The organism is Massilia sp. MS-15 (assembly GCF_020176695.1).
Taxonomy (GTDB): Bacteria; Pseudomonadota; Gammaproteobacteria; order Burkholderiales; family Burkholderiaceae_D; genus Telluria; species Telluria hydrophila.
Map to the genome: position 1 here is coordinate 1 of NZ_JAIWIA010000007.1, position 115,343 is coordinate 115,343.

Consider the following 115,343-nt stretch of genomic DNA (forward strand, 5'->3'; position numbering starts at 1 on the left):
CGTCACCGTCACGCCGGTGAACGACCTGCCGGTGGCTGGCAACACGAACATCACGACCGCCGAAGATACCGCGAAGGCCGGCAGCCTGCCGGCGGCAAGCGATGCCGATGGCGACACGGTGACCTACGCCAAGGTGAGCGACCCTGCGCACGGCGCGGTGACTATTGCGAGCGACGGCACCTACACGTACACGCCTGCCGCGAACTACCATGGCACCGATAGCTTCACCTACACCGTCAGCGACGGCCGGGGCGGCAGCAACACCTATACGGTCAACGTCACCGTCACGCCGGTGAACGACCTGCCGGTGGCTGGCAACACGAACATCACGACCGCCGAAGATACCGCGAAGGCCGGCAGCCTGCCGGCGGCAAGCGATGCCGATGGCGACACCGTCACCTACGCCAAGGCGAGCGATCCTGCGCATGGCACGGTGATCATTGCGAGCGACGGCACCTATGCGTACATGCCTGCCGCGAACTACCACGGCACGGACAGCTTCACCTACACCGTCAGCGACGGCCAGTGCGGCAGCAACACCTATACGGTCAACGTCACCGTCACGCCGGTGAACGACCTGCCGGTGGCTGGCAACACGAACATCACGACCGCCGAAGATACCGCGACGGCTGGCAGCCTGCCGGCGGCAAGCGATGCCGACGGCGACACGGTGACCTACGCCAAGGCGAGCGACCCTGCGCATGGCGTGGTGACCATTGCGAGCGACGGCACCTATGCGTACACGCCTGCCGCGAACTATCATGGCACGGACAGCTTCAGCTATACCGTCAGCGACGGCCAGGGCGGCAGCAACACCTATACCGTCAACATCACCGTCACGCCGGTGAACGACCTGCCGGTCGTGGGCAACTCGAGCATCACCACCGCCGAAGATACCGCGCGCACCGGCACGCTTCCAGCGGCAAGCGATGTCGATGGCGATACGCTCACGTACTCGAAGGCGTCCGACCCCGCACACGGTACCGTGAGCATCGCCGCCGACGGCACCTATACGTACACCCCTGGCGCCAACTACAACGGCGCGGACAGCTTCACCTACACCGTCAGCGACGGTAACGGCGGCAGCAACACGTATACGGTCAACGTCACCGTCACGCCGGTGAATGACGCCCCGGGCGCGGCGCCCACCACCATCATCACCGCCGAAGACACGGTGATCGCGGGCAGCCTGCCTGCCGCGAGCGACGTCGATGGCGACGCGGTCACCTATACCAAGGCCGCCAATCCGGCCCACGGCAGCCTGGTCATCGGCGCCGATGGCAGCTACACCTACGCGCCGGATGCCAACTACCACGGCAACGACAGCTTCAGCTACCGGATCAGCGACGGCAAGGGCGGCAGCAACATCTATACGGTCGAGGTGAATGTCGCCCCGGTCAATGACCTGCCGATCGCGGCCGGCGCGATCGTCTGGACCCTGAAGAACGAGACCAGCAGCGGCAAGCTGCCGGCGGCAAGCGACGTCGACGGCGACACCATCACCTATGCCACCGGCAGGGCGCCTCAGCATGGCACGGTCAGCATCGATGCGGGCGGCAACTACAGCTATACGCCCGCCAGGGGCTACAGCGGCACCGACAGCTTCACCTTTACCGTCAGCGACGGCCAGGGCGGCAGCAACACCTATGACGTCACCGTTGTCGTGGGCGCCACCAACGAGGCGCCGGTCGGCGCCGGCACCAGCATCGTGACGCGCGAGAACAGCTCCGTGGCGGGCGCCTTGCCGGCCGCCACCGACGCGGACGGCGACGTCATCACCTATGCCAAGGCCGGCGAGCCAGCCCATGGCAAGCTGGTCATCCAGCCCGGCGGCAGCTACCTCTACACCCCGGATGCCGGCTTCCATGGCGCCGACAGCTTCAGCTATACCATCAGCGACGGCCAGGGCGGCAGCAACACGTATACCGTCGAGGTGACGGTTACGGCCCTCAACCGCGCGCCGGTCGCTGCCGACGCATCCATCGCGACGGGCGAGGACACGCCCGTCGCCGGCGACCTGCCGCGGGCGCAGGACGCCAACGGCGACATCCCCCTGTATTCGCTGGCATCGGGGGCAGGACACGGCACGGTCAGCGTCGCGGTGGACGGCGGCTATACCTACGTGCCGCACCCCGACTTCCACGGCAGCGACAGCTTCAGCTACACCGTCAGCGACGGCAAGGGCGGCAGCAATACCTATACCGTCACCGTGGAGGTGGCGCCGCGCAACGACCTGCCGGTCGGCGCCGATGGGACCATCGCGACCAGCGAAGACACCGCCGTGTCCGGCCCGCTGCCAACGGCGAGCGATGCCGACGGCGATACGCTCACCTATGCCAAGGCATCCGACCCGCTGCACGGCAGCGTCACCATCGGTGCGGACGGCGGCTACACCTATGTGCCGCATCCCGATTACCATGGTGCCGACAGCTTCCGCTACACCGTCAGCGATGGCCAGGGTGGCAGCCAGACCTATACCGTCACCGTGACGGTCACGCCGGCCAACGATGCGCCGCGCGCGGCCGGCGCCAGCATCGTCACCCGCGAGGATGTGCCGGTGACGGGCGCGCTGCCGGCGGCCAGCGACGCCGATGGCGACCCGGTCGGCTACGCCACCGCATCCGGCCCGGCGCACGGCAGGGTCAGCATTGGTGCCGATGGCAAGTACACCTACACGCCGGATGCGAACTTCCACGGCAGCGACAGCTTCAGCTACACCGTTAGCGACGGCAAGGGCGGCAGCAATACCTACACCGTGGACGTGACAGTCACGCCAGACAACCAGGCGCCGGTGGCGCGGGCCGCGGCGATCGCCACCCGCGAGGACACGCCGGTGGGTGGCGCGCTGCCTGCTGCGACCGATGCCGACGGCGACCCGGTGCGCTACACCCTGGCCGCGAATGCCGGCCACGGCACGGTCAGCGTCGGCCAGGACGGCAGCTACACTTACGCCCCGCATGCCAACTACCATGGCAGCGACAGTTTCAGCTACACCGTCAGCGACGGCCGGGGCGGTAGCAATACGTATACCGTCACGGTCGAGGTCAGCCCGGTGAACGACGCCCCGGTGGCCCATGGCGGCGCCAGCGGCAGCGGCCTGGTAGGCCAGCCGCTGGTCCCGGTGGGCGTGCCGGCCTTCACCGATGTCGACAGCGCGACCATCAGCTACAGCGCCACGCTGTCCGACGGCAAGCCGCTGCCATCCTGGATGGTGTTCGATCCGGCCACCCGCAGCGTCGGCGGCACCCCGCCGGCCGGCAGCGCCGGCACCTATGTGCTGACGGTGACCGGCAGCGACGGCGAACTGACCGCCGAGACCAGCATCACCCTGGTCGTCGGCAACCCGTCCGCGCCGGCGCAGGCGCTCGGCATCGCCGGCATGACCCGGGATACCGGCGCATCGGCCACGGACTTCGTGACCAACGACGGCGCGGCCGGCCGCAGCGTGAACGGCAGCCTGTCCGCGCCGCTCGGCCGCAACGAGGTGGTGCAGGTGTCCTTCGACGGCGGGCTCACCTGGACCGTGGCCAGCACCAGCGGCACCGCCTGGACCGTCAACGACAGCGGCAGCCATGATCGCAACTGGACCATCCAGGCGCGTGTCTTCGACAGCGCCAGCGGCTTGAGCGGGCCGGGTGCCCAGCGCGAGGTCGTGCTCGATACGACCGCGCCCGGCGCTTCCGCCGCCGACAGCCAGCGCACCGGCAGCACGACCCCGGTGCTGTCCGGCAGCGCCACGCTGCTGGAAGGCGAGAAGCTGCGGGTGACAATCAACGGCGCCACCTACGAGGTGGCGGCGCCGGGCGGTGCCTGGACCCTGGACCTGGCCACCGCCACCCCGGTCGCCGGCAGCGCCACGCCGCTGGTGGTGGGGCAGAGCTACACGGTCACGCCGGTCATCACCGACCTGGCCGGCAATGCTCGCACCGGCAGTACCGGTAGCGTCGACGTCACGCCGCCGCTCAAGCCGGCCGAGCCCGTGATCACGCCAACCGAGCCGCCGGTGCTGCCACCGCAGCTTGGCGAGCCCGCCGTGCCGGTGGTGGAGTCGCCGCCGCTGGTGATCCCGCCGGCCGGACCGGAGCCGCGCCCCGTCAGCGAAAGCGTGGCGCCGGGCAGCGTGGCCGATGGCGACAGCCTGCGCCCGGGCAGCGGCAGCGGCTACCGTCCGCTGGAACTGAGCTCCACCTTCGACCGCCGCAGTGCCGAACTGTCCGACGTGTATACCCGTTCGGAAGGCTTCCGCACCGTGGTCGCCAGGGCGGACGACCCGGCGCTGGTACTGTTCCAGGGCGTGCCCGACCAGTTCGTCGAGACCGGCACCCAGCTGTCGCTGACGGTGCCGGCCGACGCCTTCGCCCACACCCAGCCGAAGGCGGTGGTGCGCCTGAGCGCCACCCTGCAGGATGGCCGTCCGCTGCCGACCTGGATCCATTTCAATGGCCAGACCGGCCAGTTCACCGGCGAGGTGCCAAAGGGCCTGAAAGGCGAGCTGCGGATCAAGCTGATCGCGCGCGACATGGAAGGACGCGAAGCGGCCGCCCTGTTCCGCATCAATGTGGGATCATCGGTGGTGGCGCCGGACGGCAAGGCAGCGCCGCTCGGCAAGCCGGGCCTGAGCCAGCAGTTGCGCGCGGCGCCGCCGCGCGCCGTGCCGGGGCGCGGCTGAGGACAGGCTTTCCTGAACGACGATGGACATCGATAAACATCAGCCCGGCACGGGCCCGGACCCGCTTGCAACCCTGTTCGACCTGGCGCACCGGGCGCGCCATGCCGGCACGCCGGTCGAACTGGACTTCCTGGCGGTGAACGGCAGCCATGCGCTGGCGCCTTACCGCCAGGCCGCCCTGTGGTTCGAGGACCGCGGCGTCTGCGCGCTGTCCGGGGTGGTGCAGATCGAGGCGAATGCCCCCTATGTGCACTGGCTGGGACGGCTGGCCGCCCAGCTCGGCGATGGTGACGGCGGCGCGCCGCGCACCGTCAGCGCCGCCGACCTGGACGCTTCGCTGGCGGGGGAATGGGCGCAGTGGCTGCCGGGCTACGCGCTCTGGCTGCCGATCGCGGCCGGCGAGGGGGGCCATCCGGCGCGCGGCGGCCTGCTGCTGGCGCGCGACATTCCCTGGCTCGAGCGCGAACTGCCTCTGCTGGCCGAGTGGGCCGACATCCTGCGCCACGCCTGGCTGGCGCGTACCCCGCCGCTACGGCTGTCGCCGCGCGCGCTGCGCAGCCGCCTGCGCAGGCGTCGCGCCCAGGAACAACAGCAAGGCCTGCCCTGGTGGCGCCGGCGCGTGCCGCAGGCGCTGCTGGCCGCCGCCGTGCTGCTCTGCCTGCCGGTACGCTTGAGCGTGCTGGCGCCGGGCGAACTGGTGCCGGCCAATGCGGTCACCGTGCGCTCGCCGCTCGATGGCGTGATCGAGCGCTTCGAGGTCGCACCGAACGGGGTTGTGAGGGCGGGGCAGCCGCTGTTTCATTTCGACCGCGCACAGCTGGAAAGCCGCGACGCCGTGGCGGCCCAGGCCCTGGCCACGGCAGAAGCCGAATACCGCCAGGCGCTGCAGCAGGCCTTGGCCGACGGCAAGTCGCGCAACATGCTGGCGACCCTGCAGGGCAGGATCGAGGAGCGCCGCGCCGAGGCCGCGTTCATGCATGGCCAGCTGGAGCGCGCGACCGTGCTCGCGCCGCGCGACGGCGTCGCGCTGTTCGACGACCCCAGCGAATGGACCGGGCGGCCGGTGGCGACCGGCGAACGCATCATGCGCATCGCCTCGCCGCGCGAGATCGAGGTCGAGGCCTGGCTGCCGCTGGGCGATGCAATTCCGCTGGAGCCGGGTGCGCCGGTCAGCCTGTACCTGGCGTCCAGCCCGCTGGATGCGGTCGAAGCGCGGCTGCGCTACGTGGCCTACGAAGCCGTCGCGCAGCCGGACGGCAGCTGGGCCTACCGGGTGCGCGCCACGCTGCCGGCCCAGTCGTCCGGCGCGGACGGCCACCGCGTCGGCCTGAAGGGCAGCGCCAGGCTGTCCGGCGGCTGGGTGCCGCTGGCCTACTGGATGCTGCGCCGTCCGCTGGCGGCGGTGCGCCAGGCCATCGGTATCTAGGGCCGGGCCGCGATGCACTATTTCACGCTGCCCCCGCTGCGCGAGGAACTGAGCCTGCACCGCGGACCGGTGCAGGCCGCCGGCGAACCGAGCTACACGCTGGAAGACCCGGTGCGCAACCAATTCTTCCGGATCGACTGGCCCACCTTCGAGGTGCTGAGCCGCTGGTCGCTCGGCAATCCGGACGACATCCTGCTGTCGCTGCAGGCGGACACGCCGCTCGACCTGGAGCGCGCCGACGTCGAGGCGGTGCTGAAATTCCTCAACGATGCGCAGCTGCTGCGGCCCGATCCGCTGGCATCGAGCGCGGCGCTGGCCGCGCGCCACCAGGCCGCGGCGGGCAAGTGGCACACCCGGCTGCTGCACCACTACCTGTTCTTCCGCCTGCCGCTGGTCAAGCCCGACGCCTGGCTGGCCCGCATGACGCCGTCCTTCGGGTGGGCATTCTCGCGCGGCTTCTTCCTGCTCACGCTGCTGGCCCTGGTGGCCGGCGTGGCCCTGGTCTGGCGCCAGTGGGATGTGTTCCGCAGCACCTTGTCGGGTTCCTTCACGCCGGGCGGGCTGCTGGCGTATGCGATCGCGCTCACCGTGGTCAAGGGAGCCCACGAGATGGGGCATGCGCTCAGCGCCAAGCGTCACGGCTGCCGCGTGCCGACCATGGGCCTGGCCTTCCTGGTGCTGTGGCCGATGCCGTATACCGACACCAACGACGTCTGGCGCCTGGACCGCAAGGACCAGCGCCAGCAGGTCGCGCTGGCGGGCGTGGCCACCGAGCTGATCATCGCCGCGTGGGCGACGCTGGCCTGGAGCCTGCTGCCCGACGGGACCCTGCGCGACGTGGTGTTCCCGCTCGCGACCACCACCTGGATCGCCACGCTGGCGATCAACGCCAGTCCTTTCATGCGCTTCGACGGCTACTTCGTGCTGTCGGACTGGCTGGACATGCCGAACCTGCATGCGCGCGCCTTCGCGCTGGCCAGGTGGCACCTGCGCGAATGCCTGTTCGGCCTGGGCGAAGCGCCACCCGAATACTTTCCGGCGCGGCGCCACGCGGGCCTGATCCTGTTCGCGTGGGCGGTCTGGCTGTACCGGCTCACGGTCTTCATCGGCATCGCGCTGCTGGTCTACCATTTTTTCATCAAGCTGCTGGGTATCTTTCTCTTCTGTGTCGAAATGAGCTGGTTCGTCATCCGTCCGATCGCGGGCGAATTCAAGGTCTGGCGCGGGCTGTGGCCGCGCATCCGCGCCAGCCGGCGCGGGCGCCGTTCACTGGTGCTGGCCGCCCTGGCGCTGCTGCTGTTCGTGCTGCCCTGGCCGACCCGGGTGCAGGGCGGGGCGCTGCTCAAGCCGCTGCAGGTGTTCCCGGTGCATGCGCCCGAGCATGCCCAGCTCGCCGGCCTGCCGCTGGGCGAGGGGGCGCGGGTCGCGCCGGGACAGGTGCTGGTCCGTTTCGCGGTGCCGGAAAACGGCAGCCGGCGCGAGGTCGCCGAAGCCCAGGTCGAGCGCCTGCGCTGGCAGGCCGGGGCGGCCGGTTTCGATGCCGAGCAGCGCGCCCGCAGTGCCGTGCTGCGCGAAGAGCTGGCCAGCGCCGAAGCCCAGTTGGCGGCCGTCGACGAAGAGTCTGCCCGCTACCTGCCGCGGGCGCCGTTCGCGGGCACGCTGCGCGACCTGGATCCGGAACTGCGGCCCGGCACCTGGCTGGGCAGGAACGAACGCGTGGCGGTGCTGGTGGGCGACGGGCCGCTGGAGGTGACGACCTACCTGGACGAGGATGCCGTGCGCCGCATCGCGCGCGGCGACCGGGCCGTATTCCACGCCGACGGCGGCGCCGGCCCGGCGCTGCGCCTGCGCGTGGCCGGCATCGACCGCGACGCCACCCGCATACTGCCGGCCAGCCTGTGGGCGGCCCAGCAGGGCGGCCAGGTGCCGGCGCGCGAGAAGGGTGGCGCCTGGTATCCCGAGCGCGCCGTGTACCGGGTCAGCTTCGTGCCCGACGCGCCGGCGGACGAAGCGCGCGCCGCGGCGGCCGGCCATGCCTGGCGCGGCACGGTGGTGATCCAGGGTGCATGGGAGGCGCCGGGCACCCGCTTCGCGCGTGCGCTTGCGACCCTGTTCTGGCGCGAGGCCGGTTTCTGAGACCGGGGCGGCGCCGCTCCGCAAGCTTGCCGGAGCGCGCCGTCCCGTTCCACGTCCTTCAGCCGCCCAGCATCGCGCGCGCGGCCGTGACGATATGCCGCGACAGCTCGTCCATCCGTGGCGATTGCAGCTTCCACGTATGCCAGTACAGCGCGACATCGGTCGGGTGCGCGGGCGCCAGGTCGACCAGTGGATCGGCGCCGTCGTCGTGCTTGTCCAGCAGCCATTGCGGCACCATCGCATAGCCGATGCCATAGCGGACCGCCTGGAAATGGGCTTCGGTTCCGGGCACGTAGTGGCAGGGATAGGCTCCTTCGGGCAGCCCGAAATGCTCCAGCAGAAGGTTCGACCCCAGCGTGTCCTTGCGGGTGTAGGCCACCACCGGGGCGCGCCGCGCGGCCTCGCGCGTCAGGCCATCGGGCAGCCAGCGCTGGCAGAAGGCGCGGCTGGCCACCAGCCGGTAGCGCATGGTGCCGAGCGCCTCGACGCTGCAGCCGCGCATCGGCTCGGCCACCGTGCTCACGCAGCCGATCACCATCCCGGTCTTGAGCAGGGCGAAGGTATGGTCCTGGTCTTCGACCACCAGGTCGAGGATGAACTGGTCCCTGGCCAGCAGGCCCGCCAGGGCCGGAAAGAACCAGGTACCCAGGCTGTCCGAGTTCAGGGCCATCGAGACGGTGGTCGCGCCAGCCTCGCCATTGCGGATGTCGGCCTCGAAGTCGGTCTTGAGCAATTGGGCGCGACGCAGGTATTGCAGCAGGCGCTGCCCCATCGGCGTCGGCCGGCATGGCCGGCTGCGCACGATCATGGGCTTGCCGAGCGATGACTCGAGCACGCGCAGGCGCTGCGAGACCGCCGACGGCGTGATGTTCAGGCGCGCGCCGGCACGCTCGAAACTGCCGGTTTCCGCCACGGCCAGGAACGCTTCGGCTTGCTTGGGGTCGAGATCCATCGGTTCTTTGGAAAAGCCACCATGGTAGCGGCAAACGGCGGGCCGTACTGCAAACGAAGAAATTTTACGCATACAGTAAAACTCTTCAGGCCGCTTTCAGGAGAAGGCCGGGCCAGGCCAGAATCGTCGCTTCCACCTCGTCCGGAAGAACGCCGATGCTCCACATAATCTACCTGATCGCCATCTCGGCCGAGGCCGGATCGGGCGCGCTGATGGCCATGCGCCGCAAGATGGACGTGTTCGGCGTCGCGCTGGTCGGCACCGTGACCGCGCTGGGCGGCGGCTCGGTCCGCGACATGCTGCTCGGCCACTTCCCGCTCGGCTGGGTGCAGCATCCCGAGTACCTGCTGTTCACGGTGGGCGCGGCGCTGGCCGCGGCGACGGCCGCGCAGGTGCTGCAGCGCCTGAAGTCTGCCTTCCTGCTGCTCGATGCCCTGGGACTGGTGGCGTTCTCGATCATCGGCTGCGACGTCGCGGCCGCCGCCGGGGTGCACGTGGCGGTGGTGGTGTTGATGGGCATGATCACCGGAACGGCCGGCGGCCTGCTGCGCGATATCGTATGCAACCAGGTACCGCTGGTGCTGCGGCGCGACCTGTACGCGACGGTGGCGCTGGCGACCGGCGCGCTCTACATGGCGCAGCTTCACTACGGAGTCGGGCGCGACGTGGCGACCCTGTTCGCGCTGGCGGCCGGCTTCGGCCTGCGCCTGGCCGCCCTGCGCATGGCGCTCGCCTTGCCGGTGCCGGGCCGCGGCAGGCCGGGCGCGCTCGACGCCGCCGGCGGGGAGGGCTGATGGCGCGCGGCAGCACGCGGGTGGCCACCGGTACAGGGGTCGCATTCACCACCAGCCCGCTGCTGGCGCCGGAACTGCCCGTCTGGCGCTCGCGCTGCGTGCTGTTCGTGATCTCGGCGCTGTTCGCGCTGCTGGCCGCGCGCGCGGCCTGGCTGCAGGCGGTGTCGGAAGGCTTCCTGCAGGAGCAGGGCGCCGCGCGCTACCTGCGCACGCTGGAGCTGCCAGCCAGTCGCGGGCGCATCCTCGACCGCCAGGGCCGTGTGCTCGCGGTGTCGATTCCAGCGCGCACGGTGTGGGCCAATCCCGAGCATGCTGCCGGCGCGGATCCCGCCAGCCTGCGTGAACTGGCGCGCCTGCTCGAGATGGACGAGGGCATCGTGCGCGCCCGCCTGGCCTCGGACCGCTCCTTCGTCTACCTGAAGCGGCAGGTGGACGTCGACACCGCGCGGCGCATCCTGGCGCTTGGCATCCCCGGCATCGCAACCCGGGACGACACGCGCCGCCACTATCCCGAAGGCGGTATCGCGGCGCACCTGGTCGGCTTCACCAACATCGAAGACGCCGGCCAGGAAGGCATGGAGCTGGCCAGGCAGCAAGACCTGCTGGGCAGGCCCGGTGCGCGGCGCGTGATCCGCGACCGGCTCGGCCACCTGGCGCAGGACCTCGGCACCATGCGGCCCGCCATCGATGGCCGCGACCTGTCGCTGTCGATCGACCGCAACCTGCAGCATATCGCGCGTACCCACCTGGCCGCCGGGCTCGAGCGGCACCAGGCCAAGGCTGGCGGCATCGTCGTGCTCGACGTGCGCAGCGGCGAAGTGCTGGCGCTGGCCAACCTGCCGGACTACGATCCGAATGACCGGGGGCGCCTGAGCGGAGCGCAGCTGCGCAACCGCGTCCTGACCGACACCTTCGAACCCGGCTCGGTGGTAAAGCCGTTCACGATCGCGCTGGCGCTGGCGCAGGGCATCGCCACGCCGCAGACGCTGGTCGAGACCGAGGGCGGGCGACTGCGCATCGGCAGCGCGTCGATCGGCGACGCCAGCCGCCACGGCACACTGACGGTGTCCCAGGTGCTGGAAAAATCGTCGAACATCGGCACCGCCAAGCTGGCGCTGCAGATGCGGCCGGAGAGCATGTGGACGCTCTTCACCGAGGTCGGGTTCGGGCAGGCGCCGGACCTCGGCTTTCCCGGCAGCGTCGCCGGCCGCCTGCGGCCGCACCACAGCTGGCGCCCGATCGAGCAGGCCACCATCTCCTACGGCCATGGCCTGTCGACCTCGCTGATGCAGCTGGCCCGCGCCTACCTGGTGTTTGCGCGCGACGGCGAGATCGTGCCGGTCACGCTGCTCAAGCGCGACGACGCACCGGCGGCGCGCCAGGTCATCCCGGGTCCCATCGCGCGCGAGGTGCGCGCCATGATGGAACGCGCCGCCGGACCGGAAGGAACCGCCGCGCGCGCGCGGGTGGCGGGCTACCGCGTGGCCGGCAAGACCAGCACCGCGCACAAGGTCAAGGCGGGACGCTACGTCAACCGCTACGTGGCCAGCTTCGTCGGCCTGGCACCGGTGTCCGACCCGCGCATCATCGTCGCGGTGATGGTGGACGAGCCGACCGCCGGCGGCCATTACGGCGGGCTGGTGGCGGCGCCGGTGTTCGCGGTCGTGACGCAGGACGTGCTGCGCGCATTGAACGTGCACCCCGACGCACCGGTCGGCGACATCATCGCGCCGGACCAGCCCTAGCGCGTGCCGGCAGCTCCGCGCGCATCCTGGCGCCGGCCGCCCCCGTGATACCCGGCAGGTATCGAGCGAATACCCAATCAGTCTTGGACGCCGCCGCCCGGCTTATCTACGCTGCAATCAAGACGAGGCGGCACAGACCTCGCCACCGAACGATCAACGACGGGAGACACGATGCAGTCTGGCGGCCAGACCCCGACCGGCGGGCACGCGGAGCATGCGGTCCGCGCCGATGCGCATGCGGCCGTGTCCCCCGATGGCGACGCAGCCGGGTTCCGGCGCGACCGGCGCGCTGCTGCCGGCCATCGCTGCCGGTTTCCTCGCGGTGCTGGTGTCGTTCTGCGCACCGCTGGCCATCTTCTACCAGGCGGCCCAGGCGGCCCAGGTGTCGAGCGACATGTTCGCGTCCTGGGTATGGGGGATCGCGGTCGGGGCGGCGGTCGCCGGCATCTTCCTCAGCTGGCGGCTGAAGGTCCCGGTCATCACCGCGTGGTCGGCGCCGGGTACCGCGCTCCTGATCACCCTGTTCCCCGGCCTGTCGCTCAACGAGGCGGTGGGTGCCTACCTGAGCGCCGCCACGATCCTGCTGGCGATCGGCCTGTCGGGCTGGGGCGAGCGGGTGGCGCGCTGGGTGCCGCCCGGCGTCGCCAGCGGGATGATGGCCGGGATCCTGTTCCCGTTCGGGATCGTCGCCTTCAAGGGCGTGGCATCGATGCCGGTGCTGGTGTTCGGCATGATCGCCGCCTACCTCCTGTTCAAGCGCGCCACGCCACGCTACTGCGTCGCCTTGCTGCTCGCCGCCGGCATGGCGTTCGCCTGGTTCTCGGGGCAGCTCGGCTTCTCCGGCCTGGCGCTGGAATTCGTCACGCCGGCCTTCATCGCACCGGCCTGGAGCTGGTCGAGCACCTTCAGCCTGGCCTTGCCGCTGGTCCTGGTGACGCTCACCGGCCAGTACCTCCCCGGCATGGCGGTCCTGAAGGCCGCCGGCTACGACACCCCCTTGCGTCCGGTCATCGTCACCAGCAGCATCGCCTCGCTGCTGGTCGCGTGTACCGGCGGGATCACGATCGCGATCGCGGCGATCACCGCCGCCATGTGCACTGGTCGCGAAGCGCACGAAGACCCGCGCATGCGCTATGTCGCGGGCCTGGCCAGCGGCGGCTTCTACCTGGTCGCCGGACTGTTCGGCGGCTCGATCGTGCTGCTGTTCGCCGCGCTGCCGCGCGAACTGGTCGCGACCCTGGCCGGGCTGGCCCTGCTCGCACCCATCGCGGCCAACCTCGGCGCCATCGCAAGCTGCGAGGACCACAGGGAGGCATCCGTCATCGCCTTCGTCGCCACCGCCTCCGGCATGCAGTTCCTGGGCCTCGGCTCGGCATTCTGGGGTGTCGCGATCGGGATCGTGGCGTGCCGGATCCTGCACCGGCCCGGGGCGGGCAGGCCGCCCGCCGCCACCTGACACATAACAACCACTACCAAGGAGACCGCTGCATGCGACACATCGACGTACACAAGATGGCCGACGGGGCCAGCTTCAACCGCTTCCACGCAGGCATCCTGCTGTGGTGCGCCATCATCATCATCTGCGACGGCTACGACCTGGCGGTGGCCGGGATCGCCCTGCCGTCGATCATGCAGGAAATGGGCGTCACCGCCCAGGACGCGGGCTTCATGGTCAGCTCCGCGCTGTTTGGCATGATGTTCGGTGCGATCTTCCTCGGCACCATCGCCGACCGGATAGGACGCAAGCTGGCCATCGTGATCTGCCTGGCGCTGTTCAGCGTCTTCACCGCCGCCGCCGGCTTCGCCTCCGACCCGTACACCTTCAGCATCATGCGCTTCCTCGCCGGCCTCGGCATCGGCGGCGTCATGCCGAACGTGGTGGCCCAGATGACCGAGTATTCGCCCAGGCGCATCCGCTCGACGATGGTCACGCTGATGTTCAGCGGCTACGCGGTGGGCGGCATGCTGGCGGCGCTGCTGGGCAAGGGCCTGATCGAAGCGCACGGCTGGCAGTCGGTGTTCCTCGCCGCCGGCGTGCCGGTCATCCTGATTCCTTTTATCCTGAAGAGCATGCCGGAATCGATGCCCTTCCTGATCCGCCGGAACCGGCTCGCCGAGCTGCAGGCGACACTGGTCCTGCTGGACCCGTCCTACCGCGTCCAGAAGGGCGACAGCTACACGCTGCCCGATGCCGAGCGCGCCGAAGGCACGCCGATCGGCAAGCTGTTCCAGGACGGCCGCGGCCTGTCCACCATCATGTTCTGGATCGCCTTCTTCATGTGCCTGTTCATGGTCTACGCGCTCAGCTCCTGGCTGGCCAAGCTGATGGCCGGCGCCGGCTACAGCCTCGGCTCGGCCCTGAACTTCGTGCTGGTGCTGAATTTCGGTGCGGTGATCGGTGCGGTGGGCGGCGGCTGGCTGGCCGACCGCTTCCACATCAAGTACGTGCTGATCGGGATGTATGCGCTGGCGGCGGTGTCGATCACGCTGCTCGGCTACAAGGTGTCCACGCCGGTGCTGTTTCTGCTGGTCGGCCTGGCCGGAGCCTCGACCATCGGCACCCAGATCGTCACCTATGCCTACGCGGGCCAGTTCTACCCGACCGCGGTGCGCTCCACCGGCATCGGCTGGGCCTCGGGCGTCGGCCGCAGCGGCGCCATCCTGGCGCCGATCGTGATCGGTACCCTGGTCGGCATGGCGCTGCCGCTGCAGCAGAACTTCCTGGCCATCGCCATTCCCGCCGCGATCGCCGCGCTGGCCGTGGCCTGCATTCGCCACGGCCGCTCGGCCTCGGCCCGGCCGGGGCTGCGCAGCGCCACGCTGGCGGAACCGACCAAGGCCTGATCCGCCCCCGGCACGACACTGGCCGCCCCCTGGACGGGGTGCGGCCCGTGCACGTGCGCCCATACCGAATACAAGCAAAAGGAGACATGCATGAAAGCAGTACCAAGCCTCGCCCTTGCCACCATGCTGTGCGGCGCAGCCGCCCAGGCCCACGCCCAGACCCAGGTCACGGTGTACGGCATCGTCGATGCCGCCGTGGCCCGTACCACCAATGCCGATGCCGCCGGCAATGCCATCACCAAGGTCTCCTCGTTGTCCGGCAGCCTGCCTTCGCGCATCGGCTTTCGTGGCAGCGAAGACCTGGGCAGCGGCCTGGCCGCGGTGTTCGCGCTGGAGAGCGGCTTCAACCCCGATACCGGCGTGTCGGGGCAGGGCGGGCGCCTGTTCGGGCGCCAGGCCTGGGTCGGCCTGAAGGGCAGCTGGGGCACGCTGCAGGTCGGGCGTATCCTCAACATGACCTTTCTCGCCACCGCAAAGAGCGACGTGCTGGGACCGAACCTGTTCTCGATCAACAGCATCGACCTCTACCTGCCGAATGCGCGCAGCGACAATGCGGTCGGCTACCTAGGCAACTTCCAGGGCGTCACCGTGGGCGCCACCACCAGCTTCGGGCGCGACGCCGCGGCCGCCGGCGGGCCTTCGGCCACCAACTGCGGCGGCGAGGTGGCGGGCAACAGCAAGGCCTGCCGCCAGGTGACGGCGCTGCTCGGCTATGACGGCGCGGCCTATGGGGTGAATGTGAGCTATGACAGGCTATATGGGAACGCGGGCGCGGCCGGCGGCCTCGCCAGCAGCGAACGCTTCGACCGGCGCGTCACCGTCAACGGCTACGCCATGCTTGGCGCGACCAAGCTTGGTGCGGGCATCATCGACCGCAAGCTTGATGCCGCCATCGGCATCACCGAATCCGACCTGGTCTACTTCGGCATCAGCCATCCGGTGGCGCCCGGCCTGACCCTGGATGCGCAGGTGGCGCGCAGGGACGTGAAGGGATCAAGGGACGATACGAAGATGGCCGTGGCGCGGCTCACCTACGCGTTCTCGAAGCGCACCGCGGTGTACGGCGCGGTGGGGCGGATGGACAACGACGGCCTGGCCGCCGTCGCCCTCGATGCCGGCGGCACGGTGGCGGCGGGACGCGCGCAGAACGGCGTCATGGCGGGTTTGCGCCACGCATTCTGAATTCGTGGTTCGTAGGGTGGGCGGGTCTTCCGCCCACGCGGTCAACCAATGCGAGCGCAGTGCTAAAGCAAATGTAAGTTGGCCGCGTGGGCAAGGGACTTGTCCACCCTACAAAGTCTCTTTCGTGTGCGGCAGTCCGTAGTCGTCGTAGATCTCGTAGATCACCGCCAGCATCTGTTCCAGCTCCGGCGTGCGCTCCATGTGGCGCACGCTGAAGAAGATCGGCGAGAACGCATGCTTGTCCTCGATCGGGCGGTACACCACGTTCCGGTGGTGCATGCCCTGCACGCTGGCCGGCACGATGGCCAGGCCCTGTTCGGCCGCCACCAGTCCCATCGCGATCTGCAGTTCGCGCACTTCGGCCACGTGGTCCGGGGTCAGGTGGGCTTCGCTGAACAGGCCCAGCACCTGGTCGGCGAAGCTCGGGCGCGGCGTGCTCGGATAGACCAGCAGCGGCTCGTGCACCAGGTCCACCAGGCGCAGCGGCGCGTCGCCGGCGGCCAGGCGGTGGCCGGGAAACAGCGCCAGCACCATGCGCTCCTCGCGCAGCAGGATCCGGCGGATGCTCGGGTCTTCGCTTTTCAGGCGTCCGAAACCGACGTCGATGCGGCCTTCCTTCAGGGCCTTCATCTGTTCGACGGTGGTCATCTCGTGCATCACCACCTCCACCTCGGGATGCGCCGCGCGGTAGCGGCGGATGATGTCCGGCAGCAGGCCGTACAGGGTCGAGGCGACGAAACCGGCGTTGATGATGCGTTCCACCTTGCCCACGCGCTGGGTCATGCTCTTGAGGTCGCGCACCTGGTCGAGCAGGGGCTTGGCATGCGCCAGGAAGAACTGGCCGGCCTCGGTCAGGCGCAGTGGACGCGTGCCTTTTTCGATCAGGGCCACGCCCAGGTATTCCTCGAGCTGCTGGATCTGGCGGCTCAGCGGCGGCTGCGCGATATGCAGGCGCTCGGCTGCCCTTGTGAAGTTGCGTTCTTCCGCCACGGCGACGAAATAACGCAGGTGACGCAGTTCCAACATCATACCTCCCAGGTATCGAAGTGATACCAACTTAGTCTTGGACGACGGTTTCGAGCGGGATTATCGTGCTTCTACCGACGGAATTATACGCACTGAATATGAAAACCAACATCGCCAACATCGAAACTTTCCTGGTCGACGTCCCGACGATCCGCCCCCACAAGCTGTCGGTCGCCACCATGAACACCCAGACCCTGGTGCTGGTGCGGGTGCGCTGCGAGGACGGCATCACCGGCTGGGGCGAGGCCACCACCATCGGCGGCCTGGCCTACGGCGACGAGAGCCCGGAAAGCATCAAGACCAACATCGACACCTACATCGCGCCGCTGCTGGTCGGCATGGACGGCAGCAGCGTGGCCAAGGCCATGGCCAGGCTGCGCAAGGCGGTGCAGGGCAACCGCTTCGCCAAATGCGCGATCGAAACCGCACTGCTGGATGCCCAGGCGAGGCGCATCAAGGTGCCGCTGTCCGAACTGCTGGGCGGCCGGGTGCGCGACGCGCTGCCGGTGGCCTGGACCCTGGCCAGCGGCGACACCAGCCGCGACATCCAGGAAGCCGAGCAGATGCTCGAGCTGCGCCGCCACCGCATCTTCAAGCTCAAGATCGGCCTGCGCGAGGTCGACCAGGACGTCAAGCACGTGCTGGCCATCAAGCGGGCGCTGGGCGAGCGCGCCAGCGTGCGGGTCGACGTCAACCAGGCCTGGAGCGAACTCGATGCGGTGCGCGGCATCGCCGCCCTGGAAGCCGGCGGCGTCGACCTGGTCGAACAGCCGGTCAAGGCCGGCAACGTCGCGGCGCTGGCCAGGCTCAAGACACGGTTCGACGTGGCGATCATGGCCGACGAGGCGCTGCACGGCCCGGACGACGCGATGGCGATTGCGCGCGCCGACGGCGCCGACGTGTATGCCGTCAAGATCAACCAGTCCGGCGGCCTGACTCCGGCGCTGGAGGTGGCTACCGTGGCGCGCCTGGCCGGCATCGGCCTGTACGGCGGCACCATGCTCGAAGGCGGCATCGGCACCGCCGCCACGGCCCATGTCTGCGCCACCTTCGCCGAACTGGCCTGGGGCACCGAACTGTTCGGCCCCTTGCTGCTGACCCAGGAAATCCTGGCCGAGCCCCTGGTCTACCGCGACTTCATGCTGCAGGTGCCGACAGGGCCCGGCCTCGGCGTCGAGCCCGACCTGGACAAGCTGCACGCGCTTGCACGTCGATGATGCGCCGCTAACGCACTGATAACTGAGTACCCGAGGAGACAAGAAATGCTGTTCCACGTCCGCATGAACGTCCAGCTGCCGCCATCGATGCCGCTTGACGAAGCCGCCCGCCTGAAAGCCGACGAAAAAGCGCTGGCCCAGCGCCTGCAGGAAGAGGGCGCCTGGCGCCACCTGTGGCGCATCGCCGGCCAGTACGCCAACGTCAGCATCTTCGACGTCGAGAGCATTGATGCGCTGCACACGCTGTTGATGTCCTTGCCGCTGTTCCCCTACATGCAGATCGAGGTGACGCCCCTGTGCCGGCACCCGTCCTCGATCCGGCTTGATGATCGCTAACCCATCACCCATACCTAAAGGAGACTGAAATGAACCACGCAGACATCGAAACCCTGGCGAAGAACTGGGTCGTGGACGCCGCATCGAAACCCGCCGACCCCCGTGTGCAGCAAGTCGTCGTGCGCCTGCTGGGCGACCTGTGCAAGGCCATCGAAGACCTCGACATCAGCCCGAGCGAATTCTGGAGCGGCGTGTCCTACATGTCGGCCGCCGGCGCCGCCAACGAGCTGGGCCTGCTGGCCGCCGGCCTGGGCCTGGAGCGCTTCCTGGACATCCGCGCCGACGAAGCCGAAGCCAAGGCCGGCCTCGAAGGCGGCACCCCGCGCACCATCGAAGGCCCGCTGTACGTGGCCGGCGCCCCGGAAAGCGTGGGCTTCGCCCGCCTCGATGACGGCACTGAATCCGATCAGGCCGAAACCCTGTTCATGCAGGGCACCGTGTTCGACGGCGACGGCCAACCGCTGGCCGGCGCCAAGGTCGAGGTCTGGCACGCCAACCTGCTGGGCAACTATTCCTTCTTCGACCGCGCCCAGTCGGACTTCAACCTGCGCCGTAGCATCGTCACGGACGAAGAGGGCCGCTATGCCTTCCGCAGCATCCTGCCCAAGGGCTACGGCTGCCCGCCGAACGGCACCACCCAGCAGCTGCTCGACAAGCTGGGCCGCCACGGCCAGCGCCCGGCGCACATCCACTTCTTCGTGTCCGCGCCCGGCCACCGCAAGCTGACCACCCAGATCAACATCGACGGCGACGAGTACCTGTGGGACGACTTCGCCTTCGCCAGCCGCGAAGGCCTGGTGCCGGCTGTCAGCCGCATCGACGATCCGGCCCAGCTGGATGCGAAACGCGTGAACGCGTCCTTCGCCTCGATCGATTTCGATTTCCGCCTGTACCGCGATACCGCCGGCGCCCCGAGCCCGCTGGTGGAGCGCGCCCGCGCCGCCGCCTGAGGAGAACGCCATGATCCCGATCCGTCCCGTGAGCGCTTCCGCCTTGACGCGCATCGACGACTACCTGATCGAAGACGAAGCCAGCGGCGACTACCGCCTGCACCGCAATGCCTTCACCGACGAAGCCCTGTTCGAACTCGAGATGAAGCATATCTTCGAGGGCAACTGGGTCTACCTGGCCCACGAAAGCCAGGTCCCGAACGTGAACGACTACTACACGACGCACATCGGCCGCCAGCCGGTGTTCATCGCGCGTAACCGCCAGGGTGAGCTGAACGCCTTCATCAACGCCTGCAGCCACCGCGGCGCCCAGCTGTGCCGCCACAAGCGCGGCAACAAGGCGACCTACACCTGTCCGTTCCACGGCTGGACCTTCAACAACAGCGGCAAGCTGCTGAAAGTGAAGGACCCGGAAGACGCCGGCTATCCGGAGTGCTTCAACAAGGAAGGCTCGCACGACCTGAAGAAGGTGGCGCGCTTCGGCAACTACAAGGGCTTCCTGTTCGGCAGCCTGAATCCGGACGTGCCCTCGCTGGAGGAGTTCCTGGGCGATGCGGCCCGGATCATCGACATGATCGTCGACCAGTCGCCGGACGGCCTGGAAGTGCTGCGCGGCTCCTCGACCTATACCTATGAGGGCAACTGGAAGCTGCAGGCCGAGAACGGCGCCGACGGCTACCACGTGAGCGCGGTGCACTGGAACTACGCGGCCACCACCAGCCGACGCAAGGAAGAACAGGCCGTGCGCGAGGACAAGATCCGCGCCATGGATGCCGGCAAGTGGGGCCGCCAGGGCGGCGGTTTCTACGCTTTTGATCACGGCCACATGCTGCTGTGGACCAAGTGGGCGAATCCGGAAGACCGGCCGAACTTCGCGCGCCATGCCGAGTACGCCGAGCAGTACGGCAAAGCCACCGCCGACTGGATGGTGGAGCGCTCGCGCAACCTGTGCCTGTATCCGAACGTCTACCTGATGGACCAGTTCGGATCGCAGATCCGCCTGCTGCGTCCGCTGGCCGTGAACAAGACCGAGGTCACGATCTACTGCATTGCCCCGAAGGGCGAGTCAAGCGAAGCGCGCGCACGCCGCATCCGCCAGTACGAAGACTTCTTCAACGTCAGCGGCATGGCGACGCCCGACGACCTGGAAGAGTTCCGCGCCTGCCAGGAAGGCTATGCCGGCGGCGCCATGCAATGGAACGACATGTGCCGCGGCGCCACCCACTGGATCAAGGGCCCGGACGCGGCGGCCAGGGAGATCGGCCTGCAGCCGGTGATGAGCGGCGTGCGCACCGAGGACGAGGGCCTGTACACGGTGCAGCACCGCTACTGGCTGGAAGTGATGAAGGACGCACTGGCCAGGGAAGGGGAATCGGCATGAACACGGAAATGAACCCGGTCACCATGGAAAAGCTGTGCGCCTTCCTGTACCGCGAGGCCCGGCTGCTCGACGACGAGCAGTGGGACGACTGGCTGGAGTGCTATGACCCGGACGCGCAGTTCTGGATGCCGGCCTGGGACGACGACGGCAAGCTGGTCTCGGATCCGCAGCGCGAGATTTCGCTGATCTACTACCCGACCCGCCAGGGCCTGGAAGACCGCGTGTTCCGCATCAAGACCGAGCGCTCCAGCGCCACCATGCCGGACACCCGCACCAGCCACAACATCGCCAACGTGGAGGTCGAGAAGCTCGAGGGAACGCGCCTGACGGTGCGCTTCAACTGGCACACGCTGAGCCACCGCTACAAGACGACCTACAGCCACTTCGGCATGTCGCGCTACGTGATCGAGTTTGGCGGCGCAACGCCGAAGATCCTGGACAAGTACGTGGTCCTGAAGAACGACTATATCAGCCAGGTCATCGACGTGTACCACATCTGATCGACAAGCAAGCAGCAATACAGGAGCAGGAGACCTTGATGAGCCATACCATCGCACTGCAGTTCGAGGACGGCGTGACCCGTTTCATCAGCTGCAACCCCAACGAGAAACTGGCGGACGCCGCTTACCGCCAGAAAGTGAACATTCCACTCGACTGCCGCGATGGCGCCTGCGGCACCTGCCGCGGGCTGTGCGAATCCGGCCAGTACGAGATGCCGCCGGAGAGCTACATCGAGGACGCGCTCGAGCCGCAGGATGCGGCGGCAGGGTACGTGCTGGCCTGCCAGATGCGTCCCACCTCCGATTGCGTGGTGCGCATTCCGGCCACCTCCAGCGCCTGCAAGACCGGTGTGCACAGCTTCGCCGGCAAGCTTGCCGAAGTCACGGCGCTGTCGCCGTCGAGCTTTCGCTTCTCGGTGGCGCTGGACGACCCTGACGCGCTCGACTTCCTTCCTGGCCAATACGTGAACGTCACCGTGCCCGGCACCCAGGAAACCCGCTCGTATTCATTCAGCTCGGCGCCGGGCGCGTCCCTGGCCAGCTTTGTGGTGCGTAACGTGCCCGGCGGCCTGATGAGCGGCTACCTGGGCGGCGCGGCCAGGCCGGGCGACGCGGTCAGCTTCGCCGGCCCCTTCGGCAGCTTCTACCTGCGTCCGCTCCAGCGTCCATTGCTGCTGCTGGCGGGCGGCACCGGCATCGCGCCTTTCCTGTCGATGCTCGACGTGCTCGACAAGCAGGGCTTCACCCAGCCCGTAAAAATGGTCTACGCCGTCACCAACGACCACGACCTGGTCGAGCTGGAACACCTGGACCGGATCGCCGCTGCGCACCCGCGCTTCGAATACCTCACCTGCGTCTCGAGCGACGCCAGCTGCCACCTGCGCAAGGGCTATGCCACCGCGCACGTGGAGCCGGGTTGGGTGAACGGCGGCGACGTCGACGTCTACCTGTGCGGCCCGGTGCCGATGGTGGAGGCGGTGCGCGGCTGGCTCGACGGCCTGGGCGTCAAGCCGGCCAACTTCTATTTCGAGAAATTCTCGGCCAGCAGCGCAGGTGCAGCATGATCCATCCGGACCGTTTCAAGGACCAGGTCATGGTCGTGACAGGCGCCGCCCAGGGCATCGGCCGCGGCGTCGCACTGGGTGCGGCGCGCGAAGGCGCCCAGCTGCTGCTGGCCGACCGCTCGCCGCTGGTGCACGAAGTGGCGCAGGAAGCCGCCGCGTTCGGGGCCCAGGTGGTGGCGGTCGAGGTCGACCTGGAAACCTGGGCCGGGGCCAGCCACATGGCGGCCCGCGCGCTCGAGGATTACGGGCGCATCGACATCCTGGTCAACAACGTCGGCGGCACCATCTGGGCCAAGCCCTACCAGGAATACGAGGAGGCGCAGATCGAGGCCGAGATCCGGCGCTCGCTGTTCCCGACCCTGTGGGGATGCCGGGCGGTGCTGCCGGCCATGCTGGAACAAGGAGCGGGCGCCATCGTGAACGTGTCCTCGGTGGCGACGCGCGGCATCTACCGCATTCCGTATTCGGCGGCCAAGGGCGGCGTCAATGCCCTGACCGCCAGCCTGGCCTTCGAACACGCCGGCAGCGGCATCCGCGTCAACGCGGTGGCCACCGGCGGCACCGAGGCGCCGCCGCGCAAGGTCCCGCGCAACCCGCAGCCGCTGAGCGAGATGGAACAGGTCTGGTATGCCGGCATCGTCGAGCAGACCCGCTCGAGCAGCCAGATGAAGCGCTACGGCACCATCGACGAACAGGTCGGCGCGATCCTGTTCCTGGCTTCAAGCGAGGCGTCGTATATCACCGGAACCGTGCTGCCCGTGGGCGGCGGCGACCAGGGATAAGGGGAACATCATGGCATTCGCACACCTTGACGATATCGCGCTGTATTACCAGCTCGACGGCAAGCGCGGCAAGCCCTGCCTGCTGCTGGCGAATTCCCTCGGCACCGACCTGGGCATGTGGGACCGCCAGGCGACGGCCCTGGCGGCGCACTTCTTCGTCGTGCGCTACGACACCCGCGGCCATGGCCGCTCCGGCAGCGCCGGCCCGGTGACGATCGAAAGGCTCGGCCGCGACGTGCTGGGCCTGATGGACCACCTGGACATCGGGCGCGCGCATTTCTGCGGCATCTCGATGGGCGGCCTGACCGGGCAATGGCTGGGCATTCACGCCCCGGACCGGATCGGCAAGCTGGTGCTGGCCAACACCGCCGCGCGCATCGGCACGCACGAAGGCTGGGTGGCGCGCGCCGCCCAGGTGCGCGCCGACGGCATGAAGGGCGTGGCCGGCAGCGCCGCCGGACGCTGGTTCACCCCCGGCTTCATCGACCGCGAGCCGGCCGAGGTCGACCGCCTGGTACAGGGCTTGCGCGCCACCCCGGCGGAAGGCTACGCGGCCTGTTGCGAAGCGCTGGCCGTGGCCGACCTGCGCGGCGAAGTTTCCGCCATCGCCAATCCACTGCTCGTGATCGCCGGCCGCCACGACCCCGTCACCACCGTGGACGACGCCAACTGGCTGGCCGCGCAGGCGCAGGACGCGCGGGTCGAGGAGCTGGCGGCCTCGCATCTATCGAACATCGAATGCCCCGAGGGCTTCAGCGCCTGCCTGCGCCGCTTCCTGGCGGCCTGACCCGGCACGGCATCCGACCAACCATACAGAGGACACCATGATCGACAAGACATGCGCATCGCTGGAGCAGGCCGTGGCCGGCATCCCCGATGGCGCCACCATCATGATCGGCGGCTTCGGCAACGCCGGCATGCCGTCCGCGCTGATCGACGCGCTGCTGGCCCAGGGCGCGCGCGAACTCACCATCGTCAACAACAACGCCGGCAACGGCGAAACCGGCCTGGCGGCGCTGATCCGTGAAAAGCGCGTGCGCAAGATGATCTGCTCCTTCCCGCGCCAGCACGACTCCCACCACTTCGACGCGCTCTACCGCGCGGGCGGCATCGAGCTCGAACTGGCGCCCCAGGGCAACCTGGCCGAGCGCATCCGCGCCGCCGGCGCCGGCATCGGCGGCTTCTTTACCGCCACCGGCTACGGCACCCTGCTGGCAGAGGGTAAGGAGACCCGCGTCATCGACGGCCGCCACTACGTGCTGGAGTCGCCGATCCATGCCGACTTCGCCCTGATCAAGGCGCTGCGCGGCGACCGCTGGGGCAACCTCGTGTACCGCAAGACGGCGCGCAACTTCGGTCCGATCATGGCGATGGCGGCCAAGCTCACGATCGCCCAGGTGGCGGAGGTGGTCGAGCTCGGCGCGATCGACCCGGAAACGGTCGTCACCCCCGGCATTTTCGTTCAACGTGTCGTCAAGGAGGCAGCATGAGCCAGGTATCGGATCGATTCAGCCGTGACCAGATGGCCGCGCGCGTGGCGCAGGACATCCCGGAAGGCGCCTACGTCAACCTCGGCATCGGCCTGCCGACCAAGGTCGCCAATTTCCTGCCGCCGGAACGCGAAGTGTTCCTGCACAGCGAGAACGGCCTGCTCGGCATGGGCCCGGCGCCGGCGCCTGGCGAGGAGGACGAAGACCTGATCAACGCCGGCAAGCAGCCGGTAACCCTGTTGACGGGCGGCGCTTATTTCCACCACGCCGACTCGTTCGCGATGATGCGCGGCGGCCACCTCGACATCTGCGTGCTGGGCGCCTTCCAGGTGTCCGGGAGCGGCGACCTGGCCAACTGGCATACCGGCGCCCCGGACGCGATTCCCGCCGTGGGCGGCGCCATGGACCTGGCGATCGGCGCCAAGCAGGTGTTCGTGATGATGGAGCACCTCACCAAGACCGGCGAGTCAAAGATCGTCGGATCCTGCAGCTATCCGCTGACCGGCATCGGCTGCGTCGACCGCGTCTATACCGACCTGGCGGTGCTCGACGTGACGCCGGAAGGGCTGCGCGTGCGCGAGATGGCGCCGGGGCTGACGTTCAGCGACCTGCAGGCGGTCACCGCCGCCACACTGCTGCCGCCGAGCGGCGAGGAGAACAAGGATGAATGAGGTCTACATCTGCGATGCCATCCGCACCCCGATCGGCCGTTATGGCGGTGCGCTCAAGGACGTGCGCGCCGACGACCTGGGCGCGGTGCCGATCCGCGAGCTAATGCGGCGCAACCCCGGCATCGACTGGAACGCGGTCGACGAAGTCGTGTATGGCTGCGCGAACCAGGCCGGCGAGGACAACCGCAATGTGGCGCGCATGTCGGCCCTGCTGGCCGGGCTGCCCCAGGAAGTGCCGGCAACGACCGTCAACCGCCTGTGCGGCTCGGGAATGGATGCGGTCGGCATTGCCGCGCGTGCCATCCGGAGCGGCGAGGCCGGACTGGTGATTGCCGGGGGCGTCGAGTCGATGACCCGCGCGCCTTTCGTGATGGGCAAGGCCGATGCCGCGTTCTCGCGCAATGCGAACATCTACGACACCACGATCGGCTGGCGCTTTCCGAACCCCTTGATGCAGCAGTTGTACGGCACCGACGCCATGCCGGAAACGGCCGAGAATGTGGCCGACGACCATGCGATCAGCCGCGCCGACCAGGACGCATTCGCGCTGGCCAGCCAGGCCAAGGCCGCGCGGGCGCAGAAAGCGGGCATCTTCGCGCAGGAGATCGTACCGGTGCTGGTACCCCAGAGCCGCCGCGCAGCGGGGGCGGGCGAGCCGCTGTGTGTGGCGCAGGACGAGCATCCGCGCGAGACCAGTCTGGAGGCGCTGGCGAAACTCAAGCCGGTGGTGCGGCCCGGTGGCACGGTCACGGCCGGCAATGCGTCCGGCGTGAACGATGGCGCCTGCGCGCTGCTGCTGGCAGGCGCGGAAGCGGTCGCGCGCTACGGATTGCGGCCGCGCGCCCGGATCCTTGGCATGGCGAGCGCCGGCGTGGCGCCGCGCGTGATGGGGATCGGCCCCGCGCCGGCGGTGCAGAAGCTGCTGCGCCAGCTCGGCATGACGCTCGTGCAGTTCGACCTGATCGAGCTGAACGAGGCGTTCGCCGCGCAGGGGCTGGCGGTGCTGCGGATGCTGGGGCTGCGGGACGACGATGCGCGCGTCAACCCGAACGGCGGGGCGATCGCGCTGGGGCACCCGCTCGGCATGAGCGGCGCGCGCCTGGTTGCCACCGCAAGCTACCAGCTGCAGCGCAGCGAAGGGCGCTTTGCGCTGTGCACGATGTGCATCGGGGTGGGGCAGGGCATCGCGATCGCCATCGAGCGGGTGTAGCGATCGGGCTCACGGACAACCGCAGACCGGCGGCAGCGGCGGCGGCGTACCCGGCACGTAGCCGAAGGACTCGACGGGCACGATGGTCGTGGCCCGGTGCAGCGGCACCCGCAGGTCGACCAGGGGCACCATCAGTTGCGACTGGACGGCATGGCAGTCCTCGCTGTCGGCGAGGTCGCAAATGCTGGCCTGGACAAACCGGATGCAGGTCTTGGCGCGTGGGTTGAGCATGCAGATCAGCCGGTTCGCGGCGGCGCTTGCGGGCCAGTTTCCTTGCGGGACCACCGCCAGGTCGGCGTTCAGGTAGGTCAGCCGGACGTGGGCATCGGTCACCGGGGGCGCCATGATGAGTTGGCCCGGGTCCGTGCGGAAGACCGCATATTGCCTGACCGCGTTCAGTACGCCAGGCTCGCGCGGATAAGCGCTCACCGCCGCCTCGGCCGCGCGCCGCGTCACCTCCTGCAGGGTATTGTAGACAAACAGCAGGCGCGCCGTCTCCACCAGGCCGAACACCACGGTAAAGAAGAGCAGGGCCAGTACCGCGAATTCCACCGCGGTGGCCCCGGCCTGGGTCCGCGCGGGGCGTGGCGGACGCACGCGTGGCAGCTCAGTTGCCGGCATGGCGCAGGGTGTAGCTGGCGTTGATCGGCAGGTCGTACCAGCCGAAGCCGGCCAGGCCACCAGGCTCGGACATCGTGACCTGGAAACTGACGCGCACCGTGGCGGGGAGCCTTCCTTCCGGCGTGTCGGCGCAGCTGGACTCGTCGCAGGCGACGTCGATCCCGCTCACCACCGCACCCTGTGACATCTCGGCGATCTGGCGCTGGACGATCTCGCGCGCGAGCCTGCTGGCCGCCCGCGGCGCGTCCGGCGCGCCCAGCTCGGCGGCCGATGCCCCGGCCAGGTAGCGGGCGGCGTTCTGCGCCGCCTTCTGCGCCATCGTGTAATGCCAGAATGCGCGGGCAAAGAACACCGGGAGCACGAGCAGCGCGACCAGTACCGGCAAGCACAGTGCGAATTCGATCGCCGCCAGGCCACGCTGGCACCGTCCGCCGCGGCGCCTCGGGATGGACAAGGACTTGTTCATGGATACAGCTCCACCTGCGCCGCCACTGCCTGCGGGGGCAGCAAACCCGCGAATTCGCCCACCAGGCGCTCGTTGGTGGCCATCACGGTCATGAAGAACCTGCCGACCGCGACCACGTGGGCGCCCACGTTCGCGCCGGATGGCGCACCGGCGGCGCAGTCGAGCAGCGGAATGTTGAGTACCCGCCGCTCGGGTAGCGCGAGCAGCTTGTGGGCGGTGCGCGGCGGCGCGTAAAAGGCGTTGGGCGCCGGGCGTGCCTGATAGGGCGTGGCGGGAGCGGCCGGGTAGCCCTGCGCGCTCGGCCCGGAAGGGTAGAGCGCCGCCCAGTCGCCGGTGGCGAATGTCGCATACCCGTCCTCCGGCTCGGGCTCCTGCGCGGAGGAGGGCGCGCGCGCTGCCCGCGCATACGACCATAGCGGACCATAGTCGCCCGGCGCGGGCGGCGGCGCCGGCAGGTCGGCGACGGTTTCAAGCCGGCCGCGCACGGTCGCGGGCAGCGCGGCGACGCTGCCGGTACCGGGACTCATCCACCCGGCGCCATTCGCCTGGTCATAGGCGTACATCCTGATGTTGGTGTCCGGGGCCCCGCCATCAGGGGTGCAGGTGGTGCCGGAATACGTGTCGAAGCGGGTATTGAGCGCGCTGCGCAGGGCGGCCAGCGGCTCGGCGGCGGGGAGTTCGGAGACGCGTACCGCCCCGCCGGTGATCCGCCTGACCCACATCGAGCCGGTGCAGGCGAAGGGCGCCAGCGCCCGGATGTCCAGTTCGGGACCGGTCCGTCCGGGTTCCAGCACCGGATTGACCGCGTAGCGCGCCGGCGCCATGCCTTTCGGGTTCAGTTGCATGAGGTCGTAGCTGACGCCGCGCCGGAAGCCGTACTGCACCAGTTCCTTGAGCTTGGCGCCGGAAGGCGCGGCGGCTTCGCGCACGGCGGCCGCATCCGGCGCCATGGCGCACACGGCCAGTGGGGTGACCTTGATCGCGCTGCGTCCCGCGATGGCGCTGTCGGACACATCCACCGCGGCCAGGTCGTCGTGCAGGACGCGCGCGAGGACCTGGATGAAATAGGTGTCCACCCGGCCGGCCGCCGCGCCGAGGGCGGCCGTATCGACCCGGGCAAAGAACAGCCCGGCCGCCTGGCCCTGGGGCATGCCGGTGCCGACGCTGGAAGCCGGCAGCCAGGTGCCAGAGCGCGCGGATGCATCGCTGAAACTGAGCGCTTCATCGCTCCAGACGGGGACCGTGCCTTCGAAAAAATGCTGGTAGCGCAGCTTGCCGGCTGCTTCGGCGGCAGCCAGCTTGGCCGCCACGATGCCCTGCGGCGTGCCGTTCAGTTCGCGCGCCGCCGCGAGTGCCGCGGCCTTGGCGATGCCATGCATGTCGACCTTGCGGTTGTAGATCCGGGCCATGTCGATGGCGAGCCCGCACAGACCGATGATCACGAGCAGCAGCGGAACGAACATGACCGCGAAGGCGCCGTCCTGGCGCGGCCGCCCTGAGCCAGTTGGATGCCGCCGGAACGCCATGATGCTTGCTGTCTCCCATGCACGAAGGTCGAGTCCCGGCAGATCCGGCTCGGTCGGACCGATTCTAGCGGCGGCAAGACCGTCAGCCTTGATGCTTGGCAGAGATGTTGACTCTGGGACCTTGAGTGATGATTATTACTTCCTGAAACTTGCACGGAAGCCGTTGCGCGGAAGCGGCACAAGTCCAAAGAAACTGGTTGTCATTCGAGAAAATTGAACGTAGTCTTGAATGTACTGCGCAGTCCGCAAGCCGGAGCGCTTCTTCTTTCCTGGGTCGTTTTTCTGAGGTGAAACGATGGTGGAGCAAGCGGCGTCACCTGCCCTGTCGCGCCGGCGGACCGATGGCGCCGCCGCATCCGGCGCCGTCCTTGTGGCGCCGGACTGGTCGCTACCACCACACCCGCACCCTGCCGGCCCGCCTCTCGTCCGGAAGCGCGTCCGCGCGCTTCGATCCCTGTCCTGCGCGCCAGAACATCACTTCCCGAGGAGTTCACCATGAATGTCCGTTCCATGCTCGTGTTTTGCGCCATGCTGGCCGTCCTGCCTGCCGGTGCGCAGGATGGTCCCGTACTGAAGGAAGGCGAGGCGGATGTGAACACGCTGGTCGACGCCCTCACGCCAAAGAAGCCGGTCCGCATGCGCGGCTTCAAGATCGTGCGCGAGGACGCCGGCACGCCGGCGCCCGCCGCGGCGCCGGCCAAGGCGCACCTCCTGATCACCTTCGATACCAACTCGGCCAACCTGTCGGAGCGCGCCAAGACCTCGCTTGATGCGGTCGGGCAGGCACTCGGTTCGGACAAGCTGTCCGGCGCCCGCTTCGCCATCGAGGGCCACGCCGATCCGCGCGGCGGCGCGGCCGCCAACCTCAAGCTGTCGCAGCTGCGCGCCCAGTCGGTGCGCGACTACCTGGTCAACCAGCTGCAGATCGATGCGGCGCGGCTGGACGCGGTCGGCAAGGGAGCGCAGGAACCGATGAACAAGACCAATCCGCAGGCCCCGGAAAACCGGCGCGTCACCATCGTCAACCTGACGCGCTGACGATGCCTACTCGCGGACTTGCTCGACGGTGAAGGCGGCGGCGCCGTAGTCGCCTGGGCAGGGCGTTTCCAGGCAGACCGGCGTGCCCGCATACAGCGGCGCGGCCCCGGTATGCCGACGCAGCAGTTCGGCGGCGCGCGCGAACGGGAAGGTGGAAACGTCGCCTTCCGTCGCCATGCCCGTAGCGCTAAAGTCGCGCGGGCTGTCGGACACCATCACCAGCAGGCGGTCGGTGCCTTCCGGCCCGGTGGCACTCAGCGCCCAGCGCGGGCGCGGCAGGTCCAGCGTCGCGCCGGCGCCGATGCGGTTCTTGCGGTCCACCGCGTTGGGAAACAGTAGTTCGAAGTTGTTTCCTTGCGCACCCACCATGTAGACGTACACGAAGCCGGCGTGCGAGGAACGCACCGAGAAGCGGATCTTGTCGCGGTTGATCCGCAGGCGTGGGTTCTCGACCCGTACGCTCACCTGGCGCTCGGGGCTGGCGCCGGCCATCACGGCGTCGAGGGCCGCGGCCGGCGTCAACGCGGCCGGTGCGGGCGCCGGCGCACGGGCTGTCGCCGGCGCCGCTGCCGCTGCGGGAGCGGGTGCAGGTGCAGGTGCTTGCTGCAGCGCGGACGCGGGCGGCGCCGCAGCGGCCGCCACGCGCGGCGGCACTGTCTCCGCGGCCTTGCCCGCCTGCGCGCCTGACGCCTTTCCTTGCATCCCCGAATAGGCCCACCACCCGGCCGCGCCCAGCACGAGCGCGGCGCCGGCACCGAGCAGCATGGCGCGGCCACGTGGCGCGGCGCGGGCCGGCTGCGCGATGTCGGAGCGCGGATGCGGACGATCGGGGTCCGGTGCCGGCGCAGCAGGGGGCGGCGCCGCGGGCGGCACGGCGTGCGGCGGCGCTGTGCGCACCGCCATCGTGTCGAGCCCGAGCAGGGCACGCAGCGCCGCCACGTCCTGGGGCCGGTCTTCCGGCCGGAACGCGAGCGCGCGGTCGATCGCTTCCAGGAAGGCGCCGCTGTAGCGCTCCCCATAGCGGGCGGCGAGCGGTACATACGGATCCGCCATCATGCGGCTGACGGCCGGCGGCGGCGCCCGGCCGTCGATCGCGAAGTGCACCACCGAGGCCAGCGCATACAGGTCGGTCCACGGGCCCTGGCGCATGCCAGGCATTTCCGCGTACTGCTCGATCGGCGCGTAGTTCTGCTTGAGGATCACGGTGAAGGCCTGGTTCATGTCGCCGATCGCGCGCCGCGCGGCGCCGAAATCGAGCAGCAGCGGGCGGCCTTCCTCCAGCATCAGGATGTTGTCCGGAGCGATGTCGCGGTGGAAGCACTGGTGCTGGTGGATCTGGTCGAGCGCATCGAGCAGCGGCGCGAGCAGCTGCTGCAGCCAGGTCTCGTCGGGCGCGGCCTCCAGGTCCTTCAGGGTCTGCTTCAGCGTGGTCCCGCGGTAGTAGGGCATCACCATGTAAGCGGTGCCGTTCGCTTCCCAGAAGCGGTACACCTTGACCAGCGAGGGGTGGTCGAACTGCGCCAGCAGGCGCGCTTCGTTGACGAAACTGCGCAGCCCCGCCTCGTAGCTTTCCGCGTTCTGCGCCGAGCGCACGCTGACGTGGACCTCGGTCGAACGCGCGGCGAAGGAAGGCATGTACTCCTTGAGCGCGACCTGGCGCTCGAGCGAGCTGTCGTAGGCGAGATAAACGATGCCGAAGCCGCCTTCGCCCAGGATGCCGGTGATCTCGAACTCGCCCAGGCGAGTCCCGGGCGGCAAGGCATTGCTGCGCTCGTGGGCCCCGACGGCGGTCGGCGCCGGCGGCGGGGCGCTGGAAAGCACAGTGCGGTCGTCTTCGGGTGAAGTGCTCATGGGAGAGGTCGCTGGCTGATGCGTACATTATGAGCTAGTTGATAACACCAAGCCAGATCTTTTGCGCCATGGTGCGGGATCAACGGTCGACAAACAGATGGGTGGATCAAATCCATGTAAACAGTGACAAATGGTATTTCCTATACTCTATTTTTCGTTGTAAATATACAAATACAAACATTATCTTGAATTGCAGTGTAAATATCCAGATAATGAACGTCATGCCATGTGCATGGCGGCGAGCCGGCGCATCAGCGCTCGCCAGCCCAGCTCCATCAGGAGAACAATCATGCGCGTCCATGCAAGCGATGTTCTTTCCGGCCCCGTCCGCGTGCAGGGCCGTGTTCCGGCACGTTTCCCTTTGTACGGGGACCTGCTTGGCAGGGTCGGCCATTTCCTGCACGGCCGCCACCACCATTCCACCGAGGTCCGTCCCGGCCGCAAGCGATAGCGGCCCTGCACATTTTCCCTTCCTTTCGTGTCCTGTTCTGCGGCTATCCGCCGCAGCGGGAGCGCTATGCGCGTCTGCATAGGCGCGCCAGGCATCGGGAAATCAATGATTAATATCTATGCAATTAATTTCTGCAAAAACCAATAATACTTCTTTATTTTTGATCGCTTGTTGGTATAGGATTTTTAGCGGTAAAGAGCCTGCGGTAAAGGTTCACCGATAAAGGAGCAGGCCCCCAGGCTGGTTCCGCCGGCAGTTTCGCCAACGCTGCATGTCGTGGAGTACGGATGAGCACTATCGACCTCGAGGCCCTGCTGTTGGAAGTCGAACCCGGCGCGCCCTGCGGGCCCGACCTGGAATACGACCCGGCCTTCCTGGCCCTGGAGCGCGAGGCGGTCGGCAAACCCGAAGTCCAATACGGCGCGACCATCACGCCGGCCGTGCCACCTGACTGGAAAGCGGTGCGCCGCATGGCGGGCGAGCTGCTCGGGCGCAGCCGCGACCTGCGCCTGGCGCTTCACCTGCTGCGCGCCGAGCTGGCGCTGGACGGCATCGCCGGCCTGGCCGATGGCCTGGTACTGATCGAGCGCCTGCTGGCCGAGCGCTGGGACAGCGTCCACCCGATGCTCGACAGCGACGACGGCAACGATCCCACCCTGCGCATCAACTCCCTCGCCATCCTGGCCGATGCCGGCACCCTGGTGCGCGAGCTGAAGGAGACCAGCCTGCTGGTCTTGCCCGGACTCGGTCCGCTCAGCATCCGCCTGCTCGAGATCGCGAACGGCGAAGCCGCCGCCGGCGACGAGGCGGAACGCATCGCGCCGGCCTCGATCGAGCGTGCGATCGCCGACCTCGCGCCGGGGGCGCTGCAGGCGGCACTCGCGACGCTCGGCCGTGCGCTGGACGCCGCGGTGAACATCGAGGTGGGCCTGGTGCGCCAGGTGGGCAGCGCGCAGGCCCTGAACCTCGATCCGCTGGTGCGCCCGCTGCGCAAGGCGCACGAGTTCCTGGCGCGCCAGCAGGGCGCAGCGGCGCCGGCAACCGTGGCGCAGGAGGCGGCGCCGGCCGCCGCCGGCAGCGCGCCGGTCGCGGGCGCGCGTGGCGGCAACGGGACCGATATCGCCACCCGCGAGGACGTGCTGCGCACGCTCGAGCGCCTGGTCCAGTACTACCGCCAGCACGAGCCTTCGAGCCCGGTGCCGATTCTGCTCGAACGCGCCAGGCGGCTGGTGCCGATGACTTTCTTCGAGATCCTGCAGGACCTGGCGCCGGACGGCGTGGCGCAGATGGCCGTGATCCGCGGCCCGGAGCTGGCACGGCAGGATAGCGAAACGTGATCGTGGCAATAGCGGGGGGCAATCGACGGGTATTGCAGGGCCGGGGCAGCAACAACAACGTGCCGTTCACACAGGGGGGTGTCAATCGTGGGTAAAGAGAGTAGCCAGAAGTTCATCGCGCGCAACCGGGCGCCGCGCGTGCAGATCGAATACGACGTCGAGGTATACGGCGCGGAGAAGAAGATCCAGCTGCCTTTCGTGATGGGGGTGATGGCCGACCTGTCCGGGCAGCCGGCCGATCCGCTGGCGCCGGTGGCCGAGCGCAAGTTCCTCGAGATCGATGTCGACAATTTCGACGAGCGCCTGAAGGCGATGAAGCCGCGCGTCGCGGTGCAGGTGCCGAACACCCTCACCGGCGAAGGCAATCTCGCGGTCGAGATGACCTTCGAGAGCATGGACGACTTCACGCCGGCCGCGGTGGCGCGCAAGGTCGGCTCGCTCAACAAGCTGCTCGAGGCGCGCACCCAGCTGTCCAACCTGATGACCTACATGGACGGCAAGACCGGGGCCGAAGACCTGATCGCCAGGCTGCTGGCGGAACCGGCATTGATGCAGGCCCTGACCTCGGCGCCCAAGCCGCAGGCATAACCAGAACAGCGGGGAGAACACGATGGCTGAACTACAGGAAGTGATGGAGCGGGACCAGGCCGGGTCCGAACTGAGCGATTTCGGCAGCCTGCTGCAGAAGGAATTCAAGCCGCAGTCGGACAAGGCCCGGGAATCGGTCGAGAACGCGGTGCGCACCTTGGCCGAGCAGGCCCTCCAGGGCAGCAACGTGGTGTCGGGCGACGTGCTGGCGACGATCGAAGGATTGATCGCGGAGCTGGACCGCAAGCTGAGCGAGCAGATCAACCTGATCCTGCACACGCCCGAGTTCCAGAAAGTGGAGGCGGCCTGGCGCGGCCTGCACTACCTGGTCAGCAATACCGAGACCGACGAGATGCTCAAGATCCGGGTGCTGAACATTTCGAAGAACGAACTGGGCAAGACCCTCAAGAAGTTCAAGGGCACGGCCTGGGACCAGAGCCCGATCTTCAAGAAGATGTACGAGGAAGAATACGGCCAGTTCGGCGGCGAGCCCTATGGCGCGCTGGTGGCCGACTACTACTTCGACAACAGCGCGCCCGACGTCGAGCTGCTCAGCGCGATGTCGAAGGTGGCCGCGGCCGCGCACGCGCCTTTCATCGCCGCCGCCGCGCCCTCGGTGATGCTGATGGAATCGTGGCAGGAGCTGGCCAACCCGCGCGACCTGACCAAGATCTTCCAGACCCCGGAGCACGCCGCCTGGCGTTCCTTCCGCGAGTCCGAGGATGCGCGCTACGTGGCGCTGGCCATGCCGCGCTTCCTGGCGCGCCAGCCCTACGGCGCGCGCACCGATCCGGTCGAGGAATTCGACTTCGAGGAAGACACCTCGGCCGCGGGCAGCAGGAACTACACCTGGGCCAACGCCGCCTACGCGATGGCGGTCAACATCAACCGCTCGTTCAAGGAATATGGCTGGTGCTCGCGCATCCGCGGCATCGAGTCGGGCGGCGCGGTCGAGGGCCTGCCCGTGCATTCCTTCCCCACCGATGACGGCGGCGTCGACATGCAGTGCCCGACCGAGATCGCGATCTCGGACCGGCGCGAGGCCGAGCTGGCCGCCAACGGCTTCATGCCGCTGGTGCACAAGAAGAACACCGACTTCGCCGCCTTCATCGGCGCCCAGTCGATGCACAAGCCGGCCGAATACGACGACCCGGACGCCACCGCCAACGCCAACCTGGCGGCGCGCCTGCCTTACCTGTTCGCCACCACGCGCTTTGCGCACTACCTGAAGTGCATCGTGCGCGACAAGCTCGGCTCGTTCAAGGAAAAGGACGAGATGCAGCGCTGGCTGACCAAGTGGATCATGCAGTACGTCGATGGCGACCCGGCCAGTTCGAGCGAATCGACCAAGGCCAGGAAGCCGCTGGCGGCGGCCGAGGTCGTGCTGGAGGAAGTCGAAGGCAACCCGGGCTACTACACGTCCAAGTTCTTCCTGCGGCCGCACTACCAGCTCGAGGGCCTGACCGTGTCGCTGCGGCTGGTCTCGAAGCTGCCGTCGGCCAAGGCCTGAATTACCTGTTGTCGAGTGGGCGCGGCGGGTGGGCCGTCCGCGCAGGGGTGTGCAACCACGCCGGGCCTTCGTGCGCCCGGCAATAACCGGAGAGTGACATGGCATTAGATATGTTCATCAATATGGGCGGCGCCATCAAGGGCGAGTCGCGCGACAAGGAACAGGGCGCGAAGGGCGACATCGATATCCTCGCCTGGAGCTGGGGCATGAGCCAGTCGGGCACCACCCACACGGGCGGCGGCGGCGGCGCGGGCAAGGCCAACTTCCAGGACCTGTCCTTCACCAAGTACATCGACAGCTCGTCGAACGCGCTGATGAACGCCCTGGCCAAGGGCAGCCACATCGAGAAGGCGGAGCTCTTGGTACGCAAGGCGGGCGAGGGCCAGCACAAGTACATCCTGATCACGATGGAGGAGGTGCTGGTGACCTCGATCTCGACCGGCGGCAGTGGCGGCGAAGACCGCCTCACCGAAAACGTGACCCTCAACTTCGGCAAGGTCAGCTTCGCCTACACGCCACAGGACAGCAAGGGCACGGTGGCGGGCGACAAGACCTTCACCTGGAACATCGCCGAGAACCACGGCAACGTGGCCTGAGCGGCCCGGTTCCGCGCGCTGCGCCCGCAGGCGGCGGAGCGCGCGGCGACTCCAGCACCATTCACCATGGGCCGCGTCGCGGCCGGGAGGTTCGAATGCTTGCGCAACAGCTTGTCCGTGAAGGGGATCTCGGCGCCGCGCTGGCCGCGCTGCAGGACGCGGTCCGCAAGGATGCCGCGAACGCGAAGCTGCGCGTATTCCTGTTCCAGCTGCTGGCCGTGATGGGGCAGTGGCCGCGCGCCCTGGCCCAGCTCAATGTCGCCGGCGAACTCGATGCCGCTACCCTGCCGATGGTGCAGACCTACCGGGCGGCGATCCAGTGCGAGGCGCTGCGCGCCGACATCTTCGCCGGCCTGCGCGTGCCGCTGGTGTTCGGCGAACCCCAGCCCTGGCTGGCGCAGCTGATCGAGGCGCTGAAGCACGATGCGTCCGACCCGGCGCGCGCCGCCGATGCGCGTGCCCAGGCCCTGGACGCGGCCCCCGCTTCGGCGGGCAGCATCGACGGCACACGCTTCGCCTGGCTGGCCGACGCCGACCTGCGCCTCGGCCCGGTGCTGGAAGCGATCGTCGACGGCCGCTATTTCTGGATTCCCCTGTGCCGCATCCGCCACATCGCTTTCGAAGCGCCGGCCGACCTGCGCGACACCGTCTGGAGCCCGGCCAGCTTCACCTGGGCCAATGGCGCCGGCAGCGTCGGCCTGGTGCCGGCGCGCTACAGCGGCACCGCCGCCAGCGGCGACGACGGCCTGCTGCTCGGGCGCCGCACCGAATGGCGCGGCGAGGAAGTGCTGGGCCAGCGCATGTTCGTCAGCGATGCCGGCGACCATCCGCTGCTCGATGCGCGCGACATCGCCTTCGACGCCGTTCTGGAGGACGGCGCGGATACCGACAATGCCGAGGTGGCGCAGCATGGCTGAACTGGCGCCCAGGGAGCGGCTGCAGCCTTCGCTGCTGGACCGCCTCACCGACGAGGAGCCCGGCACCCAGGCCGAGCCGCGCGAACGCCGCGTGCTGTCGCTGCGCACCCTGCGCGAAGGCGTGCTGCGCGACCTGGCCTGGCTGCTCAACACCACCTGCCTGCTGTCGTCCATGGATGCGCCGCGCCTGCCGCACCTGTCGAACTCCGTGCTCAACTACGGCGTGCCGGACCTGTCGGGCAATTCGATCGCCAACTTGAACCTGCCGCGCCTGGAGCGCGCGATCCGCCAGGCGATCTGGGACTTCGAGCCGCGCCTGGTGCGCGGCACCGTGAGCGTGCGTGCGCTGGCCGACGCCGGCGTCGAGCACAACAAGCTCGGTTTCGAGATCGAGGCCGACATGTGGGCCCAGCCCTATCCGGAGCGGCTCTATCTCAAGACCGAGCTCGACCTGGAACGCGGCGCCGTGACCCTGGTCGAGAGCGGCGCCAGGAGCCACGCATGAACCCGCGCATGCTGCGTTACTACAGCCAGGAACTGCAGCACCTGCGCGAGATGGGCGGCGAGTTCGCCCAGGCCTATCCGAAGATCGCCGGCCGCCTCGGCCTGGACGGCTTCGAGTGCGCCGACCCTTACGTCGAGCGGCTGCTGGAGGGCTTCAGCTTCCTGGCCGCGCGGGTGCAGATGAAGATCGACGCCGAATTCCCCCGCTTCACCCAGCACCTGGCCGAGCTGGTGTATCCGCAGTTCCTGGCGCCCACGCCCTCGATGGCGGTGGTGCAGCTGCAGCCCGACCTCGGCAACCCGGCCCTGCAGAAGGGTTTCCAGGTGCCGCGCGGCAGTGCCATGCGCAGTGTGCTGGGCAAGGGCGACAACACCGCCTGCGAATACCGCAGCGCCCATGCGCTGACCCTGTGGCCGGTCGAACTGCTCGAAGCCAGGTTCTTCACCATCGGGGGCCTGCAGGCGGGCGTGCCGCTGCCGCCGGCGGCCAAGGCCGGGATCCGGCTGCGCCTGCGCACGGGTGGCCCAGCCTTTCGCGACCTGCCGCTCGATTGCCTCGGCCTGCACCTGCGCGGGGCCGATGCGCTGCCGCTGCGCATCTACGAACTGCTGCTGGGCGCGATCGAAGGGGTGCTGGTCACGCCGGTGGCGCGGCCAGCCGCCTGGCACGTGCTGCTGCCGAAGACGGCGCTGCGCGCACGCGGCTTCCAGGACGAGGATGCGCTGCTGCCCGGCGCGCGCCGCAGCTTCGCCGGCTACCGCCTGCTGCAGGAATACTTCGCCTTCCCGCAGCGCTACCAGTTCGTCGACCTATGCGGGCTGCAGGCGGCGTTGCGGCGCTGTCCGGAGCGCGAAGTGGAGATCACCATCCTGCTCAGGGAGGGTGACGCCCAGCTCGAAAAGATCCTGGATGCCAGCCACCTGGCGCTGCATTGCACGCCGGTGGTCAACCTGTTCGAGCGCCGCGCCGACCGCATCAACCTGACCGGCGAGCAGTTCGAGTACCACGTGCTGGTGGACCGCACCCGCCCGCTCGACTACGAGGTGTACAGCGTCGAATCGGTCACCGGCTATGGCAGCGGGCCGGAGGCCGAGCAGGGCTTCCGGCCCTTCTACACGGCGCGCGACCTGGCCGGCGGCGATGCCGCCCAGGCCTATTTCCAGGTGCGGCGCGAGCCGCGCATGCTGTCCCAGCGCCAGCGGCGCGACGGTCCGCGCTCGAGCTACGTCGGCAGCGAGACCTTCGTCGCGATCGTGGATGCGGCCCAGGCGCCTTACTCCAGCGCGCTGCGCCAGCTCGGGCTGGGCGTGCTGTGCACCAACCGCGACCTGCCGCTGGCGATGCCGATCGGGACCGGCAAGACCGACTTCATCCTCGATTCCGGCGCCCCGGTGAGCGCCGTGCGCTGCGTGGCCGGACCGAGCCAGCCGCTGCCTTCCTTCGCCGAGGGCAGCGCCACCTGGCGCCTGCTGAACCACCTGTCGCTGAACTACCTGTCGCTGCTCGACACCGATGCCGAGCAGGGCGCGGTGGCCCTGCGCGAGCTGCTGGCCCTGTATTGCGCCCCGGCCGACCTGCACGGCCAGCGCCAGGTCGAGGGCCTGCGCTCGGTGAGCGCGAAAGCGGTCACGCGCCGCATGCCCTCTCCCGGGCCGATCACCTTCGGCCGCGGGATCGAAATCAGCCTGCTCTTCGACGACGCCGCCTTCGAGGGCAGCAACGCATTCCTGCTGGGCGCCGTGCTGTCCGAGTTCTTCGCCGAATACGTGTCGATCAACGCCTTCACCGAGACGGTGGTCAGGTCGCTGGCGCGCGGTCCCATCATGCGCTGGCCGGCCAGGGGAGGGGCATGCGCGATCCTGTAGCGCTCGAGGCCGAGCTCGAAGCAAGGTCCGCCCGCATGGATTTCTTCCAGGTTCTGCGCCTGGTCGAGAACGCGCATCCGCAGCTGCCGCGCATCGGCAGCTCGCTGCGCCCGCGCGACGATGCGCTGCGCCTCGGCCAGGACCCGTCGCTGTGCTTCCACCCGGCCGCCCTCGGGCAATTCCTGAAGAGCGGCCCCGATGCGCGCGCGCGCCTGGCGGTGAACTTCTTCGGCCTGCTGGGCGCCAACGGTCCGCTGCCGCTGCACCTGACCGAATACGTGCGCGACCGCCTGCGCCAGGGCGGTGACCCGACCCTGCTGGCCTTTCTCGATGTGTTCCACCACCGGCTGCTGTCGCTGTTCTACCGCGCGCGCGCCAGCGCCGAGCCGGTGGTCAGCCTGGACCGCGCGGGTCCGGACGGCGACCGGTTCTCGGTGTTCGTCGGCAGCCTGTTCGGCATCGGCAGCCCGGCCCTGCGCGAGCGCGACGCCATTGGCGACTTCGCCAAGCTACATTTCGCCGGCCTGCTGGCCAGGCGCGTGCGCCCGGCCGCCGGCCTGGCCTGCATCCTGCGCGCCTACTTCGGGCTGCCGCTGCGCATCGAGCAGTTCGTCGGGCACTGGATGGCGCTGCCGGAGGAGGTGCAGAGCCGCATCGGGGCCGGCACCGCCGGCGAGGTCAACCGGTTGGGCGGCTCGCTGGTCCTCGGGCGCAAGGTGTGGGATTGCCAGAACAAGTTCCGCATCGTGCTCGGGCCGCTCGGCTACGAGGACTACCAGCGCTTCATGCCCGGCGGGGACAGCCTGCGGCGCCTGCTGGCCTGGGTGCGCAGCTATTGTGGCCTGGCGCTCGACTGGGAAGTGCGCCTGGTCCTGGAGCGGGACGGGCGCCCGCCGCTGCGCCTGGGCGGGCCGACCCGGCTCGGCTGGAGCAGCTGGCTGGCCAGCACTCCGGCCGCGGGCGCGCTGGACGGCATGCGCATCGGCCGCGCCGGCATCGAATCACGACACTAGACAGGGGAAGATCATGGCGGACATCAGCCGCGTCGCATTGTTCGGCAAGTTGAACGGCCTGTGCTACCGGGCGATCGAAAGCAGTACCGTGTTCTGCAAGCTGCGCGGGAATCCCTACGTCGAGCTGGTGCACTGGCTGCACCAGATCCTGCAGCTGCCCGATTCCGACCTGCTGCGCATCATCAAGCACTACGAACTCGATGGCGCGGTCCTGGCGCGCGACTTCACCGCCGCGCTCGACCGCCTGCCGCGCGGCGCGAGCTCGGTCACCGACCTGTCCTCGCAGGTCGAGGAGGCGGTCGAGCGGGCCTGGGTGTATGGCACCCTGCTGTTCGGCGAGTCGGCGGTGCGCTCGGGCCACCTGGTGGTCGGCATGCTCAAGACCAGTTCCCTACGCAACGCCCTGTATGGCCTGTCGAAGCAGTTCGAGCGCATCAAGGCAGAGCAGCTGGGCGACAGTTTCGCGCAGCTGCTGGCGGCGTCGCCGGAAGCGCAGATGGGCGCCACCGACGGCTACACCGGCGGCGCCGCGGCGGCGCCGGGCGAGGCGTCGGGCGCCATCGCCCCGGCCGCGATGGGCAAGCAGGAAGCGCTCAAGAAATTCACGGTCGACCTCACGGCGCAGGCCCGGGAAGGGAAGATGGATCCGATCGTGGGACGCGACGACGAGATCCGGCAGATGGTCGACATCCTGATGCGGCGACGCCAGAACAACCCGATCATGATTGGCGAGGCCGGCGTCGGCAAGACGGCGGTGGTCGAAGGCTTCGCCCAGCGCATCGCGCGCGGCGACGTGCCGCCCTCCCTGAAGGAGGTCGAGCTGCGCACGCTCGACGTCGGCCTGCTGCAGGCCGGTGCCAGCATGAAGGGCGAGTTCGAACAGCGCCTGCGCTCGGTGATCGACGAGGTGCAGGCCGCCAGCCGCCCGATCATCCTGTTCATCGACGAGACCCACACGCTGGTCGGCGCAGGCGGCGCGGCCGGCACCGGCGACGCCGCCAACCTGCTGAAACCCGCGCTGGCGCGCGGCACCCTGCGCACCATCGGCGCCACCACCTTCGCCGAGTACAAGAAGCACATCGAGAAGGACCCGGCCCTGACCCGGCGCTTCCAGTCGATCCAGGTCGACGAGCCGGGCGAGGAGCGCGCGATCCTGATGATGCGCGGCCTGGCCTCCACCATGGAACGCCACCACAAGGTGCAGATCCTGGACGAAGCGCTGGAAGCGGCGGTCAGGCTGAGCCACCGCTACATCCCGGCGCGCCAGCTGCCCGACAAGGCGGTCAGCCTGATCGACACCGCCTGCGCGCGGGTGGCGGTGAGCCTGCACGCCACGCCGCCGGAGGTCGACGACAGCCGCAGGCGCATCGAGGCGCTGGAAACCGAGCTGGCCATCATCCGACGCGAGGAAGCGATCGGGATCGAGACGGCCAGGCGCGCGGCCGACGCCAACGACCTGCTGGGCGAGGAGCGCACGCGCCTGGCTGCGCTGGAAGAACGCTGGAACGGCGAACGCGCCCTGGTCGACCGTCTGCTGGCCCTGCGCGCCCGGCTGCGCGAGGTTGGCCAGCCGGTGGAAGGCACCGGCAGCCGGCTGGAAAGCGCGGCGCAGGCGGATGCGCCACTGGCGCCGGAAGGACGTTCCGGCCTGCTCGACGAGCTGCGCGGCGTGCAGGCCGAGCTGGCCGCGCTGCAGGGCGAGCACCCGCTGATCCTGCCCACGGTCGACTACCAGGCGGTGGCCGCGGTGGTCGGTGACTGGACCGGGATTCCGGTCGGGCGCATGGCGAAGAACGAGATGGAGACCATCCTCAACATCGCCGCCACGCTGGCCGAGCGCGTGATCGGCCAGGACCACGCGATGGAAATGATCGCCAAGCGCATCCAGACGTCGCGCGCGGGGCTGGACAACCCGGGCAAGCCGGTCGGGGTGTTCATGCTCGCCGGCACCTCGGGCGTGGGCAAGACCGAGACCGCGCTGGCGCTGGCCGAAGCGCTCTACGGGGGCGAGCAGAACCTCATCACGATCAACATGAGCGAGTACCAGGAAGCGCACACGGTGTCCACCCTGAAGGGTGCGCCGCCGGGCTACGTCGGCTATGGCGAAGGCGGGGTGCTGACCGAGGCGGTGCGGCGCAAGCCGTATTCGGTGGTGCTGCTCGACGAGGTGGAAAAGGCCCATCCCGACGTGCACGAGATCTTCTTCCAGGTGTTCGACAAGGGCTTCATGGAAGACGGGGAAGGGCGCTTCATCGACTTCAAGAACACCCTGATCATCCTCACCACGAACGCGGGCACCGAACTCATTGCGGGCCTGTGCCGGGATCCGGACCTGATGCCCGATCCGGAAGGCATGGCCAAGGCCCTGCGCGAGCCGCTGCTGAAGGTGTTCCCGCCGGCGCTGCTGGGACGCCTGGTGACGATTCCCTATTACCCGCTGTCGGACGAGATGCTGGGCCGCATCGTGCGCCTGCAGCTCGACCGCATCAAGAAGCGGGTCGAGGCGCGCTACAAGATCCCCTTCACCTATACCGACGGGGTGGTGAAGCTGGTGGTGTCGCGCTGCACCGAGAGCGAATCGGGTGGTCGGATGATCGATGCGATCCTGACCAATACCATGCTGCCCGATATCAGCCGCGAATTCCTGACCCGGATGATGCAGGGCGAGGCGGTGAGCGCGGTGGCGGTCGATGTGCAGGACGGCGCGCTGGCCTACCGCTTCGGTTGAAACCACGGCGGGACGGAGCTGTTGCATCCGCCAGCAAGGCGTTGCAGCCTTGGGGATCTTGCTCCATACTTCATGAACAAAATGCGGCACGGCACAGGGGAGACGATCATGCCGAATCAGGTGTCGATGGGAGCGATGATGAGCTGCAGCTTCGGCGCGGCGCCTTCCTCGCTGGTGGTACCGCCCACCAACAAGGTGCTGTGCGAAGGTCCTCCCGCGGCCAACATCATGGACCACAAGCCGATGCTCAACATCCTCCCCTTCGGCATGTGCAGCTCGCTCGCCAACCCGGCGGTGGCTTCCGCCACCTCGGCCGCCATGGGGGCGCTCACGCCCATGCCCTGCGTGCCGGCCACCGCTGCGCCGTGGGTGACGGGTGCGCCCACGGTCCTCATCGCCGGCATGCCGGCGCTCGACAACGTGGCGAAGTGCTTCTGCAACTGGGGTGGGGTGATCAGCTTCATCCACCCCGGCACCGCCATCAGCATGATTCCTTGACGGGCGCACCGACATGGATGCCATCCAGGCGAATCGCGAAGTCAGCGTCAGGACCGGGCTCGGGGACGACGTGCTGCTGTTCGCCGGCATGCGCGGCACGGAAGCCCTGGGCCGGCTGTCCGAGTTCAGCGTGCAGCTGCTCTCGAGCGACGCCAGCCTGGATATCGGCGCGGTGCTGGGCAAGCCGCTGACGGTGTCGGTCGCCACCAGCGAGCATGGCGAGCTGCGCCACTTCAACGGCATCGTCACCCGCTTCGCGAACACCGGCTGGCGCGGTGAATTCGCCAGCTACGAAGCCACCGTGCACCCCTGGGCATGGCTGCTCACGCGCAGCGCGGACTGCCGCATCTTCCAGGACATGACCGTGCCCGACATCGTCAAGCAGGTGTGCGCGGCCTATGGCGGCGCGGCCAGCCTGTCGGTGACGGCGCTCAGCGGCGACTATCCGCCACTGCCGTACTGCGTGCAGTACCGCGAGACCGATTTCGACTTCGTCTGCCGCCTGCTGGAAGGCGCCGGCATCTATTTCTACTTTACGCATAGCGCGGAGCGGCACACGATGGTGCTGGCCGATTCGGGCAGCGCGCACGCTCCGATTGACGGCTATGGCGGCCTGAAATTCGCGCGCGCCGCGCGCCGCGAGAAATGGGCCGAGGAGAGCGTGTCGGCATGGTCCACCGGCGGCGAGATCGCCAGCAGCAAGGTGGTGCTGCAGGACTTCGATTTCGAGAAGACCGGCAACTGCCGCAGCGGCGGCCTGCTGGCCTCGGCGAACATCGCCGCCGGCTTCGATCAGGCCTCCTACGAGGTGTTCGACTATCCCGGCGGCTACACGGCGGCGGCCGATGGCAGCGCGCGGGCGCGCGCCCGCATCGAGTCCTTGCACGGCCAGTGCGAACGGATCGAGGCGACGACCGACGCGCGCGGCCTGTATCCGGGTGGCCTGTTCACGCTGGCCGAGCATCCGCGCGAGGACCAGAACCGCGCCTACCTGCTCACCTCGGCCCACTACGAGATCGTTGGCAACGCCTACGCCAGCGGTGGGGGCGGCTTCGTGTTCTCCTGCCGGATCGGCGCCATCGGCAACCAGCATCCGTACCGGCCGCTTCCCAGCGTGCCGCATCCGCGCGTCCACGGGCCGCAGACGGCGATCGTGGTCGGCAAGGCGGGCGAAGAGATCTGGACCGATCGGTACGGCCGCGTCAAGGTGCAGTTCCACTGGGACCGCGTGGGTAAGGACGACGAGCATAGCTCGTGCTGGGTGCGGGTGGCCCAGGGCTGGGCCGGGAAGGGCTGGGGCGCGATGGCGGTGCCGCGCATCGGCATGGAAGTGGTGGTCAGCTTCCTCGAGGGCGACCCCGACCGGCCGCTGGTGACCGGCTGCGTCTACAACTCCGACACCATGCCGCCCTATGAACTGCCGCAGCACCAGACCCGGGCGACGGTCAAGAGCCAGTCCTCGAAAGGCGGCGGCGGCTTCAACGAGCTGCGCTTCGAGGACAAGAAGGGGGAGGAAGAGGTGTACATGCACGCCGAGCGCGACTTCCTGCGGGTGGTGCAGAACAACGACGCGCTGAAGGTCGGCTTCGAGAAGGCGGACCAGGGCAACCAGACGATCGACATCAAGAACGACCAGGCGCTGACCATCGGCAACGACCAGACCGTCGGCATCGACGGCAAGCAGGCGGTCAAGGTCGGCACTACCATCGTGATCGAAGCCGGCACTTCGATCGAGCTGAAGGTGGGCGCCAGCAGCATCAAGATCGAGGCGGCCAAGGTCACCATCAAGTCGCCCGAGATCGAGGTCGCCGCCGATGCGAATGCCACGCTCAAGGCCGGCGCGCTGGTCACGATCGGCGGCGCGCTGGTGAAGATCAACTGATGGAACCCGGACCGGAACAGGCAAGGATGCGATGCTGCTGACCCTGAGAATCCTGACCTATCGGCACCAGCCGGTACCGCCCGCGCCGGCCGTGCGCTTCGATGCCCAGGGCGGCCAGATCGGCCGCGCGCCCGACAACACCCTGGTACTGGATGACCCCAGCAAGTACATCTCGCGCATCCATGCGCGGGTGGGCGTGCAGGACGGCGCCTTCGTGCTCGAGGACCTGGGCAGCAACCCCAGCGTCGTCAACGACCGCCCGCTGGGCAAGGGCTGCCAGGTGGCGCTGGCCCATGGCGACCGGGTGCAGATCGGCGACTACTTGCTGCAGGCGGTGCTGGAAGCGATGCCCGAGACGCCGGCCCTGGCCCCGGCCCCTCCCAACGACACCGCGCTGCCGCTGTTCGAGCCGCCGGCGCCGGCGCCGCGGGCGCCGCTGCCGCCACTGGAACCCGTGCCGGCGCCAACGGTGCACGTGGCAGCGGCAGCGGCAGCGTTGGCGGAACCCGCGTTCCTCGACCCGCTGGCCGGTGGCAGCCTGCTCGACGTCGCCCCGGAACAGCTGGCCGGCCACGATGATCCGCTGGGCCTGAACCTGTTTGCGCCGGCGCCGGCGCCAGGCAGGCCTGCGCGTGCGGCCGAGAGCGACCATGTGTCGCCCGAGCTGGCGGCGCTGGGACATGCGGTGCCGGTACAGGCACGGGATCCGGTGCCGATGGCCGCGTCTGTGCCCTTGGTCCCGCGCATGCCGCGTGGCGGCTTTGCCATTCCCGACGACTACGATCCGCTGGCCGACCTGCTCGCGCCGCGTGCACCGTCTGAGCCACCGCTGGCGCAGCCGCCGCCGGCGGATAGTCCCGAGCTCCCTGTCGTGCCGCCATGCGATCCGGCACCGGACGCCGTAGCGCCGCCGGCGCCGGCGGCAATGGCAGCCAGCCAGCCTGCTGGGGAATCCGAACCCGGGCACGATGCGCCGCACGCGCTGTCCGACTCGCCTCCTGCCGTTCCCGCCGTTCGCGCCGCTCCCGCAGCACCCGCAGCACTGGACACGGCCGACGCCTCCGCCGACGCCGTGCTGGCCGCGCTGCTGCGCGGCCTCGGCCTGCCGGGGCTGCAGCTGCAGCGTCCCGCCACCGAGGTGGCCGAGACCGTGGGCGCCATGCTGCGCGAAGCCACCGCCGGCACCATCGACGTGCTGATGGCGCGCGCGCTCACCAAGAAGGAGAGCCGGATCGACATGACCATGCTGTCGGTGCGCGCCAACAATCCGCTCAAGTTCTTCCCCCATGCCGAAGGGGCGCTGACCCAGATGCTGACCGGGTCGATGAGCGGCTACCTGGAGCCGGTGGAGGCGGTGGCGGGCGCCTTCGACGACCTGCGCGCGCACGAGCTGGCGGTGATCGCCGGCATGCGCGCGGCGCTGGCGGCCGTGCTGCACCGCTTCGATCCGGCCAGCATCGAGGCGCGCCTGGCGGAGCCGAAGGTATTGGACAGGCTGCTGGCCTCCAGCCGCAAGGCCAGGATGTGGGACCGGCTGGTGGAACTGTACGGCGAGATCGCGCGCGAGGCCGAGGACGACCTGCAGCGCCTGTATGGCGAAAAGTTTTCGGAAGCGTACGAGGAGCAGGTGGAACGCCTGCGCCAGGCCAGGCGCTAGCACGCGCCCATTACCCGAAGGAGCAACATGGCGTGGAAGAACAAGGTGGTCTGGTCCGAAGGCATGCTGCTGCAGCCGCAGCACCTTCAGCAGCACGACCGCTACTGGCAAAGCCAGCTCGAAAGCCGGGTCGCCGGCCTGCGTCCCTACAGCTGGGGATTTTCCGAGCTGAAGATCGACGAGCACCAGCTCGCGCTCGGCAAGATCGCCCTGCGCGCCTGCAGCGGCGTGCTGCCCGACGGCACCCCGTTCGCGCTGCCGGCCGATGACGACCTGCCGCTGCCGCTGGACGTGGCGTCCGATGCACGCAACCTGATGGTGGTGCTGGCGCTGCCGCTGCGCCGCCACGGCATCGCGGAAGTGGGGGATGGCGCGGGGCCGGACAACTTCGCGCGCCACCGCACCGAGGACTACGAGGCCTGGGACAGCAATGGTCTCGACAACAGCGCGCTGCTCCAGGTCGGCAAGCTGCGCCTGCGCCTGGCGCCGGCGCCGGAGGTAGCGAACGCCTACGCCACCATGGGCGTGGCGCGCGTGGTCGAGCGCCGGGCCGACGACCGCCTGGTGCTCGACCCCGACTACAGCCCGCCCTGTCTCGACTACCGGGTGGCGCCGCGCCTGGCCGCGTTTGCCGACGAGCTGGTCGGCCTGCTGCACGCGCGCGGCGACCTGCTGGCCGGCCGCCTGTCGCAGCCGGGAGCGGCCGGGGCGGCCGAGATCGCGGACTTTCTCCTGCTGCAGCTGATCAACCGCGCCGAGCCGCTCGCGGCCCATCTGGCCACGGCCAGCGGCGTGCATCCGGAAACCCTGTACGCCACCCTGGCCGCGCTGGCCGGCGAGCTGGCCACGTTTACGGATCCGGGCAAGCGCGCGGCCAGCTACCCGGTGTACCGGCACGACGCGCTGGCCGACAGTTTCGCGCCGGTGATCGCCGACCTGCGGCGCGCGCTGTCGACGGTGATGGACACGCACGCGGTGCCGATCGCGCTGGAAGAGCGCCAGTTCGGCATCCGGGTGGCGGTGGTGCCCGACCGCGAGCTGCTGCGCTCGGCCACGTTCGTGCTGGCGGTGAATGCCCACCTGCCGCCGGAAGCGCTGCGCGGCGCGTTCCCGGCCCAGGTGAAGATCGGCTCGGTGGAGAAGATTCGCGACCTGGTCAACCTGCAGCTGCCGGGCATCGGCCTGCGCCCGCTGCCGGTGGCGCCGCGCCAGCTGCCGTTCTATGCTGGCTATACCTATTTCGAACTCGACGGCGGCAGCGAATATTTCCAGCATCTGCACCAGTCGGCCGGCTTCGCGATGCATGTGGCCGGCGACTTCCCCGGACTGCAGATGCAGTTCTGGGCCATCAGGAGGTAAGCGCGCATGGACACCCAGGGGACTCCCAAGCCGGCGCCGGATGGCGACGCCACCATGCTGGTGCTGAATCCTGGAGGACGCCGCCCAGCGCCGGCGCCAGCCAGCTCGGCACCCGCGCCGGCCGTCGACAGTGCGCTGCCGCTGCACGAGGCGCCGCCGGGCAGCGGCCTGAATCCCCTGGTGCGGGCTGCCAATCCGCTGCTCGACCTGGTCGTCCCGCTGCGCCACATGGCCCAGCCGCCCGACCTGGGCCAGCTGCGCGAACGCCTGGCCCAGGCCCTGCGCCGCTTCGAGTCCGAGGCGCGCGCCGCCGGCGTGCCGGCCGAATCGGTTGCGGCCGCGCGCTACGCCCTGTGCACCCTGCTCGACGAAGCGATTTCCGGCACCGCCTGGGGCAGCGGGGTGTGGGGCTCGCGCAGCCTGCTGGTGGCCTTCCACAACGAAGCCTTCGGCGGCGAGAAATTCTTCCTGGTGCTGCAGCGCCTGAGCCAGGACCCGGTGCGCCACCTCGACCTGCTGGAACTGATGTACCTGTGTCTGGCGCTTGGGCTGGAAGGGCGCTTCCGCCTGGCCGACCAGGGCCAGGCCCAGCTTGCCACGCTGCGCGAGCGCCTGCTGCAGCTGATCCGCCAGCACCGCGGCCCGGCCGAGACCGACCTGTCGCCGCACTGGCGCGGGGCCGCCGCGCCCCAGGCTTCGCCGCTGCGGCGCACGCCGGTATGGGTACTGGCGGCGCTGGCCGGGGTGCTGCTGCTGGCGGCCCATCTGCTTGCGTCGAACGCACTGAACCGCCGTTCGGACCCGGTGTTCGCCAAGCTCTCGGCGCTGCGCCAGCCGCAGGCGACGGTGCCGGCTCCGGCGGCGGTGCCGCCCGCGCCCTCGCGCGTCGCCGGCTTCCTGGCGCCCGAGGTGGCGCAGGGCCTGGTGACGGTGCACGAGACGGCCGGGCGCACCACCATCACGCTGCGCGGCGAGGGCATGTTCGATTCCGGCAGCGCCGAAGTCAACCCGCGCCTGCATGGCCTCTTGGTGCGCATTGGCGAGGCCCTCGCGACGCTGCCCGGGAAGGTGGTCGTGGTCGGCCACACCGACAACACCCGCCCCGGTCTGTCGGCGCGCTTCCCGTCGAACTACGACCTGTCCAAGGCACGCGCGCAGAGCGTGATGGCGATGCTGGCGGCGCGCGCTGGCCCGCCTGCGCGCTACAGCGTCGAAGGCCGCGGCGAGGCCGAGCCGCTGGTGCCGAACGACAGTCCGGCCGCGCGCGCGCGCAACCGCCGGGTCGACGTGGTGGTGCTGGCACCAAGCGGCGCTTTCTAGCAGCGCTTCCTAGCAGGGTATGCGCTTTTCCAACGCAGTCCGTAAGGGCGGGGAATCATGAAACGTCTGTTTGCCTGGTTGTTCAAGCGCCCCGTGCTGGCCTTCGTCGGCGTGCTGCTGCTGTCGCTGGTGTTCTGGTTCGAGGCGCCGCTGCTGGCCTTCGATGGCAAGGAACCCTTCGCCGGACGCGCCGCGCGCTGGACGGTGATCTTCTTGATGTTCGCCGCCTGGGCCGGCTGGTATGGCGCGAAGCTGCTCAAGGCGTATCTCGCCAACCGGCGCCTGATGGCCAGCCTGGCCGCGGCGAATGCGCCGGAACCCGGGCCCGGGATGCCGGCGCCGGCCGCGCTGCAGGAGCAGGCCGCGCTGCAGCAGCGCATGCAGCAGGCGCTGGCGGTGCTGCGGCGCGCGGCGCCCGGGCGGCGCGCCTGGGGCAGCCAATACCTGTACCAGCTGCCCTGGTACATGTTCGTGGGCGCGCCCGGCAGCGGCAAGACCACGGCCCTGACGCACTCCGGCCTGCGCTTCCCGCTGGCCGACACCATGGGCGCCGGCGCGATCGGCGGCGTGGGCGGCACCCGCCTGTGCGACTGGTGGTTCACCGACGACGCCGTGCTGCTCGACACGGCCGGGCGCTACACGACCCAGGACAGTGACCAGGAGGTCGACCAGGCCGGCTGGCACGGCTTCCTCGGCCTGCTCAAGAAGTACCGCCCGCGGCGCCCGATCAACGGCATCATCGTGGCGCTCAGCGTGTCCGACCTGCTGCAGCAGGGACCGGCCGCGCGCCAGGCGCAGGCCGGCGCGATCCGGGCACGCATCAAGGAACTGCACGAGCGGCTGGGCAGCAGCTTTCCGATCTATGTGACGGTCACCAAGTGCGACCTGCTGGCCGGCTTCGTCGAGTTCTTCGACAGCTTCGGCCGCGAGGAGCGCGCCCAGGTATGGGGCATGACCTTTCCCATCGGGCCGGCCGAAGCGGCGCTGGCCGAGTTCCCGGCGCGCTTTCACGAGCTCGAGCAGCGCCTGCAGGCGCGCGTGCTGGGCCGCATGGGGGAAGAGCGCGACCTGCAGCGGCGCGCCCTGCTGTACCGCTTTCCGCAGCAGTTCGCCGGCCTGGGCGAGGTACTGAAAGGCTTCCTGGACGCGGTGTTCGCGCCGACCCGCTATGAGCAGGGCGCGCAGCTGCGCGGCGTCTACTTCACCAGCGGCACGCAGGAAGGCAATCCGATCGACCGCGTGATGGCGGGGCTGGCCGCCAGCTTCGGGCTCGATCGCAAGGTGCTGGCGCCGAACGCCGCCAGCGGGCGCAGCTACTTCATCACCGGCCTGCTGCGCGAGCTGATCTTCAAGGAAGCCGGCCTGGCCGGGCTGGACCCGCGCCACGAGCAGCGCCGGCGCTACCTGCGCTGGGCGGCAACCGGCGCCGCGGCGCTGCTGGTGGCGGGCTTCGCGGCGGCGCTGGCCACCAGCTACCTGCGCAACGAACGCGTGGTGCGCGAGGCCGACGCGCGCAGCGACGCGCTGGCGCGCATGGTCGGTGCGCTGCCGGCCGATGCCTCGCTGCTGGAGGCCTTGCCGATGCTGAACGCGGCGCGCACGCTGCCGGGCGGTTTCGAGGAGCGCGAGACTGGCGTGCCGCTCCTGAACCGGGTCGGCCTGAACCAGTCGGATAAACTGGGTGCGGGGGCGCAGCTGGCCTACCAGCGCCTGCTGCGCTCGGCCCTGCTGCCCCAGGTGATGGGGCGGCTCGAGGACGTGCTGCGCCAGGGCGAGGCCAACAACCAGGACCGCCTGTACGAAACCCTGCGCGTCTACCTGATGCTGGGCCAGCCGCGCCACCTGGAGCCGGAGTCGGTCCAGGCCTGGCTCGACCTCGACTGGCGTCGCAGCCTGCCGCAAGCCAGCGCCGCCCAGCGCGATGCGCTGGCGGCGCATGTGGGCGCGCTGCTCGATCCGGGCGGCGCGGCGGCCGACCCGCCGCCGCTGGACGCCGGCCTGGTGAGCGAGGTGCGCGCCAAGCTGGCGCTGATGCCGCTGCCGGAGCGCGTCTACAACCGCCTGCGGCGCAAGGTGGCGCAGGCGCGGCTGCCCGAGATCAGCGTCAACCGCGCGGCCGGACGCGACGCCTCCTCGCTGCTGGCTCGCACCAGCGGCGAACCGCTGACGCGCGGCGTGCCCGGCCTGTTCAGCGTGGCTGGCTACCGCGAGCTGCTGCGCCAGGCGCCGACCGCCCTGGCCGATATCGCCAAGGACAGCTGGGTGCTCGACCGGCGCGAGGCCGAAGGCGCGGTGGCGGCGCTGAGCGCGCAGGACATGCAGGCCGCGGTGCTGCGCCTCTACTATGCGGACTACATCCGGGCCTGGGACGCGCTGCTGGGCGACGTGCGCATCGCGCCGTTCTCCAGTCTCGACCAGGGCGCGCGCATCACCAACGCGCTGGCCGGCGCCGATTCGCCGCTGAAGGCCTTCCTGACCGTGGCGGCGCGCGAGACCACGCTGGCAGGGGCCGGGCCCGGATCGGCGGTGGCCCTGGACGCGGCGGTGCGCAGCAAGCTGTCGGCGGCGCGCCGCAAGCTCGAGGCGGCGCTGGGCGCGGAGGAAGAGGCGCCGGCCGCCGTGGAAGAAGCGGGCCATCCGGTGGACCAGCATTTCGCCCCGCTGCACCGCCTGGTGGGCAGCGAGAAGACGCCCGGCAGCCTGGACGCCCAGCTGGCCCTGCTGAAGGACGCCTCGCAATTCTTCGACGCCGCCGACCAGGCGCGGCGCGCCGGCACACCGGCCCCCGGCGGCGAAACGCTGCAGCGCATCAAGCGCGCCGCCGAAGGCATGCCGGCGCCGCTGGGCACCATGCTGCAGACCGTGGACAGCGCCGGCGCCAGCCTCACGCTGGGCAGCGAGCGCGCCCGCATCCGCGCCCTGTGGGCGGCCGAGGGCGCACGCTTCTGCGGCGCCGCGATCGCCGGACGTTATCCGCTGGCGCGCGGAGCAGGGCGCGACGCCACGCTGGACGATTTCGGCAAGTTCTTCGGCCCGGGCGGCATCATGGACGAATTCTTCACCCGGCACCTGGCGGCCCAGGTGGACCAGTCCGGCCGCCAGTGGCGCTGGCGCGACAGCGGCATGGCGCCGGCCGGCATCGGGCAAGAGGTCCTGAACCAGTTCCAGCGCGCGGCGCGCATCCGCGAGATGTTCTTCGCCGGGGGCGGACGACAGCCGTCGCTGCGCTTCGAGCTGGCGCCGCAGGCGGCCGACCCGTCCCTGGCCCGGGTGCTGCTCGACATCGACGGGCAGCAGGTACCGTACGCACCGGGCACGCCGGCGCGCCCGGTGCCGATCGTGCTGCCGTCCGGGAAGGGGGGAGGGCTGGTGCAGTTCGAGACCACGCCGCCGCTACGCACCGAACTGCGCACCGAAGGACCGTGGGCCTGGTTCCGCATGATCGATCGCGGCACGCTGCAGGCCGGCGCGCAACCCGAACGCTTCCAGCTGGGCTTCGACCTGGATGGGCGCAGGATGAACTACGTGCTGACGGCGGGCAGCGTGATCAATCCGTTCCGGCGCGAGACCCTGGAGGGGTTTCGGTGTCCGGCGGGGTGGTAGAGGCCGGCCGCCAGATGGAGCAGGCACCGGGATTCTTTGGCAAGTTGCCCAGCCATGGGGACTTCATCTGGCGCCGTCTTGCGCCCGACGTCCGCGCATGTTTCGATGACTGGCTGCAGAGGGCGCTCGTGCAGAGCAAGCGAGACCTAGGCAGTGCCTGGCTGCAAACCTGGCTACACAGTCCATTGTGGCGCTTCCTTGCCGCACCCGGCATTTGCGGCGACCAGCCATGGGCAGGTGTGATGATGCCAAGCCATGATCGCGTGGGTCGCTGCTTTCCTTTGCTACTGGCCGCACCATTGGACGGCATGCCTGTGCTGCGCGACTGCTTCGGACGCTACGATCCCTGGTTCGCGCAACTGGAAAACCTGGCCTTGTCGACACTCGCCGATGGCTTTTCAATAAACCGCTTCGATGCCGCCTTGAAGACAATGGAGGAGGCCCCGCCTGGAGGTAGTTCGTCAGGCTGCGCTGCAGGCCAGGGCCGTCCGATTTCGTGTCCGCCCGCGCAGCCTTGGGAGGCGTTACGCGAGTTAAAGAACGTCTCCCTCAGTAGGAAGAGCGCCTGGTGGACCCTAGGGAGTTCCAGCATGGCGCCACGCTTGTTCATCAATGACGGCTTGCCAGGCGTGGAGCGGTTTTCAACCATGCTTAACGCTCACTAAGAAGGCTGAGTGGGTGACAAACTCCATGTCCATTCCAGCATGTCGCTATCCGCGCTCGACCAAACATGAAATAAATGCGATGGTGCGGGAATTGATGGGATGGCGCTGCCCTTATACTACGACTACCAGCTTGCCTATTCATCGTCTACCAGGGAGATTTCCATGAGCTTGCATGTGCCCCCGTCCGGGATGCGCCGACTCGTCGCTTGTTGTGTGGCTGCCGTGCTGGCCGCGGGATCGTTCACTGCTGCGTCAGGCGCACGTGCAGCGCCAGTCGATGCCGCACCACTGTACACGCTGGCAATGACGTTCGAGGCAGGCGGTGAACGATCAGCGCATCGTGTGCAGATCAGGGCAGAAGACACGTTCTCCGTTACGTCGGGCGACTGGCGCCTGGAAATGGCAGTATATAAAGGCAAAACGCCTGACGATGTACGGATCGAAGGCAAGGTGTATAAAGGTCCGAATATTGTCAGCGCGCCGACCCTGATGACCCAGCTTCAGGAAAAAGCATCGATTAAAATCGACAATAATAGCGATCCTTTTAGCCTGTCGATGGTAGTCTCGCCGCAGCGATAGTCGGGGCAGCAAGGTGCTGCGATGCACGATGGGAAACGGCTGGATTGAGACGCTCAGTCGTCGCTGATCGTGCACCTGATGGCCTTCATGTCGGCTCTTGGAATTCTGACGAAACGACCTTGCCCGAAATCAGGTTTCCAAGCCTCGATGATAACCTCGTTCCCGGGCCTTATTTTTTTTTGTCCATGCCATCGCATTACTGCTGACAGGTATATCTCTTTATCGCCCTTGTCATAGCAAAAAGGGCCACTGACAAAAATGTCACCATGCTTCAGTACGCCAATAATGCGCCGGTCGGCAATGCTGCTTGTTATTTGATCGCTGCCTTTGTTCTTATTGGCCTTGGTTAGCCACAAGATATATTGCTTCCCGCATTTTGCCGACACCACGGAAAATTCTTCCGATGCCGGGTAATCGGTGTATTCCTTGCAATGATCGGGTATTGCTTGCGCATGCCGCGTGAATGCGTCCAGCCCTGATACATCCCCCGGATTTTTCGCAGTGCAGTGCTGGAACTGCAGTCCGAGGACCGCATAAACCACACATCGACAGGGATGGAGCCTCAGCATGTCAGCAGTTCACGCGACCATTCCCTGGCGGTTCGAGATTTCCGACGTGCGGTGCGGTGTAATGATCGGACTATTCAACGGGCATTTCTTGAATATTTCGATAGGCGAAAGGCGTCCTTTCTCGCCGGGGAGGGGGCGAACAGACGTCCTGAGTTCGAAATGCAGGTGTTCCTCTTCGCCCTTCAGGTTGCTCGCATTGCCTGAACAACCCGTGTAGGCCACGAAATCGCCGGCCTTGATTTGGTTCCGTGGCCCGGCGCCCTGCACGATCGCCTTATCCAGGTGGCAGTAAGCCGCGAACAGGCGCCGGCCTTCGTGGTCGAACTCCAGCACGAGTACCAACCCAAAGCTTGAACTTTGATAGGTTTGAATCGAAATCGCATCTGCGATTGCATAGCAAGGCGTACCGACTCCGGCATAGAAATCCCAACCCCAGTGGCAACCTGCAAACCGTTCCTTGAAGCGCCCATACGTGTTGGAGAGTTTCCTGCGGCGGATAATATTATAGTCGAGCGGCCACTGAACACCTTGCATGATTAACTCCCGGGCTGGAACAATGCCGGCGGATTCATTCCGTGCCGACTTTCAGTGTTTGATTGATCAGGACGTCAAGTAAATACTAGCATGCGGTTTTTTCAGACTGCATGAATAATCTTTGGCTGCATGCTTGAGGCTGATAGCGCGCTTCTATTTGTCATAATCGCTGAAACTGAATCCTATGTCGCATGGACGTGGCGCCCTATTTCGCAATCAGCGACTCGCTGCAGGTTCCGATCAGCGCATATTTTTTCGAGCTTGTTTTTTTATTAGTAATGGAAAGGGCGATCCAGCTGGTTTGCGTCCCTGTATGCATCATCTGTTCAGACGCATAGGGCGACCACGGTCGTGATGTTGTCGCGCGAACTGGATTCTTTCGCCATCGCGATCAGGCGTTCACATACCGCGCCGAGCGTGGAGGAATTTGCATGTGCCAAGGCCGCTTCGATCTCCGCATGCGCCACCGCCCCATGCAATCCATCACTGCACAACATCAGCACATCCCCTTCGACGACCTGGTGCGAACGCAGCTCCGGCGTCACGGTCGGCGCCGGCCCCATGGCCTGCAGCAGCACGTTGCGCGCCGGCAGCCGGTCGCGCATGCCCGCTTCCAGCGCCTGCTGGTACAGGGTCTGGTCGCGCGTGAGCTGCTCCAGCACGCAGCCGCGCAGGCGGTACAGGCGGCTGTCGCCCACATGGAAGACCACCAGCGGCGCCACCGCCGAGGCGCGCCAGAATCCGGTCAGGGTCGCGCCCATGCCATCGCCCTCGGTGCGGCCGCGCGCGCAGTTGTGCGCATACAGGCGGGCGTTCGCATGGGTGACGGCGGCGCGCAGCAGGCGCAGCGCGCCGGCGGCGGGATCGGACCAGGTGGCGTCGGGATCGGCCTCGGGGCCGCCATCGGCGAAGAAGGCGGGCAGGGCAGGAGTGTGCTGGGCGAGATAGGCGCGCATTTCGGTCAGCACGCCGGCGCTGGCCACTTCGCCGGCCGCATGGCCGCCCATGCCATCGGCCAGCATCGCCAGCCCCATGGCTTCGTCGATCAGGAGATTGTCTTCATTGTTGCTGCGCACCGTGCCGACATCGGTGGCGCCGAAGACCAGCATCCCGGGCAAGCGGTGCACGCGCGGCGGGGAAAGCGGGATGGTGCGGGTCATCGTGGCGTCCCGATCATGGTGTCTGTCCGGCGCGAGCGCGGCGGCCTGGCGGACAGGAGGGTCGGCTTCAAAATTAGCATGACTGTATGGTGTCCGCAATAAGAAGTTAAGCAGCTGTTCACCTTCCTGCAACGTCGGTCCGGCCTCGACAGGCAAGGCATGCGGGCGCCCCCGACACGCCGCTTCATGGCAGCCTGCGACCTTCCCCCGCAGTGGAGCACGCATGTGCGACGGCATTCTCCCGGTTCCCCTCGACAAGGCCTACCGCCTCCTGAACCATGAGCCGACCGCGCTGGTCTCGGCCTGCCGTTTGCCGCCTGGGCCGACCTCCGCGGTTTCCGCGACGGCCGCTGGCATGTCGAGACGGCCGACCCAGGATGGCGCAGCATCCACCATGTGGCAAGCTGGCATTTCTGTGCGATTGGCGAAGCGTTGGGGCAGGGGGCGGCTGATACCGCAGCGGACTCGCCAACACTGTCACTTTGATGCGCCTTCCAGACACATTGTTGTATGCAAGATACTGAAATTTTGTGTTGGCAATTGGATATCTGTTACAGTTCAAGCTGGACAGCAAACCATGCCGTCCGCCCCTGACTTGTACGGATGTCTATGCCTGCCGCTCCCTTGCCTCCCGATGAACTTGACCGGCTGTCGATGCTCGACGCCCTCCACCTGCTCGATACCCCGCCCGAGCCCGTGTTCGACCGCGTCACCCGCCTCGCTGGTCGCGTGCTGGGCGTGCCGATGGCGCTGTTCTCGCTGGTCGATGCCGACCGCCAGTGGTTCAAGTCGCGGGTCGGACTGGACGTGCCCGAGACGCCGCGCGAGCACGCCTTCTGCGCCCACGCGATCGGCATGAGCGCGCCGCTGGTCGTCAACGACGCCCAGGAAGACGCGCGCTTCAGCGACAATCCGCTGGTCACCGGCGCGCCCGGAATCCGCTTCTATGCCGGGGTACCGATCCGCACCACGGCCGGCCTGGCGATCGGTACCCTGTGTGCGCTCGATACCCAGCCGCGCACGCTCGGCGCCGAAGAAGCCCAGGTGCTGGCCGACCTGGCGGCGATCCTGACCAAGGAAGTGCAGTACCGCGAGCGCCTGGCGCTGGCGCGCGACCAGCTGGCCCATTCGAGCCAGGTGCTGGTCGCGAGCGAAGCGCGCTTCCGTACCATCTTCGACATCGCCAGCGTCGGCATCGCCCTGGTGGCACCGGACGGCGGCTGGATCAGCGTGAACAAGGCCTTGTGCAACATCGTCGGCTACAGCGAGGAAGAGCTGTGGCGCCTGACCTTCCAGCAGATCACCCATCCCGACGATGTGGCGGGCGACGTGGCGCACATGCGCGCCCTGGAGCGCGGCGAGCTCGAGCAGTACCAGATGCAGAAACGCTACATCCGCAAGGATGGGACGCCGGTCTGGATCCACCTGAACGTCTCGCCCAAGCGCAACGAGGCCGGGGCCGTCGAGTACTACGTTTCGGTGATCAAGGACATCGATGCCGAGAAGCTGGCCCAGCAGCAGCTGGCAAGCCTGAACACCGAGCTCGAACGGCGGGTGCGGGAACGCACCGGCGAGCTGCTCGAAGCGCTGGAGCGCCAGCGCGCCGTCAAGGAGGAACTGCGCGCGCGCGAAGCGGAACTGAGCAGCGTGATCGAAAACGCCAACGACGCCTATATCTGCCTCGACGAGGCCGGCCTTGTCACCGCCTGGAACCGCCAGGCCGAGGAAACCTTCGGCTGGCCGCGCGCCGCGGCGCTCGGCCAGCCGCTGGAAGCCCTGATCATCCCGGAAGACCACCGCGAGCGCCACCGCAAGGGCATGGCGCGCTTCCTCGGCACCCGCGTCGCGCACGCCGTCGACCAGCGCCTGGAGCTGCCGGCCCTGCGGCGCGACGGCAGCGCGCTCACGGTGGAGGTGCGGATCCGCGCGCTCGAGATCGGGGGGCGCACCATGTTCAGCGCCTTCCTGCATGACATCAGCGCGCGCAAGCAGGAGCAGACCCAGCGCGAATACGAAAGCCGTCACGACCTGCTCACCGGCCTGCTCAACCGCCGCGCCCTGCTGGAGACGGTGCCGCTGGCCCAGGCCCGCGCCAGCCGCAACGGCAAGACGGTGGGCATGCTGTTCATCGACCTGGACGGCTTCAAGGCAGTCAACGATTCGCAGGGCCACGAAGCGGGCGACATCCTGCTGGGCGTGATCGCCGGGCGCCTGCGCGCCGGCGTGCGCCGCACCGACAGCGTGTACCGCCTGGCTGGCGACGAGTTCACGGTGCTGCTGGAAGACATGGCCGACACCTACGACGACGCCCACACCGTGGCCGAAAAGCTGATCTCCAGTATCGCCGAGCCGGTGCAACTCCCGGGCCGGGCCGTGCGCGTGCGCGCCAGCATCGGTATCGCGCTCGACCCTGGCAAGCCGGGCCGCTCGCCCGAGGAGCTGCTCAAGGAGGCCGACCACTACATGTACCAGGCCAAGAAAGCCGGCCGTGGCCGCGTCTGTTCCGCGCGCCATCCCTGCTAGCGCCTGCGCGGCTGCTTCCCATGCCGCCCCCCCGCCATGGGTGGGCGGGTCTTCCCGCCCAAGCGTCCCATTCCCCTTGGCGCACCCCACGCCGCGCTTGACCTTCCCACCATGGTAAGGAATATCCTTCAACCATGAACACGATTACCGACACCGACAAGCCAGGGGATCTGGAATCCGCCACCGTCCTGCAGATTGAAGGCATGACCTGCGCCTCCTGCGTGTCCCGCGTCGAAAAGGCCCTGCAGAAGGTGCCCGGGGTACGCAGCGCCTCCGTCAACCTGGCCACCGAGAAGGCGACCGTGCGAGGCACGGCCGCGCCGCAGGCGCTGGCCACCGCCGTGCGCGACGCCGGCTATGACGTCGCCATGGAGCCGGCTCCAGGCGCCCTCGATGCCCCGGCCCACCCGGAAGCCGGGAGAGGCCTGCCGGCCTGGGCCCCCATTGCCGCCGCCGCACTCCTGAGCCTGCCCCTGGTGGCGCCGATGCTGGTCCAGCCCTTCGGGCTGGAACTGCTGCTGCCGGGCTGGCTGCAGCTGGCGCTGGCCACCCCGGTGCAATTCTGGCTGGGCGCGCGCTTCTACCGGGCCGGCTGGAAAGCCCTGCGCGCCGGCAGCGGCAACATGGATCTGCTGGTCGCGCTCGGCACCAGCGCCGCCTATGGGCTTTCGCTCTACCTGCTGCTGGGCGGCGGCCATGGCGCGCAGCACCTGTATTTCGAATCCTCGGCGGTGGTGATCACCCTGGTCCTGCTCGGCAAATGGCTGGAAGCCCGCGCCAAGCGCCAGGCGCTGGCCGGGATCCGCGCGCTGGAAGCGCTGCGCAGCACCGAGGCGCTGGTGCGGCGCGACGGCGCCGAGCAGCGCATCCCGCTGTCCGCGCTGCGGGTCGGCGACCTGATGGTGGTGCGCCCTGGCGAACGGGTGCCGGCCGACGGCCTGGTGGAAGAGGGCCGCAGCCACCTCGACGAATCCCTGCTCACCGGCGAAAGCCTGCCGGTGGCGCGCGAAGCGGGCGAGCGCGTGGCCGGCGGCGCGGTGAACATCGATGGCCTGCTGCTGGTGCGCGCCAGCGCCGTCGGGCACGAAACCATGCTGGCACAAATCATCCGCATGGTCGAGGACGCGCAGGCGGCCAAGGCGCCGATCCAGCGCCTGGTGGACCGCGTCAGCGCGCTGTTCGTGCCGGCCGTGCTGCTGCTGGCGCTCGCCACGCTGCTGGGCTGGGGCCTGGCCGGCGGCGACTGGCAGGCGGCCCTGCTGAACGCGGTGGCGGTGCTGGTGATCGCCTGCCCCTGTGCGCTGGGCCTGGCCACCCCGGCTGCGATCATGGTCGGCACCGGCACCAGTGCGCGCCACGGCATCCTGGTCAAGGATGCGGAAGCGCTGGAAACAGCGCATGCGATCGACCTGGTGGTGTTCGACAAGACCGGGACCCTGACCGAGGGCCGGCCACGGCTGCTGGCGCTGGAAGCGGCGGACGGCCAGGACCCGCAGCGCGTGCTGCGCCTGGCCGCCGCCGTGCAGCAGGGCAGCGCCCACCCGCTGGCCCAGGCCGTGCTGGACGCCGCCCGCGTGCGTGCGCTGGCGCTGCCGCCGGCGGCGCAGGCGCGCGCCCTGCCGGGCCGCGGCGTGCAGGCCGAGGTCGATGGCCTGACCGTCCTGCTCGGCAATGCGCGCCTGATGCGCGAGCAGGGGATCGCGCCCACTGCACTGGAGGCCGGCGCCGCTCCCCACGAGGATGCCGGGCGCAGCGTGTCCTGGCTGGCGCTGCGCCATGCGGGCGGCGCCGAACTGCTTGGCCTGCTGGCCTTCGGCGACACGCTCCGGCCGGGGGCGCCGCAGGCAGTGGCGCGTCTGGCGGCAATGGGCATCGAGGCGATGATGCTGACCGGCGACAGCGAGGGCGCGGCGCGCGCCGTCGCCGCCCAGGCCCGCATCACGCGCTACCATGCGGCTGTGTTGCCCGGCGACAAGGCCGAGATCGTGCGTGGCCTGATGGCGTCCGGACGGCGGGTGGCGATGGTCGGTGACGGCATCAACGATGCCCCCGCGCTGGCCGCCGCCGACGTCGGGATCGCCGTGGCCAGCGGCCTGGACGTGGCCATGCAGACCGCCGGCATCACCCTGATGCGCAGCGAGCCGGCGCTGGTGGCGGACGCGGTGGCGATCTCGCGCCGTACCTATGCCAAGATTCGCCAGAACCTGGGCTGGGCTTTCGTATACAACCTGGTCGGCATCCCGCTGGCGGCCTTCGGCCTGCTCAACCCGATGCTGGCCGGCGCCGCGATGGCGCTCAGTTCGGTAAGCGTGGTGGCGAACGCGCTGCTGTTGCGCGGATGGCGGCCGCAAGCGGCGCCGGCCGGCCAGGCGCCGAATCAGGAAGCACAACTGGAAGCACGACAGGATATTACCCGGGCCCCCGCGCCCATCCAGAAAGGAGCAGGAACGATGTTTGAACTGACTGTGGAAGACATGAGCTGCGGCCATTGCGTGGGCCGCGTGACGAAGGCGGTGCAGGGCATCGATCCGGCGGCCCAGGTGGCGGTGGACCTGCCTGCCAAGCGCGTGCGGATCGACAGCGAAGCGGACCTGGAGCGGATCGTGGCGGCGATCGATGCAGCCGGCTATCCGGTCAGCGCCAAGGCGCGAACCTGATTCCTGGCGTCAAAAAACAAGCTGTTTTAACTCCGCATTTGCGATATATTTTATGTAGATTGAATAAGGGCGGTAAATACAGAAAATAAGGACGTTGCGCTAGCACGGGCAAGGCGCGGCAGGTCACATATACGTGCCCTGCGGGGCTTTCACGCAGTATTCACCGGGGCGATTCATGCAATTTGGTGTTTTGGCGGAACCGGCAGACCTCGCGAAACACCCGCCATCGGCGGCCCAGCTGCGCAGCGTGCTGGTCACGCTCGCGGTGCTGGCGTCGCTGTTTGCGCTGCTGGCGCCGTTCGCCCGCATCCAGTTGCCGACGGCGCCGGAATTCGTCCCGATGTACCAGTCGGTGCTAATCGGCAGCAACCTGCTCACCGCCATCCTGCTGCTGGGCCACGTGCAGACCAGCCGTTCCTGGTCGCTCGGCATCCTGACCCTGGGCTACCTGTGCACGGCGCTGATCGCGCTGGCCTACATGCTGACCTATCCCGGCCTGTTTTCGCCGCAGGGCGTCCTGGGCGGCAACGGCCAGACCGCGCCCTGGCTGTTCTTCATCTGGCATGGCCTGTTTCCGGTCTTCGTGGGCGCCTACGCGGGCAGCTACCGGCGTCCGCTGCCGGCGCATTTCCTGCGCCTTGGCACCCTGCTGGTGGCGCTGTTCGCCGCACTGCTGGTGCTGCTGTGCGTCCGCGGCGCCCCCTACCTGCCCGAGCTGACGGAGGGGCACCGCTACCGCCCGGCCTACCGCTGGCTGGGCCTGGGCGTGCTGGTGCTGGCGCTGGGCGCACTGTGGAAGACGGCCGGCAAGCGTCCGCGCGCGGCGCTCGACGTGTGGCTGACAATCGCGCTGGCGGCATGGGTGTTCGAGCTGCTGCTGTCCTGCATCCTCAATGGCGGGCGCTACGACCTTGGTTTCTACGCGGGCAGGCTGTACGGGCTGGCGGCTTCGCTGTTCGTCCTGGGCGCGGTTGCGATTGACAACATCGCGCTGCATGCGCGCCTGCGCGACACCTTCGAGGAAATGGTCGAAACGCGCGCCCGGGCCCAGTGGCAAAGCCTGCTCGGTTCGGTGCTGCGCCAGCTGCCTGACGGCGTCCTGATCGTCGACCGCGAGGGCCGCTGCGTGATGGCCAACGACCAGGCGGAGGAGATGGCGGCCAGCTTCGCGCGCCAGGAAGCGGATGGCCAGGATGGGCCAGCCACCATGCTGTCCCTGCTCGGCTCCCCGGTGCGGCGCGCGATCGCCGGCGAAGCGTTCCGTGGCGCCCAGCTGGAAAGCCAGACCCGCGATGGGCGCCGGGTCTACGCCGTCAGCGGCGCGCCGCTGCGCGACGCCGCCACCGACCTGGCAGCGGCCGTGATCGTGCTGGACGACATCACCGAACGTACCGAGGCCAGCGCCGCGCTCGGGCGCGCCCTGGACCAGACCCGCTACCTGATCGAGAACACGCCCCTGGCCGTGATCGAATGGGACCGCGACTTCGTGATCAGCCTGTGGAACCGGCGCGCCGAGGAACTGTTCGGCTGGAGCGCGCAGGAAGCCATCGGGCGCCGCATCGATGCGCTGCCCGTGATCCACGAGGAGGATGCTGGCAAGGTGGCGGCCTCGATCGCGCGCCTGCTCGATTCGGCCACCCGCTACGTGAAATCGGAAAACCGCAACCGAACGCGCGACGGCCGTGTCCTGTGCTGCGAGTGGTACAACTCGGTGCTGCACGGCGAGGACGGCCAGATCGACCGGGTGTTCTCGCTGGTGCTCGACGTCAGCGAGCGCGAACAGGCGATGGACGGCCTGAAGGAAGCCGACCGCCGCAAGGACGTCTACATCGCGACCCTGGCGCACGAACTGCGCAACCCGCTGGCGCCGATCTCCAACGCCGCCTCGCTGCTGCGCGGCAAGGGGCTGCCGCAGGAACGCATCGACTGGATCGCCGCCATGGTCGGGCGCCAGACGGCACAGATGGCGCGCCTGCTGGACGACCTGATGGACGTGACGCGCATCAGCCGCGGCAAGATCGAGCTGCACCGCGCGCCGGTGGAACTTGGACGGCTGCTGCGCGACACGCTGCAGACCAGCATGCCGCTGATCGAGTCCGGCCGCCATGGGGTGACGCTCGACCTGTGCGAACAGCCGGTGTGGGTCGAGGCTGATGCGCTGCGCCTGACCCAGGTGCTGGCCAACCTGATCAACAACGCGGCCAAGTACACGCCGCCGGCAGGACGCATCGCGATCATGCTGAAGGAAAGCCGTGGCGAGGCGCGGATCGAAGTGAGCGACAACGGGATCGGGATCGAGCCGGCGATGCTGGCGCGCGTGTTCGATCCCTTCGTCCAGGTGCCGAGCGCCAGCCACCTGGCCCAGGGCGGCCTGGGAATCGGGCTGTCGCTGGCCAAGGGGCTGGTCGAGCTGCACGGCGGGAGCATCGAGGCCCGCAGCGAAGGCCCGGGACACGGGTCGCGCTTCGTGGTACGGCTGCCGTCGATCGGGGCGCCGCCGCCACCGGAAGCGGTCGAGCAACTGGCCGGCGCCGGGACGCGCGTGCGCCGCCACGTCCTGGTGGCGGACGACAATGTCGACGCGGCCGAATCGCTGGCCTGGCTGCTGCGATCGGAAGGGGCGACGGTGGAGGTGGCGCACGACGGCGCGGCGGCCCTGCGCCTGTTCGACGCCCGGCCGGCCGAGATCGTGGTGCTCGACCTGGGCATGCCCGAGATGGACGGGCTGGAGCTGGCGGCGGTGCTGGCGCAGCGCAGCCCGCGCCCCTATCTGGTGGCGGTGACCGGACGCGGGCGCCAGGAAGACCGCGCCGCGTCGCTGGCGGCAGGCTTCGACGAGCACCTGACCAAGCCGGTGGCGCCACAGCAGCTGATCGAGCTGCTGGCCTGCTTGTAGCGTGCGAGCGTGCACAGCCATGCAGACTGTATTGCATGCGCCAAGCTCTACTGTTAGTATGCGTGCGGGTTCATTCTGGAGCGCGCAATGCACATGCTCTTTCGCCTGTTCGGTCCGCGCCGCAGGAAAAATCAGGAAGACATCGCCGTCCGCGCCGCCGAAGTGATCGTGCAGGTGCTGTTCGACATCGGCCTTGCCCGTTTTCTGGGAGGCACGGTCGTGCTCGACCGCCAGTTCCGCATCCGTTTCTACGGGGCGCCGCCCCAGCCTTCGGGCGACACCATCGCCAGCCTCGCCCTGCGCGAGCTGGAGGAAGCCCGGGCTTTTCATGCCCACGTCCTGCGCGCCGGCATCGACGCCCCCGCGCTCGAGCGCCAGGCGCGCGTCATGGCGGACGCCATCCTGCGCGAACTGCGTACCCAGTCGCCGGCCCTGCGCGCGCTGCCGGCCGCGCGCCGCGAGCGGCGTACCAACCTGCGCGCGGCCTGAGCGCCAGCTTCCCGAAGCACACGCCCGTCACAACGGTCCGGTGCGCGCCAGTGCGCGCGGCGGCGCTATCCTAGGCATGCGGGGCGCAGCGGCGCCACGGCAACGCCCGATGAAAGGATAGCGGCATGAGGCCTCCGGCATGAGCGTACGCAACCTCGGACACCTGTTCGCCCCCGCCTCGGTGGCCCTGATCGGCGCATCCGAGCGGCCCGGCAGCCTGGGCGCCACGCTGCTGCACAACCTGATGGCCGGCGGCTTCGCGGGCGAGGTCTGGCCCGTCAATCCGAAACACGCGCAGCTCGGCGGCAGGCGCTGCTACGCCAGCGTGGCCGAGCTGCCCGCGGCGCCGGCGCTGGCCGTGATCTGCACGCCGCCGGCCACCATTCCCGCCATCGTGCGCCAGCTGGGCGAGCGTGGCTGCCGCGCGGCGCTGGTGCTGAGCAGCGGCCTGCGCGAGAGCGGACGCGGCCTGCGCCAGGCGATGCTGGACGCCGCCCAGCCCTATCTGCTGCGGGTGCTCGGTCCGAACAGCGCGGGCCTGCTGGTGCCCGGCCTGGGCCTGAACGCCAGCGTCGCCTCCAGCGGCGCGCTGCCGGGGCGGATCGCCTTCGTGTCGCAGTCCGGGGCCCTGATGGTGGGCGTGCTGGACTGGGCGCGCATGCGCGGCATCGGCTTCTCGCACTTCATTGCGCTGGGCGACGCGGCCGACGTCGACCTGGGCGACGTGCTCGACTACCTCGCCAGCGACGGCGCCACCTCCGCCATCCTGCTCTACCTGCAGGACCTGCGCTACGCGCGCAAGTTCATGTCGGCGGCGCGCGCCGCGGCGCGCAGCAAGCCGGTGCTGGTGCTCAAGGCCGGCCGCAGTGCGGGACCGGCATCTGCACCCGCGGCCGCCAGCGAAAGCGGGGCCCTGGCCCGGCAGGACGACGTGTTCGACGCCGCCATCCGGCGCGCCGGCATGCTGCGCGTGGACAGCACCGAGCAGCTGTTCTCGGCCGCCGAGACCCTGGCCTACGCCCGTCCGCTGCACGGCGAGCGCCTGGCCATCGTCAGCAACGGCGCCGGCCCCGGCGTGCTGGCGCGCGATGCGCTCGCCAGTGGCGGCGGGGTCGAGGCGGACCTGTCCGACAGCAGCTGCGCGCGCCTGGATGCGCTGCTGGCGCCCGGCTGGCGGCGCGGTAACGTGGTCAACCTGCGCGGCGGCGCGCTGCCCGCGCTGTACCGCGAGGCGCTCGAGATCCTGCTGCAGGACCCTGGCGTCGATGCGGTGCTGGCGATCCAGTCGCCCACCGCCACGGTGGCCAGCCGCGACGTGGCCGACGCCATCGCCCCGCTGGCGCGCAGCGCGTCCAAGACCCTGCTCTCGTGCTGGCTGGGCGGGACCGCGGTGCAGGAGGCGCGCGCGATCGCGTCCGGCGCGCGCCTGCCGGCCTTCCGCACGCCGGAAGACGCGGTGGCCGGCTTCCTGCAGCTGGTGCACTACCGGCGCAACCAGAACCTCCTGATGGAAGTGCCGCCCTCGATGGCGGGCACGGTGGCCCCCGACCGCGCCGCGGCGCGCGCGCTGGTGCGCGAGGCGCTGGCGAAGGGGCGCTACCTGCTGTCCGACCCGGAAGCCAAGGCCATCCTGCGCGCCTACGGCATGGCGGTGGTCGAGACGCGCCAGGCCGCCGGCATCGAGGAAGCGGTGGCCGCGGCCCAGAACATCGGCTTTCCGGTGGCGGTGAAGATCCTGACGCCGGACGTGATGCACAAGTCCGACTTCGGCGGCGTGACGCTCGACCTCGACAGCCCCGAGGGCGTGCGCGCCGCCGCGGCGCGCATGCGGCGCCGCCTGGCCGAGCTGTTTCCGGGCGCGCGCTTCGAGGGCTACTCGGTGCAGGCCATGGTGCGGCGCACCCACGCGCACGAGCTGATCGCGGGAGCCGCCCTCGACCCGGTGTTCGGGCCGGTGATCGTGTTCGGACAGGGGGGAGTGGCGGTGGAGGTCACGCAGGACCATGCGGTGGGCCTGCCGCCGCTTAACCTGGTGCTGGCACGCGACCTGGTCGACCGCACCCGCGTCGCGCGCCTGCTGGCCGGCTACCGCAACCGTCCGGCGGTGAACATGGATGCGGTGCTGGCCAGCCTGGTGCAGGTTTCGCGCATGGTGTCCGACATCCCCGAGCTGGTCGAACTGGACCTGAACCCGCTGCTGGCCGACAGCAAGGGCGCCGTGGTGCTGGACGCGCGCATGCGCCTGGCGCTGGCGGACCGTTCCGGCAGCACCCTGGACCGGCTGGCGATCCGGCCCTACCCGCGCGAGCTGGAGCAGACCATCGAGTGGCAGGGCGCGCCGCTGCTGCTGCGCCCGATCCGCCCCGAGGACGGCCCGGCGCACCTGGCCTTTTTCGATGCGCTCACGCCGGACGACGTGCGCTACCGGATGTTCGTGCGCATCCGCGAGCTGCAGCCTTCGCAGCTGGCGCGCTTCACCCAGATCGACTACGACCGCGAGATGGCCTTCATTGCGACCCGGCCGAATGCCGAAGGGGTGGCCGAGACGCTAGCGGTGGCAAGGGTGGTCGCCGATCCCGACAACATCACGGCGGAATTCGCGGTGACGGTGCGCTCGGACCTGAAGGGGATGGGGCTGGGAACGATCATGATGCGCAAGCTGATCGACTACTGCCGCGCGCGCGGCACGCGCGAGATCGTGGGCGAGGCGCTGCCGCAGAACGGGCGCATTACCGGGATGGTGAAGAAGCTGGGGTTCACGGTGACGTCGACCGGGCTGGAAGGCATGCGCGAGATGCGGCTGGTGCTGTAGGGTCGGCGTGGTAGGTGGCCGGCTGTGCCATGTGTGCGTCCAACCCATGGTGGGAATGCCTGCGCGGCGGTTCCAGGGCTGGCTGGCCGCGTGGGCGGGAGACCCGCCCACCCTGCGAGAAATGGCTAGCGCCTGAAGCGCACGTCCTCCTGCACCACTTTCGCCTCTCCCTTCGGCTTCTTGGGCTTCTTCGGCTTCTTGACGATCTTCCCGCCCGCTTCCGTGGCAGGCACGCGGTGTTCCGGCGCGAAGCCATCTTCTTCCACCCGCTCGATGGTCTGCCGGGTCAGCGCCTCGATCGCGGCCAGGAATTCGACTTCGTCGGCCGCCACCAGCGATACCGCTTCGCCCGAGGCGCCCGCGCGGCCGGTGCGGCCGGTGCGGTGCACGTAGTCCTCGGCCACGATCGGCAGGTCGATGTTCACCACCACCGGCAGGTCGTCGATGTCGAGGCCACGCGCCGCCACGTCGGTGGCCACCAGCACCTTCACTTCGCCGGCCTTGAAACGCTCCAGCGCGCGCAGGCGCGCCGGTTGCGGCTTGTCGCCATGGATCGCGTCGGCCGCGATGCGCCGGGCGTCCAGCAGGCCGACCAGCTCGTCCACGCCCTTGCGGGTGCGGGCGAAGGCCAGGACCTGGGTCCAGCCGTGCTTGCCAAGAAGGTGCAGGAACAGCTCGGACTTGCGCTTCTTGTCCACCGGCACCAGCCACTGGCGGATGGCGGACACCGTGCTGTTGCGCGGCGCCGCCTCGATCCGCACCGGCTCGCGCAGCAGGCGGTTGGCCATGGCGCGGATCTGGTCGGAAAAGGTGGCCGAGAACAGCAGGGTCTGGCGCTTCTTGGGCAGGGCGGCGAACACCTGGTCGAGCTCCCTGGAAAAGCCAAGGTCCAGCATGCGGTCGGCCTCGTCCAGCACCAGGCTGATGACTTCGTTGAACTTCACCGCGTTCTGGCGGTGCAGGTCGAGCAGGCGGCCGGGAGTGGCGACCAGCACGTCCACGCCCTTGCGCAGGTTCATCATTTGCGGGTTGATGCTGACGCCGCCATAGGCGACCATCGTGCGCAGCTCCAGCCCGGCACCATAGGCGCGAAAGCTCTCGTGCACCTGTTCCGCCAGTTCGCGCGTCGGCACCAGGACCAGGGCACGGACCGCGTTGCTGCCGACCTTCTTGTCGCGCTTGAACAGGCGTTGCAGCACGGGGAGGGCGAAGCCGGCCGTCTTGCCGGTGCCGGTCTGGGCCGCGGCCATCACATCCTTGCCGGACAGGATGGCGGGAATCGCCTGCTGCTGGACGGCGGTGGGCGTGGCGTAGTCGAGCGTGGCGAGGGTCTGGACGATCGGGTCGATCAATCCAAGGGAAGCAAAGGACATGGGAACCTGCGGCGAGTAAATGTACAGGCCGTAGTTTACCCTGCCGGAGCGCGAGCGTCGAACCGCCGCGCCGGCCCGGTGCTCACGAAGCGAGGGAGATGGCGGCCGACAGGTCGACGATCGGCTTGACCGGCTCACGCTGGTCCTTGCAGCCGCCCATCAGGACGCAGGCAAGGACAAGGGTGGCGGGCAGGAAGCGGCGCGATGGCATGGTGGCTCCTCGGACAGTAGCATCATGATACGCCGCTTCGCGCGAATGTACATATGCGCGCCGCCCGGAAGCTCAGAAACTGTAGGAGATGGCGGCGCGCAGCACCGGGTAGACCTTGAAGTCCGACACGTCTTCGGCCAGGCGCACTTCCTCGGCCGCCACGTCGGTAGCCAGCTTGCCGCACACGGTGTTCGAGGTGGTGCAGCCGAGCGGAATCAGGTTGACCTTGGGACGGCCCTGGAAGATCGCGCCGATGTCGGCGATGAAGTTCCAGCGGCTGTTCGGGGCCAGGGCATTGCCCCAGCCGATGCCGAGGTAGGGCGCGGCGCGGCGGAAGCTGACGTCGCCCTTGAGCACGCCCAGGTTGGCGGTCGTGTAGGTGTTGCCATTGAAGCTGAACTTGCCATCCGGGCCGGGCACCGCCGTCGCCTTGAACTTCGTGCCGTTGTAGACCAGGCCGCCCGTCAGGTGGAAACTGCTGCCTGACATTACGTACCAGTCGAACAGCACGTCGAAGGTCGCCAGCTTGCCGTCCAGCTTGTAGTCGACCTGGCCCGAGCGCTTGTCGAAGTCGTGCTGCAGGTAGTTGGCGCCGAAGCGGCCGTTCAGGGTGCTTTCCATCGGCACCACCAGGTGCAGGCCGGCGCCGGTGGTGCCGAGGTCGGCGGTCACCGCGGCGCCGACCTGGGCCTGGGCTGGGATCTGGGCCGCCATGCCCGCCACCAGGGCGAGGGCGAAGAAGCTGTGCTTGCGTGCCATGCTCGTAAAACCTTTCAGTAACAAAATAGCTCAGCATTGTAACTGGAGTGCTGGGGAAATAGCGACTGCCGTCGGGCCCCCATTCAGGATATTTATACCGGCCGTAGCCGGTTTCGTCGCCCGCATCCCCGCTCCGTCGCATAATGTGCCACGGCAACGGAACCCGGGACTATTCTGGCGCTGCCCTGACAACCGAGAGAACAACATGATTTCAAGCATTTTTCACATGGCACGCCTGCTGGCCGCCTGGCTGGCCTGCTACCTGGTCTTCTGCATTGTCGTCAACGAGACCATCTACGAGCCGCGTGGACGCGACATCGGCGGCTACTACGCCCTGGTCGCGCTGGGGCTGGGCACCTGGGTGCTGTCGGTCGCCTTCACCCACATCCGCCGGGTGCGCCTGGTGGCCGGCACGGTCAACGCCAGCGCGCTGTCGAACCGCCAGCGGCGCCAGATCGAGATCCCGTTCGAGGCAGGCGAAGCCTTCGACCTGATCGAGGCCGCGATCCGCGAACTGCCCGGCGCGGTGGTGGCCGAGAGCGCGCGCGACAGCCTGCAGGTGCGCGCCAAGCTCAGGCGGGTCGATCCCTACGGCGGCGAACCGCGCGGCGACAGTCCGGTGGCCGCCTGGGCGCTCGACCATTTCGGTTCGCGCCGCAACCAGATCCTGGCCACCGTCACCCCGAACGGCGACGACGCCGGCAGCGTGACCCTGCTGTGCGAGCCGGAAGGCGCGGTCTGGACCGATTTGTTCCTGGTCGACCACGGCACCAACCTGGAGAACGCGGAAGCGATCGTGCGCGCCATCACCCGCCGCGTGGCCGAGCGCCGCCGGGCCGAGGCCGCCGGCGTTCGCCAGACCGCCACCGAGAAGGAACTCACGGTGGCCAAGCTGAACCTGCTGCACGCCCAGGTCGAGCCGCACTTCCTGTACAACACCCTGGCCAGTGCGCAAGTCCTGACCCGCAGCGACCCGGCGCGCGCCGACGAGATGCTGGGCAACCTGATCCAGTACCTGCGCCACTCGCTGCCGCGCACCGAGGACGCGCCCTCGACTCTCGGCGAAGAGCTGGAACGGGCCCGCGCCTACCTCGACATCCTCAAGATTCGCATGGGCCCGCGCCTGCAGCTGCAGGTCGATGTGCCGGACCTGCTCCGCGGGGTACTGTTCCCGACCATGATGTTGCAGACCCTGGTCGAGAACGCCATCAAGCACGGCCTGGAGCCGAAGCCGGGCGGCGGCACCGTGTGGATCCTGGCGCGCCAGGTCGACAGTGCGGTCGCGGTGACGGTGGCCGACGACGGCCGCGGCTTCACCGCCGAAGGCGGCGGCACCGGGGTCGGCCTGCGCAACGTGCGCGAGCGCCTGCGCCTCGCCTATGGCAGCGCGGCCTCGTTCTCGATCGTGGCCAATTTCCCGAGCGGGGTGGCGGCCACCATCACGGTACCGATCGTGGCCGGTGCCAAGGTCCAGGGCGTCGGCGTCGGCGCGGGAGTGCATCATGCTTAAGTGCGTCATCGCCGAAGACGAAGCCCTGCTGCGCGAAGCGCTGGTGCAGCTGCTCGGGCAGGTATGGCCGGAGCTCGAGATCGTCGCCGCCTGCGAGGATGGCGGCAGCGCGCTGGAAGCGATCGCCGCGCACCGGCCGGAAGTCGTGTTCCTGGACATCCGCATGCCGGGCCTGTCCGGGCTCGAGGTGGCGTCCAGCCTGGTGGAGGCGGGCATCCGCACCGAAGTGGTGTTCGTCACGGCCTACGACCAGTACGCGATCGACGCCTTCGAGCGCGGCGCCGTGGACTACCTGCTCAAACCCGTGGCGCGCGAGCGCCTGGCCGGCACCGTGGGAAGGGTTCGCGAACGCCTGGCGCGCGGCGGACAGGACCTGCAGCTGCTGCAGGCGCTGCTGCAGCAGCTGGCGACGGTGACGCCGCCCCAGCCGAAGGCGCCGCCGCTGGTCTGGCTGACGGCCAGCCGCGGCCAGGAGACACGCCTGATCCTGGTGGACGACGTCGCCTACTTCCAGGCCGACAGCAAATACACGGTGGTCATGACCGCCGACGGCGAGGCGCTGCTGCGCAAGCCAATCCGCGACCTGCTCGACGTGCTCGACCCGGGCATGTTCAAGCAGGTGCACCGCTCGACCATCGTCAACGTGCGCGCGGTGGCAGGGGTGACGCGCGACGAGAGCGGGCGCGGCAGCCTGCGCCTGAAGAACCGTCCCGAGACCTTGAGCGTGAGCCAGCCCTTCATGGCCTTGTTCCGCAACATGTAACGAGATGTGAAAGGGTGCACAGAGTGTAAGAGTGTGGGGTGGTTCACCGAATCTGGCAATTTCCGATGATAAAGTTCGGTCATCAACCAGCGGGAGAACACCCATGAAAGCCCTGATCCTCTGCGCCGCTCTGGCGGCTGCATCCTTCCCGGCCCTGGCCCAGACCAATGTCAGCATCACCGTCGGCCAGCCCGGCTTCTACGGCCGCATCGACCTTGGCGAACGCGCCTACTATGGTCCGCCGCCGGTCTATGTGGCCCAGCCAATCATCGTCGAGCGTCACTACCGCCGCCACGTGCGCGCCGAGCCGATCTACCTGCGCGTACCGCCCGGCCACCGCAAGAACTGGCGCAAGCACTGCCGCAAGTACGGCGCCTGCGGCCAGCCGGTACTGTTCGTGCAGGACCGCTGGTACCAGGATGTGTACGCGCCGCGCTACCGCGAAGTGCACTACCGTGCGCGCCACGACGATCGCGGCCATGGCCATGGCCGTGGGCCTGAGCGCCACCACGACCGGGGGCATGGGCGTGGCCACGACCGCGACCACGACCGCGGGCATGGCCACGGCAGGGGCCACGGGCGCGGCCACGACTGATTTCGCCCCGGCGCGCCCGGCGTCGTGAGCGTTCGGAATTGTGCACGGCTGCAGCGCTCAAGCAGTCATTCACCGTTAGAAGGCGCGGATTTCCACGCAAGCTATTGCGGCAAGGGCGCATCAGGCGGCAGCAGGCCTTCGTGTGCGAGCTCCTGCCAGAACGCGGCAGGAATCCGCAGCGCCATCACGTCCGCATTGCGCTTCAGGTGCTGCGCGCTGCTGGCGCCGGGGATGGTCGCCGACACCACCGGATGGGCGGGGCCGAACTGCAGTGCCGCCGCGGCCAGGTCGACGCCATGGTGCGCCGCCACCTGGCGCAGTCGCTCGCGCCGCGCGTGGTGTTCGGGTTTGGCCGGCTGGTAGTCGTAATGCGCGCCGCCGGCCAGGAAGCCCGAGTTGTAGGGGCCGCCCAGCACGACCGACGCGCCGCGCGCGCGGCACAGCGGGAACAGTTCGTCCAGCGGGCTTGTTTCCATCAGCGTGTAGCGCCCGGCCAGCAGGAAGATGTCGGGATCGGCCTCGCGCAGCGCGCGCAGGCAGGGCTCGACCGTGTTCACGCCCAGGCCCCAGGCCTTGAGCAGGCCTTCCTCGCGCATCCGCACCAGTTCGCCGAAGGCGCCTCCGGGGCCAGCGGCGATCCGGTAGTAGTGCTCGAAGCGGTCGCCAAAGGCGTCCACCGACAGGTCGTGCACATAGACGATGTCGATGCTGCCCAGCGCCAGGCGCTGCAGGCTGTCCTCGACCGAGCGGCGCGCGCCGGCGGCCGTGAAATCGACCACGCGCCGGAACGGCAGCGACGACACGAAGGGCGGCGCAAGCTCGCCGCCCGGATCCGGCACCAGGACCCGCCCGACCTTGGTTGACAGCGTGTACCGCTGGCGCGGCCGGCTGCGCAGGGCCTGGCCGAAGCGGTGCTCGGACAGGCCGGTGCCGTAGTGGGGTGCGGTGTCGAAGTAGCGGATGCCGGCGTCCCACGCCGCATCGACCGTGCCGCGGGCCGCTTCGTCGCCGGTGGCATGGTACATGTCGCCCAGCCCGGTGCCGCCCAGGCCCAGGCGCGTGATCGGTCGGTAGCGCTGGTTCATGTGGTCCTTTCGCGTCGTGTGCGAAGCCGGGCACCGCCCGGCGCCGCCCTCCCATGCTACACCGGTGCGCGCCAGGGCCGCGCCCGCGCGCTTCGCGCCAACGTAGTAAGATTGCCACATCGCCCATGTGCTGGCATTGCCGGACGGGCGCCATGAGAGGAGCGTGCTTTGCGTAGCGAATTCGTGATCGTGGGTGGCGGTGCGGGTGGCCTGGAACTGGCCTGCAAACTGGGCCGCAAGCTGGGCCCCTCGAAGGTGACGCTGGTCGACAGCCGGCTTTACCACATCTGGAAGCCTTCGCTGCACGAAGTGGCGGCAGGCACCCTGGACATCCACCAGGAAGGCCTGTCCTACCAGATGCTGGCGCACGACAATGGCTTCAACTTCGTGTTCGGGCCGATGACGGCGCTCGATGCCGCTGCGAAAAGCATCACCGTGGGGGCGGTCGTTGCCGCCACCGGCAACGACGAGGTGCTGCCCGAGCGCCGCGTCGGCTACGGCGCCCTGGTGCTGGCGGTGGGCAGCACCTCCAACTACTTCGGTGTGCCGGGAGCGCAGGAGAATACCATCTCCCTGAACGCCACCGAGGACGCCGAGCGCTTTCGCCTGCGCATGCTGCGCCTGATGCTGGCGGCCGAGCAGGAACACGAGGAACACCCCGAGCCGGGGCAGGGCGGCGGCCTGGATGTGGTGATCATCGGCGGCGGCGCCACCGGGGTCGAACTGGCGGCCGAACTGCGCGAAGCTTCGCGCGCCTACGTCACCTATGGCTTCGACCAGCTCGACGTCAAGCGCGACGTGCGCATCACGATCCTGGAAGGCGCGCCGCGGGTGCTGGCGCCCTTGCCGGAAAAGGTGTCGGCCGCGGCCGCCGACCTGCTGGCCAAGCGCGGCATCCAGGTCGTCACCAATTGCCGGGTGACGCAGATCGACAGGGACAAGGTGATTGACAAGGACGGCAAGGTCTATCCGGCCACGCTGTGCGTGTGGGCGGCCGGGATCAAGGCCCCGGAGCTGCTGGCCACGCTCGGCCTGCCGACCGCGAAAGGCGGGCAGGTGGAAGTCGACGCCCACCTGCGGGTGAAAGGCGCGGACGACATCTATGCGCTGGGCGACTGCGCCGCCTGCGTGGACGGCAGCGGCAACGCGGTGCCGCCGCGTGCCCAGGCCGCGCACCAGCAGGCCGACTACCTGGTGACGAGCTTCCTGCGCCGCGCCAAGGGCCAGCCGGCCCAGGAGCGGCCCTACGAATACCGCGACTATGGCTCGCTGGTATCGGTCGGGCGCAGCACCAGCGTGGGCAGCCTGATGGGCTCCCTGCGCGGTGCCAGCTGGTTCGTGCAGGGTACGATGGCGCGCCTGATGTACACCAGCCTGCACCTGATGCACCACCGCGCGGTGCTGGGCACCATGCGTACCGGGGTGCTGGCGCTGGCGCGCTTCCTGGTGAGGCGCGCCACGCCGCTCGTGAAGCTGCATTGAGGAAGGGGGCGGCGTCCACGCGGCGGTGGAATCGCCGCGCCGGCGGTTCACAGGGCGTTGAACGCGTGGGCGGCAGCCGGGCCGCCGGCCGCGCCCACTGATGGGTGGAGCCTCCCACCCTACGGCCTATCGCAAGGCGTGCACCGGGTGGCGCCCGGCCTTTACCTGGGGGGCGTCTTCGGCAGGGTCATGCACAGCAGTGCGCCGCCATCTTCCGCGCGGCGCAGTTCGAGCGAGCCGCCCAGGAAGCGGGCCCGCTCGCGCAGCAGGCGCAGGCCGTGCCAGCCGCCCGATTCCAGCACGCGTCCGTGCGCCAGTCCGGCGCCGTTGTCGCGCACGGTCAGCATCACCTGCTCGCCATCGTCGTCCAGCACCACCTCGGCCGCGGTCGCACCAGCATGGGCGACGGCGTTGCGCAGGCCCTCCTCGGCGCAGCGCAGCAGCACCACGCCCTGGGTGCGGGTGTAGTCGCCATCCTCGTCGGGCAGGCTGGCGCGCGCCTTCAGGCCGTGGGCGGCGCCGAATTCGGTCACCAGTTCGGCCAGGGCCGCCTTCAGGCCGAGGAACTCGAGCTTGTCGTTCCACAGCTCGAGCTGCATCTTGCGGTTGGTATCGATGATATTGGCCAACAGCGACTTCATCTGCGCGCTGCGCTCGCGCATCGGACCGTTCTCGGCCGGAATGTGCTGGCTCAGCAGTGCCAGGTGCATGCTCAGCGCCGTCATCGAGGAGCCGAGGCTGTCGTGCAGGCGGCGCGCGAGCAGGCGGCGTTCCTCGTCCCAGCACGACGCGAGGTATCCCAGCATGTCGGTGAGTTCAGCGGTGCGGTCCACGCCAGACGCGCTGGACGATCCAGAGGCCGGGGCAGGCTGCAGATGGGCCGGTTCGGTCATCGTAGGCTCAGTTAAATGTTTCCCAAATCATACAACAGTTGGGACGGCGGCGGCGCAAGCCTGGCGATTGTACAGACAGGCAGGCCGGGTCAGCGTGCGTTCCCGAACAGTCTGCCCAGCAGTTTCGGGCGAAGCTGGAGCCTGGCACATGCTCTTGCACTGGGCGCATGCCGCTTCAATTCACCACGGGGGACCACCATGACAAGCACTACCAAACCGCAGGATGCAATTACGCTGTTGACCGCGCAGCACCGCGAAGTCCACGCCATGTTCGAGAAATTCGAGAACATGACCGACCGCGCCAAGGTGAGCAAGAAAAAGCTGGCCGACGAGATCTGCCAGGCGCTGGTCATGCATACCACCATCGAGGAAGAGATCCTGTACCCGGCCGTGCGCGAGGCCACGAAGGAAACCGAAGACATGGTCGACGAGGCCGTGGTCGAGCATGCCTCGGCCAAGGAACTGATCGCCCAGATCCAGGAAATGGACCCGGGCGACGACCTGTACGACGCCAAGGTCAAGGTGCTGGGCGAGCAGGTCGACCACCACGTCGAGGAAGAAGAGAAAGAGATGTTCCCGAAGATGAAGGAACTCAAGCTGGACCTGCAGGCCCTGGGCGAACAGATGGCCGCACGCGCGGCCGAGCTCCAGTAACGCTTCCGGCCCGCGGGTCCGGGCCGGGCCTCAGGCCGCGCTGGCCGCCCGCACCCCGGCGCGCAGCGGCGCCGGCGCCGGTGCTCCCGCCAGCGCCGCCAGCAGCTGCTCGATGCTGACCGGCTTCACCAGGTGCTGGTCGAAACCGGCTTCCAGTACCCGGCGCTGGTCTTCCGCCAGGCCGTAGCCGGTCAGCGCGATCAGGCGGATCGCGCTGGTGGCCGGGTCGCCGCGCAGGCGGCGCGCCACTTCGTAGCCATCGATGCCGGGCAGGCCGATGTCCACCAGCGCCAGCGCCGGCAGCCGTGCCTGGGCCGCGGCGACACCCTGCAGGCCGTCGGCCGCCTGGTCCACCGGATAGCCGTGCGCGGCCAGCATCGCCGCCATCATCTCGCGGCCATCCTCGTTATCCTCGATCAGCAGCACCGCCGGCTTGCCGCTGTTGTCGCCATGGGACTGCTGGGCCGGCGCGGCGGGCTCGGCCTCGGTGCGCGGCAGGCGGACGGAGAAGGTGCTGCCCTTGCCGCAGCCATCGCTGTGGGCACTGACGCTACCGCCATGCAGTTCCACCATGCGCCGCACCAGCGACAGGCCGATCCCGAGCCCGCCCTGGGAGCGGTCGATCGAGATCGCACCCTGGACGAACACGTCGAACACCTGGGGCAGCAGTTCGGCCGGAATGCCGACCCCGCTGTCGCGCACGGTCAGCACCACTTCCGCGCCGGCCTCGGCCAGCTGGATGTCGATGCTGCCGCCGCTGGTCGTGTATTTCAGGGCATTGTCGATCAGGTTCGACACGACCTGTTCCAGGCGTGTCGGGTCGCCATCGACCCAGCCCGGCGCCAGGTCGACGCTGACGTGGTAGCCGGCGCTGCGGCCGGTGGCGCGGAAGGTTTCCAGGCAGCCCGAGACCAGGCCCGCCATGTCCACGGGTTTGCGCGCAAGCAGGATCTTGCCCGACATGGCGCGCGACAGGTCGAGCAGGTCGTCCACGATGCGCGACAGGTGCTGGCTCTGGCGCTGGATGATCTGGCGTGCGCGCCCGACCGTGTCGCTGCTGGCGCCGGGCAGGCCGATCAGCGCCGACGCGCTGCTGATCGCCGACAGCGGATTGCGCAGTTCGTGCCCCAGCATGGCCAGGAATTCGTCCTTGGCGTGGCTCTTGCGCTCGGCGTCGCGCCGCTCTTCCATCTCGCGCACCAGGCGCCGGTTGGTGGCGGTCAGTTCGGTGGTACGCTGGGACAGCTTCTCGGCCTGGCGCTTGAGCTGCTCGTTCTTCATGGCCAGTGCCACGAACACCGAGACCTTGGCGCGCAGGATCTGCGGGATCACGGGGGTGAACAGGAAATCGGCGGCGCCGCGCTGGTAGGCCTTCAGGCGGTCGATCTCGTCGGCGAGGAAGGCGGTCACGAAGATGATCGGAATGTCGGCCGAACGGGCGCGCTGGTGGATCGCCTCGGCCGTCTCGAATCCGTCCATGCCAGGCATGTTGACGTCCAGCAGGATCACGGCGAAATCGTGCAGCAGCACCTGGCGCAAGGCGTCCTGGCCGGAACGGGCCGGATGCACCGTATAGTTGCTTTCCTCGGCCCACTGGTCGAGCAGGCTGGTGAGTGCCAGCAGGCTGGCGGCATCGTCGTTGACGACCAGGATTTTTGGTTTGTCGGTGTGGGCCACGGTAATGTCAGTCCGAGGGTCGCTACGTCGTTCAGTCAGGTCGGGTTCTCACGTCGACCGTTTGCATGAGCACCTTGTGTAGTAACAGCGGATCATAGCACGCTGAATAAAATGCTAATGGGCAAAACCCAATCGTGCGCGGCCACGACGTACGGTGCCGCACATACGCGACAAAAGGGCTGTGCGATAGTGGAAGCGTCAGTTCAACCGTATCGATGGAAGACGAGGCTGCCATATGAAAGGACACGCAATGAATATCGACACTATCGTAAACCAGGATTACCACGGCAAATCGCTCACCGAGCTGGTGAATGCGCCCCTGAGCGCGCTGCGTGATGTCACCGACACCCAGACCAGTGCCTTCGCCGCCGCCGGCGTACATACCATCGCCGATCTCGCCAACATGCGGGCGGTGAACTACGCCATGGCGATCAAGGCGCTGTCCAGCTGCGAGTGCGCTTCGAGCAAGGAGCAGGCGGAGGAAGGACTGCTCGACGACGCCGTCGAGATGACCTTCCCGGCCAGCGACCCGGTCTCGGTCCAGTCCAGCATCACGCGCATCGAAGTCGCCCCGGACAGGGTCGATGCCAGCCGCGACCACCAGCATGCCCAGGCGATCGAGGCGCACAGCGAGGAAATGCTGCGCACCGCGGAAATCGACACCCGCTACCTGCAGAAGCAGGAGGGCGGCAACCGCTGACCGGCGCGCGCCGTCCAGCAAAAGGCCACCGGGGCGCAGGCTGCCGGTGGCCTTTTTACGTGGTACAAGGGAAATGAGGAAAGACGGCGTGGCCCGTCCGCCGGCCGCGGGCAAGGGCGGCAGGCCGTGCTGGCGGATTCAGCGGTGAGCGGCGGTTTCGGCCGTGTTGGACGTGGGGGCGGCGCCCTTGGCGGCCGGCGGCCGGTTGGCGGCCGGCGAACAGAAACGGTTCTTGCCGGCGCGCTTGGCTTCGTACAGCGCGTAGTCGGCGATGCTGATCAGGGCGTCGACCGATTCGGCGTCGTCCGGATAGATGCTGATCCCGATCGAGGTCGACAGGCGCAGGGTGAGGTCCTTGATGAAATAGGGTTCCGAGATCGCTTCCACCAGCTTGGCGGCCGGACCCTGGGCGTCGGCCAGGCTGTGGATGTCGCCCAGCACCACCATGAACTCGTCGCCGCCCAGGCGCGCCACGGTGTCTTCCTTGCGCGAGCTGGCCAGCAGGCGCTGCGCCACCATCTTGAGGATCTCGTCGCCGTAAGCGTGGCCGTAGGTGTCATTGATCGCCTTGAAGCCGTCCAGGTCGAGGTACATGATGGCGGCCTTGGCGTGGCTGCGGTTGGCGTGCTGCAGGGCGGTCTCGATGCGGTCTTCCAGCAGGCGCCGGTTGGGCAGGCCGGTGAGGGCGTCGTGCAGCGCCAGCTCCTGCTGGGCACGCGAATACTGGGCCAGTTCCTTGTACAGCAGGCGCACTTCCAGCATGTTGTGGATGCGCTTGTGCACTTCCAGCAGGTCGAAGGGCTTGCTGATGAAGTCGCGCGCACCCGCTTCCAGCGCCGCGATCTTGAAGCTCGGCTGGGCCGTCAACGCCAGCACCGGCAGGTAGCCGCCCTGTTCGATTTCCTTCAGGCCTTTCATGACCTGGAAGCCGTTCAGGCCAGGCATCTGCAGGTCGAGCAGGATCAGGTCGTAGTTGTGTTCACGGTGCAGCGGGCAGACCTGTTCCGGCAGCATCGTCGAACTGACGCAGGTGTAGCCCTCCTCGCGCAATATCTCTTCCATCAGCTCGATATTGTCGGGCGAGTCGTCCACCACCAGGATCTTCGCGTTCAAAATGTCTTGTCTGCTCGGCATGCTCGTCTCGTCTACGCTGTTTGGAACGTGTCCATTTCCTTTTGGAATAGGCACATCCCATCTCTTCATAGTGTAACAAAGCTCACAAAATTTCTTGTAGGACAGCGCCGCGTGTCGCGGTAGGATCATCAAGGACCATGTCCGCGGGCCGGCGGAGACGCTACCGACGCTACTGCCGCAATCAGTTCTCCCGGTTCGACCGGCTTCGAAATATGGGTCGAAAATCCGGCTTCCAATGCCTTCAGGCGGTCTTCCGGACGGGCGAACGCGGTCAGTGCGATGGCCGGCACCTGGCCGCCGAGCTCGCGCGGCAGCGCACGTACCCAGGCGATCAGCTCGAATCCGTCCACTTCCGGCATGCCGAGGTCGCTGATCAGGACGTCCGGCCGGTCGGCGCGCAAGGCATCGAAGGCCTCGCGCGCGCTGGCCGCGACCCGCACCCTGGCGTGGCAATCCGTCAGGATACGCGCAATCAGCTCGCGTCCGTCGCGCGCATCGTCGACCACCAGCACGGTGCGTCCGGCGAGGTCGCGCGGGGCCGGTTCCGGGGTGGCCGGCGCCGGCGCCGGTGCGGGCGGGGGCAGGGAGCCGCCGCGCGCCGTCGCCGGCGCCGTTGCGCGCGGCAGTTCGATGGTGAAGCTGGCGCCCAGGCCTTCGCCGGCGCTGTCGGCGCGTACCGTGCCGCCATGCTGCTCGACCAGGTGCTTCACGATCGACAGACCCAGCCCGAGGCCGCCATGGCGGCGCGTCATCGAGGCATCTTCCTGGCGGAAGCGTTCGAACACGTGGGTCAGGAACTCGGGCCGGATGCCGGCACCATTGTCGCGCACCACGATCGCCACATTGTCCTCGCGTTCGGCCACCTCGACCGCCACCGTGCCTTCGCGCGGGGTGAACTTGATCGCGTTCGACAGCAGGTTCCAGATGACCTGCTGCAGGCGGCCCGCATCGCCCGCCACCAGCGCGCCGGGGGCGGCGTCATGCCGGACCAGGCTGATGTGCTTGGCGTCCAGGGCCGGGCGCACGGTCTCGACGGCGGCGTCGATGAAGACGGCGGGCGCGATCACCTGCATGTCGAGCAAGACCTTGCCGGATGTGATGCGGCTCATGTCGAGCAGGTCTTCGATCAGCTGGGCCTGGGCGCGCGCGTTGCGCTCGATGGTCTGCAGGCCGCGCTGCAGGTCGGCGCCGTCGCGGCTGCCGCGGCGCAGCACCTGCGACCAGCCGAGGATGGCCGACAGCGGGGTGCGCAGCTCGTGCGACAGGGTGGACAGGAACTCGTCCTTCATCTGGCTGCTGCGCTCGGCCTCGGCGCGCGCCTCGCGCTCGTTCTCGAGCAGCAGGGTGCGTTCCTCGGCGGCGCGGCGGGCGGCCTCGTACAGGCGGGTATTGTCCACCGCGATCGCGGCCTGGGCCGCGATGCCGCGCACGATGCGCTCGCTGCGCTCGGTAAACATGCCGGGCTCCGGATGGCCGAAGAACATGGTGCCGAGCAATTCTCCCGAGCGCGCCGCGACCGGCACCGCCATGTAGCTGCGCAGCACGGCAGCGCTGGCCGCGCCGCCGCTGCCGTCCTGCAGCAGGCAGAACCCGGGAATGCTGCCCTGGTGGCGCGGGTCGGTCCCGATGTCGTCCACCCGCACCAGGGCGCCGGCGCGCAGGTCGGGCCCGAACAGCGCGGCTGCGCGCGCCTCGTCCACGCCGTCGCAAGCGCTGGCAGTACTCGCGCCCACGGCGCGCAGCCAGAACAGGGTCGCCCAGGCCGGGCTGTCCGGCGCGGCGTCCTCGCTACCGTAATGGAGGAAGGCGCCGGTGCGCGCGCCGCTGACCCTGACCGCGGCCTCGGTGGCGGCGCGCAGCAGGGCAGGCAGCTCGCGGGTCGAGGCCAGGATGCTGCCGGTGCTGTTGAGCAGCTCCAGCACGTGCGATTCCTCGCGCAACGCCTGCTCGGCGCGCTTGACCTGGTCGACGTCGGTATTCGTGCCGAACCAGCGCAGCACCCGGCCCTCGGCATCGCGCACCGGGCTGACCCGGGTCAGGAACCAGCGGTAGCTGCCGTCCGCGCCGCGCAGCGGGAATTCCATCTCGAACGGGATGCCATTGCCAATCGTGGCGCGCCAGTGCGCCATCACGGCTGGCAGGGTGTCCGGCTCGATCACGTCTTGCCAGCGCCAACCGACGCTCTGGCGTGGGCTGCGCCCGGTATACGCGTACCAGCGGTCGTTGAACCAGACGATGGCGCCGTCGGTGCCGGCCATCCAGGCCAGCTGCGGGATGGTATTGGCCAGGGCGCGCAGCAGTTCCTCGCTCTGGCGCAGCGTGTCCTCGGCGCTCTTGCGTCCGCTGATGTCCTGCACCACGCCGGTGATCCCGAGCAGCGCTTCCTGTCCCTTGCGGTCGGCATAGTCGGGACGCCCGACCAGCGCCACCCAGCGCGCCGCGTGTCCGGTGCCGCCTTCGTGCGGCATGACGCGGCATTCGATGTTCAGGTCGGCATGCGTCTTGAAGGCCTTGAGCACGGCGCGCCGCACCTGGATCCGGTGCTCGGGATGCAGGCGCGCGCGCAGCTGGGGCCAGGGCAGCGGGGTGTCGGCCGGCAGGCCGAGGATGGCGGCGGCGCGCGCCCCCAGCAGCACCCGGTCGCGCCCCGCGTCCCAGCGCCAGTCGCCCAGGCGGCCGGCGGCCAGCGCCACCTGCAGGCGGTTGTTGTTCTCGACCAGCGCCTGCTGGTCCAGCTTGCGCTGGGTGATGTCCTGGAAATACAGGGTCAGGCCGTCGGGCGAGGGATGCAGGCGCATCTCGAGCCAGCACTGCAGGCGCACGTAATAGAAATCGCGCACCACGGTTTCGCGCCGCTCCATCGCGCGCAGGCAGTCGGCCGCCACCGACGTGCCGTGCAGGTCCTCGAACTCGTCCCACAGGTTCTTGCCGACCAGGCCGTCGCGGCTCTTGTCGAGCGGCGCGATCATGGCCAGCGCGCGCCCGTTGATATAGATGATGCGCCAGTCGTGGTCCACTGCGCAGAAACCGTCTGACAGGCTCTCGAGCATGTTTTCCATGCGCTCGGTAGCGCGCCGCAGGGCTTCCTCGGGGCCCACCAGCTCCGCTTCGGCACGCTGGCGCGCGGCCAGTGCGCCCTGCGCGTCGCGCGGCGCCTCCGGGCGCGCCGTATCGAGGTCGTGCTCGTCGTTCACGCGCCTCTCCACGACGGCGCGGCGGCAGGGCGGAGGCCGACCTTCCCGTGCCGGGACGGGCATGCAGGGCTGCCGATCGGTTCAGTCGGAATCATCATCGCTGGCATGGTAGGGCGCCGGGAGGCGCGTGCATGCGCCCGGCCTGTGCGGTCTATTGTAGCCCAGCCGGAAGCGGGCGCCACGCGCGCGCCCGCCTCAGCGCGCCGGCGCCGGCTGGCGCGCCACCTTCGCCAGCGCGTCCTGGAGCTGGTCCAGCTCGTAGGGTTTCTGCAGCGACAGGTAAGGGAAGTCGAGGTGGCGCAGCAGCGTGTCGCCGTAGCCCGAGGCGAAGATCACCTTCAGGCCGGGATGGCTGCCGAGCGCCTGGCGCGCCAGGTCGACCCCGGACATGCCGGGCAGGCTGACGTCCGAGAACAGCACCTGGTAGCGCCGCTGTTCCAGCAGGGCCAGGGCTTCGTCCGGATGGCCGACGCCATCGGCCTCGTGGCCGAAGGCCTTGAGCATCTCGCAGACCAGGTATTGCGAATCGAGATTGTCCTCGACCACCAGGATGCGCAGGCTGGCGTCGTCCGTCTCGGCGGCGGGCGGCGCCGGGATGGCCGCCGGCGGCGCCAGCAGCACGAACACGCCGCCGATCCCGCCGGCGCCGTCGGCGACCGGCGTCAGGCGCAGGTCGCAGCGGTGCGCGAGCGGGCCTTCGGCGCGGCGGAAGGACAGCTCCACGCCCGGCATCACGCCGGGCTCGCCGGACCAGGTCTGCTGCAGGACTGCCCCGGCACTCGACAGGGGCGGCGGCAGTACCGACGGCACCGAGCCGCCAGGCACCCGGCCGCAGCCCGGGCCAGCCAGCGCCGCGTAGGCCTCGTTGAAGACCAGGACCGTCTCGCGGCCCCAGACCAGCAGGCCGGGAAGCGGCGTATTCAGCAGCAGGTCGGCTGCCACGCGCAGCGGGACAGGCCAGCGTCCCGGTTCAGCAAGGCCGGTGCCGGTCCAGTCATAAGAGCTAACGGAGCGTGGCGAGTGGGCACTGGCCAGGTCGAATTCAGGCATGGATCGTATGTTATAGGAATGAAAATATGGCGGTCATCCTACACCAAATGGGGTAGTGCTGGCGTCATGATCCGTGCGCGCCGGCCGGCGGTGACCGGAAGTCGATGGCAGGAGCAGGGGAATGGTCCCGGGTACCCGGCGACGTTCCTCAGTGGCGTCCAAAAAAAAGCCCGCTTGCGGGAAGCGGGCTGAATCTATTTCCTTGGAGGAGAATAGAGGAGACGGATGCAGTATGCTGCACTGCCGCAAATCAGTCCAATTTATATTGTCAATAACCGTTATCAATTTTATTGATGATGAGCCGCCGGAATGCTCCACACTGTCGTGCTACGGGAACGACATCATGCCGTGCGCAATCGTGCGCTCTTGGTATGCGCGAGAAAATGTTCTACCATGGCAACTATGTCAAGATTCTTCCAGCTCGCCTGCGTTGTTGCGGCACTGACCATGCTGCACGCGCGCGGCGGGCATGCGGCTGGCCAGGCTGCGGACGAGGTTGGTTCCGCCCTGACGCTGCAGGACTACACGCTCGAACAGCTTTCCGACATCGTCGTCACCTCCATCGCGCGCCAGCCGGGACGGCTGTCCAGCGCGCCCGCTTCCGTCTACGTCATCAGCGCCGCCGACATCGCCCGTTCCGGGGCCGCCACCCTGCCCGAGGTCCTGCGCCTGGCCCCGAACCTGCAGGTGGCGCTGGCCAGCACCCAGGAATACGCGGTCAGCGCGCGCGGCTTCTCCTCGCAACTGGCCAACAAGCTGCTGGTGCTGGTCGATGGCCGCAGCGTCTACTCGCCGCTGTTTTCCGGCGTCTTCTGGGAAGCCCTGGACGTGGTGCTGGCCGACGTCGAGCGTATCGAGGTGATTGGTGGACCGGGCGGCACCATCTGGGGCACGAACGCCGTCAACGGCGTCATCAACATCATCACGCGTAGCGCCGCCGCGACCCAGGGCAGCCTGGTCGTGGCGCATGGCGGCCCGCGCTACGCGGGGGGGGCCGTGCGCCATGGAAAGCGCCTGGCCAACGGCGCCCATGTGCGTGTATACGGCAAGCGCGACGAAGCGAGCGCCGCGCCGTTCGAGGGCATGGGCGGTCGCGGCGGCGGGGTAGGGCGGCGCCAGGCCGGCTTCCGTCTCGACTGGGAAGGAGCGGGCCAGGCCCTGCAGGTGAGCGGCGACATGCATGCCGGCGCGCTGCGCCAGAACCGTGAACCGCGCACCGCGTTTTCCGGCGCCAACCTGGTCGCACGCTTCGATACCCGGCTGGCGGGCGACACCGCACTGCGCCTGCAAGCCTGGGTCGACGAGGAGCGGCGCACGCAGCGCGGAGTCGGCCGGCACGGGCTCGACATGGCCGACCTGGAAGCGCAGCTCGCCACGCAGTTGGGACGGCATGCGCTGACCTGGGGCGGTGGCTACCGCCATGCGCGCGACCATTTCGAGGACGGTCCGGTGCTGCAGTTCGTGCCGACCGGGCGTCGTCTGCGCTGGGCCAACCTGTTCGTCCAGGACGAAGTCGCGCTGACGCCCGCGCTGCGCGCGACAGCCGGATTGCGCCTGGAGCACAATGACTACACCGGCATGGAAACCCTGCCGAACCTGCGCCTGGCCTGGGACCATGCGCCCGGCGCCATGCTATGGGCGGCCGCCTCGCGCACGGTACGGGCTCCGGCGCGCTTCGACCGCGACCTGCGCCTGGCCGATGTGGCCGATGCGGCCGCGCCGGCCACGCCGGGCAGCGCGCGCTACCTGGTGGCGGGCGGGCCCGACATGGCATCCGAGACGGCCCGGGTGCTGGAACTGGGCTACCGCGCCCAGCCAAGGGGCGCGCTGTCGTATGCGGCGACGCTGTTCTATAGCGACTATGCGCGCCTGCGCACGCTCGAACCCCAGCCGGGCGGCGCGGTGTTCCGCAACCTCGGCCACGGCCGGGCGCGCGGCCTGGAGCTGTGGGGCAGCTGGCAGCCGATGCGCGGCTGGCGCCTGTTCGCGGGCGCGGTGTGGCAGGACATCGCCACCGGCGTCGCGCCGTCCAGCACCGACGCCTCGGCGCGACTGGGGCTGGCGCCGAACGACCCGCGCAGCTACTGGCAGTTGCGCTCGTCGCACGAGCTGGCCGCCGGACTGGCGGCGGACCTGATGCTGCGCCGTGTCGCGCGCCTGCCGCAGCCGGCGCTGCCGGGCTATCATGAACTGGACACCCGGATCGCGTGGCAGGCGCGCCCCGGGCTCGAACTGGCCGTGAGCGGCCATAACCTGCTGCATGCCCGCCACCCCGAGTTCGGGGCGGCGGACATGCGCCAACTGGCTGAACGCAGTGTGTTCGCCAGCGTAACGCTGCGTTTTTGAAGGCCAATGACAAGCATGAAGACCACCCATCCCGACCGCATGCGGCGCCGCCTGGCCCGTCGGGCCTTGACGCTGCCGCTGCCGCTTGCCCTGGTGCTGGCCACCGGCCTGGCGCTGCCCGCGCCGTCCGGGCGCGCCGCGCCGCCGGCCCTGCCGGCGGGCGGCGACAGCCTGGCGCTCGAGCGCCGGGTCAAGGCCGCGTTCCTCTATAAGTTCCTTGGCTATGCCGAGTTCCCGGCCCAGGCGTTTGCCGATCCCGCCGCGCCGCTGTCGATCGCGGTGGTCGGTTCGGAGGAAATGGCGACTGAGCTGGCGCGCATCGCCAGCGGCCGCACGGTGGGCGGGCGCCCGATCCTGGTGCGCAGCATGCGCGAGCAGGACGCGGTGCCGCCGGTGCACCTGCTGTTCGTGGCCGGCACCGATACCGAACGGGCCGGGCGCGTGCTGCGCGCGGCGGCGGCGGCCATGCTGACCGTGACCGAATGTGACGGCGGCCTGCGCCACGGCAGCATCATCAATTTCCGCATCGTCGACGAACGGGTGCGCTTCGACGTTTCGCTCGACGCCGCCGAGAAGAAGAACGTGAAACTCAGCTCGCGCCTGCTGACGGTGGCGAACCGCGTACAGAAGGGAGGTGCATGATGGCCATGCACGATACCGGCTCGGTACGCAGCAAGCTGATCCTGATGGCGGTGACGACCACCATCGTGGCCCTGCTGTCGGCCGCCGCCGCCATGCTGGTGGTCGACCTGCGCACCTTCCAGAAGGTCTGGGTCGACGATCTGACCGCCCAGGCCGACATCATCGCCGACGTCGCCGCGCCGGCGGTGTCGTTCAACGACAGCGCCGCCGCGACCCGCAACCTGGCGGTGCTGCGGCTGCGCCCGCAGGTCATGGCCGGCGCCATCTATACCAACAGCGGGCAGCGCTTCGCCACCTATGCGCGGGAAGGCGGCAAGGCCGCCTTCCCGGCACGGCCGGAAGCGGCGGGCTACCGCATCGAACGGGGCGAGCTGGTGGTATTCCGCCCGATCGTCGAGAACGGCGAGCCGCTCGGCACGGTCTACCTGCGCTCGCGCTACGGGCTGCTGGACCGGGTGCTCAGCTACGGCGCCAGCCTGGGCGGGGTGATGCTGGGCGCGCTCCTGATCGCGGCGCTGCTGGCCTCGCGCCTGCAGGCCTCGATCACGCGGCCGCTGCAGGCCGTGACCGACGTGGCGCGCCAGGTGATGCTGCAGCGCGATTTCACGCTGCGCGTGCCGGGCAAGGAAAAGGGCGAGATCGGGGTGTTGGTCGAGGCCTTCAATGACATGCTGGCCGAGATCGGGCGCCGCTCGGACGCCCTGCAGGCGGCCAACCGCACGCTGGAACGCGAGATGACGGTGCGCGAGCGCGCCGAGCAGGCCCTGATCGTGGCCGACCGCCGGAAGGACGAATTCCTCGCCACCCTGGCGCACGAACTGCGCAATCCGCTGGCGCCGATCCGCACCGGCCTGGACATCCTGCGCATCCGCAGCGGCGACGCCCAGGCCACCCAGCGCGCCACCGACATCATGGAGCGCCAGTTGCGCCAGATGGTACGCCTGGTCGACGACCTGCTGGACGTCTCGCGCATCAACACCGGCAAGTTCACCATCAAGATGGGACGCGTCGAACTGAAGGCGGTGGTGAACGACGCGCTGGAGGTGGTGCGCTCGTATATCGAACTGCATGGGCACGAGCTGGTGCTCGACCTGCCGGACCGCCCGGTGTTCCTGCATGGCGACGCCACCCGCCTGGCCCAGGTGCTGTCCAACCTGCTGAACAATGCGGCCAAGTACACCAACCGCGGCGGGCGCGTGACCCTCAGGGGCGCGGTCGAGGACCGCACCCTGGTGCTGGAGGTGGCCGATACGGGCATCGGCATCGTCCCCGACATGCTGGACTCCGTGTTCGAGATGTTCGTGCAGGTCGATTCGACGCTCGAGCGCAGCAATGCGGGGCTGGGCGTCGGCCTGTCGCTGGCGCGCAAGCTGGTGGAACTGCACGGCGGCACCATCGAGGCCCACTCCGACGGCCTGGGCCAGGGCAGCCGCTTCGTGGTGCGTCTGCCGATCGTGGTCGATCCGGAGCCGATCGCCAAGCCGACCCCGGCCGCCTTCATCAGCACCGAGAGCTACCGCATCCTGCTGGCGGACGACAACGTCGATTTCGTCAACAGCATCGGCGCGCTGCTCACGGCCATGGGCCACAGCGTGGTGATCACCCACGACGGGCCGGATGCGCTGGCCGCCGCGGCGCGCTTCTGCCCGGACTATGCCTTCCTCGACATCGGCCTGCCGCACATGTCGGGCTACGACCTGGCGCGCGGCATCCGCAAGCTGCCCTGCGGCGCGATCACGGTGCTGATCGCCGTGACCGGATGGGGACAGGAGAAGGACCGCCAGCTGGCCTTCGAGGCCGGCTTCGACCACCACATGGTCAAGCCGGTGCGCTTCGAGCAGATCGAGGAAATCCTGGGCAACCGTAGCATCATCAAGAAGCTGCGCACCTGAGGCGCAGGCAGGAGCGAGGACAGCCGTACGATGCCAGCATGCCCGGGAAGGTCTGGCAAGGCTGACCCGGTTGCCACGGCCGCAGCGTGCGGGAGTGCCGGTCGCTCCTGGCTACCCGCCATCGGCCAGGAGCGGGGGGTGTATTCTGGCGGCTGTACCTGTTCGAAAGAACGATGATGAAATCATGTCTTGTGCTCCTTGGCATGGCCTGCCTGGCCGGCTGCTACAGTCCCGACGATGAACGCTTCGCGGCATATCTCCATGGGCTGGCGAGGCCGGACATGCCCCTGGACGCAGTGGTGGCGGCATTGCAGTCCGAAGGGTTCATCTGCGACCCAATGCGGCCAGCGCCTTCAAGAACCTGTTCCAGGAGCAGGCAACTTCCTTTGCCCGCGGCATGCATGGAACGTGCCAATGTATTCTCGACGCCAGACCGGCTTGTCCAACGCGTCGCTATCCCGAAGATTGCCTGTACGGGACCATGAGCTGAAAGGCCGGCAGGTCTGCCATTGCGTGCCTGGAGGACGCTGCAACCGATTGGGGGCGGCCCAGACCGATCTGGAGCGCAGCCGTAGCAGGTGCCTGCCCAGCAGCGTGCGCCGTGGATGCGCAGCAGCATCGCATTCCAAAAGAAAAATGGCCCAGAATCGCTTCTGAGCCATTTTGAAGAAGTGGCGCGGCTGGCAGGAATCGAACCCACGACCCCTTGGTTCGTAGCCAAGTACTCTATCCAGCTGAGCTACAGCCGCCCGAGGCACGCATTATAGCAGCACCTCGGGAAATGGCAAAATCTTTGTGTGGATATTGATAGTGGACATGTCCGTGGCAGGCAAACGGCCTCTCGCCGCCGCAGCGAACGGCATGCCGCGCTGGGGCGCGAAGCCTGCTTTCGCTGTCGGCGCTGCATGTACCGGCAAAGGCGAGCGGGGCAGGCGGGCAGACGAAGGATGGGTAAACGAAAAAAGGGACCAGATTTTTCAATCTGGTCCCTCATATTCTGGCGCGGCTGGCAGGAATCGAACCCACGACCCCTTGGTTCGTAGCCAAGTACTCTATCCAGCTGAGCTACAGCCGCCCGATGCACGCATTATAGCAGCGGTATCCCGCATTGGCAAAGCCTCATTGGCACCGTGCACGGCGCCGGCCGCCATCTGGCTGGGCGGGCGCGGCGGCCCAGGGTGCCGGACCGGGCATGTCCAGGCGGAGGAGCCACGGCACAACGAAAAAAGGGACCAGATTGTTCAATCTGGTCCCTCACATTCTGGCGCGGCTGGCAGGAATCGAACCCACGACCCCTTGGTTCGTAGCCAAGTACTCTATCCAGCTGAGCTACAGCCGCCCGATGCACGCATTATAGCAGCGGCTTGTTGTTTGCGGAAGTGCCATTTTTTTCCGTACGCCAATCAGCTCTGGTAGATTAGGCGGGTTGGATCGACACTGGAGTCCTATGTTTTCCCGCACGCCGCGACGCCAAGCCCTGCGCACTCTGCTGGGTGCGCTCATCCTGATCTGGATCTGCAGCGCAAGCGCGCTGGCAAGCCCGCGCAGCCTGCGCTTCGAACGCCTGTCGATCGAGCAGGGGCTGTCGCAGCAGTCGGTGCTGACCATCCTGCAAGACCGGCGCGGCTTCATGTGGTTCGGCACACAGGCCGGACTGAACCGCTACGACGGCTACCGGGTCACCGTGTTCCGCAACGATCCGGCCCGGCCCGGCAGCATCCCCGACAACTACGTGCTGGCTTCCCACGAAGATGCGCAGGGGCGGCTATGGTTCGGCACCAAGGGCGGACTGACCCGCTATGACCAGGCCAGCGGCAAGTTCATCCGGCATGTGCCGGCCGCGCGCACCGCCAACCCGGCCGTGCTCGCGATCAAGCCGGCCGCCGGCGGCGGCCTGTGGCTGGCCACCGGAGACGGCCTGCTTCACCTCGATCCGGACAGTGGACGCATGCGCAGCTACCGCCACGATCCGGCCGACCCCGGCACCCTGCGCGACAACCGTGTCAACGCCCTGGCGCTGGACAGGCGTGGCAACCTGTGGATCGGCACCGCGGCCGGCCTCGACCGACTGGCGCCCGGCGCTTCCCGCTTCGAGCACATCGATGTCGATGGCGTCGACCTGCAGCGCAATACCGTACTGGCCTTGTCGATGGGACCGCGCGACACCTTGTGGGTCGGCACCGCGGCCGGCCTGGAAGCATGGCGCCTGGCCGATGGCGCGCCGTTCGCCCAGCCGCAGCGGCGCCACATCGGCGGCGAGGAAGGACTGGGCGAGCTGCGCATCAATGCCCTGTACCACGACGGCGGCGGCACGCTCTGGGTCGGCACCGACATGGGCGGCCTGAAGTGGCTCGACCCGGCCAGCGGAAGCTTCCTCAGCTACCGCAACGACCGCGCCGACCCGCACACCCTGTCCGACAACCAGGTGACCAGCATGCTGGTCGACCGTACCGGCACCCTGTGGGTCGGCACCATGTTCGGTGGCCTCAGCCGCACCGACCTGGCCAGCGGCGGCTTCGCGCGCTACGGCGGCAACGAGGGCCTGGGGCGGGCCCGGGTACGCGCCATCGCCGAGGAACCGGGCGGCGCGCTCTGGATCGGCACCACCGGCGACGGCCTGATGCGGATGGCGCGGCCGGGCGGGCCGATCGAACGCATCGGCCGGCGCGACGCCCCGGGCGAGGTGGTCAGCGCGCTGGCCTGGCAGCACGGGCGCACCTGGATCGGCACCCCGACCGGCCTGGTCTGGCGCGACGGCGCCGGCAACTACGGCCACGTGGCCCTCGGCGCCAGCCCTGGCGCCAACTATGTGCAGGCCCTGCACGCCGGGCGCAGCGGCACGCTGTGGATCGTCACGCGCGGCGGCCTGGCCGCGCTCGGGCCGGGCCAGGACCAGGTGCGCAGCTGGCGCCACGACCCGGCCAATCCCGCCAGCCTGGGCGAGAACTATGGCTTCGCCGCCCTCGAAGACCACCAGGGCATCGTCTGGATCGGCACCGAGACCGGCCTGGAACGCTTCGACCCGGCCAGCGGCCGCTTCAGCCGCTACCGGCACGACCCGTCGCGGCCGGACAGCCTGCGCCACAGCCGGGTCTACTACCTGATGGAATCGGCGCGCGGCGAACTGTGGGTCGGCACGGCCGGCGGCCTGCACCGCATGCAATACGGGAAGGATGGCGCCAGCTTCCGCTTCTATCCCTTCACCGCCTCCCGGGAAGCGCTGCCGATCGGCGCGGTGCTGGAAGACGGCGGCGGCCAGATCTGGGCCAGCACCACCAACGGCATTACCCGGCTCGACCCGGCCACCGGCCTGGCCAAGAACTACACCGCCAAGGACGGCCTGGTGGACGGTTCCTATTTCGTCGGCGCCGGCCTGCGCGCCAGCGACGGCCAGTTCTATTTCGGCGGCGTGAACGGCCTCAGTGCGTTCCGGCCGGACGGGGTGCGCGACAATCCCTACGCGCCGGAAGTCGTGATCACCGATTTCCTGGTCATGAACCGCTCGCGCGCCACGTCCGACATCGACGGCCAGGCCAGCCTGACGCTGTCGCACCGCGATTCGGTCTTCGCGCTCGAGTTCGCGGCCCTGCACTACGCTGACCCGGACGGCAACCGCTACGCTTACCAGCTCGACGGCTTCGACCGCGACTGGGTCGACACCGATGCCCGCCGCCGCTTCGCCAGCTATACCAACCTCGATCCGGGCGACTACACCTTCCGGGTACGGGCCAGCAACAAGGACGGCGTGTGGAGCGAGCACCCGGCGACGCTGAAAATCAGCATCACGCCGCCGTTCTGGAAGACCCTGTGGTTCCGTGCGCTGGCGGTGCTGGCCGTGCTGGCCCTGGCCACGGCCGGCTACCGGCTACGGGTGCGGGCGCTGGTGGCGCAGAAGCTGCTCCTCGAGCGCGAGGTCGGCGCGCGCACCGAGGAACTGCGGCGCCAGAACGCATCGGTGGAACGGCGCAAGCGCGAAGTCGAGGAACAGAAGGAAGTGGTGGAGCAGGCGCACCGCAACATCGCCCTGCTGTCCGACATCGGGCGCGCGCTCACCGCGAAACTGGACCAGGAAGCGATCCTGCGTGCCCTGTACGAGCAGGTGCGCGCGCTGATGGACGCCGGCCTGTTCACGGTGGTGCTGCGCCAGCCGGAGCGCGCCACGCTGGACTATGCCTTCGTGGTGGTGGACGGTGTGCGCTGTCCGGGCCTGGAAGTACCGGACGATCCGCGCCGCTACCTGGCCGCCTGGGTGATCGCCCAGGCGCGCGAGGTGCACGCGGGCCAGGGCTATTCGGTGCGGGAGGCGCTGCACGCCTGCCTGCCGGAGCTGGCGGCGGACGAAGCGCTGGCCCAGGCCTTGCCCTGCGCCTGGCGCGCCGGGCTGGCGCCGGGCTCGCTGCTGGCGGTGCCGGTGATGGTGGGCGAGCGGGTGCTGGGTGCGCTCTGCGTGCTGAGCCCGGCCGCCGCGGCCTACGGCCAGGTCCACCTCGACATGCTGGAAACCCTGGCCGCGTACGCCGCGGTAGCGCTCGACAATGCCAGCGCCTACCGCCAGCTGAAGGATACCCAGGCCCAGCTGGCGGCCCAGGAGCGGCTGGCCTCGCTCGGCTCGCTGGTGGCGGGCGTGGCCCACGAGCTGAACACCCCGATCGGCAACAGCCTGCTGATGGCCAGTACCCTGCAGGAGCGCACGGGCGACATTGCGGCGCGCTTCGACAGCGCCAGCCTGCGCCGTTCCGACCTGGCCGACTACGTGGCGGCCTCGCGCGAGGCATCGGCCCTGATCATGCGCAGCCTGCACAATGCGGCCGAACTGGTGAGCAGCTTCCGCCAGGTGTCGGTCGACCAGGCCAGCGCCCAGCGCCGCCGTTTCGACCTGGCCCAGGCCTGCCAGGAGATCGTCGCCACCATGATGAACACGGTGCGCCTGGCCGGGCACCGGCTCGAACTGGCGCTGCCAGCGGGAATCGTGATGGACAGCTTCCCCGGCCCGCTCGGCCAGGTGCTGATCAACCTGATCAACAACGCGCTGGCGCATGCCTTCGCAGGACCGGGCGGCGGCATGCTGCTGTCGGCCACGCAGCTCGATGGCGCGGCGGTGCGCATCGTGTTCCGCGACGACGGACGCGGCATCGCGCCGGAGCACCTGGCGCGCATCTTCGACCCCTTCTTCACCACCCGCATGGGGCAGGGCGGCAGCGGCCTGGGGCTGAACATCAGCTGGAACATCGTCACTACCCTGCTGGGCGGCACGCTGCGGGTGGAGAGCACGCCCGGCCAGGGCGCCGCCTTCATCCTCGAGCTGCCGCTGGTGGCGCTCGCGCCGGAGACGCCGCCTGCGCCGCCAGAGCCTGCCCGGCGCTGAGTTCAGGCCACCAGGTTGCGCGGCTGGCCGGCGGCCCAGGCCTCGATGTTATCGACCAGCATGTCGGCCAGGGTCTGCATGGCGCCCGCGCTGGCCCAGGCCACGTGCGGGGTCAGGAGGAAGTTCGGCAGGCGCAGGCGCAGCAGCGGATTGGCCGGATCGGGCGGTTCCTGCGCGAGCACGTCGAAGCCGGCGCCGCCGATGCGTCCGGCCAGCAGGGCCTCGGCCAGCGCCGTCTCGTCCACCAGGCCGCCGCGTGCGGTATTGATCAGGAGCGCGTGCGGCTGCATGCGGGCCAGTTCGGCTGCCCCGATCAGGTGGCGGGTCTCGGCGCTGAGCGGCAAGTGCAGGCTGACGACGTCGCTGGCGGCCAGCAGTTCGCCAAGGGGCAGCTGGACCACGTCGCCGTCGGCGACCGGCGAGCGCGAACTGGCCAGGATCCGCATCCCGAAGGCGCGCCCCAGCTGGGCCACGCGGCGCCCGAGCGCGCCGTAGCCGACGATGCCGAGGCGGCTGCCGGCCAGGTCGCCGATCGGGTGGTCGAGCAGGCAGAAACGGTTCGAGCGCTCCCAGCGCCCGGCCTCGACGTCGGCCGCGTAGGCACGCAGGTTGCGGCGCAGGGCCAGCAGCAGGGCGAAGCAGTGTTCCGGCACCGATACCACGGAGTAGTCGCGGATGTTCGCGACCGTGATACCCGCCGCGCGGCAGGCCGCGAGGTCGATGTGGTCGGTGCCGGTGGCGGCCACCGCCACCAGTTTCAGGTCGGGAAGGCGCGCGAGGTCCCCGGCGCGCAGCGGCACCTTGTTGGTGACCGCCACCGTGGCCCCCTGCAGGCGCGCCACCACCTGGTCCGCGGCGGTGTTGGGATGGTCGCGCCATGCGTGGACGAAGGCGGGCGGGCGTAGCCGGGCCTGCAGGCTGTCGCGGTCGAGGAAGACGATACGGTGCATGGCGGCCTCGCGGCGGGGGAAAACCGCATTGTAGCGGCGGCGCGGCCGCCGGCGCGGGCTGGGTTAGCTGGCGTACAGTCGCGCCCCGCTGGCCCGGCCTACACTGGCGGCACGCCGATCGCCGGGAGGTGCCACATGCCAGACGCGCTCAAACTGTACAAGGCCAAGCGCAATTTCGACATCACGTCCGAGCCCGCCGAAGGCGGCACGGCCAGTCCCGATGCGCTCAGCTTCGTCATCCAGAAACACTGGGCGAGCCGCCTGCACTACGATTTCCGCCTCGAGCTGGACGGCACCATGAAGAGCTGGGCCGTGCCCAAGGGGCCCAGCTACGATACCCACGACAAGCGCATGGCCGTGCATGTCGAGGACCACCCGATCTCGTATTCCGACTTCGAAGGCACGATTCCGCCGAACCAGTACGGCGCTGGCAAGGTGATCATCTGGGACAAGGGCACCTGGGAGCCGGTGGGCGACCCGCAGGAGGGCTACCGCAAGGGCAGCCTGAAGTTCGCCATCCACGGCCACAAGATGCGCGGGAGATGGGCGCTGGTGCGGATGAAGGCGCGCGCCGGCGAGCGCCAGGAAGCCTGGCTCCTGATCAAGGAGAACGACGAATACGCGCGCCCGGCCGAGGAATTCTCGGTGGTGGACGAGATGCCCGACAGCGTCAAGGAGCTGCCGATGCCCAGGCGCGCCCGGGCCAGGGTGGCGGCGCTGAAGGCCCAGGCGAGCGCCGAAGAAGGGAGCAAGCCGGCCCGCAAGCGCGCGGCCGCCAGGCCGTCCGCGGCATCCGCGGCGAAGTCTGGCGCGAAACCCGCCGCGAAGTCCAGCGCAAAATCCGGCGCAAAGCGCGCGCCCGCGCTGCCGGACGGCGTGAAACCGGCCGCGCTGCCGGAACACTTCACGCCGGAACTGGCAACGCTGGTCGACGCCCCGCCGCACGATCCGGAAAACTGGCTGTTCGAGGTCAAGTTCGACGGCTACCGCATGCTGGCCCGGGTCGAGGGCGGAACAGTGCGGCTCATCACGCGCAACGCCAACGACTGGACCGACAGGCTCCAGCCGCTGCACGAGGAACTGGTGCGCATGGGGCTGCCGGACGGCTGGTACGACGGCGAGATCGTGGTCCATGACGCGCAGGGCAAGCCGAACTTCGGCCTGCTGCAGCTGGCCTTCGATGGCGTGCGCACGGCCGACATCGTGTACTTCCTGTTCGACGCTCCCTACTGCAACGGCTACGACCTGCGCGACGTGCCGCTGGTCGAACGGCGCGCCGCGCTCGAACAGGTCCTGAAGAAGGCGAAGTCGGACAAGGTGCGCTTCTCGGCCGAATTCGGCACCGACCCGGACCAGCTGGTGGTGGCCGCCTGCAAGATCGGCCTGGAAGGCGTGATCGGCAAGCGGCGCGATTCGCGCTACGTGGAGCGGCGCTCGCCCGAGTGGATCAAGCTCAAGTGCGGCCTGCGCCAGGAATTCGTGATCGGTGGCTTCACCGACCCGAAGGGTTCGCGCAAGGGCGTCGGTTCGCTGCTGCTCGGCACCTACGACCGCGAGGGCGTGCTGCGCTACGCGGGCAATGTGGGCTCGGGTTTCAACCACGCGTCCCTGATGGACCTGAAGGAACGCCTGGAAGCGCTGCGCAGCGACGACAGCCCCTTTCCGCCGCGCGCCGTACCCGGGCGCCAGCACCACTGGGTCAAACCGGTGCTGGTGGCCGAAGTGAGCTTCTCGGAATGGACCAGTACCGGCGCGGTGCGCCATCCGGTGTTCCAGGGCCTGCGCAGCGACAAGCCGGCCAGGGGCATCACGCGCGAGGAGCCGCGCCCGGTCGAGGAGGTCGAGAAGCCGGCCCTGGCCGACGCGCCGGTCTCGCCGCCACCTCCCGGCCTGCACGGCAAGCTGCCCGACAAGCTGCGCGTGACCAATCCCGAACGCGTGGTCGATCCTTCCACCGGGATCACGAAACTGGACGTGATCCGCTACTACGCGCTGGTGGGCGAGCTGATGATGGAACACCTGAAGCGCCGGCCGCTGACCCTGGTGCGGGCCCCGGCCGGGATCGGCGCCGAGCTGGTGTTCCAGAAGCATGCGGACGTGAAAAAACTGCCCGGCGTGAAGCAGATGGATCCGGCGCTCGACCCGGACAATCCACCGATGCTGGAGGTCGCCAGCGTCGAGGGCCTGCTGTCGCTGGCGCAGTGGAACGCGATCGAGCTGCACACCCAGAACGCGCTGGCGAAAAGCTACGAGACGCCGGACCGCATGGTGTTCGACCTCGATCCGGGCGAGGGCGTGGAATGGCGCGCCATGCAGGAGGCGGCGCAGATCATGCATGCCTTCCTCGACGAACTGGGGCTGCCGGCCTTCCTGAAGACGAGCGGCGGCAAGGGCCTGCACGTGGTGGTGCCGATCAGGCCGGAGTACGGCTGGGACACCGTGAAAGCCTTCTCGCAGGCCATCGTGCGCCACCTGGCGGCCACGCTGCCCGAGCGCTTCGCCTTCAAGAGCGGACCCAGGAACCGGGTCGGCAAGATCTTCATCGACTACCTGCGCAACGGACGCGGCGCCACTACCATCTGCGCCTGGGCGGCACGCGCGCGGCCCGGCATGGGTATCTCGGTGCCGCTCGAATGGGATGAACTCACGCGGCTCAAGTCCAGCACGCAGTGGACCGTGGCCAACGTGCACACGCGGCTGGACAAGGGCAACGCCCCCTGGGCCGGCTATGCAAAAGCCGCCAAGGGGATCACCCGTGCAATGAAGGTCCTCGGCTTCGAGGAGTAGCGGCGCCCGGCGCCGCCCGGCGCTGCCGGTCAGCCGGCGTGGCGCCCGCGCGCCACCAGCGCCATGCGCACGCCGTGTCCGTAGCCCGGATCGGCGCGGTCGAACTGGCGCAGCTGGCGCAGCAGGATGTCCTCGTCCACGCCGGCCAGGGCGGCCGCCAGGTTGTCGCACAGGATCTCGCGTTCGCCCGTCACCATCAGGCGGAACAGGTTGCCGGCCTGGGTAGTGTCGTCGTCCGTGCCGCGCGGGTCGTGGCGGCCTGCTTCCCCGTCGAGCGCCAGCCCCGGCTCGCCGTGGCCCATGCCGAAGGCGCCGCTGCGCCCGGCATCGACGGTGGCGTAGTTGCGCGCGGCCCCGCCGTTCGTGAACGCCATCGCGCCGTCGCGCTGTCCGTTATGGAAGGGGCAGCGCGGGGCGTTCACCGGCAGCTGCTGGTGATTGGCGCCGACCCGGTACAGCTGGGCGTCGTGGTAGGCGAACAGGCGGCCCTGCAGCATCTTGTCGGGCGAATAGCCCAGGCCCGGCACCACGTTGGCTGGCGAAAACGCGGCCTGCTCGACCTCCGCATGGTAGTTGTCGGGGTTGCGGTTCAGTTCCAGCACGCCCACCGGCAGCAGCGGGAAGTCGCCATGCGGCCAGACCTTGGTCAGGTCGAAGGGATTCCAGCCGGTGCGCGCTTCCCATTCGGCGAGCTGGGCGCTGGTCGCCACCTGCAGCTTGACGTCCCATTGGGGGAAAGCGCCGCGCCCGATCGCCTCGAACAGGTCGCGGCCGGCGTGGTCCGGATCGCTGCCGGCCAGGCGCACGGCCTCGGCCGCGCTCAGGTTGCGGATGCCCTGGCGGGTCTTGAAATGCCACTTCACGTAGACGCGCTCGCCGGCCTCGTTGACCAGGCTGTAGGTATGGCTGCCGAAGCCGTCCATGTGGCGGTAGCCGTCCGGCGTGCCGCGGCTGGAGAACAGGATGGTCACCTGGTGCAGGCTTTCCGGCGCGTGGCTCCAGAAGTCGAACATCATGTTGGCCGACTTCAGGTTGGTCTGCGGGTCGCGCTTCTGGGTGTGGATGAAGTCGGGAAACTTGATCGGATCCTTGATGAAGAACACCGGCGTATTGTTGCCCACCAGGTCCCAGTTGCCTTCCTCCGTATAGAAGCGCAGGGCAAAGCCGCGCGGGTCGCGCTCGGTATCGGCGCTGCCCTTTTCGCCACCGACGGTCGAGAAGCGCAGGAATACCGGGGTCTGTTTGCCGGTCCCGGAAAACAGCTTGGCCCTGGTAAACGCCCGCAGGTCGTGGGTCACCGTGAACGTGCCGTAGGCGCCCGAACCCTTGGCATGCACCACGCGCTCGGGAATGCGCTCGCGGTTGAAGTGCTGCAGTTTTTCGATCAGGTGGAAGTCCTGCAGCAGCAGCGGGCCGCGCGGCCCGGCACTGAGCGAATTCTGGTCGTCGGCAACCGGGATGCCGGACGCGGTAGTGTGGCGGGTTTGGGCCATTCTGAATCTCCTTGGAAATATTGATAGGGAGATTCTATGGTTGCACCGGAAATTAATAAATATAATTAATTATATCGGCTTGATAGTTTTTCATAATCCAGCTTTGGTGGGCGGCGCCAGGTCGTCCTCGCGCTTGTCCGAGCGCACCTGCGCCAGGCGGTCGACCGCGATCAGGCCCTCGGCCGCGGCGTGCGCCGCGGCGAACACGCTGTCGGGCGAGAGCACCAGTTGCACCCCGGTGGCGCTGACTTCGGCGATGAGGCCGTCGAGGGCGTCGATGCGGGCCGGATCCGGATTCACGTTGCGGATGTAGATCATGCGCACCGCCTGCGGGTGGCGGCGCACGATCTCGGTATAGATTTCCGGATCCTGCTCGCCGCTGTCGCCGATCAGCACGAACTGCAGCTCCGGATAGAAGCCGAGGATGCGCTCGATCTGTTCCAGCTTGTGGCTGCCATGTTCCCCGATCTTGAGCACCTGGCGCACGCTCAGTTCGCGCAGCAACAGGGGGCCGAGCGGAATGTCCTGCAGCTTCAGGAACTCCACCAGCGGCCCGTACAGGTGCCACGGACTGCTCGACACATAGAACAGCGGATTGTCCTCGTTGCCGCCGGCACCGTCGCGCAGCGCGCGGTAGAAGCCTGCCACGCCCTTGAAGGGCTTGCGCGTGTGGTGGTTGCTGCGCGCCAGCATCAGCGCCATGTTCAGCTTGTTGGTGACATTGGTCCACAGGACGGTGTCGTCGATGTCGCTGATGATGCCGAAGCGCGCCCCCGGCGCCACCACCTTGAATCCGGCGCGTGCGCGCAGCCTGCCGCCGTCCGGCCCGGCACTGTCGGGGAATTCGAGCTCGACCTCGTGCCAGCCATGCGCCAGCGGCGCGGGCGGTACGAAGTCGAAGGCAAAGTAACCGCCGCCGTCGGTCTCGGTGGCGTGGGTGGCGCCGCCGAAATGGGCCAGCACGCGCGCGCCGGCCACTTCGTCCGATTCCAGGCGCCGGTACAGGGCGACCAGGTTCTGCCAGCCGCTGTCGGCGCTGTCCTGTTCACGGAAGTCCGCTTCGTCCAGCAGGCGGCCCTTGACCCAGACCCGCCCGATGTTGCCGAAGCCGAGGTAGGGCAAGACCATCAGGCGCCGCCCGCGCCCGGGAGTGCGCAGCCGCGCCAGGGCGGCGCCGGCCAGCGCCCCGGCCCCGTGCGCCAGGCGGCGCCGCAACGGGGTGGCCGGGACGACGCCCGTATCGAGGGGACGCAGCTGGTCGGTGGCCGCCGGTACGCTGCGCGGCGCACTGCGCTCGACCCAGATGCCGCCGGCCTCGTTGCGGGTCAGGAGCAGGGCCTGCTGCACGTCCTGCGCCTTGCTTGGGTCGACCGTGGTCGCCATCACGTGTACGGCGGTGCCGCGCTCGCGCAGGCGCGCGATCTCGGTTTCGGTCAGCAGGCCGGGGTTGAGGAAGAGGCTGGCCTTGCCCAGGTCGACGCGGGCGGCGATGTCGTCGAAGCCGGCGCGGCTCAGTACGAGGAAGGGCAGGGAGGTAGCTGGCATGGCGCAGGTCGTGGGTGGTGGTGATGGCAAGTATCGCTCCCGGCGGCGATCCGCGCTAGCCGGATTCGTTCTTGAAGATGCCGCGCACGTTGGTCGCCATCAGCGCGGCCTGCAGCGCGATCAGGGCCCAGGCTTCGTCGTGGATGCCCCAGATGATCCACAGGACGTTACTGAGGATGAACATGCAGAAGCCGAACACGCGCCGCTCGGCGCGCTTGGAGCCGATCAGGTAGGCGGCGAACAGGGTGACCAGCATCGCCGGCCACTGGAGAAAGTCGATGAATTCATCCATCCGTCACGCCGCCTTCCTGCGGCGCGGGGCGGCCGTCGATGGTGCGCCGGTGGACTTGGCGGCGGTTACGCTCGTTTTCGACACTGTCGAAACTCGCTTCGCTGCCGGCTTGGCCGCGGCCTTGCTGGCGCTCTTGCGCCTGGGCGCGGCGCCGCTGGCGGCGACCCGGTCGGTGCCGTGCGCGGCGCTCTTGCGCGCCCGTGGCGGCGCTGCTTCCCCGTCCTCGTCCTGTTCGGCGGCGGGACGGCGTTTCCTGGACGGCGGCGGTTCGTCGTCGTCGTCCTCGCCGTCGGCCGCGGCCTTCGACGGCTTCTTGCCCAGGCTGGCCTGCAGCAGCGAGACCAGGTCGATCACCTTGCCGGTCTCGCGCTTCTGCTCGCCCGGTTCCGGCATGGTGATGGTCTTGGTCTGGTGCGCCTTGACCTTCTTCTCGATCAGGGCCAGCACGTCTTCGCGGTAGGTGTCGTGGTACTGCTCCGGCTCCCAGTCCTCGGCCATGCCCTGCACCAGCGCCATCGCCATCCGCTGTTCCTTGTCGGTGATGGCGGCCTTCCTGTCGTGCGCGGTGGGAATCTTGAGCTCGCCCGCGTCGCGGATCTCGTCGGCGTAGCGCAGCGTGTTCATGACGATCACGTCGCCCACGCATACCAGCGCGGCCAGGTGCTGCTTGACGCGGATGACGACCCGCGCGATGCCGATCTTGCCGGCCTTGCGCAAGGTCTCGCGCAGCAGCGCATACACCTTGTCGCCGCCCTTGCCGGGGGCCAGGTAGTAGGGCTGCTCGAAATACAGCAGCGAGACGTCGGCGGCATCGACGAAGGCGACGATGTCGATGGTCTGGGTGGCCTCCGGGTTGGCGCGCCGCAGGTCTTCCTCGGACAGCACCACGTATTCGCCGCTGCTGTATTCGTAGCCCTTGACGATGTCGTCCCAGGACACCTCCTTACCGTTGCCCTTGTTGTAGCGCTTGAAGCCGACCGGCGAGAAATCGCGCCGGTCGAGCATGGTCAGGTCGAGTCCCTTGTTGTCGACCGCCGGGTACATATCGACGGGGATGTGCACCAGCCCGAAGCTGATCGCACCCTTCCACATGCTGCGCGGCATAGGCTGCTCCTTCCTTATTCGCCGACCTTGCCGGTGACCGGCAGGATCACGCCCGTGATGTAGCCCGAGCACACGGGCGAAGCCAGGAACACGTAGGCGGGCGACAGTTCCTCCGGCTGGGCCGGACGCTTGTAGGTGGTGTTCGCGCCGAATTCCTTGATCTGTTCCGGCGACTGGTCGGCCGGGTTCAGCGGGGTCCAGACCGGCCCGGGCGCCACGCAATTGACGCGGATGCCCTGGTCGATCACGCTGGCCGCGAGCGACATCGTGAACGCGTGGATCGCGCCCTTGGTGGCCGAGTAGTCGAGCAGCTTGCCCGAGCCCTTCAGCCCGGTGACGGAACCGGTGTTGATGATCGAGGATCCTTCCTTCAGGTGAGGCAGGGCGGCGCGCGCCATGTGGAAGTAGCCGTAGATATTGGTGCGGAAGGTCTCGTCGAGGCGCTCCTCGGTGATGTCGAGCAGCGAACCGGCATGTTCCTGGAAGGCGGCATTGTTGACCAGCACGTCGAGGCGGCCGAATTCGGCCACCACCTTGTCCACCGCCTCGTTGCAGAAGGCGGCGTCCTTCACGTCGCCGGCGATGGTGATGCAGCGCCGGCCCTCGGCCTCGATGCAGCGCCGGGTTTCCTCGGCGTCCTCGTGCTCGTTCAGGTACATCACCGCGACGTCGGCGCCTTCGCGCGCGAACAGCACCGCGACCGCGCGCCCGATGCCGGAATCGGCCCCGGTGACGATCGCCGCCATGCCTTCCAGCTTGCCGCTGCCCTTGTAGCCTTCGGCCATGAACTTCGGCTTGAGCGCCATCTGCGCTTCGATGCCGGGCTTGGCCAGGTGCTGCTCGGGCATGGGCGGCGCCGGCTGCCGCACGCCGGTCTGGACCGGCTCGTCGCCGCCGCCTTTCTGCATGCTGCCGTCGCGCTGGTCCTGGCGGTTCTGGATCGCCTTCTGCCTGTTCGCCACATCCTCTTCGTTCGCCATCTTCCACTCCCGTGATCGTTGCCATCGACCGGGTGAGTATTCAACGCGGGCGGGCTTGCCGACGGTGCGCTTCCACACACTCGGCGACAATTCTTCGCTATCCCAGCCTGTGTCTTTATGGCAAACTCCCCAACGTTTTCCACCCCTGGCCCACCCCGACGAAAGGAGCCTGGATGTCCGAGCAGGAAGGCGTACAGCGTCCCCTCAGCGGCGTGTACCTCAATCCGGCCGCGCCACGCCGCGCCGCCTTCGCGCAAGCCTGCGCCGGCCTGTTCACGCAACTGCGCCTGGCCGGCGACGCGGGCGATGCGGCGCGCCTGCTGGCGCAGGCCCCGGACAGCCTGCTGGTGCTGGACCTGGACGGCTTCGAGATCGGCATCGACCTGGCCGCGCTTGGGGAGCTGGTCGCGGCGCGTGCCGGCGCGCCGGTGCTGGTGCTGTGCCCGTTTGCGGGCGCGCGCTGGCTGGCGGCGCTGATGGCATACGGGCCGCTGTCCTATCTGATCGAACCACTCGCACCGGAGGCATTGCGGCGCGAGCTCGGCGTTTTCCTGCGCGCCGGGGTGCCGGAAGCGGAAGCCGCCGACCCGTGCGCACTGCTGGCGGTGCGCGCGGCGGCGCAGGCGGCGCTGGCCGAGGCGGACGTGGCGGACGAGGGCGCCCGCTTTGGCGCGCGCCTGTGCGCGGCGCTGCTGGGCTGGCCCGGCGTGTGCCATGCCTCCCTGTTCGGGACCGGGGGCGGGCCGGAGCCGCGGCTGCGGGCCCAGGGGGCGGCGCCGTCGGCTGCCGGGATCGACCTTCAGGCCATCGTCGACGGCAGCGCCCGCGTGGCGCCGCTGCAGCATGCCTTTCCCGGCCTGCTGGCCGCAACCAGCGGCGAGACCGTGCTGCTCGACGACCCCGACAAGGCGCACGCCCCGCAACTGGCGGCGGCCCTGCGCGGCCACGGGGTGCGGATGGTGCTCGGGCTGCCACTGCCGGGCGCCGGCCCGGGCGCGCCGCGGGGCGCCCTGTGCCTGATGTTCGGCGTGGCGCAGCGTTTCGGCCGCGCCCAGCTGGCCACGCTGTCGGACCTGGCGCAGCTGGCCGCCTTCGGCCTGCGCACGGCCGAGCTGGCGCGCGAGAACGAGGCGCTGCTGGGCCGGGTGACCGAGCTGGCCACCCGCGATGCGCTCACCGGCATGGCCAACCGGCGCCATGGTGAATGCCTGCTGGAGGGCGAGATCCGGCGCGCGCGCCGCTACCGCCTGCCGCTGGCCCTGATCGCCTTCGACCTCGACCGCTTCCGCAATGTCAACGATGCCTACGGCCACCCGGTCGGCGACATCGTGCTGCGCACCGTGGCCGCCACCGCGCGCGCGCTGCTGCGCTCGAGCGACGTGCTGGTGCGCACGGGCGGCGAGGACTTCCAGGTGATCGCGCCGCACACCAGCGCGGTGGACGGCCTGCGGATGGCCGAGAAGCTGCGCGCCGCCATCGCCGACGCCGTGATCCCGGGGTGCGATCACGTCACCGTCAGCCTGGGCGTGGCCCAGCTGGGCGAGACCGAGAGCGCCGATTCGCTGGTGGTGCGCGTGAATGCCGCGCTGGCGCGCGCCAAGCGGGCCGGGCGCAACTGCGTCGAGCTGGCGATGCAGTAAAGGAGGGGGGCGGCAGACCGCGCCCGCTGTGCTAGGCTAGCGCCTTTTTCGACTCCGTCCTTCCAGGTAGACCCCACCATGCTCCACTGGCTGCAGCACTACCGGCGCGCGATGCTGCCCGGCGATATCAGCGCCGGCATCGTCGTGGCCATGATGATGATCCCGCAGGGCATGGCGTATGCGCTGGTGGCCGGCTTGCCGCCGGTCGTCGGCATCTACGCCAGCATCGTGCCGCCCGTGCTGTACGCGCTGTTCGGTACCAGCAGCACCCAGTCGGTGGGGCCGATGGCGATCATCTCGCTGATGACCGCGTCCACCCTGGCGCCGCTGGCCGCGCCCGGCAGCGCGCTGTACGGGGTGCTGGCCGCGCAGCTGGCCCTGCTGTCGGGCGCGGTGCTGCTGGCCTGCGGGCTGCTGCGCATCGGCTTCCTGGCCAACTTCTTTTCGCGTCCGGTGATGAGCGGCTTCACCATCGGCTCGGCGCTGCTGATCGCCTGGGGCCAGCTGCGTCCGCTGCTGGGCAGCAGCGAGCCGGGCTGGCCGGACGCGCCGCACGGGCCCAGCGCGGCGCTGGGACTGGGCGCGCTGCTCGCGCTGCTGTGGGCGCGGCGCTACCTGGCCGGCACCCTGCGCCGCCTCGGCCTGGCGCCGGTGGCGGCCGACATCGGCGCCAAGCTGGCCCCGATGCTGGTGGTACTCGGCGGCGTCGCCCTCGTGGCCGGACTCGGCCTGGAGGCGCGCGGCGTGGCCACCACCGGTGCCGTGCCGGCCGGCCTGCCGGGGCTGAACCTGGCGACGTCGTCCTCCCACTGGCAGGCGCTGCTGCAGCCGGCGCTCCTGATCGGCTTCATGGTGTTCCTGATCAGCATGTCGGGCGCCCAGGCGCTGGCGCTCAAGCGTGCCGAGAAACTGGGCAGCAACCGCGAACTGGTGGCCCTGGGCGCGGCGAATCTCGGCAGCGCCCTGAGCGGCGGCTTCCCGGTGACCGGCAGCATGTCGCGCTCGGCCGTGAACTTCGCGGCCGGCGCCAACAGCCAGCTGGCCAGCATCGTCACGGCGGCCCTGCTGGGACTGGCGCTGGTGGTGCCGAGCGGCTGGCTGGCCCTGATGCCGCTGCCGGTGCTGGCCGCCACCATCATCATCGCCGTGCTCGGCATGCTCGATTTGTCCACCCTGCACACCGCCTGGCGCTACGACCGCGCCGACGCCGCCGCCCTGCTGGCCACCGCGGCCGGCGTGCTGGTGCTGGGCGTGGAGGCGGGCGTGGTGGTGGGCCTGGCACTGTCGATGGGGGCCCTGATCTGGCGCGCCAGCCGTCCGCACATCGCGGTGCTGGGGCGGATTCCAGGCAGCGAGCATTTCCGCAACGTCGAGCGCTACACGACCGAGACCGCGCCCGGCCTGCTGATGCTGCGTATCGATGCCGGGCTGTTCTTCGGCAACGTGGAAGCGGTGAATGCGCGCATCGAGGACGAACTGGCGGCCCAGCCGGACACGCGCCACCTGGTCCTGGTGCTGTCGGCGGTGAACGCGATCGACACCTCGGCCCTGTTCGGCCTGGGCGAACTGAATGCCTCGCTGCGCCGGCGCGGCGTGCTGCTGCACCTGGCGGAAGTGAAAGGGCCGGTGATGGACCGGCTCAGGGACAGCACCCTGCTGGCGGCGCTGAACGGGCGGGTGTTCCTGAGCGCGGCGGTGGCGTGGGACCAGCTGGCCCGGGAAGGACGCTGAAGGCAGGACGCAGGACGCAGGACGCTGGACGCGTACGCCAGGAACCAGCAAGCTCAGGCGCGGCGGCGCTGCGGTTCGGATGGGTCGCGCGGCGGCGCCAGCTTGATCGGGGCTGCCTTCTCCGGATAGAGGGCGCGCCGCCCTTCGTAGACGGCGGCGATGGCGGCCATGTCGCGTTCGGTGTCGCCGCTCAGTTCCAGGGTATCGACCAGGCTCAGCACCTTGCTGCCGTAGTCGATGTAGACCAGCAGCAGCGGTACCTTGGCGGTCTGGGCCAGGTGATAGAAGCCGCTCTTCCAGTGCGGACGGTAGCCGCGCGTGCCTTCCGGCGTGATCGCGATCCAGCACCAGGGTGCGGCGAGCATGGTCTGGGCCAGCTGGCGCGTGGCGCCCATCGAGGCGCGGCGGTCGATCGGGATGCCGCCCCAGTAGCGCATCAGCCTGCCCATCGGGCCGCGGAACAGCGAATCCTTGGCCACCCAGCGGAACTTCAGGCCGAGTGCCCACTTGCTCAGCAGGCCGATCGGGAAGTCCCAGTTCGAGGTGTGCGGGTAGACCACGGCGATCCCGTGCGGACCCGGCAGGGGCTTGTAGTGCAGCTGCCAGCCGGCCAGGTTCAGCAGGCGCAAGGCGGTGCGCTGGCCCCAGGTGGGCAGGGCTGCGGGGCGCAGCAGGTGGTCGCTCATCGTGTCTCCGTCGCAATCAGGTTCTTGTATTTTCAGCAGGTTTTGTGCCTGCAGAAAAATTAGGCGAGGAATTCTATAGTGAGCCAAGCCCTGGAACAAGGGAAAATACTGGCGTCGACGATTCGCTGTGGTTATGATGCCGCCACCATATTATCAATATTGACGGGTTATCTTGGAATGGATATCACGATTTATCATAACGCGCGCTGTGGCAGCTCGCGCAATACCCTGGCCGCGATCGAGCAGGCAGGCCATGTGCCAACGGTGGTGGACTACCTGGCCAATCCGCCTTCGCGCGAACAGTTGCGCGCACTGTTCGCCGCCGCCGGCCTCGCGGTGCGCGACGCCGTGCGCAGCAAGGAAGCCGTGTTCGCCGAGCTCGGGCTGGACCAGCCTGGCGTCGATGACGAGGCCCTGCTCGACGCCATGCTCGCGCATCCGGTGCTGATCAACCGGCCGTTCGTGGTCACGCCCAAGGGCGTGCGCCTGTGCCGTCCTTTCGAACTGGTGCACGAGATCCTCTAGGCCCTGACCGGCCGCGCCATGCCGCCGCCGCTGCCGCCGCTGCGCTACCTGGCTGCGGGCGAGGGCAGGCCCGCCGGTTCGGCCTCCGTGTAGGGCACCGCGCCGATATCGGTGGGACGGGGCGGCCGCAGCGCGATCGCATCGCCGTCCGGCGCCGGCGCGCCCTTGCCGATCGCGGGCGAACCCGGCTGCAGCCGGAAATCCGGCGCCGCCACCGTGCGCCCGTAGTCGGCGAACAGGGGCGCGGCGCTGACCGTGCCGCTGTGCTGGCGTCCTGGCGGCAGCTTCCAGTCTCCGCCCGGATTCTGGAATACCAGGTTGTTGCGATAGCTGAGGCTGCTCCCGGTGGCGCCCTGTTCCAGGATGCCGTAGCCATTGTCGTACACGATGTTGTTGACCGTGTGCGTGTGCTCGTTCGGCCCCTTGCTGTGGTAGAAGTCGCCGGCCCCGACCACGATGCCGGTGCCGCAGCCGACGACCGTGTTGCCGCGGATCGTCACATGGCTGGCGTCGTGCCACAGGTGGATGCCGGCGCCGGCGGCGCGGTAGATGATGTTGTCGCGCACGCTGGCGCTGGCGCTCACGTAGATGCCGTGCATGTAGCGGCAGTCGGGCGGGCCGATGTCGTACACCCGGTTGGCCGTCACTTCGGCATCGATGCCCTTGTAGTAGCTGTCGATGCCGATGCCGGCCCCGCCCCTGGCTTCGCAGGGCACGTCGTTGCCGATGTGGTGGACGGTGTTGTGGTGGATGCCGTTGTGCGAACCGCCGTTGTAGATGCCGCTCAGCCACTTGATGCCGCTCTGGTACTGGCTGCCGTCGATCTCGAAGCCGATGATGTCGAGGTAGTTGGCGCGGTTGTCCCAGGCCGCAGGCTGGCGCGAATCGAGCGGCGGCACCAGCCGTGCGCCGCCGCGCTCGGTGGATTCGAATACGATGCGCGCTTCCGCCGTGCCGTGGATGCTGGTGCGCACCCCGCCGAAATAGGTGCCGGGGGCGACGTGCACCGTGGTGCCGGGGGTGAGCGCCTGGGCGGCGCGGCCCAGGGTGCGGAAGGGTTCGTCGCGGGTGCCGGGGTTGCTGTCCGAGCCCGAGGGCGAGACGTACAGGTGGGTGCGCACCAGTTCGGGAATCACCAGGTCTTCCTGGGCGCTCTCGTTCAGGCTGCAACTGGCGAGCAGGATCGCCAGCAGGATGGCCCACAAGGTGGAGCACAGCATGGACCAGGGCAGGAACCACTGCGTGGCCCATCGCGGCGCAAGCGGTGCATCCTGGGTGCCCGGCGCTGTGCGGGCAAGGGGGTGGGGGGCGTTGGCAGGGTGGCGCATCTTTCCCTCGGGGCGGAGGACGTGACCCGGCCAGTTTGACCCGGCACAAGGGGGAGCGGGGACGCCTTGCTCAATCTCTCCCTTGAGCGTTCTCAATACGCCAGGTACGCGCTCCCGTTTGCCCTATCCGTCGGCGTTTTGCGCGAGCGCCGGCATGTAGGTCTCGAGAAACTCGGCCGGCATGCGGCGCGGCCGGCCGCTGCTGATCTCGATGCAGACCAGGTCCCAGCGCCCGCGCAGCACGGTCGCGCCGTCGCTGTCGCGGCGCAGCTGGAAGCGGCGTTCCATCGCGAGCTTGCCGTCGCCGCCCACCAGCCAGGTGCCCAGGGTCAGCGCCTCGCCGGCGAAGGTGGGCAGCAGGTAGTCGTACTCGCCGCGCCGGATCGCCATCGCGCGGTCGAGGCGGCGGTAGTCGTCCAGCGTCAGGCCCAGGCGCTGCGAATGGGCCCAGCCGGCCTGTTCGCACCAGCGCACGTAGACGGCATTGTTGGTATGGTCCAGGCCGTCGATATCGGTGGCGCCCGGCGTGACGGGCAGGGTGAATGGATGCGGGTAGTCCCAGTCCAAGCGGTGTCCTTGTCAAAGCGAATCGGAAGGCGGCGCTGCCGCCAGGACGCCATTGTACGTGCTGCGGCGTCGGCGGATCAGCCAGGGCACCGTGCCGCGGACGCAAGGAGGTTCGCCCATGGCGCCACCTGGCCCCATACTATGGGTTGCGCAGGCGCGCCCATGCCTCCCCGTCCCCGGCGGTTCAAGGGGCACGACCCAGCCCGAACGCCATGTCGGGCGACCAGGAAAAAATACGATGAAACGCTTCCTGACACCGCAGGAAAAGAAAGTGCTGCGCTATGAAAAGGACCGCAGAAACACCCATGCCGAGTCGCGCGCCCGGAGCCGCAAGGCGATCGCCAAGAGGAAGGCGCTGACGCACCGGGCCCTGAGGCATGCACAGGACGCCGCAACGGCCAGGGCGGCGGCCATGCTGGACGGGGCCGATCCGCTCATCCGGAAAACGGCGCGGAACACCTGGTGCAAGATTCCGGACGCTGCGCTGGGTGACTACGTCGCGCGGACATTGCAATCCCGTTTCCTGCGCGGCACGAACGGGGCCCCGCAGATGTCGGCCTTGCTGCGCAAGGCGCGGCGCAAGCTGGTGCCCAGGCCTGCCAGCTTCAAGGGCCCGTTGCAGGATGACCCGGACTGAGCTGGACGACAGCCGCATGCAGGGAGGCGCTGCGTCTTCCCGCTCTGTCCGTCCACAGCCGAAAGGAAGACCTGTGCTGAAGCTATATCGATTTGCCAACGGCAAACAGGAATATTGGGAAACCTGGGAGGACAGTCGTGGTTGCCACACCGTTCATTGGGGCGAACTCGGCGATCGCGGCGCATCCAGGATCGTTCGTACATCGCTTTTCGCCAAGGCCGGGACGAGGATTCAACAAGAAATCGATCGTTCGCTGGCGCTGGGGTTTCGTCCCATCGACCTGGAGGATCACCACAGCTTGCTGATTCAATACGCTGTCGATGGCATGGGTTCAGCCGACGACGTCGAGAAACGGCATCGGCTCGAAGACCGGATGAGCGAGACCTTGGGATGGACAGGTTTGGGGATGTGCGACGGAGGCAGCATCGGTAGCGGCACGATGGAGGTCTGTAGCCATGTCGTTGACTTCGCGCTTGCCAGGGCGGTCGTCGAGAAGGATCTTGCCGGTACCGAATTCGCCGACGACGCGCGCATTGTCAACGAAGCGGATCAGGATCCGGACTGGCCATGAAGTGTCGTAAAGAGACATTGAAGGGTTCGCGCGTTTCTTACGCGAAGCCCTTGATGCGTGCGATGTATCGAAGGTGAGGGCCTGAGCCGACGCATCCTGAACGCCCTGGGCCATGCATGCCTTTTGCACGCCCCTCCTGGACGTGCCTAGTCGTTCTTCCACTCCACATGGTTCGGACAGCGCACCTCGCCCGCGCTACCTTCGCCGCCGCGCACGTCGAACAACTCGGCGCCGCCGCCCACCGCGCCGCCGATCTTCGGCCGCACACCGCCGCCGGCCCGGCAGCGGAACTTCCCGCCGCGCATGAAGCGGTAGATCACCTGGCCATCGGGCGCCGTATAGGTCTGGCTCGTCACCCCAAGGCCGCGGTCCTTGTGGGCGCCCTCCAGCGTCCCCTGGAAGCGGGCCCAGGCCGTGTCCGGCGCATCGGGAATGCCCGGCTTGCCGTTACGCAGTTCGCGATCGATGCGGCCGGCTTCGCGCCTGGCCGTACCGAGCAGGTCGCCGGCTGTTACCGAGGGGGACGCCGGCTGTGCGGTGTCGTCAAAGGGATCGGCCGCCGCCGGAGCCTGAACGGCCGGCGCCACCGCCTCTTCCTCGTCGCGCTCCGGGACCCGTGCCGGCGCTGGGGCAGGCCGGCGCGGGGCCGCGCTGGCGCGCTGGGACGGTGCGGGCCGCGCGCGCGGCAGCGCCGGCGCGGGCGCCGGCAGTGCCAGCAGTTCGATCAGCCGCTCGGTGCGGCCTTCCGGCGCCAGCGCCGGCACCGGCGGATGGGCGATCCGCCAGCTCCAGGCCAGCAGCAGGTGCACGCCCAGCGTGGCCAGCAGCGGCCAGCCGGGGTGGGAGCGCCGGTAGGGCAGCAGCACCGGGCGCCGGATCAGGACTTCGGCGTGCCCAGGGTCTTGCGGATCGCCACGCAGCGCTGGTCTTCCTGCAGCGTGTCGAGCAGCGCGCGGCGGGTGCCGGCGCTCAAGCCCTTCATGCTGTCGGCGGCGCGCTGCAGGCGCTGCACGCTCTGCGGCGTGCAGCCGGACGGGATCATGGTGCCGGCGTAGCTGCGCATGAATACCGGGCCGGCCGCCTTGTCGATCGCCGGCAGCTTCGCCAGGCGCGCGGCCGCGCTCTGTTCGGCCAGGGCGCTCTGCTCGTTCGGATACAGGCTGCCCATGGCGGTGCGCACGCGCGAGAACGGCAGCTTGGTCTGCAGGTCTTCGATGGTGGCCAGCCACTCGGCCTTCACCTTCGGATCCGGACGCACCACGGTGGCGGCCAGCGCGGCGGCCTGGCCGGTGTCGGACTTGTCGCGCGCGCTTTCCGCCGCCAGCAGGGCATCGGCGCCCGGAAAGGCGTAGCGGTTCAGGTGCTTGATGATGGACCAGCGCTGGTCCTGGCCGATCTGCAAGCCCTCCGTGCCTTTGCCCTCCAGCATGCCGGCCAGGCGCGCCAGCGCTTCCGGGCTGCTGGCCAGGCCGAGGTAGGTGCTGAACCAGCGGCGCTGGAAGTTCTCGTCGCCCTTGTGCGCCACGACCCCGCGCCAGGCCATGTCTTCCATCGCCTTGCCGGTGCGCCGGGCCCAGGCGCGGTGCGGACCGGCGTCGAGGCCCATGGCGTCGATGTAGTACTTGGCGCTGCCCACCTTGCCCAGTACGTCGCCCAGCAGCGTGTAGTCCTTTTCCTGTGGCGCATTGGCCAGGGCCACCTCGATGAACTCGTCGAGCGGCAGCTTGGCGTCGCGCACGCCGTCCCACAAGGCCTGCCACAGCATGGCGCGCAGCAGCGGGTCGTCCACGCTGCCCAGGGTGCTGCGCGCGGTCTGGAACGAGCGGCCGTCGAGGTTGACCTTCACGAAGCCCCAGTCCTGGTAGTTCGGATAGACCAGGTCGGGGCAGGCCGCGCCGGCCATGGCCGGCACCCTGGTCCTGGCACCGGCATAGGTGACCGGCACGTTCTTGGCCAGCACCAGCTTGCCGTTTTCCAGCTTGAAGGCGGCCACCTGCACGTGCTGCTCGCGCAGGGTCGGCAGCGCCTTGCTCGGCGCCGTCTGCAGCAGCGCGAAATCCTTGATCTTGCCGGCGCTGCAGCTGTAGCTGGCGCTGATGGTGTTCACGCCGGCCTGGTACAGCCAGTCCTGGGTCCACTTGCCCAGGTCGCGCCCGGCCGCCTGGCCCAGGCTGCCGATGAAGTCTTCCAGCCTGGCGTTCTGCCACGCGTACTTGACCAGGTAGTTGTGCACGCCCTTGCGGAAGGTTTCCTCGCCCAGCATGTGGCGCAGCTGCTTCAGGGTCGAGGCGCCTTTCGAATAGGTGATCGCGTCGATGTTGTCGAACGCGTTGGCCGAGGAGGGCACCGGCACTTCGATCGGGTGGGTCGAGACGCGCTGGTCCTGGGCGTAGGCGCCCTGCTTGTCCTGCTGGTAGAAGGACTGCCAGGCGTCCTTGAACTCGGTGGCCTCGGCGGTGGCCAGGGTCGCCATGAAGGAGGCGAAGCTTTCGTTCAGCCAGAGGCCGTTCCACCACTTCATGGTGACCAGGTCGCCGAACCACTGGTGCGCCATCTCGTGCATGATGACTTCGGCCAGGCTGGCCTTCTGGG

Annotated in this window: 86 protein-coding genes, 3 tRNA genes and 1 pseudogene (1 of these 90 running past the window's edge); 58 read left to right on the plus strand and 32 right to left on the minus strand. The window is 68.9% G+C overall.

Going from position 1 to position 115,343, the window contains the following annotated elements; all coding sequences use genetic code 11:
* The 3 genes from LCI23_RS03775 to LCI23_RS03785 all read left to right on the plus strand — a co-directional run.
* The coding region (locus tag LCI23_RS03775; protein ID WP_224944324.1) for an Ig-like domain-containing protein at window positions 1–4,669 on the plus strand (4,669 nt) is incomplete at its 5' end.
* A gap of 22 nt (window positions 4,670–4,691) precedes the next feature.
* Window positions 4,692–6,095 carry an efflux RND transporter periplasmic adaptor subunit gene (locus LCI23_RS03780; RefSeq protein WP_224944326.1) on the plus strand — a complete coding sequence of 468 codons (1,404 nt, stop codon included), beginning with the start codon at window positions 4,692–4,694 and terminating at the stop codon, window positions 6,093–6,095.
* A gap of 12 nt (window positions 6,096–6,107) precedes the next feature.
* Window positions 6,108–8,231: an HlyD family efflux transporter periplasmic adaptor subunit gene (locus tag LCI23_RS03785; RefSeq protein WP_224944328.1), complete on the plus strand. Its 2,124-nt coding sequence runs from the start codon at window positions 6,108–6,110 to the stop codon at window positions 8,229–8,231.
* Between the two features lie 58 nt (window positions 8,232–8,289).
* Here the strand turns inward: LCI23_RS03785 and LCI23_RS03790 are convergent, their stop codons facing one another.
* Window positions 8,290–9,183 carry an HTH-type transcriptional regulator ArgP gene (locus tag LCI23_RS03790; protein ID WP_224944330.1) on the minus strand — a complete coding sequence of 298 codons (894 nt, stop codon included), beginning with the start codon at window positions 9,181–9,183 and terminating at the stop codon, window positions 8,290–8,292.
* 155 nt (window positions 9,184–9,338) lie between these two features.
* Here LCI23_RS03790 and LCI23_RS03795 point away from each other — a divergent pair, with 155 nt between their 5' ends.
* The 5 genes from LCI23_RS03795 to LCI23_RS03815 all read left to right on the plus strand — a co-directional run bounded on the left by LCI23_RS03795 (window position 9,339) and on the right by LCI23_RS03815 (window position 15,748).
* On the plus strand, window positions 9,339–9,977 hold the full coding sequence (locus tag LCI23_RS03795) for a trimeric intracellular cation channel family protein (RefSeq protein ID WP_224944332.1): 639 nt from the start codon (window positions 9,339–9,341) through the stop codon (window positions 9,975–9,977).
* Complete coding sequence (locus tag LCI23_RS03800; protein WP_224944334.1) at window positions 9,977–11,722, plus strand: penicillin-binding protein 2; 1,746 nt, start codon at window positions 9,977–9,979, stop codon at window positions 11,720–11,722. Before LCI23_RS03795 ends, LCI23_RS03800 begins: the two co-directional genes overlap by 1 nt.
* Before the next feature lie 253 nt (window positions 11,723–11,975).
* Window positions 11,976–13,178, plus strand: coding sequence for a benzoate/H(+) symporter BenE family transporter (locus LCI23_RS03805; protein WP_224944337.1), 1,203 nt, complete (start codon window positions 11,976–11,978; stop codon window positions 13,176–13,178).
* A gap of 32 nt (window positions 13,179–13,210) precedes the next feature.
* Window positions 13,211–14,566, plus strand: coding sequence for an MFS transporter (locus LCI23_RS03810; protein WP_224944339.1), 1,356 nt, complete (start codon window positions 13,211–13,213; stop codon window positions 14,564–14,566).
* 90 nt (window positions 14,567–14,656) lie between these two features.
* Window positions 14,657–15,748 carry a porin gene (locus tag LCI23_RS03815; protein ID WP_224944341.1) on the plus strand — a complete coding sequence of 364 codons (1,092 nt, stop codon included), beginning with the start codon at window positions 14,657–14,659 and terminating at the stop codon, window positions 15,746–15,748.
* Between the two features lie 108 nt (window positions 15,749–15,856).
* On the opposite strand, the gene LCI23_RS03820 is transcribed toward LCI23_RS03815, so the two are convergent.
* Complete coding sequence (locus tag LCI23_RS03820) at window positions 15,857–16,771, minus strand: LysR family transcriptional regulator (protein WP_224944928.1); 915 nt, start codon at window positions 16,769–16,771, stop codon at window positions 15,857–15,859.
* 101 nt (window positions 16,772–16,872) lie between these two features.
* Between LCI23_RS03820 and LCI23_RS03825 the strand changes: the two genes are divergently transcribed.
* Genes LCI23_RS03825 through pcaF form a run of 11 tightly spaced genes read left to right on the plus strand, consistent with a single transcriptional unit; the run spans window position 16,873 to window position 26,375 of the window.
* Window positions 16,873–17,991 carry a muconate/chloromuconate family cycloisomerase gene (locus tag LCI23_RS03825; protein WP_224944342.1) on the plus strand — a complete coding sequence of 373 codons (1,119 nt, stop codon included), beginning with the start codon at window positions 16,873–16,875 and terminating at the stop codon, window positions 17,989–17,991.
* A gap of 45 nt (window positions 17,992–18,036) precedes the next feature.
* Window positions 18,037–18,327, plus strand: coding sequence for a muconolactone Delta-isomerase (catC, locus tag LCI23_RS03830; RefSeq protein WP_224944345.1), 291 nt, complete (start codon window positions 18,037–18,039; stop codon window positions 18,325–18,327).
* Between the two features lie 29 nt (window positions 18,328–18,356).
* A complete protein-coding gene (gene catA / locus LCI23_RS03835; RefSeq protein ID WP_224944346.1) occupies window positions 18,357–19,277 on the plus strand; it encodes a catechol 1,2-dioxygenase in 921 nt (306 codons plus the stop codon).
* Window positions 19,278–19,287: 10 nt separating this feature from the next.
* On the plus strand, window positions 19,288–20,658 hold the full coding sequence (gene benA / locus LCI23_RS03840) for a benzoate 1,2-dioxygenase large subunit (RefSeq protein WP_224944347.1): 1,371 nt from the start codon (window positions 19,288–19,290) through the stop codon (window positions 20,656–20,658).
* Between the two features lie 8 nt (window positions 20,659–20,666).
* On the plus strand, window positions 20,667–21,158 hold the full coding sequence (gene benB, locus LCI23_RS03845) for a benzoate 1,2-dioxygenase small subunit (protein ID WP_224944934.1): 492 nt from the start codon (window positions 20,667–20,669) through the stop codon (window positions 21,156–21,158).
* Window positions 21,159–21,196: 38 nt separating this feature from the next.
* Entirely contained in the window at window positions 21,197–22,222 is a 1,026-nt protein-coding gene (gene benC, locus LCI23_RS03850; protein ID WP_307727698.1) for a benzoate 1,2-dioxygenase electron transfer component BenC, read from the plus strand.
* Window positions 22,219–23,004 (plus strand): 1,6-dihydroxycyclohexa-2,4-diene-1-carboxylate dehydrogenase, encoded by a 786-nt coding sequence (locus LCI23_RS03855; protein ID WP_224944350.1) that lies wholly within the window; start codon window positions 22,219–22,221, stop codon window positions 23,002–23,004. Before benC ends, LCI23_RS03855 begins: the two co-directional genes overlap by 4 nt.
* A 10-nt stretch (window positions 23,005–23,014) precedes the next feature.
* Complete coding sequence (gene pcaD, locus LCI23_RS03860) at window positions 23,015–23,791, plus strand: 3-oxoadipate enol-lactonase (protein WP_224944354.1); 777 nt, start codon at window positions 23,015–23,017, stop codon at window positions 23,789–23,791.
* 37 nt (window positions 23,792–23,828) lie between these two features.
* A complete protein-coding gene (locus tag LCI23_RS03865; protein ID WP_224944356.1) occupies window positions 23,829–24,494 on the plus strand; it encodes a 3-oxoacid CoA-transferase subunit A in 666 nt (221 codons plus the stop codon).
* Complete coding sequence (locus tag LCI23_RS03870) at window positions 24,491–25,165, plus strand: CoA transferase subunit B (RefSeq protein WP_224944358.1); 675 nt, start codon at window positions 24,491–24,493, stop codon at window positions 25,163–25,165. The genes LCI23_RS03865 and LCI23_RS03870 overlap by 4 nt, the downstream gene beginning before the upstream one ends.
* Window positions 25,158–26,375, plus strand: coding sequence for a 3-oxoadipyl-CoA thiolase (gene pcaF / locus LCI23_RS03875; RefSeq protein WP_224944359.1), 1,218 nt, complete (start codon window positions 25,158–25,160; stop codon window positions 26,373–26,375). The genes LCI23_RS03870 and pcaF overlap by 8 nt, the downstream gene beginning before the upstream one ends.
* A 9-nt stretch (window positions 26,376–26,384) precedes the next feature.
* On the opposite strand, the gene LCI23_RS03880 is transcribed toward pcaF, so the two are convergent.
* From LCI23_RS03880 to LCI23_RS03890, 3 genes are read right to left on the minus strand one after another with little or no spacing between them, the layout of a single operon-like run.
* A complete protein-coding gene (locus tag LCI23_RS03880; protein ID WP_224944361.1) occupies window positions 26,385–26,972 on the minus strand; it encodes a TadE/TadG family type IV pilus assembly protein in 588 nt (195 codons plus the stop codon).
* Window positions 26,973–26,982: 10 nt separating this feature from the next.
* On the minus strand, window positions 26,983–27,462 hold the full coding sequence (locus tag LCI23_RS03885) for a TadE/TadG family type IV pilus assembly protein (protein WP_224944363.1): 480 nt from the start codon (window positions 27,460–27,462) through the stop codon (window positions 26,983–26,985).
* Entirely contained in the window at window positions 27,459–28,988 is a 1,530-nt protein-coding gene (locus tag LCI23_RS03890) for a pilus assembly protein TadG-related protein (protein WP_224944364.1), read from the minus strand. Before LCI23_RS03890 ends, LCI23_RS03885 begins: the two co-directional genes overlap by 4 nt.
* Window positions 28,989–29,483: 495 nt before the next feature.
* Here LCI23_RS03890 and LCI23_RS03895 point away from each other — a divergent pair, with 495 nt between their 5' ends.
* Entirely contained in the window at window positions 29,484–30,026 is a 543-nt protein-coding gene (locus tag LCI23_RS03895) for an OmpA family protein (RefSeq protein WP_224944365.1), read from the plus strand.
* Between the two features lie 6 nt (window positions 30,027–30,032).
* On the opposite strand, the gene LCI23_RS03900 is transcribed toward LCI23_RS03895, so the two are convergent.
* Window positions 30,033–31,877 (minus strand): serine/threonine-protein kinase, encoded by a 1,845-nt coding sequence (locus LCI23_RS03900; protein WP_224944366.1) that lies wholly within the window; start codon window positions 31,875–31,877, stop codon window positions 30,033–30,035.
* Window positions 31,878–32,615: 738 nt separating this feature from the next.
* On the opposite strand from LCI23_RS03900, the gene tssA reads away from it, so the two are divergent.
* The 17 genes from tssA (at window position 32,616) to LCI23_RS03985 (ending at window position 54,950) form a co-directional block, all read left to right on the plus strand.
* Window positions 32,616–33,665, plus strand: a complete 1,050-nt coding sequence (gene tssA / locus LCI23_RS03905; protein WP_224944367.1) for a type VI secretion system protein TssA — start codon at window positions 32,616–32,618, stop codon at window positions 33,663–33,665.
* An 87-nt stretch (window positions 33,666–33,752) separates the two neighbouring features.
* Window positions 33,753–34,253, plus strand: a complete 501-nt coding sequence (tssB, locus tag LCI23_RS03910) for a type VI secretion system contractile sheath small subunit (RefSeq protein WP_224944368.1) — start codon at window positions 33,753–33,755, stop codon at window positions 34,251–34,253.
* Between the two features lie 22 nt (window positions 34,254–34,275).
* On the plus strand, window positions 34,276–35,763 hold the full coding sequence (tssC, locus tag LCI23_RS03915; protein ID WP_224944369.1) for a type VI secretion system contractile sheath large subunit: 1,488 nt from the start codon (window positions 34,276–34,278) through the stop codon (window positions 35,761–35,763).
* A 98-nt stretch (window positions 35,764–35,861) separates the two neighbouring features.
* Complete coding sequence (locus LCI23_RS03920; RefSeq protein WP_224944370.1) at window positions 35,862–36,359, plus strand: type VI secretion system tube protein Hcp; 498 nt, start codon at window positions 35,862–35,864, stop codon at window positions 36,357–36,359.
* Between the two features lie 95 nt (window positions 36,360–36,454).
* The gene (locus LCI23_RS03925) at window positions 36,455–37,276 is read left to right on the plus strand and encodes a type VI secretion system accessory protein TagJ (RefSeq protein WP_224944372.1); all 822 of its coding nucleotides are present in this window, start codon (window positions 36,455–36,457) and stop codon (window positions 37,274–37,276) included.
* Window positions 37,269–37,781 carry a type VI secretion system baseplate subunit TssE gene (gene tssE, locus LCI23_RS03930; protein WP_224944374.1) on the plus strand — a complete coding sequence of 171 codons (513 nt, stop codon included), beginning with the start codon at window positions 37,269–37,271 and terminating at the stop codon, window positions 37,779–37,781. The genes LCI23_RS03925 and tssE overlap by 8 nt, the downstream gene beginning before the upstream one ends.
* Window positions 37,778–39,646 (plus strand): type VI secretion system baseplate subunit TssF, encoded by a 1,869-nt coding sequence (gene tssF / locus LCI23_RS03935; protein ID WP_224944376.1) that lies wholly within the window; start codon window positions 37,778–37,780, stop codon window positions 39,644–39,646. The genes tssE and tssF overlap by 4 nt, the downstream gene beginning before the upstream one ends.
* Window positions 39,631–40,659, plus strand: a complete 1,029-nt coding sequence (gene tssG, locus LCI23_RS03940) for a type VI secretion system baseplate subunit TssG (RefSeq protein WP_224944379.1) — start codon at window positions 39,631–39,633, stop codon at window positions 40,657–40,659. The genes tssF and tssG overlap by 16 nt, the downstream gene beginning before the upstream one ends.
* Window positions 40,660–40,672: 13 nt before the next feature.
* On the plus strand, window positions 40,673–43,387 hold the full coding sequence (tssH, locus tag LCI23_RS03945; RefSeq protein WP_224944382.1) for a type VI secretion system ATPase TssH: 2,715 nt from the start codon (window positions 40,673–40,675) through the stop codon (window positions 43,385–43,387).
* A 108-nt stretch (window positions 43,388–43,495) separates the two neighbouring features.
* Window positions 43,496–43,885 carry a DUF4280 domain-containing protein gene (locus tag LCI23_RS03950; protein ID WP_224944389.1) on the plus strand — a complete coding sequence of 130 codons (390 nt, stop codon included), beginning with the start codon at window positions 43,496–43,498 and terminating at the stop codon, window positions 43,883–43,885.
* A 13-nt stretch (window positions 43,886–43,898) separates the two neighbouring features.
* On the plus strand, window positions 43,899–45,767 hold the full coding sequence (locus LCI23_RS03955; protein ID WP_224944392.1) for a type VI secretion system Vgr family protein: 1,869 nt from the start codon (window positions 43,899–43,901) through the stop codon (window positions 45,765–45,767).
* A gap of 31 nt (window positions 45,768–45,798) precedes the next feature.
* Window positions 45,799–47,424 carry a type VI secretion system-associated FHA domain protein TagH gene (tagH, locus tag LCI23_RS03960; RefSeq protein ID WP_224944407.1) on the plus strand — a complete coding sequence of 542 codons (1,626 nt, stop codon included), beginning with the start codon at window positions 45,799–45,801 and terminating at the stop codon, window positions 47,422–47,424.
* Between the two features lie 27 nt (window positions 47,425–47,451).
* Window positions 47,452–48,783: a type VI secretion system baseplate subunit TssK gene (gene tssK / locus LCI23_RS03965; protein WP_224944412.1), complete on the plus strand. Its 1,332-nt coding sequence runs from the start codon at window positions 47,452–47,454 to the stop codon at window positions 48,781–48,783.
* A 6-nt stretch (window positions 48,784–48,789) separates the two neighbouring features.
* Entirely contained in the window at window positions 48,790–50,103 is a 1,314-nt protein-coding gene (icmH, locus tag LCI23_RS03970) for a type IVB secretion system protein IcmH/DotU (protein WP_224944415.1), read from the plus strand.
* Window positions 50,104–50,160: 57 nt separating this feature from the next.
* Window positions 50,161–53,706, plus strand: a complete 3,546-nt coding sequence (gene tssM, locus LCI23_RS03975) for a type VI secretion system membrane subunit TssM (protein WP_224944418.1) — start codon at window positions 50,161–50,163, stop codon at window positions 53,704–53,706.
* Window positions 53,707–53,720: 14 nt separating this feature from the next.
* Window positions 53,721–54,371: a type VI secretion system-associated protein TagF gene (gene tagF, locus LCI23_RS03980; RefSeq protein ID WP_224944423.1), complete on the plus strand. Its 651-nt coding sequence runs from the start codon at window positions 53,721–53,723 to the stop codon at window positions 54,369–54,371.
* 162 nt (window positions 54,372–54,533) lie between these two features.
* Complete coding sequence (locus tag LCI23_RS03985; protein WP_224944426.1) at window positions 54,534–54,950, plus strand: hypothetical protein; 417 nt, start codon at window positions 54,534–54,536, stop codon at window positions 54,948–54,950.
* A 53-nt stretch (window positions 54,951–55,003) separates the two neighbouring features.
* Here the strand turns inward: LCI23_RS03985 and LCI23_RS03990 are convergent, their stop codons facing one another.
* The 3 genes from LCI23_RS03990 to LCI23_RS04000 all read right to left on the minus strand — a co-directional run bounded on the left by LCI23_RS03990 (window position 55,004) and on the right by LCI23_RS04000 (window position 57,213).
* A complete protein-coding gene (locus LCI23_RS03990; RefSeq protein WP_224944430.1) occupies window positions 55,004–55,519 on the minus strand; it encodes a hypothetical protein in 516 nt (171 codons plus the stop codon).
* Window positions 55,520–55,528: 9 nt separating this feature from the next.
* Entirely contained in the window at window positions 55,529–56,053 is a 525-nt protein-coding gene (locus LCI23_RS03995) for a M23 family metallopeptidase (RefSeq protein ID WP_224944447.1), read from the minus strand.
* Between the two features lie 326 nt (window positions 56,054–56,379).
* The gene (locus tag LCI23_RS04000) at window positions 56,380–57,213 is read right to left on the minus strand and encodes a PP2C family serine/threonine-protein phosphatase (RefSeq protein ID WP_224944450.1); all 834 of its coding nucleotides are present in this window, start codon (window positions 57,211–57,213) and stop codon (window positions 56,380–56,382) included.
* A 654-nt stretch (window positions 57,214–57,867) separates the two neighbouring features.
* On the opposite strand from LCI23_RS04000, the gene LCI23_RS04010 reads away from it, so the two are divergent.
* From LCI23_RS04010 to LCI23_RS04030, 5 genes are all read left to right on the plus strand, one after another.
* Window positions 57,868–59,736, plus strand: a complete 1,869-nt coding sequence (locus tag LCI23_RS04010) for a PAS domain S-box protein (protein ID WP_224944453.1) — start codon at window positions 57,868–57,870, stop codon at window positions 59,734–59,736.
* Between the two features lie 134 nt (window positions 59,737–59,870).
* Window positions 59,871–62,393 carry a heavy metal translocating P-type ATPase gene (locus LCI23_RS04015; RefSeq protein WP_224944456.1) on the plus strand — a complete coding sequence of 841 codons (2,523 nt, stop codon included), beginning with the start codon at window positions 59,871–59,873 and terminating at the stop codon, window positions 62,391–62,393.
* A 175-nt stretch (window positions 62,394–62,568) separates the two neighbouring features.
* Window positions 62,569–65,289 carry a PAS domain S-box protein gene (locus LCI23_RS04020; protein ID WP_224944457.1) on the plus strand — a complete coding sequence of 907 codons (2,721 nt, stop codon included), beginning with the start codon at window positions 62,569–62,571 and terminating at the stop codon, window positions 65,287–65,289.
* Window positions 65,290–65,376: 87 nt separating this feature from the next.
* The gene (locus LCI23_RS04025; RefSeq protein ID WP_224944458.1) at window positions 65,377–65,778 is read left to right on the plus strand and encodes a hypothetical protein; all 402 of its coding nucleotides are present in this window, start codon (window positions 65,377–65,379) and stop codon (window positions 65,776–65,778) included.
* A 139-nt stretch (window positions 65,779–65,917) separates the two neighbouring features.
* Window positions 65,918–68,590: a bifunctional acetate--CoA ligase family protein/GNAT family N-acetyltransferase gene (locus LCI23_RS04030; protein ID WP_224944459.1), complete on the plus strand. Its 2,673-nt coding sequence runs from the start codon at window positions 65,918–65,920 to the stop codon at window positions 68,588–68,590.
* 125 nt (window positions 68,591–68,715) lie between these two features.
* On the opposite strand, the gene LCI23_RS04035 is transcribed toward LCI23_RS04030, so the two are convergent.
* From LCI23_RS04035 to LCI23_RS04040, 3 genes are all read right to left on the minus strand, one after another.
* Window positions 68,716–69,963 (minus strand): DEAD/DEAH box helicase, encoded by a 1,248-nt coding sequence (locus LCI23_RS04035; protein ID WP_224944460.1) that lies wholly within the window; start codon window positions 69,961–69,963, stop codon window positions 68,716–68,718.
* 82 nt (window positions 69,964–70,045) lie between these two features.
* Entirely contained in the window at window positions 70,046–70,174 is a 129-nt protein-coding gene (locus tag LCI23_RS20570) for a hypothetical protein (RefSeq protein WP_268824697.1), read from the minus strand.
* Between the two features lie 72 nt (window positions 70,175–70,246).
* The gene (locus LCI23_RS04040; protein ID WP_224944461.1) at window positions 70,247–70,933 is read right to left on the minus strand and encodes a hypothetical protein; all 687 of its coding nucleotides are present in this window, start codon (window positions 70,931–70,933) and stop codon (window positions 70,247–70,249) included.
* Between the two features lie 226 nt (window positions 70,934–71,159).
* Here LCI23_RS04040 and LCI23_RS04045 point away from each other — a divergent pair, with 226 nt between their 5' ends.
* The 3 genes from LCI23_RS04045 (at window position 71,160) to LCI23_RS04055 (ending at window position 73,801) form a co-directional block, all read left to right on the plus strand.
* Complete coding sequence (locus tag LCI23_RS04045; protein WP_224944471.1) at window positions 71,160–72,443, plus strand: sensor histidine kinase; 1,284 nt, start codon at window positions 71,160–71,162, stop codon at window positions 72,441–72,443.
* A complete protein-coding gene (locus LCI23_RS04050) occupies window positions 72,436–73,206 on the plus strand; it encodes a LytTR family DNA-binding domain-containing protein (RefSeq protein ID WP_224944474.1) in 771 nt (256 codons plus the stop codon). Before LCI23_RS04045 ends, LCI23_RS04050 begins: the two co-directional genes overlap by 8 nt.
* 103 nt (window positions 73,207–73,309) lie before the next feature.
* Window positions 73,310–73,801, plus strand: a complete 492-nt coding sequence (locus LCI23_RS04055) for a hypothetical protein (RefSeq protein ID WP_224944477.1) — start codon at window positions 73,310–73,312, stop codon at window positions 73,799–73,801.
* Between the two features lie 101 nt (window positions 73,802–73,902).
* Here LCI23_RS04055 and LCI23_RS04060 read toward each other — a convergent pair whose 3' ends face one another.
* Window positions 73,903–74,886: an aldo/keto reductase gene (locus tag LCI23_RS04060; RefSeq protein WP_224944479.1), complete on the minus strand. Its 984-nt coding sequence runs from the start codon at window positions 74,884–74,886 to the stop codon at window positions 73,903–73,905.
* A gap of 168 nt (window positions 74,887–75,054) precedes the next feature.
* On the opposite strand from LCI23_RS04060, the gene LCI23_RS04065 reads away from it, so the two are divergent.
* Window positions 75,055–76,368: an NAD(P)/FAD-dependent oxidoreductase gene (locus tag LCI23_RS04065; RefSeq protein ID WP_224944481.1), complete on the plus strand. Its 1,314-nt coding sequence runs from the start codon at window positions 75,055–75,057 to the stop codon at window positions 76,366–76,368.
* A 161-nt stretch (window positions 76,369–76,529) separates the two neighbouring features.
* On the opposite strand, the gene LCI23_RS04070 is transcribed toward LCI23_RS04065, so the two are convergent.
* Window positions 76,530–77,261, minus strand: a complete 732-nt coding sequence (locus tag LCI23_RS04070) for a sensor histidine kinase (protein WP_224944483.1) — start codon at window positions 77,259–77,261, stop codon at window positions 76,530–76,532.
* Window positions 77,262–77,459: 198 nt separating this feature from the next.
* Here LCI23_RS04070 and LCI23_RS04075 point away from each other — a divergent pair, with 198 nt between their 5' ends.
* Entirely contained in the window at window positions 77,460–77,915 is a 456-nt protein-coding gene (locus LCI23_RS04075) for a hemerythrin domain-containing protein (protein WP_224944486.1), read from the plus strand.
* A 30-nt stretch (window positions 77,916–77,945) separates the two neighbouring features.
* Here the strand turns inward: LCI23_RS04075 and LCI23_RS04080 are convergent, their stop codons facing one another.
* Window positions 77,946–79,592, minus strand: coding sequence for a response regulator (locus LCI23_RS04080; RefSeq protein WP_224944488.1), 1,647 nt, complete (start codon window positions 79,590–79,592; stop codon window positions 77,946–77,948).
* 250 nt (window positions 79,593–79,842) lie between these two features.
* On the opposite strand from LCI23_RS04080, the gene LCI23_RS04085 reads away from it, so the two are divergent.
* Window positions 79,843–80,292 carry a hypothetical protein gene (locus LCI23_RS04085; RefSeq protein ID WP_224944491.1) on the plus strand — a complete coding sequence of 150 codons (450 nt, stop codon included), beginning with the start codon at window positions 79,843–79,845 and terminating at the stop codon, window positions 80,290–80,292.
* 138 nt (window positions 80,293–80,430) lie between these two features.
* Here the strand turns inward: LCI23_RS04085 and LCI23_RS04090 are convergent, their stop codons facing one another.
* The 3 genes from LCI23_RS04090 to LCI23_RS04100 all read right to left on the minus strand — a co-directional run bounded on the left by LCI23_RS04090 (window position 80,431) and on the right by LCI23_RS04100 (window position 85,670).
* On the minus strand, window positions 80,431–81,426 hold the full coding sequence (locus LCI23_RS04090; RefSeq protein ID WP_224944507.1) for a diguanylate cyclase domain-containing protein: 996 nt from the start codon (window positions 81,424–81,426) through the stop codon (window positions 80,431–80,433).
* A gap of 128 nt (window positions 81,427–81,554) precedes the next feature.
* Window positions 81,555–84,620, minus strand: coding sequence for an ATP-binding protein (locus tag LCI23_RS04095; protein ID WP_224944510.1), 3,066 nt, complete (start codon window positions 84,618–84,620; stop codon window positions 81,555–81,557).
* 195 nt (window positions 84,621–84,815) lie between these two features.
* Window positions 84,816–85,670: a response regulator gene (locus LCI23_RS04100; RefSeq protein ID WP_224944513.1), complete on the minus strand. Its 855-nt coding sequence runs from the start codon at window positions 85,668–85,670 to the stop codon at window positions 84,816–84,818.
* Between the two features lie 393 nt (window positions 85,671–86,063).
* On the opposite strand from LCI23_RS04100, the gene LCI23_RS04105 reads away from it, so the two are divergent.
* The 3 genes from LCI23_RS04105 to LCI23_RS04115 are packed head-to-tail and all read left to right on the plus strand — an operon-like array spanning window position 86,064 to window position 90,550.
* Entirely contained in the window at window positions 86,064–88,016 is a 1,953-nt protein-coding gene (locus LCI23_RS04105; RefSeq protein WP_224944514.1) for a TonB-dependent siderophore receptor, read from the plus strand.
* Window positions 88,017–88,031: 15 nt separating this feature from the next.
* The gene (locus tag LCI23_RS04110) at window positions 88,032–88,658 is read left to right on the plus strand and encodes a YfiR family protein (RefSeq protein ID WP_224944517.1); all 627 of its coding nucleotides are present in this window, start codon (window positions 88,032–88,034) and stop codon (window positions 88,656–88,658) included.
* On the plus strand, window positions 88,655–90,550 hold the full coding sequence (locus LCI23_RS04115) for an ATP-binding protein (protein ID WP_224944520.1): 1,896 nt from the start codon (window positions 88,655–88,657) through the stop codon (window positions 90,548–90,550). Before LCI23_RS04110 ends, LCI23_RS04115 begins: the two co-directional genes overlap by 4 nt.
* Window positions 90,551–91,222: 672 nt before the next feature.
* Here the strand turns inward: LCI23_RS04115 and LCI23_RS04120 are convergent.
* The 3 genes from LCI23_RS04120 to LCI23_RS04130 all read right to left on the minus strand — a co-directional run bounded on the left by LCI23_RS04120 (window position 91,223) and on the right by LCI23_RS04130 (window position 91,889).
* Window positions 91,223–91,299: transfer RNA gene (locus LCI23_RS04120), tRNA-Arg, on the minus strand.
* A gap of 249 nt (window positions 91,300–91,548) precedes the next feature.
* Window positions 91,549–91,625, minus strand: a tRNA-Arg gene (locus LCI23_RS04125).
* A 187-nt stretch (window positions 91,626–91,812) separates the two neighbouring features.
* Window positions 91,813–91,889, minus strand: a tRNA-Arg gene (locus LCI23_RS04130).
* 108 nt (window positions 91,890–91,997) lie between these two features.
* On the opposite strand from LCI23_RS04130, the gene LCI23_RS04135 reads away from it, so the two are divergent.
* Window positions 91,998–95,915: a two-component regulator propeller domain-containing protein gene (locus LCI23_RS04135; RefSeq protein ID WP_224944524.1), complete on the plus strand. Its 3,918-nt coding sequence runs from the start codon at window positions 91,998–92,000 to the stop codon at window positions 95,913–95,915.
* Between the two features lie 2 nt (window positions 95,916–95,917).
* Here the strand turns inward: LCI23_RS04135 and LCI23_RS04140 are convergent, their stop codons facing one another.
* The gene (locus LCI23_RS04140) at window positions 95,918–96,865 is read right to left on the minus strand and encodes a D-2-hydroxyacid dehydrogenase (protein WP_224944527.1); all 948 of its coding nucleotides are present in this window, start codon (window positions 96,863–96,865) and stop codon (window positions 95,918–95,920) included.
* Window positions 96,866–97,000: 135 nt separating this feature from the next.
* Between LCI23_RS04140 and ligD the strand changes: the two genes are divergently transcribed.
* Window positions 97,001–99,652, plus strand: coding sequence for a DNA ligase D (gene ligD, locus LCI23_RS04145; RefSeq protein ID WP_224944529.1), 2,652 nt, complete (start codon window positions 97,001–97,003; stop codon window positions 99,650–99,652).
* 29 nt (window positions 99,653–99,681) lie between these two features.
* Here ligD and LCI23_RS04150 read toward each other — a convergent pair whose 3' ends face one another.
* The 5 genes from LCI23_RS04150 to LCI23_RS04170 form a co-directional block, all read right to left on the minus strand.
* Window positions 99,682–101,145, minus strand: coding sequence for a catalase (locus LCI23_RS04150; RefSeq protein WP_224944531.1), 1,464 nt, complete (start codon window positions 101,143–101,145; stop codon window positions 99,682–99,684).
* 90 nt (window positions 101,146–101,235) lie between these two features.
* The gene (locus LCI23_RS04155; RefSeq protein ID WP_224944533.1) at window positions 101,236–102,690 is read right to left on the minus strand and encodes an App1 family protein; all 1,455 of its coding nucleotides are present in this window, start codon (window positions 102,688–102,690) and stop codon (window positions 101,236–101,238) included.
* 55 nt (window positions 102,691–102,745) lie between these two features.
* On the minus strand, window positions 102,746–102,982 hold the full coding sequence (locus LCI23_RS04160) for a hypothetical protein (protein WP_224944534.1): 237 nt from the start codon (window positions 102,980–102,982) through the stop codon (window positions 102,746–102,748).
* A gap of 3 nt (window positions 102,983–102,985) precedes the next feature.
* Window positions 102,986–104,086 carry a Ku protein gene (locus LCI23_RS04165; protein WP_224944535.1) on the minus strand — a complete coding sequence of 367 codons (1,101 nt, stop codon included), beginning with the start codon at window positions 104,084–104,086 and terminating at the stop codon, window positions 102,986–102,988.
* Between the two features lie 14 nt (window positions 104,087–104,100).
* Window positions 104,101–105,066: an SDR family oxidoreductase gene (locus LCI23_RS04170; RefSeq protein ID WP_224944536.1), complete on the minus strand. Its 966-nt coding sequence runs from the start codon at window positions 105,064–105,066 to the stop codon at window positions 104,101–104,103.
* A gap of 173 nt (window positions 105,067–105,239) precedes the next feature.
* Here LCI23_RS04170 and LCI23_RS04175 point away from each other — a divergent pair, with 173 nt between their 5' ends.
* Together LCI23_RS04175 and LCI23_RS04180 are read left to right on the plus strand one after the other, a co-directional pair.
* Complete coding sequence (locus LCI23_RS04175; RefSeq protein WP_224944542.1) at window positions 105,240–106,706, plus strand: GGDEF domain-containing protein; 1,467 nt, start codon at window positions 105,240–105,242, stop codon at window positions 106,704–106,706.
* Between the two features lie 78 nt (window positions 106,707–106,784).
* Window positions 106,785–108,437 carry a SulP family inorganic anion transporter gene (locus LCI23_RS04180; protein WP_224944551.1) on the plus strand — a complete coding sequence of 551 codons (1,653 nt, stop codon included), beginning with the start codon at window positions 106,785–106,787 and terminating at the stop codon, window positions 108,435–108,437.
* 53 nt (window positions 108,438–108,490) lie between these two features.
* Here LCI23_RS04180 and LCI23_RS04185 read toward each other — a convergent pair whose 3' ends face one another.
* Window positions 108,491–109,123, minus strand: a complete 633-nt coding sequence (locus LCI23_RS04185; RefSeq protein WP_224944554.1) for a 1-acyl-sn-glycerol-3-phosphate acyltransferase — start codon at window positions 109,121–109,123, stop codon at window positions 108,491–108,493.
* 177 nt (window positions 109,124–109,300) lie between these two features.
* Here LCI23_RS04185 and arsC point away from each other — a divergent pair.
* Window positions 109,301–109,645 (plus strand): annotated as a pseudogene (arsC, locus tag LCI23_RS04190) (arsenate reductase (glutaredoxin)); the annotation flags it as partial.
* A gap of 47 nt (window positions 109,646–109,692) precedes the next feature.
* Here arsC and LCI23_RS04195 read toward each other — a convergent pair.
* Both LCI23_RS04195 and LCI23_RS04200 read right to left on the minus strand, forming a co-directional pair.
* Entirely contained in the window at window positions 109,693–110,868 is a 1,176-nt protein-coding gene (locus LCI23_RS04195) for a right-handed parallel beta-helix repeat-containing protein (RefSeq protein ID WP_224944557.1), read from the minus strand.
* Window positions 110,869–111,099: 231 nt separating this feature from the next.
* Window positions 111,100–111,543, minus strand: coding sequence for a thioesterase family protein (locus LCI23_RS04200; RefSeq protein ID WP_224944561.1), 444 nt, complete (start codon window positions 111,541–111,543; stop codon window positions 111,100–111,102).
* A gap of 238 nt (window positions 111,544–111,781) precedes the next feature.
* Between LCI23_RS04200 and LCI23_RS04205 the strand changes: the two genes are divergently transcribed.
* A complete protein-coding gene (locus tag LCI23_RS04205) occupies window positions 111,782–112,180 on the plus strand; it encodes a hypothetical protein (RefSeq protein WP_224944564.1) in 399 nt (132 codons plus the stop codon).
* Window positions 112,181–112,253: 73 nt separating this feature from the next.
* Window positions 112,254–112,751, plus strand: coding sequence for a hypothetical protein (locus LCI23_RS04210; protein ID WP_224944567.1), 498 nt, complete (start codon window positions 112,254–112,256; stop codon window positions 112,749–112,751).
* Between the two features lie 146 nt (window positions 112,752–112,897).
* On the opposite strand, the gene LCI23_RS04215 is transcribed toward LCI23_RS04210, so the two are convergent.
* The gene (locus LCI23_RS04215) at window positions 112,898–113,617 is read right to left on the minus strand and encodes a hypothetical protein (protein WP_224944571.1); all 720 of its coding nucleotides are present in this window, start codon (window positions 113,615–113,617) and stop codon (window positions 112,898–112,900) included.
* Between the two features lie 11 nt (window positions 113,618–113,628).
* Window positions 113,629–115,343: the 3' portion of an aminopeptidase N gene (pepN, locus tag LCI23_RS04220; protein WP_224944574.1), read on the minus strand. The gene runs 949 nt beyond the window's last position; only the last 1,715 of its 2,664 coding nucleotides appear in the window; the start codon falls outside the window, past its right edge — the gene reads right to left on this strand; the stop codon is at window positions 113,629–113,631.

Coding starts and splice junctions, on each gene's coding strand:
- LCI23_RS03780 (WP_224944326.1), top strand. CDS start 4,692: ATGGACATCGATAAACATCAGCCCGGCACGGGCCCGGACCCGCTTGCA.
- LCI23_RS03785 (WP_224944328.1), top strand. CDS start 6,108: ATGCACTATTTCACGCTGCCCCCGCTGCGCGAGGAACTGAGCCTGCAC.
- LCI23_RS03790 (WP_224944330.1), bottom strand. CDS start 9,183: ATGGATCTCGACCCCAAGCAAGCCGAAGCGTTCCTGGCCGTGGCGGAA.
- LCI23_RS03795 (WP_224944332.1), top strand. CDS start 9,339: ATGCTCCACATAATCTACCTGATCGCCATCTCGGCCGAGGCCGGATCG.
- LCI23_RS03800 (WP_224944334.1), top strand. CDS start 9,977: ATGGCGCGCGGCAGCACGCGGGTGGCCACCGGTACAGGGGTCGCATTC.
- LCI23_RS03805 (WP_224944337.1), top strand. CDS start 11,976: ATGGCGACGCAGCCGGGTTCCGGCGCGACCGGCGCGCTGCTGCCGGCC.
- LCI23_RS03810 (WP_224944339.1), top strand. CDS start 13,211: ATGCGACACATCGACGTACACAAGATGGCCGACGGGGCCAGCTTCAAC.
- LCI23_RS03815 (WP_224944341.1), top strand. CDS start 14,657: ATGAAAGCAGTACCAAGCCTCGCCCTTGCCACCATGCTGTGCGGCGCA.
- LCI23_RS03825 (WP_224944342.1), top strand. CDS start 16,873: ATGAAAACCAACATCGCCAACATCGAAACTTTCCTGGTCGACGTCCCG.
- catC (WP_224944345.1), top strand. CDS start 18,037: ATGCTGTTCCACGTCCGCATGAACGTCCAGCTGCCGCCATCGATGCCG.
- catA (WP_224944346.1), top strand. CDS start 18,357: ATGAACCACGCAGACATCGAAACCCTGGCGAAGAACTGGGTCGTGGAC.
- benA (WP_224944347.1), top strand. CDS start 19,288: ATGATCCCGATCCGTCCCGTGAGCGCTTCCGCCTTGACGCGCATCGAC.
- benB (WP_224944934.1), top strand. CDS start 20,667: ATGAACCCGGTCACCATGGAAAAGCTGTGCGCCTTCCTGTACCGCGAG.
- benC (WP_307727698.1), top strand. CDS start 21,197: ATGAGCCATACCATCGCACTGCAGTTCGAGGACGGCGTGACCCGTTTC.
- LCI23_RS03855 (WP_224944350.1), top strand. CDS start 22,219: ATGATCCATCCGGACCGTTTCAAGGACCAGGTCATGGTCGTGACAGGC.
- pcaD (WP_224944354.1), top strand. CDS start 23,015: ATGGCATTCGCACACCTTGACGATATCGCGCTGTATTACCAGCTCGAC.
- LCI23_RS03865 (WP_224944356.1), top strand. CDS start 23,829: ATGATCGACAAGACATGCGCATCGCTGGAGCAGGCCGTGGCCGGCATC.
- LCI23_RS03870 (WP_224944358.1), top strand. CDS start 24,491: ATGAGCCAGGTATCGGATCGATTCAGCCGTGACCAGATGGCCGCGCGC.
- pcaF (WP_224944359.1), top strand. CDS start 25,158: ATGAATGAGGTCTACATCTGCGATGCCATCCGCACCCCGATCGGCCGT.
- LCI23_RS03885 (WP_224944363.1), bottom strand. CDS start 27,462: ATGAACAAGTCCTTGTCCATCCCGAGGCGCCGCGGCGGACGGTGCCAG.
- LCI23_RS03890 (WP_224944364.1), bottom strand. CDS start 28,988: ATGGCGTTCCGGCGGCATCCAACTGGCTCAGGGCGGCCGCGCCAGGAC.
- LCI23_RS03895 (WP_224944365.1), top strand. CDS start 29,484: ATGAATGTCCGTTCCATGCTCGTGTTTTGCGCCATGCTGGCCGTCCTG.
- LCI23_RS03900 (WP_224944366.1), bottom strand. CDS start 31,877: ATGAGCACTTCACCCGAAGACGACCGCACTGTGCTTTCCAGCGCCCCG.
- tssA (WP_224944367.1), top strand. CDS start 32,616: ATGAGCACTATCGACCTCGAGGCCCTGCTGTTGGAAGTCGAACCCGGC.
- tssC (WP_224944369.1), top strand. CDS start 34,276: ATGGCTGAACTACAGGAAGTGATGGAGCGGGACCAGGCCGGGTCCGAA.
- LCI23_RS03920 (WP_224944370.1), top strand. CDS start 35,862: ATGGCATTAGATATGTTCATCAATATGGGCGGCGCCATCAAGGGCGAG.
- LCI23_RS03925 (WP_224944372.1), top strand. CDS start 36,455: ATGCTTGCGCAACAGCTTGTCCGTGAAGGGGATCTCGGCGCCGCGCTG.
- tssE (WP_224944374.1), top strand. CDS start 37,269: ATGGCTGAACTGGCGCCCAGGGAGCGGCTGCAGCCTTCGCTGCTGGAC.
- tssF (WP_224944376.1), top strand. CDS start 37,778: ATGAACCCGCGCATGCTGCGTTACTACAGCCAGGAACTGCAGCACCTG.
- tssG (WP_224944379.1), top strand. CDS start 39,631: ATGCGCGATCCTGTAGCGCTCGAGGCCGAGCTCGAAGCAAGGTCCGCC.
- tssH (WP_224944382.1), top strand. CDS start 40,673: ATGGCGGACATCAGCCGCGTCGCATTGTTCGGCAAGTTGAACGGCCTG.
- LCI23_RS03950 (WP_224944389.1), top strand. CDS start 43,496: ATGCCGAATCAGGTGTCGATGGGAGCGATGATGAGCTGCAGCTTCGGC.
- LCI23_RS03955 (WP_224944392.1), top strand. CDS start 43,899: ATGGATGCCATCCAGGCGAATCGCGAAGTCAGCGTCAGGACCGGGCTC.
- tagH (WP_224944407.1), top strand. CDS start 45,799: ATGCTGCTGACCCTGAGAATCCTGACCTATCGGCACCAGCCGGTACCG.
- tssK (WP_224944412.1), top strand. CDS start 47,452: ATGGCGTGGAAGAACAAGGTGGTCTGGTCCGAAGGCATGCTGCTGCAG.
- icmH (WP_224944415.1), top strand. CDS start 48,790: ATGGACACCCAGGGGACTCCCAAGCCGGCGCCGGATGGCGACGCCACC.
- tssM (WP_224944418.1), top strand. CDS start 50,161: ATGAAACGTCTGTTTGCCTGGTTGTTCAAGCGCCCCGTGCTGGCCTTC.
- tagF (WP_224944423.1), top strand. CDS start 53,721: ATGGAGCAGGCACCGGGATTCTTTGGCAAGTTGCCCAGCCATGGGGAC.
- LCI23_RS03985 (WP_224944426.1), top strand. CDS start 54,534: ATGAGCTTGCATGTGCCCCCGTCCGGGATGCGCCGACTCGTCGCTTGT.
- LCI23_RS03990 (WP_224944430.1), bottom strand. CDS start 55,519: ATGCTGAGGCTCCATCCCTGTCGATGTGTGGTTTATGCGGTCCTCGGA.
- LCI23_RS03995 (WP_224944447.1), bottom strand. CDS start 56,053: ATGCAAGGTGTTCAGTGGCCGCTCGACTATAATATTATCCGCCGCAGG.
- LCI23_RS04000 (WP_224944450.1), bottom strand. CDS start 57,213: ATGACCCGCACCATCCCGCTTTCCCCGCCGCGCGTGCACCGCTTGCCC.
- LCI23_RS04010 (WP_224944453.1), top strand. CDS start 57,868: ATGCTCGACGCCCTCCACCTGCTCGATACCCCGCCCGAGCCCGTGTTC.
- LCI23_RS04015 (WP_224944456.1), top strand. CDS start 59,871: ATGAACACGATTACCGACACCGACAAGCCAGGGGATCTGGAATCCGCC.
- LCI23_RS04020 (WP_224944457.1), top strand. CDS start 62,569: ATGCAATTTGGTGTTTTGGCGGAACCGGCAGACCTCGCGAAACACCCG.
- LCI23_RS04025 (WP_224944458.1), top strand. CDS start 65,377: ATGCACATGCTCTTTCGCCTGTTCGGTCCGCGCCGCAGGAAAAATCAG.
- LCI23_RS04030 (WP_224944459.1), top strand. CDS start 65,918: ATGAGCGTACGCAACCTCGGACACCTGTTCGCCCCCGCCTCGGTGGCC.
- LCI23_RS04035 (WP_224944460.1), bottom strand. CDS start 69,963: ATGTCCTTTGCTTCCCTTGGATTGATCGACCCGATCGTCCAGACCCTC.
- LCI23_RS20570 (WP_268824697.1), bottom strand. CDS start 70,174: ATGCCATCGCGCCGCTTCCTGCCCGCCACCCTTGTCCTTGCCTGCGTC.
- LCI23_RS04040 (WP_224944461.1), bottom strand. CDS start 70,933: ATGGCACGCAAGCACAGCTTCTTCGCCCTCGCCCTGGTGGCGGGCATG.
- LCI23_RS04045 (WP_224944471.1), top strand. CDS start 71,160: ATGGCACGCCTGCTGGCCGCCTGGCTGGCCTGCTACCTGGTCTTCTGC.
- LCI23_RS04050 (WP_224944474.1), top strand. CDS start 72,436: ATGCTTAAGTGCGTCATCGCCGAAGACGAAGCCCTGCTGCGCGAAGCG.
- LCI23_RS04055 (WP_224944477.1), top strand. CDS start 73,310: ATGAAAGCCCTGATCCTCTGCGCCGCTCTGGCGGCTGCATCCTTCCCG.
- LCI23_RS04060 (WP_224944479.1), bottom strand. CDS start 74,886: ATGAACCAGCGCTACCGACCGATCACGCGCCTGGGCCTGGGCGGCACC.
- LCI23_RS04070 (WP_224944483.1), bottom strand. CDS start 77,261: ATGACCGAACCGGCCCATCTGCAGCCTGCCCCGGCCTCTGGATCGTCC.
- LCI23_RS04075 (WP_224944486.1), top strand. CDS start 77,460: ATGACAAGCACTACCAAACCGCAGGATGCAATTACGCTGTTGACCGCG.
- LCI23_RS04085 (WP_224944491.1), top strand. CDS start 79,843: ATGAATATCGACACTATCGTAAACCAGGATTACCACGGCAAATCGCTC.
- LCI23_RS04090 (WP_224944507.1), bottom strand. CDS start 81,426: ATGCCGAGCAGACAAGACATTTTGAACGCGAAGATCCTGGTGGTGGAC.
- LCI23_RS04100 (WP_224944513.1), bottom strand. CDS start 85,670: ATGCCTGAATTCGACCTGGCCAGTGCCCACTCGCCACGCTCCGTTAGC.
- LCI23_RS04105 (WP_224944514.1), top strand. CDS start 86,064: ATGGCAACTATGTCAAGATTCTTCCAGCTCGCCTGCGTTGTTGCGGCA.
- LCI23_RS04110 (WP_224944517.1), top strand. CDS start 88,032: ATGAAGACCACCCATCCCGACCGCATGCGGCGCCGCCTGGCCCGTCGG.
- LCI23_RS04115 (WP_224944520.1), top strand. CDS start 88,655: ATGATGGCCATGCACGATACCGGCTCGGTACGCAGCAAGCTGATCCTG.
- LCI23_RS04135 (WP_224944524.1), top strand. CDS start 91,998: ATGTTTTCCCGCACGCCGCGACGCCAAGCCCTGCGCACTCTGCTGGGT.
- LCI23_RS04140 (WP_224944527.1), bottom strand. CDS start 96,865: ATGCACCGTATCGTCTTCCTCGACCGCGACAGCCTGCAGGCCCGGCTA.
- ligD (WP_224944529.1), top strand. CDS start 97,001: ATGCCAGACGCGCTCAAACTGTACAAGGCCAAGCGCAATTTCGACATC.
- LCI23_RS04150 (WP_224944531.1), bottom strand. CDS start 101,145: ATGGCCCAAACCCGCCACACTACCGCGTCCGGCATCCCGGTTGCCGAC.
- LCI23_RS04155 (WP_224944533.1), bottom strand. CDS start 102,690: ATGCCAGCTACCTCCCTGCCCTTCCTCGTACTGAGCCGCGCCGGCTTC.
- LCI23_RS04160 (WP_224944534.1), bottom strand. CDS start 102,982: ATGGATGAATTCATCGACTTTCTCCAGTGGCCGGCGATGCTGGTCACC.
- LCI23_RS04165 (WP_224944535.1), bottom strand. CDS start 104,086: ATGCCGCGCAGCATGTGGAAGGGTGCGATCAGCTTCGGGCTGGTGCAC.
- LCI23_RS04170 (WP_224944536.1), bottom strand. CDS start 105,066: ATGGCGAACGAAGAGGATGTGGCGAACAGGCAGAAGGCGATCCAGAAC.
- LCI23_RS04175 (WP_224944542.1), top strand. CDS start 105,240: ATGTCCGAGCAGGAAGGCGTACAGCGTCCCCTCAGCGGCGTGTACCTC.
- LCI23_RS04180 (WP_224944551.1), top strand. CDS start 106,785: ATGCTCCACTGGCTGCAGCACTACCGGCGCGCGATGCTGCCCGGCGAT.
- LCI23_RS04185 (WP_224944554.1), bottom strand. CDS start 109,123: ATGAGCGACCACCTGCTGCGCCCCGCAGCCCTGCCCACCTGGGGCCAG.
- LCI23_RS04195 (WP_224944557.1), bottom strand. CDS start 110,868: ATGCTGTGCTCCACCTTGTGGGCCATCCTGCTGGCGATCCTGCTCGCC.
- LCI23_RS04205 (WP_224944564.1), top strand. CDS start 111,782: ATGAAACGCTTCCTGACACCGCAGGAAAAGAAAGTGCTGCGCTATGAA.